Genomic DNA, 115,343 nt, shown 5'->3' with positions numbered 1-115,343 from the left:
TCGCCGGCATATGGTAGTTTTCGTTCAGCGTGGTGATGTAGTAGTAAATGTTCTCTTGTGCTTCACCGTACATACGGGTCAGACCGTCGTGCATGATGACAGCCACTTCGTACGCGTAAGACGGGTCGTAAGAGATACAGTTAGGGATAGTCAGAGACTGAATGTGGCTGTGACCATCTTCGTGCTGCAGACCTTCACCGTTCAGGGTCGTACGACCGGAAGTACCACCTACCAGGAAGCCGCGAGCCTGTTGGTCGCCAGCCTGCCAGCACAGGTCACCGATACGCTGGAAACCGAACATGGAGTAGTAGATGTAGAACGGGATCATCGGCAGGTTGTTGGTGCTGTAAGAAGTCGCAGCAGCCAGCCAGGATGCGCCTGCGCCCAGCTCGTTGATACCTTCCTGCAGGATCTGACCTTTCTCGTCTTCTTTGTAGTATGCAACCTGCTCACGGTCCTGCGGGGTGTACTGCTGGCCGTTCGGGCTGTAGATACCGATCTGACGGAACAGACCTTCCATACCGAAAGTACGCGCTTCGTCAGCGATGATTGGAACCAGACGATCTTTGATCGACTTGTTCTTCAGCATCACGTTCAGGGCACGAACGAAAGCGATAGTGGTAGAGATCTCTTTGTTCTGCTCTTCCAGCAGCTGAGAGAAGTCTTCCAGCGCTGGCAGTTCCAGCTTCTCGGTGAAGTTAGGCTGACGAGCAGGCAGGTAGCCTTTCAGCGCCTGACGACGTTCGTGCAGGTACTTGTGCTCTTCAGAACCTTCAGGGAAGGTGATGTAAGACAGGTTTTCTACCTGCTCATCGGTCACTGGCACGTTGAAACGGTCGCGGATATAACGCACGCCGTCCATGTTCATTTTCTTAACCTGGTGAGCGATGTTTTTACCTTCTGCGGTATCACCCATGCCGTAACCTTTGATGGTGTGGGCCAGGATTACAGTCGCTTTACCTTTGGTTTCCTGCGCTTTTTTCAGTGCAGCGTAGACTTTCTTCGGATCGTGACCACCACGGTTCAGGGCCCAGATCTGCTCGTCAGTCCAGTCTGCAACCAGTGCTGCGGTTTCAGGATATTTACCGAAGAAGTGCTCACGAACGTAGGCACCGTCTTTGGATTTGAAGGTCTGGTAGTCACCGTCAACGGTTTCGTTCATCAGCTGGATCAGCTTACCGCTGGTGTCTTTACGCAGCAGCTCATCCCAACGACCGCCCCACATCACTTTGATGACGTTCCAGCCAGCACCTGCGAAGATGCCTTCCAGTTCGTTGATGATCTTGCCGTTGCCGGTTACCGGACCATCCAGACGCTGCAGGTTACAGTTGATGATGAAGCACAGGTTGTCCAGCTTCTCACGGGTGGCGATGGTGATCGCACCTTTAGATTCTGGCTCATCCATTTCGCCGTCGCCCAGGAAGGCATAAACGGTTTGCTCAGAGGTATCTTTCAGACCACGGTGTTCCAGATATTTCAGGAATTTAGCCTGGTAGATCGCACCAATTGGGCCCAGCCCCATAGAAACGGTCGGGAACTGCCAGAATTCTGGCATCAGTTTAGGGTGCGGGTAAGAAGACAGACCTTTACCGTGAACTTCCTGACGGAAGTTGTTCATCTGCTCTTCAGTCAGACGACCTTCCAGGAATGCACGTGCGTAGATGCCCGGAGAAATGTGGCCCTGGAAGTACACCAGATCGCCGCCATCTTTCTCGTTAGCCGCACGGAAGAAGTGGTTGAAGCACACGTCGTAAACGGTCGCAGAAGACTGGAAGGATGCCATGTGGCCGCCCAGTTCCAGGTCTTTCTTGGATGCGCGCAGAACGGTCATGATGGCGTTCCAGCGGATTGCAGAACGAATGCGACGTTCCAGATCCAGATTGCCCGGGTATACCGGTTCGTCTTCAACGGCAATCGTGTTTACGTAGTTGTTAGCCCCTGCACCTGCAGCAACCTTCACGCCGCCTTTACGGGCTTCTGAAAGCAGCTGATCAATCAGATACTGAGCACGCTCAACACCTTCTTCACGGATGACCGATTCGATCGCCTGTAGCCAGTCGCGAGTTTCGATCGGATCCACGTCATTTTGGAGACGTTCTGACATGGGGGTATTCCTTATCTATCTAATACGTTGATTTGTCTGGAACCTGTCCCATTGCATTTTCGCCAGAAAACACAATAAGACAGGTTCTGCGTTTAGTTGCCGCGCTCTAAAAAAACCTGGCGCTTAATCCTTTCGTTGCTGTATGCGGCGAAGTGAACGTTCGCGGCGCGATTGTTCACGGCTACGGTCCAGCAAGATTTCCTCAATGAAAGCCAGATGTCGGTGCGACGCTTCGCGCGCCTGCTCCGGTTCCCCGGCCATTATCGCCTCGAATACTCGGGTGCGATGGTTGCTTACCAGTGGGAGCATGTCCCGACGGGCATACAACAATTCAAAATTCTGACGAACGTTCTGGGCCAGCATCGGCTCCATGCAGCGTAGCAGATGGAGGAGCACCACATTGTGTGCCGCTTCGGTGACGGCAATCTGGTACTGGACGACGGCATCGGACTCGGCGTCTAAATCGCCGGACTGCTGTGCCCGTTCAATGGCCTGATGCAGCTCGCGGATACGCACGCGGTCTTCATCAGTGCTGCGAAGGGCGGCGTAATAAGCCGCAATACCTTCAAGCGCGTGACGGGTCTCTAGCAGGTCAAACTGGGATTCAGGGTGGTCAGAGAGAAGTTCTACCAGCGGATCGCTGAAGCTCTGCCACAGGCTATTTTGCACAAAGGTTCCGCCGCCCTGGCGACGAAGCAGCAAGCCCTTCGCTTCGAGACGTTGGATCGCCTCACGCAGAGAGGGGCGGGAAACGTCGAACTGTTTGGCCAGTTCGCGTTCAGGCGGAAGTTTCTCACCTGGGCGCAGTGTCCCTTCGAGAATTAAAAACTCCAGCTGCTGCTCAATCACATCAGATAGTTTTGGTTGGCGAATTTTGCTGTAGGCCATATTCCCTGTCTTACGCCTTTTTGCCCGGAGTCAATTGGTCTTACCAATTTCAAGTTCGTATCGCTAAAGTAACAAAGTATTCACCTTCTGTCCATATTGGTTTTGATTGAAATCAGTAAACCCTGCACATTTTAACAACCTTACAGAAATAACATTTCAAAAATGTAACTTCACACAAATGAATTGATTACCCACAAAGAGGCAGTTTTAACCATAATGAAACGAGGGATTTTGCAATCTGAAGCGATTCAACAACGCAAATAATGAAAATTCGCCCACTTACGGGGCATTTCTATTCTATAGGTTGGGGTAGGTACGGATAACGGGACAATTTACAAATGCTTTCTTTTTATTCAACTCGTCATCACCCCTTCATAAAGCAGGTGCATTCGCTCGCACTTATCACTATTCTGGCGTCAACGGAAGTCATCTCCGATTATTTCGGTAATATTAACCGTAAAGAAATAAATACAGAAAATGGACTTTCATAATTACACACGCACAGCGTGAACATAACAACCACACACGAGGTTTCATAATGGAAGGTCAACAGCACGGCGATCAGCTAAAGCGCGGCCTTAAAAACCGCCACATACAGCTCATCGCATTGGGCGGTGCTATCGGTACCGGCCTGTTTCTGGGAAGCGCATCCGTTATTCAGTCAGCCGGTCCGGGCATTATTTTGGGTTACGCTATCGCGGGTTTCATTGCCTTTCTGATCATGCGTCAACTGGGCGAAATGGTGGTGGAAGAGCCTGTAGCCGGTTCGTTCAGCCACTTTGCCTATAAATACTGGGGCAGTTTTGCCGGTTTTGCATCAGGCTGGAACTACTGGGTTCTGTACGTTCTGGTGGCGATGGCCGAGCTGACCGCCGTCGGGAAATACATCCAGTTCTGGTACCCGGAAATCCCAACCTGGGTTTCTGCTGCGGTGTTCTTCATTATCATCAACGCCATTAACCTGACCAACGTAAAAGTGTTCGGTGAAATGGAGTTCTGGTTTGCCATCATCAAGGTGATTGCCGTTGTGGCGATGATCATCTTCGGCGGCTGGCTGCTGTTCAGCGGCAACGGCGGCCCGCAGGCCACGGTGCGCAATCTCTGGGAGCAAGGCGGGTTCCTGCCTCACGGTATGACTGGCCTGGTGATGATGATGGCGATCATCATGTTCTCCTTTGGCGGTCTGGAACTGGTGGGGATCACCGCCGCAGAAGCGGATAACCCGGAGCAGAGCATCCCGAAAGCTACCAACCAGGTTATCTACCGTATTCTGATCTTCTATGTGGGCTCACTGGCGGTTCTGCTCTCCCTGCTGCCGTGGACGCGCGTCACCGCTGACACCAGCCCGTTTGTCCTGATCTTCCACGAACTGGGCGATACCTTCGTGGCCAACGCGCTCAATATCGTCGTCCTGACAGCGGCACTTTCCGTTTACAACAGCTGCGTATACTGCAACAGCCGTATGTTGTTTGGTCTGGCTCAGCAAGGTAACGCGCCGAAGGCGCTGCTCAACATCGATAAACGTGGCGTGCCGGTGAACACCATTATCGTGTCGGCCATTGTTACCGCGCTATGCGTGCTGATTAACTACCTGGCACCGGAATCCGCCTTTGGCCTGCTGATGGCACTGGTCGTTTCTGCTCTGGTGATTAACTGGGCGATGATCAGCCTGGCGCACATCAAGTTCCGCCGCGCCAAGCAACAGCAAGGCGTGACCACCCGCTTCCCTGCCCTGTTTTATCCACTGGGTAACTGGGTTTGCCTGCTGTTCATGGCAGCGGTTCTGGTCATCATGTTGATTACCCCGGGTATGGCGATTTCCGTTTACCTGATCCCGGTCTGGATTGCGGTGCTCGGCGTGGGTTATCTGGTTAAACAGAAAAACCAAAACGCGGTGAAAGCCCACTAATCTCCCTCCCCTGTGCCCGCGAATGTGGGTACAGGGTGTTGTTACCTCCCTCACAAATTCACGCCAACAGCTCATTTATCCATATCACCGCCTCTATACTGCAACGCATATATTCGCGTGCCAGCGTTTAATTCTCTCCATACCGTAACCCGGAGAGCTGCCAATGGATAACAACAGACTGTCAGTAAAAGAAAAGATCGGCTATGGGATGGGCGATGCAGGATGCAACATCATCTTCGGTGCCATCATGTTGTTTGTTAACTATTTTTATACAGATATTTTTGGCCTGGCACCTGCACTTGTGGGTGTACTTCTGCTTTCAGTACGCGTGATTGACGCCGTCACTGACCCCATCATGGGGGCAATTGCCGACCGGACCCGCAGTAAATATGGCCGCTTTCGACCCTGGCTGCTGTGGATTGCCCTCCCCTATGCCCTGTTCAGCATTCTGATGTTCACCACGCCAGAGTGGAGTTATAACAGCAAAGTTATCTATGCCTTTGTCACCTACTTCCTGCTCTCGCTGACCTATACGGCCATCAACATTCCGTACTGCTCGCTGGGTGGCGTAATCACCAACGATCCGAAAGAGCGTGTGGCGTGCCAGTCTTACCGGTTTGTCATGGTGGGCATTGCCACACTGTTGCTTTCACTCACGCTGCTACCAATGGCAGACTGGTTTGGAGGAGAGAACAAAGCCAAAGGCTACCAGATGGCGATGACCGTGCTGGCGCTGATTGGCACCTGTATGTTCCTGTTCTGCTTCGCCACCGTGCGCGAGCGCGTGCGTCCGACGGTACAGACTCACGATGAGCTGAAAAACGATCTCAAAGACGTGTGGAAGAACGATCAGTGGGTGCGCATTCTGCTGTTGACGTTGTGCAACGTCTGCCCGGGCTTTATTCGCATGGCGGCAACCATGTATTACGTCACCTGGGTGATGGGTCAGAGTACGCATTTCGCCACGCTGTTTATCAGCCTCGGTGTGGTGGGGATGATGCTCGGCAGTATGCTGGCAAAAGTGCTGACCGATCGCTGGTGTAAGCTGAAAGTGTTCTTCTGGACCAACATTGTGCTGGCGATTTTCTCCTGCGCGTTCTACTTCTTCGACCCGAAAGCCACAGTCACCATTGTGGTGCTCTACTTCCTGTTGAACATCCTGCACCAAATCCCGTCGCCACTGCACTGGTCGCTGATGGCGGATGTCGATGACTATGGTGAGTGGAAAACCGGGAAACGAATTACCGGGATCAGCTTCTCCGGCAACATCTTCTTCCTCAAGCTGGGGCTGGCAATTGCCGGTGCAATGGTTGGCTTCCTGCTCTCCTGGTACGGTTACGACGCCGGTGCGAAAGCGCAAAGTGCGGATGCCATCAACGGGATCGTGCTGCTGTTTACCGTTATTCCGGGTGTGGGCTACCTCATCACGGCGGGCGTGGTGCGTCTGCTGAAGGTAGATCGCGAGACCATGAAACAGATTCAGGATGACCTGGAAAAGCGTCGCACTAACTACCGCGAACTCAATGATTACCAGGCGGCGTTAAGAACAGAACCTAAAGGAGCACCACATGCATAGCTGGCCAAACCCGTTCATCGAACAACGCGCCGATCCGTATATTCTTTTTCACGAAGGGTATTACTACTTTATCGCCTCGGTTCCTGAATATGACCGCCTGGCGCTCCGCCGTGCCGGTTCGCTGGACGGACTACGACGTGCCGATGAGGTGGTCGTATGGCGTAAACCTGACACCGGCCCAATGAGCCAGCTTATCTGGGCACCGGAACTGCATCATATCGACGGCAAGTGGTACATCTATTTTGCGGCCACACACACCCAGGCACTCGACACGCTCGGGATGTTCCAGCACCGCATGTTTGCTCTGGAATGCGCCGACAGCGACCCACTCACCGGCAAGTGGATGGAAAAAGGGCAAATCCAGACGCCGTTCGACACCTTTGCACTGGATGCCACCACCTTTATACACCAGGGCAAACGCTGGTACCTGTGGGCGCAAAAAACCCCGGATATCGCCGGTAACTCCAACCTCTATCTCTGTGAAATGGAGAACCCCTGGACGCTTAAAGGCGAACCGGTGATGCTCAGTAAACCGGAGTATGACTGGGAGTGCCGCGGTTTTTGGGTCAACGAAGGTCCGGCGGTGCTGATGCATGGTGACAAACTGTTTATCAGCTACTCCGCCAGCGCGACCGATGAGAACTACTGCATGGGGTTACTGTGGATAGACAGGAACGCCGACCCGCAAAACCCGACAAACTGGCATAAAACCTCACACCCGGTATTTGTCACCAGCGACGAAAACCGCCAGTATGGACCAGGCCATAACAGCTTCACTCAAACGCCGGAAGGGGAAGATGTGCTGGTGTATCACGCACGTAACTACACTGAAATTGAGGGCGACCCGCTTTACGATCCGAATCGCCATACCCGCCTGAAGCTCATCCACTGGGATGAAAACGGGATGCCTGATTTTGGCATCCCACCTGCTGATACGCTTTAACCGCTACGGCGCGCTGGCTTAAACCAGCGTGCCGTAAATGGTCAGCAGCGCCACCACAACCACCACGACAAACGATGTTTTCTTCGCCATCGAGACGGCAGATTTTGGTGTTTCAATCTTGTCGGTATGCGGCTCGCGCGCCAGAGAGAACTGCGCCAGGCGCGTTAACACCTGGTATTGCGACGTATGGCGGTCGGTAAGGGACACGAACCACGCGGGCAGCGCTTTTTCACCGTGACCAATTAGCGCGTACACCACACCAACCAGGCGTACCGGAAGCCAGTCAAGCACATGCAGAATGGCATCAATACCGGCCTGCAGGCGCTCATGCGGCGTAAGATAACGGGCAAGCCAGGTCTGCCAGGCGCGCAGGAAGGCGTACCCCATCAGCAAAACCGGCCCCCACGGGCCGCCCACCACGAACCAGAACAGCGGTGCAAGGTAGAAGCGGAAGTTAATCCACAGCAGGGCATTTTGCAGCTCACGCAGAAACTCACGTTCATTGCAGTCCGGCGGGACGCCGTGGATCATGGTTAACTCGCTCGCCATTGCGCTACGCGCATGGGCATCATCATGGGATGCGGCTTTCAGATACGCGTGGTAGTGCAAACGAACCTTGCCCGCCCCAATGCACAACACGCCGAGCAGGATCCACAACACCAGCAACGGCACGTTGAAAAAGAGGCCATGAAGTGACCGCAATAGCAGGAACGTAATGGCCATTACACCTGCGGTCATCAGCAACGTACGCAGCATGGAAAAATGCGTAATCCGGCGGAAAAGCACCTCCAGCCGGTGATCCAGTTGCCAGTGCTCACCGAGTTTGAACAGACGTTCAGCGATGATAACCAACAGCATGGTAAACAACGTCATGTTATCTCCTTACTCAGACGAAGCGCTCAGCAAGGCGCGAAACCGGGCCCAGTCAAACGCCGGGCCGGGGTCGGTTTTTCTTGCTGGGGCGATATCACTGTGCCCCGTTATGTTCTCAGCAATGGCGGGGTACAACCCAATCAATGCACGTGTCACACACACCAGTTGCTGATACTGTGCATCGGTGTAGGGCGTCGTGTCAGTACCTTCCAGTTCAATTCCAATGGAGAAATCATTGCAGCGCTCGCGTCCCTGATAAACCGATACACCCGCATGCCAGGCGCGCTTATCAAAAGGAACATACTGAACAACTTCACCATCGCGACGGATCAGACAGTGAGCCGACACGCGCAGATGCGCAATTTCAGCAAAAAAAGGATGGGCATTGGGATCTATCGTTCCCGTGAATAGCGCATCGATCCACGGGCCACCAAACTCACCTGGCGGGAGACTAATATTATGAACCACCAGCAGTGTGGGCTTTTCATCCTCCGGGCGGCAATCGTGGTGCGGCGAGGGCACATGCCGCGCATCCACCAGCCATCCGTTTTCTAACAACATGCTGGAACTCCTTATGTATGGTGCTGTTACTCGGTTCAGAGTAGCATGTTTCAATATTATGATTCGTTACCAATTTGGAGTTTTATCATGCCGCCTCGCCGCTACAACCCCGACCACCGACGTGAAGCGCTTCTGGAACGTATTAATATGGATATTCCGGCAAGCGTTGCCCATGCTCTGAAAGAAGATCTGGGCGGTGACGTTAACGCCGACAAAGATATTACCGCACAATTATTGCCAAAAGAGACACACTCGCACGCCGTGATTATCACCCGCGAAGACGGCGTTTTTTGTGGTAAGCGCTGGGTTGAAGAGGTCTTTACTCAACTGGCCGGCGACGATGTACAAATCACCTGGCATGTCGCTGATGGCGATACCGTTAAGGCAAATCAACCGCTGTTCGAGCTGGATGGCCCATCCCGTGTGCTGCTCACCGGTGAACGTACCGCCCTCAACTTTGTGCAAACCTTGTCGGGCGTGGCCAGCGAAGTACGTCGCTATGTTGACCTGCTGGTTGGTACCCGCACACAGTTGCTGGACACCCGCAAAACGCTGCCGGGCCTGCGCACTGCGCTGAAGTACGCAGTATTATGCGGCGGCGGTGCAAACCATCGTCTGGGGTTATCCGACGCCTTCCTGATTAAAGAGAATCACATCATTGCTTCTGGCTCTGTACGTCAGGCAGTGGAAAAAGCGTTCTGGCTCCACCCGGATGTGCCGGTCGAAGTGGAAGTCGAAAACCTGGAAGAGCTGGAGCAGGCCATTAAGGCCGGAGCCGATATCATCATGCTGGATAACTTTGAAACCGGGCAGATGCGCGAGGCGGTAAAACGCAATAATGGCCGGGCCCAGCTGGAAGTATCCGGTAACGTTACATTCGAAACCATCCGTGAGTTCGCGGAAACCGGCGTCGATTACATCTCCGTCGGTGCACTCACCAAACACGTACGTGCCCTCGACCTCTCAATGCGTTTCAAATAATAGTGCTTCCCCTCTCCGCCCGGAGAGGGGAAACGTCAGGCCCGCTCGCAAATCTGCTGTTCGTCTCTGCAACCCTGAGCTAAATCCCTGAAAGCCCCTTCACATTCCCTCTTTTGCCTCTCGTTTCTGCCCCTTTGTGCTGCCAGAGTAGCGCCACTTAACCAAAGGAGCTGACATGAACAGACAACAAGGATTTACGCTCATTGAGTTGATGGTGGTGATCGGCATTATTGCCATCCTGAGCGCCATTGGCGTGCCCGCATACCAGAACTATCTGCGCAAAGCGGCATTGACCGACATGCTGCAAACCTTCATCCCGTATCGTACTGCCATTGAGCTTTGCGCACTGGATCATGGCGGTGTGGAAAGCTGTGACGGAGGCAGTAATGGCATCCCTTCTCCCACAACTACACGCTATGTCTCAGGAATGAGTGTGGTGAAAGGCATCGTGATATTAACGGGCCAGGAAAGTCTGAACGGGCTTGACGTGGTCATGACGCCACAATGGAACGATGGCAACGGCATGACGGGCTGGACGCGTGACTGCACTATCAGTAACGACAGCGCGCTCAAACAGGCCTGTGAAGACATCTTCCGCTTCGACAATAACTGACAGGAGGGATGATGAATTCAGAACAACTCGTCGCTCTGTGCCAGCGTCATCACGCCGTACTACTGACCAGCGATACCGACATGATTAACATTGCCGTGGTGGGAAACCCCGGCACCGAACTGATGGAAGCCCTGCGCTTCGCGACCCAAAAACGCATTGATATCGAGTGCTGGAGTATTGAGCGCATGGAAAAACACCGGCAGATGACCTCACACACGCATCTGCCCGTCGTACCAGACTCACGCTCAGCGGTGGATATCCTCAACCACACGCTACAGCTGGCAATAAACCAGCGCGCATCCGACATCCACATCGAACCCATGGAGCACGCCTGCCAGATCCGCTTACGTATTGACGGCGTGCTGTGCCCACAACCGCCACTCTCCGCAACGCTGGCGACCATGCTCAGCGCGCGCTTAAAAGTATTGGGTAATCTGGATATTGCGGAACGCCGCTTACCCCAGGATGGGCAGTTTACGGTTGAACTGGCAAACGAGCCGGTCTCTTTCCGCATCGCCACGCTTCCCTGTAGCGGTGGTGAGAAAATTGTGCTGCGCCTGCTTCATCAGGTTCAACAGGCGCTGGAACCTGGAAAGCTGGGGATGAGAGCAGAGCAACTGGCCTGCTTTACCGGGGTGCTCCATAACCCTCAGGGGCTGATTCTGGTCACGGGACCTACCGGCAGCGGCAAAACCGTGACGTTATACAGCGCGTTGCAGGCGCGAAACACCCCGGACGTCAACATCTGCAGTGTGGAAGATCCGATTGAGATCCCACTGGCAGGGTTGAACCAGACGCAGATTAACCCACGTGCGGGCTTAACCTTTCAGAGCGTACTGAGGGCACTTCTGCGCCAGGATCCCGACATTATCATGGTGGGTGAAATTCGCGACGGTGAAACGGCAGAAATCGCCATCAACGCCGCACAGACCGGGCACCTGGTGCTGTCAACGCTGCACACCAACTCAACGGCTGAAGCCCTGGTTCGCCTGCAACAAATGGGGGTTGCTCGCTGGATGCTCTCCTCTGCGTTATCACTGGTGATTGCCCAGCGGCTGGTACGTCGTCTGTGTCCACATTGCCGACAGGAAACCAGCGACCACACAGAATTACCGCGTGCAGTATGGCCCCGCCCGCTCCCGCGCTGGCAACCTGCAGGTTGCGAGCGCTGCTATCACGGGTTTTATGGCCGCGTCGCCATTTTTGAAGTGCTCGCCATCGACAACACACTCCGGCAGGCCATTGCCAGCGGGGCGGCGACAGAGGTGATAGAAGCCAGCGCCCGACAGGCGGGAATGACATCTTTATTTGAACATGGCTGCATGGCCGTTGAGCAAGGGCTGACCACGCTCGAAGAGCTGCTGCGCGTACTGGGAATGCCCGATGGCATCTAATCATCTCTGGCGCTGGCGCGCGCTTTCTCTTGAAGGAGAACCCCAGAACGGGACTCTTTTAGCCCCTGACCGTGAAGCGGCCTTCGCCAGATTGATGAACAAAGGGCTACACCCTCTGACGCTCACCCGGTGCTCACAGGGGCAACGCTGGCGATCCCATCACTGCTACGAGATGTTCCGCCAGCTCGCCACACTTTTGCAGGCGGGTCTGACGTTATCTCACAGCCTGCAAATGCTGGCAGACCAGCATCCGGTACAACAATGGCAGGCGTTGCTGCAAAGCATCGCCGATGATCTTAGCGAAGGGTGCAATTTCTCAGAGGCACTGCAAAAATGGCCTGCAGTATTTAACCCGCTTTATGTTTCTATGGTGAAAACAGGCGAGCTGACGGGAAAACTGGAAGTGTGCTGTCGCCAGCTTGCCCGGCAACAAAAATCTCAGCAGCAACTCAGTGCGAAAGTGAAAAAGGCACTGCGCTACCCGATGATCATCCTGACGCTGGCAGTCCTCGTCGTGCTGGCAATGGTTACGCTGGTCTTACCGGAATTTGCCGCGATCTACAGGACGTTTAACACGCCGCTTCCCCTGCTGACGCAGATGGTCATGGAGTTGGCAGCCTTTATACAGTCCTACGCCATCGCCCTGTTCATGGCACTGCTTCTGCCAGTTGCCATCGCATATAGCCTGCGGCGACATCCTCGCTGGCAGCGAACGCTGTTGCTCATCCCCGTTCTGGGCGCGCTGGCAAGAGGGCAAAAACTGGGGCAAATATTTACCGTGCTGTCACTCACACAGCAGGCTGGCATTGCATTTTTACAGGGGCTGGAGAGTGCAGAAGACGCCGTTGAGAGCCAGTACTGGCAAGAGAAACTGCGGAACATTCGGGAAGATATCGAAAAGGGTATGCCCGTCTGGTCATCATTCCAGAAGGCGGCAGTCTTTACACCGTTGTGTATTCAACTGGTGCGAACAGGTGAAATATCAGGAGCGCTCGACGTCATGCTGGAGAACCTTGCTCGTCACCACACCGAGCAAACCTTTCAGCTGGCCGATAGCCTGGCGGCGCTTCTGGAACCTTTACTTCTGATAGTGACGGGCGTCATCATCGGCACGCTGGTCGTGGCGATGTATCTGCCGATTTTCCATCTGGGGGATGCGATGAGTGCGGGATAGCGCTGGCGCACGAACATACCCTGAATAATGACGGGGATATGCGCCAGCGAAAGCCATTACAGGCTATTGAATACGCGGTTTTCCTGCTCCTGAACGCGGATAAATGTCGTGCGTTTAGTCAGCTCTTTCAGGCGGGATGCACCAACGTAGGTACAGGCAGAACGCAGACCGCCGAGAATGTCGAGTGCCGTATTATCCACCGGGCCACGCAGAGGCAGCTTCACGGTTTTACCTTCTGCCGCGCGGTATTTTGCCACGCCACCAACGTGACGGGTCATCGCGGATTCAGAGCTCATGCCGTAGAACAGCATAAATTTCTCGCCATTCTCTTCAACCACGGTACCACCGCTCTCTTCGTGCCCTGCCAGCATTCCGCCGAGCATCACAAAGTCTGCGCCGCCGCCAAAGGCTTTAGCAACATCACCCGGCATAGTACAACCGCCGTCACTGATGATCTGACCGCCCAGACCATGCGCGGCATCGGCACACTCAATCACGGCAGACAGCTGCGGGTAACCCACACCGGTTTTCACGCGAGTGGTACACACGGAGCCCGGGCCAATGCCCACTTTCACGATATCCGCGCCAGAGAGGATCAGCTCTTCACACATTTCACCGGTCACCACGTTGCCCGCGATGATGGTTTTGCCCGGCCACGCTTCACGCGCTTTACTGACGAACTGCACGAAGTGTTCTGAATAACCATTCGCGACATCAATACATACAAAGTTGAGCGCCGGGTTAGCATTCAGGATCTGATTGGTTTTTTCGAAATCTGCATCGGATGTGCCGGTTGAGACCATCACATGCTTCACCACATCTTCGGATGCCGCTGCAACAAACGCATTCCACTCTTCCGGGCTGTAGTGTTTGTGTACTGCGGTGAGAACATCGAATTTCGCCAGTGCGGTCGCCATCGCGAAGGTTCCGACAGTGTCCATGTTAGCAGCAATGATCGGCACGCCAGACCAGGTCTGACCGGAGTGTTTAAAGGTGAATTGACGTTCGAGTTCAACGTCTGAGCGACTTTTCAGTGTAGAGCGTTTAGGGCGGATAAGAACGTCTTTGAAACCTAACTTCAGATCTTCTTCGATACGCATGTGCAGATTCCTGGGGTTAGAAGCAAATATGTTAAAAGCACAACTCCAGTGACGCTATCATACGCACTAATACCTGCTCCGCAAGACTGCGAAATTCTCTTTTTTTACGCTACAATCCTATAAATTTACCTGGTAAAAAGCCGGTAAAGAGAACTAAACATTTGCGGGCGCACGCTTAAATTTCAACCAACTGATTTTAATAATGAATAATTCCCAGGATTTGATTTAATGGGGTATATCGTCGCATTAACCGGCGGCATCGGTAGTGGCAAAAGTACCGTTGCGGACGCATTTTCTCGTCTGGGTATCACAATTATTGATGCTGATATCATTGCCCGTCAGGTGGTAGAGCCTGATACACTCGCACTAAAGGCCATTGAGGCGCATTTTGGCCCGACAATCATTAACGCAGATGGCACGCTTAATCGCCGCCAGCTTCGTGAATGTATTTTTTCTGATCCTTCAGAAAAAAGCTGGCTCAATGCCCTGCTCCATCCCATTATCCATCAGGAAACCCAGCGTCAGATTGCCGCAGCCATCTCGCCCTATGTTCTGTGGGTGGTTCCGTTGCTGGTAGAGAATAGCCTTCAGAATAAAGCCGATCGGGTTCTGGTCATTGATGTTTCGCCCGAAACGCAGGTCCAGCGAACCGTGGCACGCGACCATGTCTCGCGCGAACATGCTGAACAAATCCTTGCCGCTCAGGCTACGCGCACTCAGCGTCTTGCCGTTGCGGATGATGTTATTGATAATAACGGCGCACCAGATGCCATTGCATCGGATGTTGCCCGTCTGCACGAGCAGTATCTGACGTTCGCCGCGCAGGCCGTTGCACAGGAAAAACCATAATGTCTACTCATATCCTTTTTGAGCACCCGCTTAATGAAAAAATGCGTACCTGGCTGCGTATTGAATTTCTCATTCAACAGCTCTCACAACATCTGCCTGTCAACGATCACGCCACTGCGCTGCATTTCTTCCGCAACGTGGGCGATCTGCTGGATGTGATTGAACGCGGTGACGTCCGCACTGAATTGCTGAAAGAGCTGGAGCGCCAGCAGCGTAAACTGCAGGCCTGGGCGGAAGTTCCGGGCGTTGACCAAAGCCGGATAGACTCCCTGCGTCAGCAGTTGAAAAATAGCAGCAGCATCCTGATGGCTGCCCCCCGTGTAGGGCAATTTTTGCGCGAAGATCGCTTAATTGGTCTGGTACGCCAACGGCTGAGTATTCCAGGTGGATGCTGTAGCTTTGACCTGCCAACACTCCACATGTGGTTGCATATGCCCCAGGAGCAGCGTGATGCGCAGGTTGAAAGCTGGATGACAAGTCTGGAACCAATGCATCAGGCGTTATCGCTGATCCTCGATCTTATCCGCAATTCAGCACCTTTCCGTAAGCAAACCAGTCTGAACGGTTTCTATCAGGATAATGGTGATGATGCCGATCTGTTGCGCCTGAATTTGTCTCTCAGTGACGAACTCTATCCGCAAATTTCCGGGCATAAGAGCCGTTTTGCGATCCGCTTTATGCCGCTGGACAGCGAAAATGGCACCGTGCCGGAGCGTCTCGATTTTGAACTGGCCTGTTGTTAAGGAGTGCCGATGTCTGACGTCACAACCGTAAACTGCCCGACCTGTGGGAAAACTGTCGTCTGGGGCGAAGTGAGTCCGTTTCGCCCGTTCTGTTGTAAGCGCTGCCAGTTAATCGACCTGGGAGAATGGGCGGCGGAAGAGAAACGCATTCCAAGTGAAGGCACCCTCTCTGACAGTGATGACTGGAGTGAAGAGCAGCGGTAGCGTTCAACGCCTGCTGGCACGTCGCTTAGCAGGCCTGGGGTTTTACCACTAATCGCTGGATAACAGGTTCGTTTGCCGGAGGGAATCTTTCGGCATCGCTTGCCTGAAGCTCAATCCAGTTACCCGGTTGTCCCTCTTTACCCCAGGGTTCACCTTCCCAACTTTCCACCAGCCAGAACCACAGTGTGATGTGCCTGTCCGGGAACTGGTATTCGAGTTTATCAAACAGCGTTGCACCCAGTGGGGTTATTCCCACCTCTTCCTGAAGTTCACGAACCAGCGCCTGTTCCGGTGTTTCACCTGACTCGATTTTCCCACCAGGAAATTCCCACTTGTTCGCCATATGGGCGTCGGCGGCACGCTGGGTGATAAAAATTTGGTTTTGCGGGTTGCGAATAATCCCGACGGCAATTTGCAGTATTTTCATATTGTGACTTCCATAAAAAAGGCGCAGATTTCTGCGCCTTTTTGTTTTTTATGATCTTAGTTCAGACGACCGTGGCACGCCTTGTATTTTTTACCGGAACCACATGGGCATGGATCGTTACGCCCTACTTTACGATCGCCGGTCTGCGCTGCGATCGCCGCAGCAGCTTCGCTGTCGTCAGTCTGGTGGCTCAGCTGTTGCATCTGCGCCAGACGTTCAGCCTCTTCACGACGCTGTTGTTCCATCGCTTCCACTTCTTCCGGCATACGCACCTGGACTTTGCTCAGGGTGCTGATCACTTCATACTTCAGCGATTCCAGCATAGAAGCAAACATAGAGAAGGATTCACGCTTGTATTCCTGCTTCGGATCTTTCTGCGCATAGCCACGCAGGTGGATACCCTGACGCAGGTAGTCCATTGCCGCCAGGTGTTCTTTCCACAGGGAGTCCAGCGTCTGCAGCATCACACCTTTCTCGAAGTGGCGCATCATCTCAGCACCAACCACCTCTTCCTTACGCTTGTAAACCTCCAGTGCGGTTTCGTAGATACGTTCGCGCAGGGTTTCTTCATGCAGCTCAGGCTCTTTGTCCAGCCACTCTTTGATTGGCAGCTCAAGGTCGAAGTCGTTTTTCAGGCGTTCCTGCAGGCCTTCGATATCCCACATCTCTTCCAGAGACTGAGGTGGAATGTGCGCGTCGATAGTCGCTTTGAACACGTCTTCGCGGATGCTGTTGATGGTTTCGCTTACATCAGACACATCCAGCAGTTCGTTACGTTGGGTGTAGATCGCGCGGCGCTGATCGTTAGCAACGTCATCGTATTCCAGCAGTTGTTTACGAATATCGAAGTTGCGGCTTTCCACTTTACGCTGTGCATTGGCAATCGCTTTGGTCACCCACGGGTGCTCAATGGCTTCGCCTGGTTTCATACCCAGTTTACGCATCATGCCGGAAACACGGTCGGAGGCGAAAATACGCATCAGCGCATCTTCCATAGACAGGTAGAAGCGGGAAGAACCGGCATCACCCTGACGACCCGCACGGCCACGCAGCTGGTTATCGATACGGCGAGATTCATGACGCTCAGTACCAATGATGTGCAGACCGCCAGAAGCCAGAACCGCATCATGGCGAACCTGCCAGTCTGCTTTAATCTGGGCAATCTGTTCTGGCGTTGGGTTTTCCAGCTCCGCCACTTCGGCCTGCCAGCTACCACCCAGCATAATGTCGGTACCACGACCAGCCATGTTGGTGGCGATGGTCACAGCAGCCGGGTAACCCGCCTGCGCGACAATGTCCGCTTCTTTGGCGTGGAACTTGGCGTTCAGTACGTTGTGTTTGATACCCGCTTTGGTCAACTCATTCGAAACCACTTCGGATTTCTCGATGGAGATGGTACCCACCAGCACCGGCTGGCCGTTAGCGGTACGTTCACGAATATCTTCGATGATGGCCTGAATTTTTTCCGCTTCGGTCATGTACACCAGATCCGCCATATCCTTACGGATCATTGGACGGTTGGTTGGCACCACCACGGTATCCAGTTTGTAGATGGAGCTGAACTCAAACGCTTCGGTATCTGCCGTACCGGTCATCCCCGCCAGCTTCTCGTACAGACGGAAATAGTTCTGGAAGGTGATGGACGCCAGCGTCTGGTTTTCGTTTTGAATATCAACGCCTTCTTTGGCTTCAACAGCCTGGTGCAGGCCGTCAGACCAGCGACGACCCTGCATGGTACGGCCAGTGTGTTCATCAACGATGATGACTTCGCCGTCTTTCACGATGTAGTCGACATCACGCGTGAACAGCGCATGAGCGCGCAGTGCCGCCGTCACGTGGTGCATCAGCATGATGTTGCTCGGGGAATACAGGGATTCACCCTCGTCCATGATGTCCTGCGCAACCAGCAGTTCTTCAATTTTCACCAGACCGCGTTCAGTCAGGTTCACCTGGCGTGCTTTTTCATCTACGGAGAAATGGCCTTCACCCTGGAAGGTATCGGAGTCTTCTTTCTCCTGGCGCAGCAGGTGTGGAATGATTTTGTCGACTTTACGGTACATGTCAGAGCTGTCTTCGGCCGGGCCGGAGATGATCAGCGGAGTACGCGCTTCATCTATCAGGATGGAGTCCACCTCATCCACCAGCGCATAGTGCAGTTTACGCTGTACACGCTCTTCAGGGCTGAACGCCATGTTGTCACGCAGGTAATCGAAGCCGTATTCGTTGTTGGTACCGTAGGTGATGTCTGCATTATACGCATCACGCTTGGCTGGCGCTGGCAGGCCGGACATGTTGATGCCCACGGTCATGCCTAAGAATTCGAACAGAGGACGGTTATTTTCGGCGTCACGCTGTGCCAGGTAGTCGTTGACGGTAACGACGTGAACGCCTTTACCGCTCAGTGCGTTGAGGTATGCAGGCAGCGTTGCCGTCAGGGTTTTACCTTCACCGGTACGCATTTCTGCGATGCAGCGATCGTTAAGCACCATACCACCCAGCAGCTGTACGTCGAAGTGTCGCATACCGAACACGCGCTTACTCGCTTCACGCACAACAGCAAAAGCTTCCGGGATCAGGTTTTCTAAGGATTCACCCTTTTCCAGACGCGCACGGAATTCGGCGGTTTTCGCTTTCAGCTCATCGTCAGACAGCTTCTCCATCGCCGGTTCCATACCATTGATGACGGTGACGGCTTTACGCATACGGCGCAGGGTACGATCGTTACGACTACCAAAAACTTTGGTCAATAATTTGATTAACATAATAAATTCTCAAACGCCCCATAATGGGCAGATAAATTAAGGTATTGAAAAAGCGTTAATTTAGCTGAGGCGTTGAGGCCCGGCGCGAATGCCGTGAACCTGGCTAATCCATGTCGAGACAGAGAATGTGACCGGTGGAACGAATACGATTTGCGCCGTCTGACGAACCATAACCGGCGGCTGGCTGTCCTGCGTGAGCAGCGCGTTGAGCGTGTCCAGCAAGGCAAGGTGCTGAGCCTGAACCGGCAGCGTCTCTTCTGCCACAGGCATCGCCTGCGGTGCCATCGCAAAGGACAGGTGGCGGATAACCGTACGAATGGCGTGCTGATGCCAGTAATCAACCGAGAAATTCGGGCGGCGATTAGCTTCCAGCAATGCAAGGTTAGTAAAGTTAACCCGCGTGGTGAGATCGTGTTTGGTTGTGGAGGTCTTCGTCGGTGTTGCCGCTTCAGCGCTGTTGCTGAGCGCAGGCAAGCCGAGGCTCGCCGCGACCATCCCTAATAAGAGATGCGGCCAGAAGTAACGTCTGCCAAATTGTCGCCAGCGCGTCAGTATTCCGCTCACCTGCTCCACCACATAAGCCAGCCTTGTACAGGCTGAGTTCAGTTATTCTTTTTAGCGCCCAGATATTACCACTAAAGCCAGTACACAGCAGCAGGAATGACGTATCGCAGCGGGGAAAAACGGTCAAGAATGCAGCTAACGCACAGATTTTCCACGCCCGACAAGCGAGAGGAAGAACGGGAGCAAAAAAGAAGAAGGGTAAAAATAAAAACGACTGGTCTTCCTGGCCGGAGAGAGTACCAGGTTAACCAGTCGATTTTTTACGAACGGTGTAAACCGTTACGCCAGAACCATGCTTGGTGCTTTGAAAGCCAGCGGCAGTTCAGCGTCATCCTGGAAGGTCACATATTCCCAGGCTTCCTGTTTTGCCAGGACGGCCTGCAACAATTTGTTGTTCAGTGCATGACCGGATTTAAACGCGGTAAATGCACCAATGATATTGTGACCACACATGAACAGGTCGCCGATCGCATCCAGCATTTTGTGACGAACGAATTCATCTTCGAAACGCAGACCGTCTTCGTTCAGTACGCGATAATCGTCAACAACGATGGCACAATCGAAGCTGCCGCCCAGGCACAGGCCACGGGACTGCAGATATTCGATATCACGCATAAAGCCGAAAGTACGTGCACGACTGATCTGGCGCATAAACGCATCAGCTGAGAAGTTCATCGCATAGCGCTGGGTGCTGGAGTCAATCGCCGGATGGTTAAAGTCGATGGTAAAGTCCAACGAGAAACCATTGTACGGTTTGAATTCAGCCCACTTGTCGCCATCTTCGACGCGAACAGTCTCTTTGATGCGAACAAATTTCTTCGCGCAGTTCAGTTCTTCGATGCCAGCATCCAGCAACAGATAAACGAACGGAGCAGCACTACCATCCATGATCGGGATTTCTGGCGCATCGACTTCAATAACAATGTTGTCGATACCCAGGCCCGCCAGGGCGGCGTTCAGATGCTCTACGGTAGAAATCCGCACGTCATGCTCGTTCACCAGGCAAGTACAGAGCATAGTATCACGCACAGATTTGGCATCGGCCGGAAAATCTACCGGTGGATTCAAGTCGGTGCGACGATAGATGACCCCGGTATTGGCCGGCGCAGGGCGCAACGTCAGGGTGACTTTCTTGCCGGTATGTAAACCGACGCCAGTCGCCTGAACGATACGTTTAAGTGTCCTTTGTTTGATCATCGTATAATCTCGCCAAATTAACTATCCAACCGAGAGTGTATATCACTATCGGTGGGCCAGTTTAGCACAAAGAGCGAAAATCCCCAAATTCCAGCCAATTCTTAGTCAGCTTGCTTACGCAGGAACGCCGGAATATCCAGATAATCTGGCTCTTTTGCCGTTTGTGGAGTGGTATCGTTAACCACTTTCGCCGCTGGTTTCTGCTCTTGAGTCAGAGGAGCCATACCGTGCTGCTGGTAACGATCCATGACCGGCTGCTGAGTCTGCTTGTTGGTCACCAGAGTGATCTCAGGACGCTTGTCCATACCGATACCGGTGGCAACAACAGTCACGCGCAGCTCGTCGTTCATTTCCGGGTCAAGGGATGTACCGATTACCACGGTAGCGTTGTCAGAGGCGAACGCACGGATGGTGTTACCCACGGTTTCGAACTCATCCAGACGCAGGTCAAAGCCAGCGGTAATGTTGACCAGCACGCCGCGCGCACCAGACAGGTCGATATCTTCCAGCAGTGGAGAAGAGATAGCCATTTCAGCAGCTTCTTCCGCACGGTCTTCACCGCTCGCTACGCCAGAACCCATCATCGCGTAGCCCATTTCGGACATCACGGTGCGAACGTCTGCAAAGTCAACGTTCATCAGGCCAGGACGGGTAATCAGTTCAGCGATACCCTGAACCGCGCCTTTCAGCACGTCGTTGGCTGCACCAAAGGCATCCAGCAGGGAGATACCGCGACCCAGAACTTTCAACAGTTTGTCGTTCGGGATGGTAATCAGAGAGTCCACGTGTTTGGACAGCTCGGTGATACCCTGCTCCGCGAAAGCCATACGCTTCTTGCCTTCAAAGTTGAAAGGCTTAGTCACGACAGCAACGGTCAGAATACCTAAATCTTTTGCTACTTCGGCCACAACAGGTGCCGCGCCGGTACCGGTACCGCCGCCCATGCCCGCTGCGATAAAGACCATGTCCGCACCTTCCAGTGCAGCACGCAGGGCCTCGCGATCTTCTTCAGCCGCATTGCGACCCACTTCCGGGTTAGCCCCAGCGCCCAGACCTTTGGTGATACCACCACCAATCTGGATAGTCTGGCCTACAGCCGTCTTACGCAATGCCTGTGCATCGGTGTTGACCGCAAAGAATTCAACGCCTTCAATGCGCTCACGCACCATATGCTCTACGGCATTACCGCCGCCGCCACCGACGCCGATGACTTTAATCACCGCGTCGTTGGTTAATTCCATTGGTTCAAACATAGTTTCTCTCCGTTGTGCCTGTCGCCCGAGACCGCTAATTCTCTCCGGTCTCTTAAAAAAATTAAAACTCTTTTCGCAACCAGGTATTAAGTCGTTTGACCCACGACCCCACTGATACGCGTTTTTCCACTTCTGCTTCGCCACTGAGATGGGATTCTTTCCCATAATGAAGCAGTCCCACAGCCGTTGAATAGTACGGCTCCTGAGCATAATCCGTTAAACCGGTGATATTCAGCGGCGCACCAATACGCACTTGCGTATGGAACACGCGCTGAGCGCAGGCCGCAAGACCTTCAATTTGCGCTGCCCCGCCGGTTAATACAATCCCCGCGGCAAGATGATGTTTAACACCCTGCTGGCGAAGCTGTTCCTGTAACTGCAAAATCTCTTCGTTGACCAGGTTGAGCAGCTCGGTATAGCGCGGCTCAATCACCTCTGCCAACGTCTGGCGCTGCAGGCTACGTGGCGGACGACCGCCTACGCTCGGCACTTCAACGCTCTCATCTTTGCCAACGATAGAACCCAGTGCACAACCGTGGCGCACTTTGATGGCCTCTGCATCGCTCGGTGGCGTACCAAAGGCGTAGGCAATATCGCTGGTCACAACGTTCCCTGCGTAAGGGATCACTTTGGTGTGGCGCAGAGCACCGCCGGTATACACGGCGATGTCCATTGTACCACCACCAATATCGACCACACAGACGCCCAGTTCACGTTCATCTTCGGTCAGCACGGAATAACTTGCGGCCAGACCGGCGAAAATAAGTTGGTCAACTTTCAGGCCACAACGTTCAACGGCTTTGACAATGTTCTTCGCCATATCGTTGTGGCAGGTGATCAGGTGCACTTTGGCCTGCATACGCACGCCGGACAGACCTACCGGGTTTTTGATCCCTTCCTGGTAGTCAATCGCATACTCCTGCGGGATCACATGCAGCACGCGATGCTCATCGCGGACACGCACGGATTTCGCCGTGTGCACAACGTTCTCCACGTCTTCCTGCGTCACTTCTTCTTCGGAAATCGGTACCATGCCAATTTCGTTCTGGCAGCTAATGTGCTTGCCAGAAAGGGCCAGATAGACAGAGGAAATCTGGCAATCTGCCATCAATTCAGCCTGATCGATGGCGCGCTGTACGCATTTCACCACCGACTCAAGATCGTTTACCCCACCTTTATCCATACCACGGGATGGGCAACTGCCCACGCCAATGATATTGACCATACCGTCGGGCAGAACTTCCCCTACTAAAGCGGCAACCTTCGCGGTGCCAATCTCCAGTCCAACTACCAGTTTTCTGTCCGTCGCCTTGATCATTGTTGTTTTGCCTGTACCTGTGCCTGATTCTGTTGCTGATTAGGTTCCTCGACCGGAGCCGGTTCCCAACCGACTGCTGCGCCTGAGTCATAGCGCAAATCAACGTAGCTTATCCGTTTGCCGTCCGTCTGTGCCTGCTGCTGTAAAACCGGGTAAAGTTCTACAAAACGCGCCAGACGTTTCATTGTGTCGCCGCGGCCCAGGTTGAGCTTAATGCCATTCGTTAACGTCAGTTGCCATGAACGGCGTGCCGTCATTGCTGCATCTTTTAACGTAAACCTGTCCTTCGCCAGCACCTGACCCATATCACGAAAACCTTGTAACACTTCGTTTTCGCTACCTTCCGGGCCGTACAACATCGGTAAATTTTGCTTGTTAACACGATCGGCCGGGACGCTGAAGGAATTTCCATCTACGTCAACCATGTGCTGATCATTCCAACGCGCAATGGGCACATATTCAACCAGATGAATCTTCAATTCATCAGGCCATTGCTTTCTTACGCTCGCCTGTTTTATCCACGGCAGACGTTCAATCTGGCTCTGGATGATATTGACGTCCTGAGTCATAAAAGTGCCAGGCGGCCCCAGTGCCAGAATAGACTGGCGAATATCATCGTTACGCGTGTAGTGACGCTCACCGGTTACTGCCAGCTTCGAGAGCGGTAACCGCTGCGCATCTTCCATCCAGCCCAGCACCATCCAGCCGCTGATAAACACGGTACACAGCACACCCAACAGGAAAATAATCCCTGCAAGACGCGTTCCATTACTCCGCCGTGAAGAAGAATATTCGTCTTCATCGTCGCGGTTACGCGTGTTCAATGCAGCCTGAGACATATCAGCCCGCCTGGTCCAGAATACGTACGACTAACTGCGAGAAACTCATTCCCGCCTGACGCGCAGCCATCGGCACAAGGCTGTGGCTGGTCATGCCTGGAGAAGTATTCGCTTCCAGCAAATAAAATTGCCCGTCACTGTCGAGCATCACATCAATGCGTCCCCAGCCACTGCACCCCAGAATATTCCAGGCTTTCAGTACCAGGGACTGTAAATCTGCTTCACGTTCAGCTTCAAGACCACCAGGACAAAAATATTGCGTCTCATCAGAGAGATACTTCGCCTCATAATCATAGAATACTCCGGCGGGTTGGATACGAATTGACGGTAAAATTTCTTCGCCAAGCATCGCAACGGTAAATTCCGGTCCGCTGAGCCATTTTTCAATCAGAACTTCTTCATCATGTTGAAATGCCAGTGCTAAAGCGGAGGATAAATCTTCAGCTTTATCGACTTTGGACATCCCTACGCTCGATCCTTCACGGCTGGGCTTTACAATAACCGGTAACCCCAGCCCTGCAATGCGTGTATTAACGCTGTCCGACAGGCCCAATTCAAACTCGCGGCGCGTTAATGCAACCCACGGCGCGACAGGCAGACCCGCCCCCTGCCACAGCAGCTTGCTGCGCAGTTTATCCATTGAGAGTGCGGATGCCATCACGCCACTGCCGGTATACGGCATGCCAATCAAATCCAGCAGCCCCTGCAGAGTACCGTCTTCGCCACCGCGGCCATGTAACGCAATAAAGACTTTATCGAAGCCCATTGCTTTTAGCTGCGTCACATCGACCTCTTTCGGATCGACCAGGTGCGCATTTACACCGCCTTCACGCAGGCCAGCCAGTACGGCAGCACCTGAATTCAGAGAGACCTCGCGCTCAGCAGAGGTGCCGCCAAACAGGACAGCAATCTTATCAGCCATGATGCTCATCCTCTTGAGTGTGCGGCTTCAGTTTGATTTCGGCTAAGGTACGGGCGATTTTACCGATATTTCCCGCCCCCTGAATCAGAATCAAATCGTTCCCCGTCAGAACAGGAGCCAGAATTTCAGCCGCCTGAGCAGGATCAGAAACCAAAATAGGGTCTACTTTACCGCGTCCACGAATGGTACGACACAAAGAACGGCTATCCGCCCCCGGAATCGGAGTTTCGCCCGCTGCATAAACATCCAGCATCAGTAGCGTATCAACCTGCGACAACACGCTGGCGAAATCGTCATACAGATCGCGGGTACGGGTGAAGCGGTGTGGCTGGAAGATCATTACCAGATTCTTCTCCGGCCAGCCCGCACGCGCCGCTTTGATAGTCGCATCCACTTCGGTTGGGTGGTGACCATAGTCGTCCACCAGCATTGCGGTACCCGGCTTACCATTCACCGCATCCAGCGGGAATTCACCGAGGAAGTCGAAACGACGACCCGTGCCCTGGAAGCTTTCCAGCGCGCGCAGTATCGCGTCGTCATCAATGCCTTCTTCCGTTGCGACGGCAACCGCCGCTGCGGCATTCAGGGCGTTGTGGCGTCCAGGGGCATTCAACGTCACATGCAGCAGATCTTTATCCTGACGCGCCAGAGTGAAATGCCCCTGCGCGCCAATCTGTTTGTAATCTTCCACACGAACGTCAGCGTCTTCACTGAAGCCGTAGGTGGTGATTTGACGCCCGACGCGCGGCAACAGCTCGCGGATCACCGGATCGTCCACACACATCACCGCGCGACCATAAAACGGCAGGTTGTGCAGGAAGTTAATAAAGGTCTGTTTTAAATTCTCGAAGTCGCCCTGGTAGGTATCCATGTGGTCAGCTTCGATGTTGGTGACAATCGCCACCATCGGCTGCAGATGCAGGAACGATGCATCGCTCTCATCCGCTTCCGCAATCAAATAACGGCTGTGTCCCAGACGCGCATGCACGCCTGCTGCTTTCACCAGACCGCCGTTGACGAACGTCGGGTCAAGGCCTGCTTCAGCATAAATACTGGAAACCATCGCCGTGGTCGTGGTTTTACCGTGCGTCCCGGCAATCGCAATACCGTGACGGAAACGCATCAGTTCAGCCAGCATCTCGGCGCGGCGGATCACCGGAATACGCGCTTCATGCGCGGCAACAATTTCCGGGTTATCGGCAGAGATGGCGCTGGATACCACCACCACGCTCGCATCGCGCACGTTTTCCGGGCGATGATTGAAATAGATAGTCGCCCCAAGCGACGCCAACTGCTGCGTAACAGGGTTTGGGGCCAGGTCAGAACCACTGATCTGGTAACCTTCGTTAGCTAACACTTCGGCAATACCGCCCATGCCAGCACCACCGATGCCAACGAAGTGAATGTGCCGGACGCGACGCATCTCGGGCACGATTGAACGCAGTTTCGCCAGTTGTTGTGTATTCATTCTCTAAACGCCATCGACTACTTAAAAAATTCGTGCAGCGCAACACGCGCTGCGAGGGTTAAGCCTGGGCTGCCAGACTCACTTCTTTTGCCACCCGTTCAGTCGCATCCGGGATAGCGGCCGCGCGTGCGCGTTGTGCCATCTCCAGCAATGCTTCTCTGTTCCAGCCCGCCAGGGTGGTGGCGACCGCATCGGCGGTAAATTGTGGCTGTTCAAAAATTTTCGCGGCTCCGGCTTTCTCAAGCGGCAGCGCATTCCAGTACTGCTGCCGGTCTTTGTGCTGGAATGGCACAAACAGGGCAGGCAAACCGGCGGCGGCGATTTCACTCACCGTCAATGCGCCGGAGCGGCAAACCACGACGTCGGCCCATGCATAAGCGGCAGCCATGTCGTCGATAAATTCGGTCACTCTATGTTGCGGCTGACCGACATCAGAGTAAGCCTGCTCAACGGTCTGCTGAGCACCTTTACCGCTCTGGTGCCAGATAGTCACTGCATCACCCAGTTTTGCGGCAACCTGCGGCATCGTCTGGTTTAAAATGCGCGCGCCCTGAGAGCCGCCGACAACCAGCACACGAACCGGCCCTTCACGGCCATTCAGTCGGGCATCTGGCAACGGGAGCGCCAGCACGTCTACACGTACCGGGTTACCCACCACATCCGCTTTCGGGAATGCACCGGGAAATGCCTGCATGACTTTAGTGGCAATCTTCGCCAGCCATTTGTTGGTCAGACCGGCAATGCCGTTCTGTTCATGCAGCACAACGGGAATACCCAGCGACCACGCCGCCAGCCCACCCGGGCCTGAGACATAGCCGCCCATTCCCAGCACCACGTCCGGCTTGAAGCGCTTCATGATGGTGCGCGCCTGACGCCAGGCGTTAAAAATGCGTACCGGAGCCAGAAGCTGGGCCTTAATACCTTTGCCACGGAGTCCGGAAATACGAATAAAGTCGATCTCAATACCGTGTTTCGGCACCAGGTCGGCTTCCATGCGGTCTGCGGTTCCCAGCCAGCGTACCTGCCAGCCCTGATCCATTAAATGGTGCGCAACCGCAAGCCCCGGGAACACATGCCCACCGGTACCGCCAGCCATCACCATTAACCGCTTCGGTTGATTCATCGTGAACCTCGTGTAAACGCCTGAGCTTTCTCCAGACGCGTTTCATAATCTATGCGTAACAACAACATGATGGCCGTCGACATGATCAACAGACTCGAACCACCATAACTGATTAACGGCAACGTCAGACCTTTGGTCGGCAGCATACCCGCCGCGGCCCCGACGTTTACCAATGCCTGGAAGCTAAACCAGATACCAATTGAGCAGGCTAAGAAACCTGAGAAGCGGTGATCGATCTCCAGCGCTTTCCGCCCGATTGACATGGCACGGAAAGCGACGAAGAATACCATTAATAGTGCTAATACCACACCGATATAACCCAGTTCTTCCCCAATAATGGAGAAGATGAAGTCAGTATGCGCTTCGGGTAAATACTCCAGTTTCTGCACTGAGTTGCCCAGACCTTGCCCCCAGACTTCACCGCGACCGAACGCCATCAGCGACTGTGTCAGCTGATAACCGCTGCCGAATGGGTCTTCCCACGGGTTCCAGAATGAGGTGACGCGACGAATACGGTACGGCTCAGCGAGGATCAGCAGCACAACCGCCGAGATCCCCATCCCGATGATGGCGATAAACTGCCACAGCTTCGCCCCCGCCAGGAACAGCATCGCCAGCGTGGTCACAAACAGTACCACCACGGTACCCAGGTCAGGCTGCGCAAGCAGTAAGACCGCCAGCACCAGGATAACCCCCATCGGTTTTAAGAAGCCACGAAGGTTGTTACGCACTTCGTCAACTTTACGCACCAGGTAGTTAGCCAGATAGCAGAACAGTGACAGTTTGGTGAACTCCGCCGGCTGAATACGCAGTGGACCAAAAGCAATCCAGCGCGATGCCCCGTTTACGGAACTCCCCACCACCAGTACGATCAGCAGCATGATGATCGAAGCGATCAGCATCGCTGTGCTGTGTCGCTGCCAGAACTCCATCGGCAGACGTAAGGTCACCAGCGCCAGACAGAATGCCAGGATGATGTAAAGACCATCACGCTTGGCAAACAGGAAGGGATCATTAGCCAGTCGCTGCCCGACCGGCATCGATGCCGACGTCACCATGATAAAGCCGATCGCCGCCAACCCCAGCGTGAGCCAGAACAGCGTGCGGTCGTACATGATCAGGCTATCGGAATCTTTATCCCGTGAAGCCATCACCCAGCCTTTCAGTGCCGTGAACAACCACACCAGAATTCCAAATCCTGGCAGGCGCGGCATTCTCAGGCGAGGGAGAGAGAAACGCATCAGCCTAACTCCTTCGCCAGACGGGTAAAGACATCACCACGCTGTTCGAAATTCTTGAATTGATCGAGACTGGCGCACGCCGGAGAGAGCAGTACCATATCGCCAGACTTCACGCGTGGGGCAATAAGCCGCATCGCTTGTTCCATTGTCTCAGTTTGCTCGGCAATCTCAGGACGCAGTTCCGCCAGTTCATGACCATCGCGACCAAAGCAGTAAAGGCGGATGTTGTCCCCGGCAAGGTAGCGCTTCAGCGAGGAGAAATCGGCCGATTTACCGTCGCCGCCAAGCAGCAAATGCAGCGTGCCGTCAACGTGCAGGCCATTCAGCGCAGCCTCTGTACTTCCCACGTTGGTGGCTTTTGAATCGTTAATCCAGCGTACGCCGTTATGCTCCAGCGCCAGCTGGAAACGGTGCGCCAGGCCGGTAAAGGTGGTCAGTGCTTTCAGGCTGGAAGAACGCGGCAGGCCAACGGCATCCGCCAGCGCCAGTGCCGCCAGAGCATTGGTGTAGTTATGCTGCCCAGAAAGCTTCATCTCTTTCACGTTCAGCACTTTCTCACCCTTCACGCGCAGCCAGGTTTCACCCTGCTGACGGTTCAGATGATAGTCACCCATAGTAATGCCGAAGCTGATGCAGCGCTCGTCCGCGCCGCGCACCGGCATGGTCAGCGCGTCATCGGCATTGACGACGCACACGTTGGCATTTTCATAAACACGCAGTTTGGCCGCGCGGTACTGCTGCAGACCAAATGGATACCTGTCCATATGATCTTCGGTAACGTTCAGGATCGTCGCAGCCGCCGCATGCAGGCTGGAAGTTGTTTCCAGCTGGAAGCTCGAAAGCTCCAGTACATACAGCTCGCAGCCCTGATCCAGCAGCATGAGTGCAGGCAAACCGATATTGCCGCCCACCCCCACGTTCATGCCCGCCGCTTTCGCCATCTCACCCACCAGCGTGGTAACGGTGCTTTTACCGTTAGAGCCGGTAATGGCAATAACCGGTGCCTGCGCTTCGCGGCAGAACAGTTCGATATCACCCACAATCTCAACGCCCGCATCAGCGGCAGCGCTCAGTGAAGGATGTGCCAGCGCCATACCCGGGCTGGCAACAATCAGATCGGCCGCCAGCAGCCAGTCATCATTCAGACCACCAAGGTGGCGTTCAACCTGTTCTGGCAGTTTGTCCAGACCCGGCGGAGAAACACGCGTATCCATCACACGCGGCGTAACGCCATGTGCGAGGAAAAAGTCCACGCAGGAAAGGCCTGTCAGACCCAACCCGATGATAACGACTTTTTTGCCCTGGTAATCTGCCATGATTAACGTACCTTCAGCGTTGCCAGGCCAATCAGCACCAGCATCAGCGAAATAATCCAGAAGCGCACAATGACGCGCGGCTCCGGCCAGCCTTTCAGTTCATAGTGATGGTGAATCGGTGCCATACGGAAGATGCGCTGACCACGCAGCTTGAAGGAGCCGACCTGCAAAATCACCGACAGGGTTTCAACCACAAATACCCCGCCCATGATCACCAGCAGGAACTCCTGACGCAGCAGCACAGCAATAATGCCCAGCGCACCACCCAGTGCCAGAGAGCCGACATCACCCATGAACACCTGGGCCGGATACGTGTTGAACCACAGGAAGCCCAGACCAGCCCCGACTATTGCCGTACAGACGATCACCAGTTCACCCGCGTGGCGCAGATACGGGATGTGCAGATAGCTGGCAAAATTCATGTTACCGGTCGCCCATGCCACCAGCGCGAACCCGGCAGCCACGAAGACGGTTGGCATAATCGCCAGGCCGTCCAGACCATCAGTCAGGTTTACGGCGTTGCCGGTACCCACAATCACGAAGTACGCCAGCAGTACGTAGAACAGCCCCAGTTGCGGCATCACGTCTTTAAAGAACGGCACAACCAACTCAGTCGCAGGGGTATCTTTTCCTGCCAGATACAGCGCAAAGGCCACGCCCAGCGCAATCACTGACATCCAGAAATACTTCCAGCGAGCGATCAAGCCTTTGGTATCTTTGCGTACCACTTTGCGGTAGTCATCGACAAAGCCGATGATCCCGTAGCCGACCAGAACGGTAAGCACGCACCAGACGTACGGGTTGGACGGATATGCCCACAGCAGAACGGAAACGACGATAGAAGTCAGGATCATGATCCCGCCCATTGTCGGTGTACCGCGCTTGCTAAAGTGTGACTCCGGGCCATCGCTACGCACAACCTGGCCGAAAGAGAGTTTTTGCAGACGGGCAATCATGCGCGGGCCCATCCACAAGGAGATGAACAGCGCAGTCAGCAGGCTGACAATGGCGCGAAACGTCAGATAAGAAAAGACGTTAAAGCCTGAATAATATTTGACCAAATGCTCGGCCAGCCAAACTAACATGTTCCGTTCTCCTGTAATGCGTGCACAACCTCTTCCATGGCGGCACTACGTGAACCCTTCACTAACACAGTCACAATTTGTTTTTCTGTCATCAAGGCGTTAAGACGCTCAATCAAAGCAGTCTTATCGGCAAAATGTTCGCCAACCCCACTGGCATGGCTAATCGCCTGGCTCAGTTTCCCTGTGCTCAGTACGCGGTCAAGCCCTGCGGCCTTCGCGGCTTCACCCACCTGGAGATGGCACGCTTCGCTTTCATCGCCCAGTTCCGCCATATCGCCAACCACCAGGATACGGTAGCCCGGCATCTCAGACAGCACCTGCACCGCAGCGGTCATTGAACCGACGTTAGCGTTGTAGGAGTCATCCAGCAGCAGTTTGTTTTCCGCCATCTGAATGGGGAACAGACGCCCCGGCACGGCTTTCAGATCTGCCAGCCCTGTTTTGATCGCGTCATGCGTCGCGCCCACCGCCATTGACAGCGCTGCCGCCGCGAGCGCATTAGCGATGTTATGGCGACCCGGCAGCGGGAGCAGTACATCTACACCACCCGTTGGGGTGTTGAGCGTGAATTCCGTGCCATGCGAGGTCACATGAATATTGGTCGCGGTAAAATCACTGTTGGCCGCATTCGGAGAAAAGCGCCAGGTTTTACGTGTCCCGATAATGCTCTGCCAGTTCAGCCAGTCGTTGTTATCGGCATTCATGATGGCGATCCCGTCAACCGACAGGCCGGTGTAGATCTCACCTTTGGCCTTCGCAACACCTTCCAGCGAACCAAAACCTTCCAGATGCGCAGCGGCCAGGTTATTCACCAGTGCAGCCTCCGGGCGAGTCAGGCTCACGGTCCAGGCGATTTCACCCTGGTGGTTCGCTCCCAGCTCGATCACGGCAAATTCATGTTCTTTGGTCAGGCGAAGTAATGTCATCGGCACGCCGATATCATTATTGAGGTTGCCAGCCGTATAAAGTGTGTTTCCACACTGGCTGAGAATAGCCGCAGTCATCTCTTTCACGGACGTTTTGCCGGATGAGCCCGTCAGCGCAACAACGCGCGCCGGAACCTGCTGACGTACCCAGGCTGCCAGCTCGCCAAACGCGAGGCGTGTATCACTCACCACAATTTGTGGCAGGTCGATATCAAGCTTGCGGCTGACCAACAGCGCACCCGCGCCGTTCTCTTTGGCCTGATGCACAAAATCGTGCGCGTCAAAACGCTCACCTTTCAGCGCCACAAACAGGCAGCCAGCTGTCACCTTGCGGGTATCTGTTGTCACCGCATCGATGGTCAGATCCTGCCCCAGCAGTTCACCCTGCAAGACCGCAGCGGCCTGGCTTAGCGTAATGCTAATCATGCCACCACTCCCAGCAGACGTGCCGCCGTTACGCGGTCTGAGTAGTCCAGACGACGGTTGCCAACAATCTGGTAATCTTCATGGCCTTTACCTGCCAGCAGAACCACATCGTTTTCCTGTGCCTGCATAATGGCGTTGGTCACGGCTTCTGCACGACCTTCCACCACGCGGGCACGGCCAGCGTCCAGCATCCCCGCCAGAATGTCGTTAATGATGGCACGTGGCTCTTCGGTACGCGGGTTGTCATCGGTCACGACCGGAATATCCGCGAACTGTTCAGCAATGGCACCCATCAACGGACGTTTACCCTTATCGCGGTCACCGCCGCAGCCAAAGACGCACCAGAGCTTACCGGTACAGTGCAGACGCGCTGCTTCCAGCGCTTTTTCCAGCGCATCTGGGGTGTGAGCATAGTCAACCACCACGGTCGGTTTACCTGGCGCACTGAACACTTCCATGCGGCCACAAACCGGCTGCAAACTCTCTGCAGTTTTCAGCAATTCGGCCATCGGATAACCCAGCGCCAGCAGCGTCGCCAGCGCCAGCAGCAGGTTGCTGACGTTAAATGCCCCCATCAGGCGGCTTTCAATTTCGCCTTCACCCCATGACGAAGCAAAGCGGATAGTCGCACCACTATCGTGATAATCGACATCGACAGCCTTCAGCCAGCGGCCGTGGCAGTTCGGGTTGATATGGTCTTCCATCGACACCGCGACGGCATCCGGCAGCCTGGCCAGCCAGCGGCGGCCGACTTCATCATCTGCATTGATGATCGCCTGGCCACAGTGATGAGTGGAATAGAGCAGCCATTTCGCCGCTTCGTAATGTTCCATATCACCGTGGTAATCAAGATGGTCACGGCTCAGGTTCGTGAACACAGAGGCCGCAAACTTCAGCGCCGCGACGCGGTGCTGTACCAGACCGTGGGAAGAGACTTCCATCGCAGCAAAGGTCGCACCCTGCCCTGCCAGACCAGCAAGCACATGCTGCACATCGACCGCAGAGCCGGTGGTGTTTTCTGTCGGGTTCACTTTGCCCAGCAGACCGTTGCCCACGGTACCCATTACCGCGCCAGTTTCGCCAAGCAGCTGTGCCCACTGCGCCATCAGCTGCGTAGTGGTGGTTTTCCCGTTAGTGCCAGTCACGCCAACCAGACGCAGCTGGTCTGAAGGCTCGTTGTAAAAACGGCCTGCCAGCGCGGAGAGACGCTCGTTCAGCTGACTGAGATAAACAACCGGTACGCCGTGCATTTCACGGATTTCACCGTCGGTTGCTTCATCTTTCGCCTCAGCAATAATGGCAGCAACACCTTGCGCAATCGCCTGCGGGATATATCGACGCCCGTCCGCCTGATGACCAACTACAGCCACAAAAAGATCGCCAGAAGCAGCCACACGGCTGTCCAGTACCATCTCCCGTAGCGCTCGCGCAGGTGCATTCGACACCCACGGAGCGAGAAGGTCGCGCAAATTACGATCTGCCACCTGTACCCTCGCCTTGATTAATTACATATTCACTTTTTTCGCCTGTCGCCAGCGCATCTGGTTCAATGTTCATGGTGCGCAACACGCCACCCATGATAGCCCCGAACACAGGTGCGGAGACGGCACCACCGTAGTATTTACCCGCCTGTGGATCGTTAATGACGACCACCAGCGCAAAACGCGGATTGCTTGCAGGCGCAACGCCTGCGGTATAGGCAATGTATTTGTTGATGTAGCGGCCATCTGGCCCCACTTTTTTCGCCGTACCGGTTTTAATGGCGATGCGATAACCTTTGATCGCCGCCTTCACGCCGCCGCCGCCAGGCAGCGCCACGCTTTCCATCATATGCACGACGGTACGAACGATAGGTTCCGGGAAGATTCGCTCGCCCGGAACCGGTGGATCAACTTTGGTAATCGACAGCGGGCGATAGACGCCATAGCTGCCAATCGTTGCGTAGACTCGCGCTAACTGTAACGGCGTTACCATTAGCCCGTAGCCGAAAGAGAAGGTGGCCCTCTCTATGTCAGACCACCGTTGTTTTTGAGGATATAAGCCACTGCGTTCTCCGACCAACCCCAAATTGGTCGCCTTTCCGAGTCCAAAACGTGAGTAAGTCTCTACTAACGCTGAGGACGGCATCGCTAACGCCAGCTTTGAAACACCGACGTTACTCGACTTCTGCAGGACCCCGGTCAGGGTCAATTCGCTGTAACGAGCCACGTCTTTGATCTCATGGCCGTTAATGCGGTAAGGAATCGTATTCAGAACGGTATTTTCATTGACGATGCCGCGCTGCAGCGCAGTCATCACTACCATCGGTTTAACGGTGGAACCCGGCTCGAACACGTCGGTGATCGCCCGGTTACGCATCGCATCTTTTGCGGTGCCGGTAAAGTTGTTCGGGTTGTAGGACGGGCTGTTAGCCATCGCTAACACTTCACCAGTGCTGACATCCACCAGCACGGCGCTACCTGATTCCGCTTTGTTAAAGGCCACGGCGTTGTTCAGCTCGCGGTAGACCAGCGCCTGCAAGCGCTCATCAATGCTCAGCGCCAGGTTATGCGCTGCCTGACTGTCCGTTGAAGAGATATCTTCAATGACACGTCCATAGCGGTCTTTACGTACGATTCGCTCGCCCGGCTGGCCGGTTAGCCACTTATCAAAGCTTTTTTCAACGCCCTCAATCCCCTGGCTGTCGACGTTAGTGAAGCCGATGAGGTGAGCGGTTACTTCGCCGGAAGGATAATAACGACGTGATTCCTCACGCAGATGGATCCCCGGGAGTTTGAGTTTTCGGATGTAGTCCGCCATGTCAGGGTTCACCTGACGTGCCAGATAGATAAAACGCCCTTTCGGGTTAGTGTTTACGCGAGATGCAAGCTGATCCAGCGGCATCTTCAGGGCATCCGACAGCGCTTTCCAGCGGTTGTCGAGCGTGATACCGCCAGCGTCGTGCAGCTCTTTAGGGTCGGCCCAGATAGCCTTCACCGGCACGCTCACCGCCAGCGGGCGGCCCGAACGGTCGGTAATCATTCCGCGGGATGTGGAGACTTCCTGTACGCGAAGGGAGCGCATGTCCCCCTGGCGAACCAGCATGTCAGGCGCGACAATCTGCAACCACGCCACGCGTCCCAGCAGGAAACCCAGCGCCAGTAAAATACAGCCGCAAAGCAACGCAAAACGCCAACTGATAAAGTTGGCCTGTTCTTCCTGACGTTTTGGTTTTAGCGTTTTTGCCGCTGCTCTCATGCGTCGCGTTTTCCCTTATTTTTGTACTACGATATTTTCCTGTGAAGGATCAACATGCTGCAGCTGCAGCTTTTCTGTTGCGATCCGTTCAACCCGGCTGTGATCGCCGAGCGCGTTTTCTTCAAGGATCAGATTTCGCCATTCAATATCCAGTGCATCGCGTTCCAGTACCATCTGCTCGCGTTGCGCCGTTAATAAACGGGTATGGTGAGCCGTTGTGACGACCGTTACAGCCGTCACGATGATGCAAATGAACAAGCAGAGTGGCAGCTTCCCAAACCGCAAAAGATCGTCGCCGATCACGCCAGGCAAGGCATGGCGCTCGTTGCTTCCTAACGAATCCTTAACTTTGCTTAGGGTCTCTGTCACTCTGCTGATCATGCGTTCGTCCTCTCTGCTACACGCAGCACTGAACTACGGGCACGTGGATTCTCTGCCACCTCTTCTTCGCCCGGCATCAACTTGCCTAATGCTCGCAACTGACGGCCACCCAGTTTCCTGAGTTGTTCTTCCGTCATCGGCAGCCCCGCAGGAACCTGTGGACCGCGGCTTTGTTCACGCATGAAGCGTTTCACAATGCGGTCTTCCAGCGAATGGAAGCTGATGATGGATAACCGCCCACCCGGGGCCAGCACGTCGAGCGAGCTTTTTAGCGCCAGCTCTATTTCCTCCAGTTCACTGTTTACCCAGATGCGAACCGCCTGGAAGGTACGGGTCGCGGGATGTTTGTGTTTATCCTTCACCGGTGTTGCAGCGGCAATGACCTCGGCCAGCTCTTTGGTACGGGTCATTGGCTCAACGCGGTTACGCTCAACGATGGCACGCGCAATACGTTTGCCAAAACGTTCCTCGCCGAAGGTTTTGATCACCCAGGCAATATCCGCTTCATCCGCCGTTTGTAACCACTCTGCGGCAGACTGACCGCGGGTAGGATCCATACGCATGTCCAGCGGACCATCACGCATAAAGGAGAAGCCGCGTTCAGCGTCATCAAGCTGTGGTGAAGAGACGCCAAGATCGAGAAGAATTCCGTCGATCTTGCCCGTCAGGCCGCGCTCAGCAACATAGTCTGCGAGCGCAGAGAAAGGTCCATGCACGATGGAAAAACGTGGGTCATCGATGGTTTGTGCAACGGCAATCGCCTGCGGATCGCGATCGATTGCCAGCAGACGTCCTTCCGCTCCAAGCTGGGAGAGGATTAAACGCGAGTGACCACCGCGACCAAAAGTGCCATCAATGTAGATGCCGTCCGGACGAATATTCAGGCCGTTAACGGCCTCATCCAGCAACACCGTTGTATGTTTATAATTTTCCATCATATTTATAGAGACAAGTCCTGCAGCCGTTCCGATAATGTCGCGGAATCAGACTGCTCAGCGTCGATATCTTCCTTGACCTGTTGATACCAGGTCGTTTCATCCCACAGTTCAAACTTGTTGAACTGCCCGACCAGCATCACTTCTTTGGTCAGACCGGCATGTTGCCGCAACACAGGCGCAATCAGTAATCGCCCTGCGCTATCCATCTGACACTCACTGGCATGCCCCAACAACAACCGTTGTACACGGCGTTCCTGCGGGTTCATGCTCGACAGTCGCGACAGCTTTTGCTCAATAATTTCCCATTCAGGCAGGGGGTAAAGCAGCAGGCAGGGGGAGTTGATGTCAATGGTGCACACCATTTGACCTGAAGCGTTCTCAATCAGCTGGTCGCGGTATCGTGTTGGAACCGATAAACGCCCTTTGCTGTCGAGATTGACTAACGTTGCTCCACGGAACATGCCAGCCTCACCCCTCCTCACCACTTTAACCCACAAATTCCCACCTAAAGGAGTTTACGGAGCGATGGAAAAGCTTGTCAAGCCAGGACTCTCTCTCTATCAAGCCGAAAGGGCTCTATTTACAGAGATAAACGGACCTGGTTAATAACCGCACAACTGGCGAGGCAAAATTAACGTTATGAATATTTGTAAGAAAAAATCCGAATATGCACACTAGCGTTAAAGCTCACTCAATATCATCGCAGGGAAATATAAAGTGTCAGTTTGCGACGCGGGCAGCATTTTAAGACATATTCTCAGGGGATGACAGCGCCAGATTCATCGCGGCACTGCGCGAGTGTGCTTGCAGACGTACAAGCTGGCAGGGAGGATGAAAAAACGTCTGAATATTCATCGACCGAATAGGGTTTGTAACAAAATAATACAAAAACAGCGATTAAAAATCGTATAAATGTTCTTTAAGCGTCAGTCTAAAAGACAAAATGAATTAAGAAAAATAGCAGAGCATGATTCTTAAGGAATTATCCTAATTTTTATCCGGGAATTACTCTTGCCAGTTATTTCATCAAAATGGGGCAGTTTTCACCACCCCCAGTGAATGCATTAATGGCGGCTCAAAATTCCGCGACGGTAGAGATTACGTTTGATACGCGTCAGACCCGGCTTGGGTTTCCGTGGCTCATCAAGGCTTGCCAGAACGATCTCCAGCACGCGCTCGGCTACGTCACGATGACGCTGGGCCACTGCCAGTACCGGGCACTGCAGGAAGTCGAGCAGCTCATTATCTCCGAAGGTTGCAATGGCCAAATCGGATGGCAGCTTCCCTTCCCGGCGCAGTGTCACATCCATCACCCCCTGCAGCAGGGCAAATGAGGTCGTGAACAGAGCCTGCGGCATCGGATGCGTTTCCAGCCATTTCTCGAACAGCTGCGCGGCCGCTTCACGCTCATAGCTGTTGGCATACAAATAGTGAACCTCACGCGGATCATCTTTCCAGGCAGTCCTGAACCCTTGTTCACGCAGGAAGCTTACGGAAAGCTCAGGCAACGCGCCAAGATACAGAACGGTTTCTGCCGGGAAGGTTCTCAGTTCCGCTGCCAGCATCTCTGCATCGTCCTGATCGGCACCGACAACGCTGGTGAAATGCTCCCTGTCCAGAGCGCGGTCCAGTGCAACGATAGGGAACGGGTCGTTCGCCCAGCGTTGATAGAACGGGTGCTCTGGTGGTAAAGAGGTTGAAACGATGATGGCATCCACCTGACGCTGAAGCAGGTGCTCAATGCAGCGCATTTCGTTATCGGGCTGGTCTTCCGAACAGGCAATCAGTAACTGATAGCCACGCTGGCGAGCCTGACGTTCAAGATAATTAGCGATACGGGTATAGCTGGTGTTTTCCAGATCGGGGATCACCAGGCCAATAGAGCGGGTGCGTCCGGCGCGTAAGCCAGCTGCGACAGCATTCGGATGGTAGTTATGCTCACGAACCACCGCCATGACTTTTTCAACGGTCTTATCGCTGACACGGTACTGCTTTGCTTTACCGTTAATCACATAGCTGGCTGTGGTTCGTGACACGCCGGCTAGCCGGGCGATTTCATCCAGTTTCACAATTGCCCCTTAAAAAAAGAAAAGAATCCATAGCCCTGTCAAGGTTATGGTTAAATCTTTTAACATCTAAACGCAGAAAAGCCTCCGCGGCAACCGCTTTTATCTGCGTTGTCGGCTGATTACACAAAAAAAAGCCCGGCTTTGGCGACCGGGCAGAAAGAGGCGAACCTTTTTTACAACTAACGCATGATTTTATCGCCGCGCGACAGGCCAACAATACCAGAGCGCGCAACCTCAACAATTTTTGCTACATCCCGCACGGATGCCAGGAAGGCATCCAGCTTATCACTCGTTCCAGCCAACTGAACCGTATATATAGAAGGCGTCACGTCAATAATTTGCCCACGGAAGATATCCGTATTGCGTTTGACCTCTTCACGCCCATAGCCAGTGGCCTGAATTTTAACCAGCATGACTTCACGCTCAACATAAGCGCCCTGCCCCAGCTCGCTCACGCGCAGCACATCAACCAGCTTGTGCAGCTGTTTCTCGATCTGCTCAAGCACTTTGGCGTCGCCGACGGTCTGAATTGTCATGCGTGACAGCGTCGGATCGTCCGTCGGTGCAACGGTCAGGCTTTCGATGTTGTAGCCACGCTGTGCGAAAAGCCCGATGACGCGTGACAGTGCGCCAGACTCGTTTTCCAGTAATACCGATAATATCCGGCGCATATCAGGTTCTCTCCGTTTTGCTTAACCACATTTCGTCCATACCACCACCGCGAATATGCATCGGATAAACGTGTTCTGTGCCATCGACGATGACATCCATGAATACGAGGCGGTTGTTTTTAACGTGCTCAAGCGCTTCACCGAGCTTCGTTTCCAGCTCTGCCGGATCGGTCACCCGCATGCCAACATGACCATATGCCTCAGCCAGACGAACGAAATCAGGTAGTGACGTCATGTACGACTGAGAATGACGACCAGAGTAGATCATATCCTGCCACTGCTTCACCATACCGAGGTAGCCGTTATTCAGGTTCAGCACCAGTACCGGCAGTTCATATTGCAGCGCGGTAGACAACTCCTGAATGTTCATCTGGATACTGCCATCCCCCGTCACGCAGACGACGGTTTCATTTGGCAGAGCCAGCTTCACGCCCAGCGCAGCAGGCAGGCCAAAGCCCATCGTGCCTAAACCACCCGAGTTGATCCAGTGGCGCGGTTTATCAAACGGGTAATAAAGGGCAGCAAACATCTGATGCTGACCAACGTCTGACGTCACATACGCCTCGCCTTTCGTCAGACGCCAGATCGCTTCGATGACCGCCTGCGGCTTAATATGCTCGCTTTGGGTGTCGTACTTCAGGCACTGACGTGCGCGCCACTGCTCAATTTGCTGCCACCAGTCGCGGATCTCATCCAGCGGCTGAGAGACGGTTTCCTGTGTCAGCAGATCCAGCATCTGGTCCAGCACCTGACGGGCATCCCCCACGATCGGCACATCGGCCGGCACTGTTTTTGAGATAGACGTTGGATCGATATCAATGTGCAGCACGGTGGCGTTCGGGCAATATTTTGCCAGGTTGTTGGTGGTACGATCGTCAAAGCGCACACCAACGGCAAAGATCACATCAGAATTGTGCATCGTCATGTTGGCTTCATAGGTACCGTGCATGCCCAGCATACCCAGCGCCTGACGGTGCGTGGCCGGGAATGCCCCCAGTCCCATCAACGATGACGCCACCGGCAAATTTAACGTCTCGACCAGCGTGCGTAGCTGTTCTTCACAGGCTGAGTTAACAGCACCGCCCCCGACGTAGACTACCGGTTTTTTGGCCGCCAGCAGCGTTTGCAACGCACGCTTGATCTGACCTTTGTGTCCCTGCGTCGTAGGATTGTAAGAACGCATGCTCACCGATTCCGGCCAGACATAAGGCAGCTTGTTCGCCGGGTTCAGAATATCTTTCGGCAGATCGACGACAACCGGGCCAGGACGCCCACTAGCCGCCAGCCAGAAGGCTTTTTTCAGTACACCTGGAATATCTTCGGTTTGTTTAACCAGGAAGCTGTGCTTAACAACGGGGCGCGAGATCCCCACCATGTCGCACTCCTGGAACGCATCATAGCCGATCAGCGAAGTCGCCACCTGCCCGGAGAGAATGACCAGCGGGATAGAGTCCATATACGCTGTAGCAATCCCGGTAATGGCGTTTGTCGCCCCGGGGCCAGACGTGACTAACACCACGCCCACTTCCCCCGTTGCACGGGCCAGCCCGTCCGCCATATGTACCGCCGCCTGCTCGTGGCGTACCAGAACATGGTCGATACCGCCTACCGTATGCAGCGCATCATAAATATCGAGGACTGCGCCTCCCGGGTAGCCGAACACCTGCTTCACGCCCTGGTCAATAAGCGATCGAACGACCATTTCCGCGCCAGACAACATCTCCATGCTTTGCCTCCAGGCTTTTGTTATAGACGAACAGCAGAATTCATTTCCACGCCGTCTTACGATCGGGTTAAACCGATCTTATATTTTGCAGAGTGATAGTTACCTTAACCGCTCGTTATGAGGCAGGCAATTAGCAAACCGGGGAAGGCAAGCGGCCAACAAAGCAGAAAAAACAGACATTGCGGGAGGATATGGTGAATTCGTCTGAGATTAGAGAGCGAGTTAATAAATCATCGTTTAAAAGGGAGATGAATCAGGAAATCATCTATTTTTAAGTGCCTGACAGCAGCCAGAAAAAAACGCAAACAGAATAAAATAGCATTAACTTAAAAAAAATCAGGATAAATAACACATCAGTGCCATTTATCCTGATGGGCTTATCGACGACAGACGCTAATAAGCAGCTCCTCCATCCATTGATGCCCTTTATCCCGACCTGCCGCTTCATGCCAGGAGAGATAACAGGTACGGCTATTCAGCTTCAGCGGCAATGGCAGAACTTGCAGGTCTAACTGCTCAGAAAATTCGTCCGCCAGCCAACGAGGTGCAATAGCCACCAGCTGCGTTTGTGAAACGACATTTAATACGCTGACCATTGCCATTCCCTGATAGGCAACGCTTGCCTGTTTATCAGGAGAGTCATACCACGGCAGGCTAAATGAGGCATATCTGTCGAGTGCAACAACAGCATGTTGCTCGTTATAAACGTCATTTTCCCGCAGCGGAGAATTCAGTCGGGGGTGTTTTTTACTGGCAACCAGCACCATTTCATCTTTAAACAGCGGTACACAGGAAAATTCCGGGCGACGGAACTCTTCATATCCCAGAACGAACTCTGTTTCCTGGTAACGCAGCTGATGCTCTGTGTTTTGATTTAGTGATGATTTAAAAACCAGGTGAATATTTGGTGCGATCTCTTCAACTTTATTGTAAATAATGGATGTCAAATAGTTATCTAACGGACTACAGACACAAAGATGGAATACGCGCTCACTGCTGACAGGTTCAAAACCCGACCCCGGCAGTTCATTCTGAACTAATTGCAGCGCCTGACGGATAGAACCGAAGAGCTGAAATGCACGCGCAGTAGGCTGGATCCCTCGACCATAACGCACGAACAATTCGTCATTAAACATGACCTTAAGCCTGGATACAGCATTACTGACGGCGGGCTGGGACATCCCCAGCGACTGGGCTGCTCGCGTAATATTCTGCTCCTGCATAACCGCATCAAATACGGTTAACAGATTAAGATCCACAGTACGTAATTGCGGTTTAATCCCATCAGCAACCTGGATTTGTTTAATATTATTTTCTGGCATTTCTAACTCCACTGTCACGCTAAACTCCCTTTGCCAAAGTACAGTAATAAGTTCGAGAAATATGATTTACCATGCATATACGAGCAGCAAAAGAGAATTGTTTAAAATTCGGAAAATATAAAGAAAAATGCATCGAAAAAGACATTACGCACCTTCAGTAATGAAGAGATAAAAGTCAGTTCATATGATATCAATAACATTAGGATTGGCATGAAACCATAAACCAGAAAAATATACAATCACCGTTCAGGTTAATGATGACTTAAGTATTATTAAACTATTCATGTTAACCTATATCATTTACTTAACAACCGGATGCCGTAAACCGCATTCATGCTCACTGAAACCATTCACATCATTTATAAATTAATGAAATAAAACAAATTTCATATCACTGCAATAAAACACACAAATTATGTTTAATTGATACTAATTATATTTAAAGCATGACAGCACGACATTCTCAGCCCAAAAATAGACAATTAACCTGGTCGAAAAAGAAAAAACCAGCACAATTAGCTAAAGTTAATGTTCTGCTCTGGCCAGCTATCAGGCTCGTTTTACCGTGCAGGGGTTGACATGATGCGCCGTATCCAGTACCACTAAATGCATATCGTATTTAACGGGAGCACGATTCATGATTCGCACCATTCGTTTCACCAGTCTACTACTACTAAACGCATCCACTGTGCGCGGTAGACTGGCGGGCGAAATTCAGCGTTGAATCGTCACCAGTAAGACTAAAAACCCGCGCCATTGCGCGGGTTTTTTTATGCTCGTAGCAAAGCGCCCTAAGACTGACAAGGACCTAACCCATGAGCCAGCAAGTCATTATTTTCGATACAACTTTACGTGACGGTGAACAGGCATTGCAGGCGAGCCTGAGTGTGAAAGAAAAGCTGCAAATTGCGCTGGCTCTCGAACGTATGGGGGTCGACGTGATGGAGGTAGGCTTCCCTGTCTCTTCTCCGGGTGATTTTGAATCGGTACAGACCATTGCGCGTACCATTAAAAACAGCCGCGTCTGCGCCCTGGCACGCTGCGTTGAGAAAGATATCGACGTTGCTGCCGAGTCGCTGAAAGTTGCAGAAGCCTTCCGTATTCATACCTTTATTGCCACGTCGCCAATGCACATTGCGACCAAGTTGCGCAGCACGCTGGATGAGGTTATTGAACGCGCAATTTACATGGTCAAACGTGCGCGTAACTACACAGATGACGTTGAGTTCTCCTGTGAAGATGCTGGCCGTACACCCATTGACGATCTGGCGCGCGTAGTTGAAGCCGCGATCAATGCCGGTGCCAAAACTATCAATATCCCGGACACCGTCGGCTACACCATGCCGTTTGAATTCTCCAACATTATTACCGGCCTGTATGAGCGTGTGCCAAACATTGATAAAGCAATTATCTCCGTTCACACCCATGACGATCTGGGCCTGGCCGTCGGTAACGCCATTGCCGCCGTCCACGCCGGGGCGCGTCAGGTAGAAGGCGCAATGAACGGCATCGGTGAACGTGCGGGTAACTGTGCGCTGGAAGAAGTGATCATGGCGATCAAGGTGCGCAAAGACATCATGAACGTACACACCCGCATCAATCACAATGAAATCTGGCGCACCAGCCAGACTGTCAGCCAGATTTGCAACATGCCAGTTCCTGCTAACAAAGCCATTGTCGGCACTGGCGCATTCGCACACTCCTCGGGTATCCACCAGGACGGGGTGCTGAAAAACCGCGAAAACTACGAAATCATGACCCCGGAATCTATCGGCCTGAACCAGGTTCAGCTGAACCTGACCTCCCGCTCCGGCCGTGCCGCGGTAAAACACCGTATGGAAGAGATGGGTTATAAGGACAGCGACTACAACATGGATCAGCTGTATGACGCCTTCCTGAAACTGGCCGACAAAAAAGGCCAGGTGTTTGATTACGATCTGGAAGCCCTGGCTTTCATCAACAAACAGCAGGAAGAGCCAGAGCACTTCCGTCTGGATTACTTCAGCGTGCAGTCCGGCTCCAGCGATATCGCTACCGCGTCGGTCAAACTGGCCTGCGGCGACGAAGTTACAGCCGAAGCGGCCAACGGTAATGGCCCAGTCGACGCCATCTACCGGGCGATTAACCGCGTCACAGGGTACGACGTGGAACTGGTCAAATATGATCTGACGGCTAAAGGTCAGGGGGAAAATGCCCTGGGTCAGGTGGATATCGTCGTCAACCACAATGGTCGCCGCTTCCACGGCGTGGGTCTCGCAACCGACATCGTTGAATCGTCCGCAAAAGCGATGGTGCACGTCCTGAACAATATCTGGCGCGCCGCCGAAGTCGAAAAAGAGTTGCAACGCAAAGCTCAGAATAAAGAGAACAACAAGGAAACCGTGTAATGTCGAAGAATTACCATATTGCTGTGTTGCCGGGTGACGGTATTGGCCCGGAAGTGATGGCACAGGCGCTGAAAGTACTGGAAGCCGTTCGTTCGCGTTTTGCGATGAAAATTACCACCAGCCACTACGACGTGGGCGGTATTGCTATCGACAATCACGGTACGCCGCTGCCAAAAGCGACCGTCGAAGGCTGCGAAAATGCCGACGCCGTCCTGTTTGGTTCCGTGGGAGGCCCGAAATGGGAACATCTGCCTCCCGCAGAGCAACCTGAGCGCGGCGCGCTGTTGCCACTGCGTAAGCATTTCAAACTGTTCAGCAACCTGCGTCCGGCAAAGCTGTACCAGGGTCTGGAAGAGTTCTGCCCGCTGCGCGCGGATATCGCGGCCAATGGCTTCGACATTCTGTGCGTACGTGAACTGACCGGCGGTATCTATTTTGGCCAACCAAAAGGCCGTGAAGGCAGCGGACAGCATGAGAAAGCCTTTGATACCGAGGTGTATCACCGTTTTGAAATTGAACGCATTGCCCATATCGCGTTTGAGTCTGCACGTAAACGCCATCATAAAGTGACGTCTATCGATAAAGCGAACGTTCTGCAGTCTTCCATTTTGTGGCGTGAGATTGTCAGTGAAATCGCCAAAGAGTATCCGGACGTTGAGCTGACACATATGTACATTGATAACGCGACCATGCAGCTGATTAAAGATCCGTCCCAGTTTGACGTGCTGCTGTGCTCCAACCTGTTCGGCGACATCCTGTCGGACGAGTGCGCGATGATCACCGGTTCAATGGGCATGTTGCCTTCCGCCAGCCTGAATGAAGAAGGGTTTGGCCTGTATGAACCTGCGGGCGGCTCTGCTCCGGATATTGCCGGCAAAAATATCGCCAACCCGATTGCGCAGATCCTCTCTCTGGCCCTGCTGCTGCGCTACAGCCTTGATGCAGGCGATGCAGCCGCTGCTATTGAAAGCGCCGTGAATCGTGCGTTAGAAGAAGGTGTCCGTACCGGTGATTTAGCACGCGGCGCGGCAGCAGTCAGTACCGATGAAATGGGCGATATCATTGCCCGCTATGTTGCTGAAGGGGTGTAATCATGGCGAAGACGTTATATGAAAAATTGTTTGATGCGCACGTTGTCTACGAGGCACCAAACGAAACCCCGCTGCTGTACATCGACAGGCATCTGGTGCATGAAGTGACCTCCCCACAGGCATTTGACGGACTGCGTGCGCACAAGCGCCCGGTACGTCAGCCGGGTAAAACCTTCGCGACAATGGATCACAACGTCTCCACCCAGACCAAAGATATCAATGCGTCGGGTGAGATGGCACGTATCCAGATGCAGGAACTGATTAAGAACTGCAACGAGTTTGGCGTTGAACTGTACGACCTGAACCATCCGTACCAGGGCATCGTCCACGTGATGGGGCCAGAACAGGGCATTACCCTGCCGGGTATGACCATCGTCTGTGGTGACTCTCATACCGCGACACACGGTGCGTTTGGCGCACTGGCGTTCGGTATTGGTACATCTGAAGTTGAACATGTTCTGGCAACGCAAACCCTGAAACAGGGTCGTGCCAAAACCATGAAGATTGAAGTGAAGGGCAAAGCCGCCCCGGGCATCACCGCCAAAGACATTGTGCTGGCCATCATCGGTAAAACAGGTAGCGCAGGTGGTACTGGCCACGTGGTGGAATTCTGCGGTGAAGCTATCCAGGCGCTGAGCATGGAAGGTCGTATGACCCTGTGCAACATGGCCATTGAAATGGGGGCCAAAGCAGGCCTGGTCGCGCCAGACGAAACGACCTTTAACTATGTGAAAGGGCGTTTGCACGCACCAAAAGACCAGAATTACGTCGATGCCGTTGAATACTGGAAAACCCTGAAAACCGACGACGGTGCAACCTTTGATACCGTTGTTACCCTGCAGGCGGAAGAGATTGCCCCGCAGGTCACCTGGGGGACGAACCCAGGCCAGGTCATTTCCGTGAATGACACCATCCCTGACCCGGCCTCTTTCACCGATCCGGTAGAGCGCGCCAGCGCAGAAAAAGCACTGGCCTATATGGGGCTGAAACCGGGCGTGCCAGTGACCGATGTGACCATTGATAAAGTGTTCATCGGCTCTTGCACCAACTCACGCATTGAAGATTTACGCGCTGCGGCAGAGATTGCCAAAGGTCGCAAAGTCGCTCCGGGTGTGCAGGCGCTGGTCGTGCCGGGTTCTGGCCCTGTGAAAGCGCAGGCGGAAGCAGAAGGCCTGGACAAGATCTTTATCGAAGCGGGCTTCGAGTGGCGCTTGCCTGGCTGCTCCATGTGTCTGGCGATGAACAATGACCGCCTGAACCCGGGTGAGCGTTGTGCCTCCACCAGCAACCGTAACTTTGAAGGCCGTCAGGGCCGCGGTGGGCGTACCCATCTGGTCAGCCCGGCAATGGCCGCTGCGGCGGCAGTCACCGGCCACTTCGCCGATATTCGCAGCCTGAAATAAGGAGACAATCATGGCAGAGAAATTTACCCAACATACGGGTCTGGTTGTCCCACTGGATGCAGCCAACGTCGATACCGATGCGATCATTCCTAAGCAGTTTTTGCAGAAAGTCACCCGAACCGGTTTTGGCGCGCACCTGTTTAACGACTGGCGTTTCCTGGATGACAAAGGCGAAGTCCCTAACCCGGAATTCGTCCTGAACTTCCCGGCATACAAAGGTGCATCGATTCTGCTGGCGCGGGAAAACTTTGGCTGTGGCTCTTCCCGTGAACATGCGCCCTGGGCACTGACCGACTACGGCTTTAAAGTGGTTATTGCCCCGAGCTTTGCCGATATCTTCTACGGCAACAGCTTCAACAACCAGCTGCTGCCGGTGACGCTGAGCGACGAGCAGGTAGACGAGCTGTTCGCTCTGGTTAAGGCTAATCCCGGTATTGCGTTTGAAGTGGATCTGGAAGCAGAAGTGGTCAAGGCGGGTGAGAAGACCTACAGCTTCAGTATTGATACGTTCCGTCGTCACTGCATGTTAAACGGTCTGGACAGCATTGGACTGACGCTGCAACACGAAGATGCCATTGCCGCATACGAACATAAACAACCTGCGTTTATGAATTAAACATCTGGCCCGCAGTGTATCCTGCGGGTCAGATCTTCCGCCGCCCTTCCCCGTTTTTTTCTCGCATGCAAGAACCTGGCAGAAATAATCACGCCAATCACATTATATTTAAGGTGAATTTAATAAACATTTTGCATAATAACCTACATATCAGGTTACTACGTGAAACAGTATGAAAAACCAAAATAGCAATGAGTCTCAACTCCGTTCTCATGAAATACATAAATGCACATTAATCAGCGTGATCGTCAATATATTCCTGACGAGTTTTCAAATCGTTGCCGGTTTATTTTCCGGTTCGCAGGGGTTAATTGCTGATGGTATTCATTCTCTTTCCGATTTATCCTCTGACTTTGTCGTTCTGATTGCCAATAAAAAAAGCCAGAAAGCCTCTGATACCGATCATCACTATGGTCACCTCCGTTTTGAAAACGGGGCGAAGCTGATTATCGGGGTTATCTTATTTCTGGTCGGTGCCGGAATGCTCTGGTCTGCGGGCAATAAGCTGCTACACCCCGAGACACATCAGGTCGTCAAAGGGGCGGCTCTGTGGGTCGCCATACTGGCTCTGGTGATTAAAGAGGGGCTGTTCAGGTACATGTACGCAACGGGGAAACGCATTCAGTCATCGCTGCTTATTGCCAATGCCTGGCACGCGCGTTCCGACGCGGCCTCGTCTGTTGTTGTTGCTATCGGTATTGCCGGTAATTTACTGGGTTTCCACTCTATGGATCTGGTTGCCGCACTGATTGTCGGTATTTTTATCGCCCACATGGGGTATAAATTCTCTGCCGATGCCCTCCATGATTTGATGGATCGCTCGCTTGAGCCAGACATGGAACACGAAATCAGAACGTGCCTGTTATCTACAGAAGGTGTTATTAACATTCACGATTTAAAAACCCGCAAGATGGGTGATTTAGCCCTGGTCGATGTTCATCTGGAAGTGAATGGAAAATTAAGCGTAAAAGAAGGACATGATATTGCCGTCAATGCCAGAAACAGAGTCATGAGCAAATTTAACGTGCTTAATGTGATGACGCATATCGATCCTGCGCATTAACGCGTATTGATGCAAACAGTGTGACCGACATTTTCTGGCGTTAAGGTTTCGTTAATTAATAGACGTCACACTGCATCACATTAGCTCTCTCATCATTGAGGTAAATAGCGATGACCCCAACAATACGCAGTACGCTTCCACATAAAGAAACGCCTTTTCTTCGCGTACTGCACATCATTGTTGCAGTGCTGGTACTGGCTCAGATTATCAATTCTAACTACACCGTAAGTGAAGCACTCAGTGAATCTGGTTTCACGAGTATCGTCACCTGGATACATGTCATCTCAGGCTTTGGGTTAATTTTCTGCGGTATTGCTATGATGGCGTGGATGTTAACGCAACGTGGATTTAAATATTACTACGCCTGGATGACGCTGGATTTCCGCGGGATCGTTGACGACATTCGCACCCTGACACAACGCCAGCTCCCGGATGCCCATGCTGGCGGTATGGCCGCAACGGTGCAGGGTTTAGGCGTGCTGGCTCTGCTGGGTGTTGCCGTCTGTGGCGCAGCCTGGTTCGTACTGAACGCAACGATCGGACCCGTCTCCTCTCTTACCGAGTCGGTACTGGATCTGCATAAATTCCTGACGGTCTTTATCGAAACCTATTTCTGGGCACACGGCTTTATGGGGATAGCCCATATGTACCTGACATTACGCGCACAGCGGAAATATCAGTACTCAGAATAATGCAGTAACAGGCATGTTCTCTGAGCCAGAACGGTTTCTGGCTCAGACCTTCGCAACAGGCTACACGTCTTTCACACGGCAGGTCAGCAGGAGCGTCACGACCGAGATTGCCGCAATCATCCAGTACACCGCCGCATGCCCATAGCTTTGCGACAGCGCACCCTGAATCACCCCCGCCAGAATCACCCCGGTTGAAATACTGTTCGTAAACAATGTTGTCGCAGAGCCTGCGCGTCCCGGCATCAGATCCTGGAACCAGAGCATACCAATCCCGGCGACAATCCCGATAAATACCGCATTAAACAGCTGTAATATCAGTAGTGCTTCGCGCGAGTGAAAGAAGATAAGCCCCAGATAGAACACCACTCCTGCCGCGACAGCAATGACCATCATCTTACGTTTTCCTGAACGCTTAACGTAATACCCGGCCAGAATCATCGCCGGAATTTCCAGACCCGCGGCGGTACCCATCAAGATCCCGGCAAGCTTATCCGGTAACCCCAGATCGCTGCTGATCCACAATGGCATATCAATGATGTACATCGTGTTGCAGGTCCACATCAGCGTGGAGGCAATAAACAGCATACGGACATTTTTATCCTGCCAGCCGCTCGCCTGCGTAGCGGGTCTGTCCGCCACCGGCTCAATGCGAGCCACCGAAGGCAGGGCAAATGCCACTAACACCAGGCTGATGACAAAAATCCCGGCGGCGATGGAAAACATGGTGGTAAAGCCATAATTCAGCGCCAGCATAAACGCCAGCGGCGGGCCAATCACCCACGCCAGAGAGAGCTGCGCACGCATGACCGAGCTGAACATCACCACTTCACGCGCAGAGTTATCCGCATATTCACGAGCCAGCGCGAACAGCTGTGGCATGGCGGTATTAGCCAGAGATGCCAGCAGAACACCACAGGTGATGAGCGTAAGGTAATGACGATTGAACGCAAACAGCAGCGCATTCCCGACGGCCATTGCGCAGCAAAACAGGATCAGTTTGCGGCGATCGCCCTGGCTGTCCGAGCGTTTTGCCAGCCACAGGCTGACCAGGATCCCGGCAATGGCGTTGACGGTATAAAACAGGCCAATCCAGAACGGCTGCGCCCCCACCTCGCGGCTCAGAAACAGGCTCAGCGTCGGTGCCTGAAGCGCCCCCGCCACACCCATCATAAAGGCCACCAGCATAAAAGCGGCATACACGCCATTCAGGCGTCGCCCCATCGTCATCAACCAGAGCATGCGCAAATCCTTGTGAAAGCGAATCGAAATTGGGTGAAATAGTAAACGAAAAAAGCCAGCAAAAACATTTTGCTGGCGGGTGATTAGCACCAATACTCAGTCACACATGATCGAGGTGAGTTAGCGAGAAAAGGTCGTTTTCGTAACGTCCCACTGCATCAATTCTTCCAGCGTTCTCAGCCGTTGATCTGCACACTGACGGGCCAGCCAGGACACTCCTTTTGTCGCTGAAAAGTACTGCTGATAAAACTGACGTGCGGTAGACCTCTTCATAATTTACCTCCTCACTTCATCGGGAAGAATTATTGGCCTAATATAGGGATTAATAAATTGCTGATTTTTTGTCAGGAGTTCCCCTTTTATGCCTTCTGGTCGTCTGCAACAACAATTCATCCGCCTCTGGCAGTGCTGCGAGGGGCAGTCGAAGGAGACTACGCTGAACGAGCTGGCCGACCTGCTGAACTGCTCTCGTCGCCATATGCGAACGCTGCTCAACACCATGCAGCAACAGGGCTGGTTAAACTGGGAGGCCGAGGCCGGACGCGGCAAGCGCTCGCGTCTGACCTTTCTCTACACCGGGCTGGCGTTGCAGCAACAACGCGCGGAAGACCTGCTTGAACAGGACAGAATCGACCAACTGGTACAGCTGGTGGGCGACAAAGCGGCAGTACGCCAGATGCTGGTTTCCCATCTCGGGAGAAGTTTTCGTCAGGGTCGCCACATCCTGCGGGTGCTCTACTATCGTCCGATGAAAAACCTGTTACCCGGTACGGCGTTGCGCCGTTCAGAAACCCATATGGCCCGGCAAATATTCAGCGGCCTGACGCGCATAAATGAGGAAAACGGGGAACTGGAAGCCGATGTCGCGCACCACTGGCAGCAACTTTCTCCCCTGCACTGGCGCTTCTTTTTACGTCCTGGTATTCATTTCCACCACGGCCGTGAGCTGGAGATCAGCGACGTCATCAATTCGCTTCAGCGGGCATGCACTCTTCCTCTTTATGGCCACATATCGCGGATCCACTCCCCTACGGCATGGACTGTTGATATCGAACTGTCCGAGCCTGACCAGTGGCTTCCGTGGCTAATGGGCTATATCCCGTCGATGATCCTGCCGCGTGAATGGGATTCCCTGCCCCATTTTGCCAGCCAGCCCGTGGGAACAGGACCTTACGCGGTAACGCGCAATACCAACAACCAGCTGAAAATTCGCGCCTTTGACGACTACTTTGGTTATCGCGCGCTGATCGACGAAGTCAACGTCTGGGTTCTGCCTGAAATCAGCGAGGAGCTGAGCTGCGGATTAACGCTGGAAGGGTCAACCGAAGGAGAAAAAGCGGTTGAAAGCCGTCTGGAAGAGGGCTGCTATTACCTGCTGTTTGACGCCCGCAGCCACCGAGGTGCCAGCCGCGACGTGCGCAGATGGGTGAGCCACGTGCTTTCCCCGGCCAATCTTATCTATCAGGCGGAGGAGCAATACCAGACTTACTGGTTCCCGGCCTACGGTCTGCTCCCGCGCTGGCATCACGCCCGACCGGTTCACGGCGAAAAGCCCGCCGGACTGGAGTCGATCACCCTGACCTATTATCGCGACCACGTGGAACACCGCTTTATCGCCCGCATCATGAGCAAGCTGCTGGCTGCCGAAGGCGTTCAACTGGACATCCAGGAAATAGATTATGATGAATGGCATCGCGGGGAGATAGTCAGCGATATCTGGCTGAACAGCGCCAACTTTACCCTGCCACTCGATTTCTCACTCTTTTCGCACCTGTATGAAGTTCCGCTGATCCAACACTGCATTGACCGGGACTGGCAGCAGGACGCCGCACAGTGGCGCGCGGGAGAAATGAACCTGGCCTCATGGTGCCAGCAGTTGCTGGCGCAACAGGCGATTGTGCCGCTCATCCACCACTGGCTGATGATTCAGGGTCAGCGCAGTATGCGTGGCTTACGGATGAACACCCTGGGCTGGTTTGATTTCAAATCCGCCTGGTTTGCCCCACCGGAACCATAACACTTTCGTAATATTCGCCAAATCATTACAATACCGCCGTTCTCAACGGGGTGCTGCATCACTGATGTGCGCTGAGATAATACCCGTCGAACCTGATCCGGATAACGCCGGCGAAGGGATTTGAGGCTGTCGCTCAAAATCCTTTGCCACTCAACTTTGAGGTGCAAAGTGTTAAAAAAAATTCTTCCCCTTCTGGTGCTGTTTGCGCTGCCTGCTGTTGCGAAGCCCGTCCTGACGGTCTACACCTATGACTCCTTCTCTGCCGACTGGGGCCCTGGCCCGGCGGTGAAAAAAGCCTTTGAAGCCGACTGCAACTGCGAGCTGAAGTTCGTGGCGCTGGAGGATGGCGTTTCACTGCTTAACCGTCTGCGCATGGAAGGGAAAAACAGCAAAGCCGACGTGGTGCTCGGTCTGGATAACAACCTGCTGGATGCGGCGTCGCAAACCAGACTGTTTGCCAAAAGCGGTGTCGCCACCGATGCCGTCAACGTCCCTGGTGGCTGGAAAAACGATACCTTTGTCCCGTTCGATTACGGCTACTTTGCTTTTGTCTATGACAAAAACAAGCTGAAGAACCCACCGAAAAGCCTGAAAGAGCTGGTTGAAAGCGACCAGAAATGGCGCGTGATTTATGAAGATCCGCGCACCAGTACGCCAGGCCTGGGCCTGCTGCTGTGGATGCAGAAAGTCTACGGTGACAAAGCGCCGGAAGCATGGCAGAAACTGGCGGCGAAAACCGTCACCGTCACAAAAGGCTGGAGCGAAGCGTATGGCCTGTTCCTGAAGGGAGAAAGTGACCTGGTGCTCAGCTACACGACCTCTCCGGCCTACCACATTATTGCCGAGAAGAAGGACAACTACGCCGCTGCTGATTTTGCGGAAGGTCACTACCTTCAGGTGGAAGTTGCAGCACGTACCGCCGCCAGTAAACAGCCAGAACTGGCCGAGAAGTTCCTGAAATTTATGGTTTCTCCGGCGTTCCAGAATACGATCCCGACGGGCAACTGGATGTACCCGGTGACCAATGTGGCCCTGCCAGCGGGCTTTGATACGCTGTCTAAACCGCAAACCTCACTGGAGTTTACGCCGCAACAGGTCGCCGCACAGCGTGCTGCATGGGTAAGTGAATGGCAACGCGCAGTCAGCCATTAATTCCCGGCTGGTTACTTCCCGGACTGCTCGCTGCCGTATTGATGGTAGCGGTCAGTCTGGGGGCATTTCTTGCGTTGTGGTTAAACGCACCAGAAAGCGACGTGCTCACACTCTGGCATGACAGCTATCTCTGGCATGTTATCCGTTTCTCCTTCTGGCAGGCATTTCTCTCTGCACTGCTGTCGGTTTTCCCGGCGATCTTCCTGTCCCGGGCACTTTATCGCAGGCGTTTTCCTGGCAGACAGGCACTTCTGCGCCTGTGCGCTATGACGCTGATCCTGCCCGTTCTGGTGGCCGTATTCGGTATTCTGAGCGTCTATGGACGCCAGGGCTGGCTGGCCTCACTCTGTAACCTGCTTGGTCTGGAGTGGACATTCTCCCCTTACGGACTGAAGGGTATTCTGCTGGCGCATATCTTTTTCAATATGCCGATGGCGACAAGGCTCTTTTTGCAGGCGCTGGAGAATATTCCCGGCGAGCAGCGCCAGCTGGCTGCACAGCTCGGCATGCACGGCTGGTCGTTCTTCCGCTTTGTCGAATGGCCGTGGCTGCGCAGGCAAATCCCCCCCGTTGCGGCGCTGATCTTTATGCTCTGCTTTGCCAGTTTTGCCACCGTACTTTCACTCGGTGGCGGGCCGCAGGCAACGACCATTGAGCTGGCGATTTATCAGGCGTTAAATTTCGACTACGACCCCGGGCGTGCGGCGCTGCTGGCGATAGTACAGATGGCATGCTGCCTTGTCCTGGTGCTCCTCAGCCAGCGGCTGAGTAAAGCCATTCCACCCGGTAGTAACCAGATAGCAGGCTGGCGCGATCCGCAGGACAGCCTGTACAGCCGCATTACCGATTTTATCCTCATCTCGCTGGCGCTGATGCTTCTGCTGCCGCCGCTGATGGCCGTCATCGTCGATGGTCTGAACATCAATCTGGTGTCCGTTTTGCAACAGCCCATGCTCTGGCAAGCCACCTGGACTTCGCTGCGGATCGCACTGGCCGCAGGCATGCTGTGCGTCATTCTGACCATGATGTTGCTGTGGAGCAGCCGTGAACTCTATGCCCGCCATGCGCAAAAAGCCGGGCAAGCGCTGGAACTCACGGGGATGCTGATTCTGGCCATGCCGGGCATTGTTTTGGCTACCGGCTTCTTTTTACTGTTCAACAGCACCATTGGTTTGCCGGAAAGCGCTGACGGCATCGTCATCTTTACCAATGCCCTGATGGCAATCCCTTACGCTCTCAAGGTGCTGGAAACCCCGATGCGTGACGTCAACAGCCGCTACAGCTTACTGTGCCAGTCGCTTGGTATGCAGGGCTGGCAACGGCTAAAGGTCGTCGAGCTGCGCGCACTAAAGCGCCCGCTGGCACAGGCGCTGGCGTTCGCCTGTGTGCTATCGATTGGTGATTTTGGCGTCGTGGCGCTCTTCGGCAATGAAGATTTCCGTACACTGCCATACTGGCTGTATCAGCAAATTGGCTCCTACCGTAGCCAGGATGGTGCCGTCACGGCGCTATTACTGCTGCTGCTGTGTTTTGCGTTATTTACCGCTATCGAAAAACTCCCGGGGCGTGATGTTAAAACTGATTGATGTAACCTGGCTCTATCAGCACCTGCCAATGCGTTTCACCCTTTCCGTGCATCAAGGGGAAATGATTGCAATCCTTGGCCCCAGCGGAGCAGGAAAGAGTACCTTGCTCAATCTGATCGCCGGTTTTCTGCAACCGGCAAGCGGGTCAATACTGATTGAAAACGGTGACCATTCCCACACTCCACCGGCTAAGCGTCATGTCTCGATGCTGTTTCAGGAAAATAACCTGTTCACGCATCTGACGGTACGGCAAAACATCGCGCTGGGGATGGATCCGGGGCTGAAGCTGAACGACGCACAGCGACAGAAGCTGGAGATCATTGCCGCGCAAATGGGGATCACCGACTTGATTGACCGGCTGCCAGGAGAGCTTTCCGGCGGCCAGCGTCAGCGTGTGGCGCTGGCCCGCTGTCTGGTGCGTGAGCAGCCAATACTGCTGCTGGACGAACCGTTCTCGGCACTCGACCCGGCCCTGCGCCAGGAGATGCTTTCTCTGGTGAAGGACGTCTGCCAGCGCCAGCAGCTTACGATGCTGATGGTTTCGCACAGTATCGAAGATGCTGCACGGATTGCACCGCGATCGGTGGTCATTGCTGACGGGCGAATTGCATGGGATGGAGAGACAGAAGCACTGTTAAGCGGAAAAACCAGCGCCTCGGAATTACTGGGGATCAAACCGTAGGCCGGGCAAACGAAGCACCGCCCGGCACCCCGTTAACGGCTGACGACTTTCAATAAAATGTCCCCATAAACCGGCATCAGCGGATGACGAATCAGCGCCACCAGCGCCACTATCGCAATTCCCAGGGTCAGCGGTGCCAGCCACAACAGGCGGGGGCGTGGAAGATAGCGCGTCAGGCGATCCACTCCCGCTTTGCCGCTACGCCACAGCCGCCAGCACAGCCATGCCGCCAGCCACAACAGGACAGCCGCAGCCAGTAACAGCCATTTAAACTGACCGCTTTGCGCATCGGCAGGAATATCAATTGCCGCACCGGCCAGGATCCCCGGCAGGAAGTAGAACGGCGGCCAGAATACGCAGCCGATAATATTGGGTAACACAAATTTGGAGACAGGCAGATCCAGCATCCCGGCTACCATTGGCACCAGCGGACGCGTTGGCCCGACAAAACGCCCCACGAGGATAGTGAACATACTGTGCTGATGCAGCGCGTGTTCGGTTTTATCCAGCAACGCTTTGTTCTTTTTCATGAACGACCAGCGATGCAATGGCTTCTTAAAGCGCCAGCCCAGCCAGAAGGAGATCCAGTCTCCGAGCAAGCAGCCGACGATCCCGGCCATCCACGCCTGCCAGAAGTTGACTTCACCGCTGCCGATAAGCGCGCCAAGCCCCGCCATCATCACGGTGCCGGGTAAAATCAGCCCGACAAGCGCCAGGGATTCCAGGAACGCCACCAGCGCAACGGCGATGAGTGAGTACATAACGGACTGGGTGATAAAATGTTCCAGCAATGCCTGCATAACTATTCCGGTCAGAAAACGAAGCAGGGATTCTGCAAAGAGCCCCTCACCACGTCAAGACAACAATTGTCTGAATAGTTTACTGGCAGTTATGAAACTTCACCTGACCGTTTATCTTATTTTACGTTTCATTCACATCCTGCGCGGAATTCACTCGGACTTGCCCCGGTACATTTTTTAAAGACGCGCGAGAAATAGAGTTGATCTTCAAAACCCACATTGCGCCCCACGGTAGCAATCGGCATCCGGGTGGTGCTGAGCAACAGTTTCGCCTGGCTGATGCGCTGATCCTCACGCCAGCTCAGCACGCTGACGCCAAGCTGCTGGCGGAAAAGATGTGACAAACGTGACGGAGAAAGGCAGACATGCTGGGCGACGCTTGCGATATCAAACTGGCTATCGGCCAGGTGATCGCTGATGTACTGGCATGCATCACGCACGCGGTTATCCAGCGGCGGATTAAGCGATTCGTTAATCGCCTCCATCCGGCGCAGCAACACCTGCTCAAGCAGGTTAATCGCCAGCAGTTCGGCATAGCGACCACCAGCCTGCCCGGCGTCAATAATCTGCGCAAACAGCTCGCGGAACTGCGCCTGGTGAACATCATCCGGGCGATAAAAACCGGTGTGCGCAAAAATGGCTGGCCACGAGAGCCACTCCTGCCAGTAGGCGCGCGGACGGAAGTAGACCCACTGGTGATACCACTCTTTGGCATCCGGATGACGCCCGTAATGGTGGATCTCACCCGGTGGGAATAACAGTATATCGCCAGGGCGGCAAACAAATTGCTGGTCGTTATTTTTGATAACCCCTTCCCCGCGCACGGTCAGGTTCAAAATATACCCTTTCATCCCGAGCGGTCGGTCAACGTAAAAATCAAGATATCCCTCGGCCTCGATCGGGGTTAACCCCGCGACCAGGTGGGCGTTGAATGAGTAACCTGGCAGTAAGGGATCGTTTTGCGTTTCGGCCATATATTCAGTTCTCCCGGCAGTCCTGAAGGAAACCAATTGTCCATATCGATAAAAGCAGTATAAAAAGGGTCCGCGAAAAGATCCAAAAAGCATCACGCCTCTTTTACGTCCGCCATGTTTCAGCCTTTCCCCCTGATTTCTCCGCCAGCATGGGCAGATAAGCAGTAACAAAAGTGTCTATAAGTGCGGCAGAAATGTCCACATTGAATATTTGCACGGCGTCACACTTTCAATCGCAACAGCAATTTAATCCATAAGATTAGCGGATCCTGCCTGACGATTTTCGCCCCCAGTCTCTAATGTTCTTCCATACCTGTTTTTTTGATGGAGCAACACAATGGCAATTGCGATTGGCCTCGATTTTGGCAGCGACTCGGTTCGCGCCCTGGCGGTGGACTGTACCCATGGTCAGGAAATAGCAACCAGCGTTGAGTGGTACCCGCGCTGGCAAGAGGGGCGCTACTGCGACGCGCCAAACAACCAGTTCCGTCACCATCCGCGTGACTATATTGAGTCGATGGAAGCGGCAATCAAAACCGTTCTGGCTGAACTGTCTGACGCGCAGCGTGCAGAGATTGTCGGGATTGGCGTCGACAGCACCGGCTCAACCCCCGCCCCTGTGGATGCCGAAGGCCGTGTGCTGGCGCTGCGCCCAGAGTTTGCCGACAACCCGAACGCCATGTTCGTGTTGTGGAAAGACCATACCGCCGTCGACGAAGCCGAAGCCATCACCCGTTTATGCCATCAGCCCGGCAAAACCGATTACTCACGCTACATCGGCGGTATTTACTCCAGCGAATGGTTCTGGGCCAAAATTCTGCACGTCACCCGCGCCGACGCCTCGGTGGCGCAGGCTGCAGCATCGTGGATTGAATTGTGTGACTGGGTTCCGGCCCTGCTCTCCGGCACCACTCGCCCGCAGGATATTCGCCGTGGCCGCTGCAGCGCCGGGCATAAATCGCTGTGGCACGAAAGCTGGGGCGGCCTGCCACCCGCAGCGTTCTTCGATGAACTCGATCCAGTCATCAACAAAAATCTGAAATACCCGCTGTTTACCGACACCTTCACCGCCGATATTCCCGTTGGCACGCTCTGTGAAGAGTGGGCAAAGCGCCTCGGTCTGCCGCAGAACGTGGCGATCTCCGGCGGTGCATTTGACTGCCATATGGGTGCAGTCGGCGCAGGCGCACAGCCCAACACGCTGGTGAAAGTCATCGGCACCTCAACCTGCGACATTCTGACGGCGGATAAAGCCACCGTTGGCGACCGTGCGGTGAAAGGTATCTGCGGCCAGGTTGACGGCAGCGTGGTACCGGACGTTATCGGCCTGGAAGCAGGTCAGTCCGCATTTGGCGATATCTACGCCTGGTTTGGCCGCGTGCTGGGCTGGCCGCTGGATCAACTGGCAGCATCGCACCCGGAACTGAAAGCTCAGGTTACCGAGAGCAAAAAACAGCTTCTGCCGCAACTCACCGACGCCTGGGCAAAAAACCCGTCTCTTGATCATCTCCCGGTGGTACTCGACTGGTTCAACGGTCGCCGTACACCGTTCGCTAACCAGCGCCTGAAAGGGGTAATTACCGACCTCAACCTGGCAACCGACGCACCGGCGCTCTTTGGCGGTCTGATTGCGGCCACCGCCTTTGGCGCACGCGCCATTATGGAATGCTTCATCGAACAGGGCATCGACGTGAATAACGTGATGGCGCTGGGCGGCATCGCCCGTAAAAACCCGGTGATCATGCAGGCCTGCTGCGACGTGCTGAACCGTCCGCTGCAGATTGTGGCTTCCGATCAGTGCTGTGCGCTGGGCGCGGCGATTTTTGCTGCCGTCGCTGCAGGTGTTCATGTCGATATCCCGACCGCACAACAGCATATGGCGAGCGCCGTAGAAAATACCCTCCAGCCGCGTGCCCAGCAGGCGCAACGTTTTGAACAGCTTTATCAGCGCTACCAGCAATGGGCAAAAAGCGCCGAACTTCACTATCTCCCTGTCGCCGCCCCGTCAAAACACAGCGCGGACACTACGGCAACCCTGACCCATTAAGGACACGATAATGACCATTTTTAATAATTATGAAGTGTGGTTTGTGATTGGCAGCCAGCATCTGTACGGGCCGGAAGCGCTGCGTCAGGTGACTCAGCATGCAGAACATGTGGTCAACGCGCTGAATGCGGAAGCAAAACTGCCGTGCAAACTGGTACTGAAACCTCTGGGGACGACACCGGACGAGATCACCCACATCTGCCGCGACGCGAACTACGACGATAAATGCGCCGGGATGGTGGTGTGGTTGCACACCTTCTCACCTGCCAAGATGTGGATCAACGGCCTGTCCATCCTCAATAAACCTTTGCTGCAGTTCCACACCCAGTTCAACGCCTCCCTGCCGTGGGACAGCATCGACATGGACTTTATGAACCTGAACCAGACCGCGCACGGCGGCCGTGAGTTTGGCTTTATCGGCGCGCGTATGCGTCAGCAGCATGCGGTCGTAACCGGCCACTGGCAGGATCAGCACGCACAAAAACGTATCGGTTCCTGGATGCGCCAGGCGGTGTCTAAACAGGATACCCGCCACCTGAAAGTGGTGCGTTTTGGCGACAACATGCGTGAGGTGGCAGTGACTGACGGCGATAAAGTTGCCGCACAGATCAAGTTTGGCTTCTCCGTGAACACCTGGGCCGTGGGCGACCTGGTGCAGGTGGTGAACGAAATCAGCGATGGCGACGTAAGCGCGCTGGTTGATGAATACGAAAGCAGCTACCGCCTGACCGCTGCCGCACAGATCCACGGTGACAAACGTCAGAACGTGCTGGATGCGGCGCGCATTGAGCTGGGGATGAAACGCTTCCTGGAACAGGGCGGCTTCCACGCCTTCACCACCACCTTTGAAGACCTCCACGGCCTGAAACAACTGCCAGGCCTGGCCGTACAACGTCTGATGCAGCAAGGCTACGGCTTTGCCGGCGAAGGCGACTGGAAAACTGCCGCTCTGCTTCGCATCATGAAAGTGATGTCAACCGGTCTGCAGGGCGGCACCTCCTTTATGGAGGACTACACCTACCATTTCGAAAATGGCAACGACCTGGTGCTCGGTTCGCACATGCTGGAAGTGTGCCCTTCGATCGCCGTCGAAGAGAAACCGATCCTCGACGTGCAGTACCTCGGCATTGGCGGAAAAGCGGATCCGGCACGTCTGATCTTCAACACCCGTACCGGCCCTGCCATCAACGCCAGCCTGATCGACCTGGGCGATCGTTTCCGCCTGCTGGTGAACTGTGTGGATGCCGTGGAAACACCACATTCACTGCCAAAACTGCCGGTCGCGAACGCCCTGTGGAAAGCACAACCTGACCTGCCAACCGCCTCCGAGGCCTGGATCGTGGCCGGTGGTGCGCACCACACCGTCTTCAGCCACGCGCTGGATCTCAACGACATGCGTCAGTTCGCCGAGCTACACGATATCGAATTGACCGTAATTGATAACGATACCCGCCTGCCAGCCTTCAAAGACACCTTGCGCTGGAACGAAGTGTATTACGGCTCAAAACGTTAACAGGGGGATTTTTGGCCTGCCGCAGGGCGGGCCACTTTTCCTGGAGGATTGCATGTTAGAAGATCTCAAACGTCAGGTACTTGAAGCCAACCTGGCGCTGCCGAAACATAACCTGGTGACGCTGACCTGGGGCAACGTCAGCGCCGTTGACCGCGAAAAGGGCGTGCTCGTTATCAAGCCTTCCGGCGTCGATTACACGGTAATGACCGCCGAGGATATGGTGGTGGTCAGTATTGCGACTGGCGAAGTGGTGGAAGGCAAGAAAAAGCCCTCTTCCGATACGCCAACCCATCGCCTGCTGTATCAGTCATTCCCGACGATTGGCGGCATCGTTCATACCCATTCACGCCATGCCACCATCTGGGCGCAGGCCGGTCAGTCCATTCCGGCCACCGGCACCACGCACGCGGACTACTTTTACGGCACCATTCCCTGCACGCGCTTAATGACCGATGCGGAGATCAACGGCGAGTATGAGTGGGAAACCGGTAACGTCATCGTTGAAACCTTTGAAAAACAGGGTATCGATGCGGCGCAGATGCCTGGCGTGCTGGTGCACTCTCACGGCCCGTTTGCGTGGGGCAAAAATGCCGAAGATGCCGTGCATAATGCCATCGTGCTCGAAGAAATTGCCTATATGGGGATCTTCTGCCGCCAGCTGGCACCGCAACTTCCGGATATGCAGCAAACCCTGCTGGATAAACATTACCTGCGTAAACACGGCGCGAAGGCGTATTACGGGCAATAAGCTGTATATATACCCAGCATAAAATATTCAACCAGGCTATAATCATGCCTGGTTTTGTTTTATGGGGTGACGGCGTGGCGCAAGCAGGTTTTTTACTGACCCGACACTGGCGGGATACGCCTTCCGGGACAGAAGTCGAATTCTGGCTGGCGACGGATAACGGCCCGCTGCAGGTGACGCTGCCGCCGCAGGAGTCCGTGGCTTTTATTCCTGAAGCTCACGTTGAGAAAGTGAAACAGTTGCTGCGCGGCGAAAACGGCTGGCGTATCACCCCACTTGCGCTAAAAGATTTCCACCGCCAGCCGGTGTATGGCCTGTACTGTCGCGCCCACCGTCAGTTGATGCGCTATGAAAAACTGCTGCGCGAAGCGGGCATTACGCTTTACGAAGCCGACATCCGCCCGCCGGAACGTTTCCTGATGGAGCGGTTTATCACCGCCCCTGTCTGGGTGGATGGCACCACGCAAAACGGCAGGCTTATCAACGCACGTCTGAAACCCAACCCGCATTATCGCCCGCCGCTGAAGTGGGTCTCGCTGGATATTGAAACGACCCGTCACGGTGAGCTGTACTGCATCGGCCTTGAAGGCTGCGGACAGCGGGTTGTCTATATGCTCGGGCCACCAAATGGCGATGCCACTGACCTCAATTTTCAGCTTGAGTATGTCAATAGCCGACCGCAACTGCTGGAGAAACTAAACCAGTGGTTTGCCGATCACGATCCCGATGTATTGATCGGCTGGAACGTCGTGCAGTTCGACCTGCGCGTCCTGCAAAAACATGCCGAGCGGTACCGTATTCCGCTGATGCTGGGGCGCGGTAATACCGAACTGGAGTGGCGTGAACATGGCTTTAAAAACGACGTATTCTTCGCGCAGGCCAATGGCCGTCTGATTATCGACGGTATTGAAGCGCTGAAATCCGCCTTCTGGAATTTCTCCTCTTTCTCCCTGGAAACCGTCGCGCAGGAGCTGCTCGGCGAGGGTAAATCCATCGACAACCCGTGGGACAGAATGGACGAGATAGACCGGCGATTTAACGAAGACAAGCCGGCACTTGCCACCTATAACCTGAAAGATTGCGAGCTGGTGACGCAGATTTTTCACAAAACCGAGATCATGCCCTTCCTGCTGGAGCGTGCGACGGTCAACGGCCTCGCCGCCGACAGACACGGCGGCTCCGTGGCGGCGTTTAGCCACCTCTATTTTCCCCGTATGCACCGGGCAGGATATGTCGCGCCCAACCTCGGAGATGTGCCGCCGCAGGCCAGCCCCGGCGGTTATGTGATGGATTCCCGCCCGGGACTGTATGACTCGGTGCTGGTGCTGGACTACAAAAGCCTCTACCCGTCAATTATCCGTACCTTCCTGATCGACCCGGTAGGGCTGGTTGAGGGCATGGCTCAGCCAGACGATGCCCACAGCACTGAAGGCTTTCTCGGCGCGCGTTTCTCGCGCGAGAAGCACTGCCTGCCAGAAATAGTGGGGCAAATCTGGTACGGTCGTGACGAGGCCAAGCGGCACAGCAACAAACCTCTTTCTCAGGCGCTGAAAATCATCATGAATGCCTTTTACGGCGTGCTGGGCACCAGCGCCTGTCGCTTCTTTGACCCGCGTCTGGCGTCATCAATCACCATGCGCGGGCACGACATCATGCGCCAGACCAAAGCGCTGATTGAGTCCCGGGGTTATGACGTCATCTACGGCGATACCGATTCCACCTTTGTGTGGCTGAAAGAGACACACTCAGAAGACGATGCCGCACTCATCGGCAAACAGCTGGTCGCTTTCGTGAACGACTGGTGGCGTGAACATTTGCAAAAAGAGCGCTTAACCAGTGCATTAGAGCTGGAATTTGAAACCCATTTCAGCCGTTTTTTGATGCCCACGATTCGTGGCACCGATCAGGGCAGCAAAAAGCGCTATGCCGGGTTGATTCAGGAAGGTGACAAGCAGCGGATGGTGTTTAAAGGGCTGGAGACGGTGCGTACCGACTGGACGCCGCTGGCACAGCAGTTCCAGCAAACGCTGTATCTGCGGGTGTTTCGCAATGAACCCTACCAGGACTACGTACGCGAGACGATAGCCAGCCTGATGGCAGGTGAGCTGGATGGCCAGTTGGTGTACCGCAAACGCCTGCGCCGTCCGCTGACTGAATACCAGCGTAATGTCCCGCCACACGTACGTGCAGCCCGTCTGGCGGACGAAGAAAACGTGCGCCGGGGCCGCGCGCCGCAGTATCAAAACCGGGGCACCATCAGGTATGTCTGGACCACCAGCGGCCCGGAACCTGTTGATTATCAGCAATCACCTCTGGATTACGAGCACTACCTGACGCGCCAGCTTCAGCCGGTTGCGGATGGAATTTTGCCCTTTATCGACGACGATTTTGCTACACTAGTGACAGGGCAACTTGGCCTATTTTGACGCGTGACGAAATCGTTGCCATCCAGTACCATAGCGCCCTTTCCATTCCCGGACCCATTTTTTGATGACCGTCTTTTTTGACGGTGGTCGAACTATTGCCTGCAATTAAAGATTAGAGCCGAACATATATGCCTTTTACACTTGGTCAACGCTGGATCAGCGATACAGAAAGCGAACTTGGACTGGGAACTGTGGTTGCAGTCGATGCGCGCATGGTCACCCTCCTTTTCCCTGCCACTGGTGAAAACCGCCTGTACGCTCGCAATGACTCCCCTGTTACCCGTGTGATGTTCAACCCGGGCGACACCGTGACCAGCCATGATGGCTGGCAGCTGAAGGTTGAAGACGTAAAAGAAGAGAATGGACTGCTCGCCTACATCGGCACTCGTCTGGATACCGACGAGGCCGATGTCATCCTGCGCGAAGTGCTGCTCGACAGCAAACTGGTCTTCAGTAAGCCGCAGGATCGCCTGTTTGCCGGGCAAATCGACCGCATGGACCGCTTCTCCCTGCGCTATCGCGCACGTAAGTTCCAGAGTGAGCAGTACCGCATGCCGTGGAGCGGCCTGCGTGGTCAACGCACCAGCCTGATCCCACACCAGCTGAATATTGCCCATGACGTGGGCCGTCGCCATGCGCCTCGCGTGTTACTGGCAGACGAGGTCGGCCTGGGTAAAACCATTGAAGCAGGCATGATCCTGCATCAACAGCTGCTTTCCGGCGCGGCCGAACGCGTGCTGATTGTGGTACCGGAAACCCTGCAGCACCAGTGGCTGGTGGAAATGCTGCGCCGCTTTAACCTGCGCTTCTCGCTGTTTGACGACGAGCGTTATGCCGAAGCACAGCACGACGCTGACAACCCGTTTGAAACAGAACAGCTGGTGATTTGCTCCCTGGACTTCGTCCGCCGCAGCAAGCAGCGCCTTGAGCACCTGTGTGATGCGGAATGGGATTTGATGGTGGTCGATGAAGCGCACCACCTGGTCTGGAGCGAAGAGGCCCCAAGCCGCGAATACATGGCGATTGAACAACTTGCCGAGCGCGTACCTGGCGTCCTGCTGCTGACGGCAACGCCAGAGCAGCTGGGTCTGGAGAGCCACTTTGCGCGTCTGCGCCTGCTTGACCCAAACCGTTTCCACGATTTTGAGCAGTTTGTTGAAGAGCAGAAAAACTACCGTCCGGTCGCTGATGCCGTTGCGTTGTTGCTGGCAGGTAACCGCCTTTCTAATGACGAACTGAATACCCTGAGCGATCTGATTGGCGAGCAGGATATCGAACCGTTGCTGCAGGCGGCCAACAGTGACGGTGACAACGCCGAATCTGCACGCAAAGAGCTTGTCGATATGCTGATGGACAGGCACGGCACCAGCCGCGTGCTGTTCCGTAACACCCGTAACGGCGTGAAAGGCTTCCCGAAACGCGAACTGCACACCATCAAGCTGCCGCTGCCGACCCAGTATCAGACGGCCATTAAAGTGTCCGGCATTATGGGGGCACGCAAAACGCAGGAAGAGCGCGCACGCGACATGCTCTACCCGGAGCAGATCTACCAGGAATTTGAAGGTGATACCGGAACCTGGTGGAACTTCGACCCGCGCGTTGAGTGGCTGATGGGTTATTTGACCGCTCACCGCTCCCAGAAAGTGCTGGTGATCTGCGCTAAAGCAGCCACCGCGCTGCAGCTGGAGCAGGTTCTGCGCGAACGCGAAGGTATTCGTGCTGCCGTGTTCCACGAAGGGATGTCAATTGTCGAGCGTGACCGTGCGGCAGCCTGGTTCGGTGAAGAAGACAGCGGTGCGCAGGTTCTGCTGTGTTCTGAAATCGGTTCTGAAGGCCGTAACTTCCAGTTCGCCAGCAACCTGGTGATGTTCGATCTGCCGTTTAACCCGGATCTACTCGAACAACGTATTGGCCGTCTGGATCGTATTGGTCAGGCGCACGATATTCAGATCCACGTCCCGTATCTGGAAAAAACCGCCCAGTCCGTTCTGGTGCGCTGGTTCCACGAAGGTCTGGATGCGTTTGAACACACTTGCCCAACCGGCCGCACAATTTACGATCAGGTGCATTCCGATCTGATCGCGTACCTGGCTGCACCGGAAAGCAGCGACGGATTCGATGAGCTGATCAAATCCTGCCGCGAGAAGCACGACGCGCTGAAAGCACAGCTGGAACAGGGGCGCGACCGCCTGCTGGAGATCCACTCCAACGGCGGCGAAAAAGCGCAGGCACTGGCTGAAAGCATTGAAGAACAGGATGATGACACCAGCCTGATCAGCTTCTCCATGAACCTGTTCGACATCGTCGGCATTAACCAGGACGATCGTGGCGAGAACATGATCGTTCTGACCCCGTCCGATCATATGCTGGTACCGGATTTCCCTGGCCTGCCGGAAGATGGCTGCACCATCACCTTTGAACGTGATGTGGCGCTGTCCCGCGAAGATGCCCAGTTTATTACCTGGGAGCACCCGCTGATCCGCAATGGACTGGATCTGATCCTCTCTGGCGACACCGGCAGCAGTACCATTTCGCTGCTGAAGAACAAAGCGCTGCCAGTGGGTACTCTGCTGGTGGAGCTGATCTACGTTGTGGAAGCACAGGCACCAAAACAGCTGCAGCTCACCCGCTTCCTGCCGCCAACGCCAGTGCGTCTGCTGCTGGATAAAAACGGCACCAACCTGGCAGCCCAGGTCGAGTTCGAAAGCTTTAACCGTCAGCTGAGCGCGGTAAACCGCCATACGGGCAGCAAGCTGGTCAACGCGGTACAGCAGGACGTACACGCCATTCTGCAACTGGGCGAAACCCAGGTAGAAAAAGCGGCCAGAGCGCTGATTGATGCCGCACGCACCGAAGCCGACGAGAAACTCTCTGCGGAGCTGTCACGTCTGGAAGCGTTGAAGGCGGTGAACCCAAACATCCGTGACGATGAACTGGCTGCAATCGAAAGTAACCGTCAGCAGGTGCTGGAAAGCCTGAATCAGGCAAGCTGGCGTCTGGATGCCCTGCGTCTTATCGTTGTGACGCATCAGTAAACGGAGCGCAAGATGGTAATGGAGCCCTACAATCCACCGATGGATCCCTGGCTGGTCATTCTGTATCAGGATGAACACATCATGGTGGTCAACAAGCCGAGCGGCCTGTTGTCCGTGCCGGGGCGACTGGATGAGCACAAAGACAGCGTGATGACGCGTATTCAGCGTGATTATCCTCAGGCTGAGTCCGTTCACCGACTGGACATGGCCACCAGCGGCGTGATTGTGGTGGCTCTGAACAAAGAGGCGGAACGCGAGCTGAAGCGTCAGTTCCGCGAGCGCGAGCCGAAAAAGCAGTATGTCGCGCGTGTCTGGGGCCACCCGGCACAAGCGGAAGGACTGGTGGATTTACCGCTGATTTGTGACTGGCCTAACCGCCCGAAGCAGAAAGTCTGTTATGAAACCGGCAAGGCTGCCCAAACCGAATATGAAGTGCTGGAGTACGCGCCGGATAACACCGCGCGCGTCTTGCTGAAGCCGATCACCGGACGCTCACACCAGCTGCGCGTGCATATGCTCGCGCTGGGTCACCCGATTCTGGGAGACCGTTTCTACGCCCCACCAGAAGCGCTGGCAATGGCGAGCCGTTTGCAGCTGCATGCGCAAACGCTCACCATTACCCATCCGGTTTTTGGTAACGCCATGACGTTTAAAGCCCCGGTGGACTTCTAAAAAAAATGGCCCGACGCTGTCGGGCCATTTTTTATTTAAAACCTTTCTGCTCTTTAATCAGCTCATACGCTTTCTGGATTTCCTGCGCTTTTTGCTTCGCCATCTCCATCATCTCTGGCGGTAAACCTTTCGCCACCAGTTTGTCCGGGTGATGTTCACTCATCAGCTTACGATAGGCGCGCTTGATGGTGGTGGCATCATCCGTTGGCTTCACGCCGAGCACGTTACAGGCATCTTCCAGCGTCGGGCCACGCTGTGCCTGCTGCCAGCCGCCGCCAGACGACTGCTGTTGCTGATAGCCACCGCCAAACTGTGCGCCACCCTGCATCATGCGCAGGAACTGGTCGAACTGCATGCGGGAGATCCCCAGCTCTTCGGCAATGACATATAACACATCACGTTCATTGGGATGAAGGGAACCGTCCGCGAACGCCGCCTGAATTTGGATCTCCAGAAACATCCGAATTAAATCAAAACGGCCAAAACAAATGCTGCGGAACTGACGCATTTTTTCGCGCAGTGGATAGTTATCAGATTTACCGATACGAAACGCATTTTGCGCCGCCAGACGTGACTCGCCGTGCAGATTCATACGATCCATAAAAACGCTGGCGATCTGGATATCCGCCTCGGTCACACGTCCTTTTGACTTGGTTAAGTGCCCCATCACCTCAAAAGTGGTGGAGAAAAACAGCGCCTGACGCTCGCGCTGGTTGGCAAACCAGGCCATTTTGCGACTGCGTGCCTTATCAAACATATGACCGATAATGAGGCCCAGTACGATCCCCCAGAACCCGGCACCCATCATTATTGCGAACGCAACGCCGATTATTTTACCCCAATACTGCATATACTCCCCGGATAGTCATGTTCCTGGTCGACGCAACGCCATCATCACCGTGGTCAAGCCGCGGTCAATTGAAGGACATCGCCTATAATTTGCTTTATCATACTCGTCATTCGATAGCGAGCCTAACACTCTGGCGCGCAAACGGGCAGGATTAACGCTGGTACTGCGCTGATGAGTAAGATAGTCTCTGAGCGTTTGTAAGCCGTAGCCACTGATGACGGAACAATAAAATATAACGTATGAAAAAACGTATCCCCACCCTCCTGGCCACTATGATTGGCTCCGCCCTGTATAGCCATCAGGGGCTGGCTGCCGATCTCGCCTCGCAGTGTATGCTTGGCATCCCAAGTTATAATCGCCCACTGGTGCAAGGCGATACAAATAACTTGCCGGTAACCATTACAGCCGACAGCTCAAAAGGTACTTATCCTGACAATGCGACCTTTACGGGCAATGTCGATATTAACCAGGGCAATAGCCGTCTGCAGGCCGACGAAGTGCAGCTGCACCAGAAGCAGCCGGAAGGCGCTGTTGAACCTGTTCGTACCGTCGATGCGCTGGGTAATGTGCACTATGACGACAATCAGGTCATCCTGAAAGGTCCGAAAGCCTGGTCCAACCTGAACACCAAAGATACCAACGTCTGGGAAGGTGATTACCAGATGGTGGGTCGTCAGGGGCGTGGTAAAGCAGACCTGATGAAACAGCGCGGCGAAAACCGCTATACAATCCTGGAAAACGGCACCTTTACCTCATGTCTACCGGGTTCCAACACCTGGAGCGTCGTGGGCAGCGAAGTTATCCACGACCGCGAAGAACAGGTTGCAGAGATCTGGAACGCCCGTTTTAAACTCGGTCCGGTACCTGTTTTCTATAGCCCTTACATGCAGCTTCCGGTAGGCGACAAACGTCGTTCAGGTTTCCTGATCCCCAATGCCAAATACAGCACCACGAACTACTTTGAGTTCTACCTGCCGTATTACTGGAACATCGCGCCCAACATGGACGCCACGATTACGCCGCACTATATCCACAAGCGCGGCAATATCATGTGGGAAAACGAATTCCGTTACCTGACTCAGGCGGGTACAGGTCTGATGGAACTGGATTACCTGCCATCAGATAAAGTCTTCCAGGATGAACATCCTACCGAAGGCGATAAACACCGCTGGATGTACTACTGGCGTCATGCCGGGGTAATGGACCAGGTCTGGCGTTTTAACGTTGACTACACCAAGGTCAGCGATCCGTATTATTTCAACGACTTTGACTCTAAATACGGTTCCAGTACTGACGGCTATGCCACGCAGATATTCAGTGCTGGCTATGCCATCCAGAATTTTAACGCGACCGTGTCGACCAAACAGTTCCAGGTCTTTAACACCCAGACCTCGAGCACCTACGGTGCTGAACCGCAACTGGACGTGAACTGGTACCAGAATGACGTCGGGCCGTTCGACACCCGTATTTACGGCCAGGCCGTGCATTTTGTTAACACCAATTCCACCATGCCAGAAGCCACGCGTGTACACCTGGAGCCAGTCATCAGTTTACCGTGGTCTAACGACTGGGCGAGCCTGAACACCGAAGCCAAGCTGATGGCAACCCACTATCAGCAAAAGAATGTTGATGATTACAACACCACCAATAATGCGCATCTTGAAGAGTCGGTAAACCGTACGCTGCCGCAGTTCAAGATGGATGGTAAACTGGTTTTCGAACGCGATATGGCAATGCTGGCCGAAGGGTATACCCAGACGCTTGAACCACGTATGCAGTACCTGTACGTCCCTTATCGCGACCAAAGTAACATCAATAACTATGACTCTTCGTTACTGCAGTCAGACTACAGCGGTCTGTTCCGCGACCGTACCTACGGCGGTCTTGACCGTATCGCATCAGCGAACCAGTTAACGACAGGGGTCACAACGCGCGTTTATGATGAATCCGCCGTTGAACGTTTTAACGTTTCTGTTGGTCAAATCTACTATTTCACCGAGTCTCGCACTGGTGATGACAACATTAACTGGGAGAAAGACAACAAAACGGGTTCACTGGTTTGGGCTGGCGACACCTACTGGCGCATGACCGACCGTTGGGGTTTACGCGGCGGTGTGCAGTACGATACGCGTCTTGACAATATTGCGACAAGCAGCGCGGCGATCGAATATCGTCGTGATGAAGACCGCATGGTGCAGTTAACGTATCGTTATGCCAGCCCGGAATATATCCAGGCAACTCTGCCGAACTATTCCACCGCAGAGCAGTATAAAAACGGGATTTCACAGGTCGGTGGAGCAGCAAGTTGGCCAATCGCCGATCGCTGGTCAATCGTCGGTGCCTACTACTTTGACACAAATGCCAATAAATCAGCTGACCAGATGTTGGGTCTGCAATATAACTCCTGCTGTTACGCGATTCGTTTCGGCTACGAACGTAAGCTTAACGGCTGGGATACTACAAACAATCAGAGCAAATACGATAACGTGATTGGCTTTAACGTCGAGTTACGCGGCCTGAGTTCCAACTACGGTCTGGGCACTCAGAAGATGCTACGCTCGAACATTCTGCCGTACCGTACTTCTTTGTAATGTGCTTGATTTGCAACGTAATCCGCTCTGCGGTTAATTGAAATGGAAAAAGTATGAAGAACTGGAAAACGCTGCTGCTTGGTGTCGCTTTAGTTGCGAATACCAGCTTCGCGGCCCCCCAGGTTGTTGATAAAGTCGCCGCAGTGGTTAACAACGGCGTCGTACTTGAAAGTGACGTTGACGGCTTGATGAAATCTGTAAAGCTCAACTCGGGCGAAGCAGGGCAGCAACTTCCGGATGACGCAACGCTGCGCCACCAGATCCTGGAACGTCTGATCATGGATCAGATTATCCTGCAAATGGGTCAGAAAATGGGGGTGAAAGTCAGTGACGCGCAGCTCGATCAGGCGATCGCTAACATCGCGAAGCAGAACAACATGAGCATGGATCAGATGCGCAGTCGTCTGGCCCATGATGGCATCAGCTATGCCACCTACCGTAATCAGATCCGCAAAGAGATGCTGATTTCGGAAGTGCGTAACAATGAAGTACGCCGCCGCGTCACTATTCTGCCTCAGGAAGTGGATGCTCTGGCAAAACAGGTGGGTAACCAGAATGATGCCAGCACAGAACTGAACCTGAGCCACATCCTGATCCCACTGCCAGAGAACCCAACGTCCGATCAGGCCGCTGAAGCAGAAAGCCAGGCGCGTTCTATCGTTGATCAGGCACGTAAGGGTGGTGACTTCGGCAAACTGGCCATCACCTACTCTGCAGACCAGCAGGCGCTGAAAGGCGGCCAGATGGGCTGGGGACGTATTCAGGAGCTGCCATCCATCTTTGCTCAGGCGCTGAGCACGGCGAAGAAAGGCGACATTGTCGGTCCAATTCGCTCTGGTGTGGGCTTCCACATCCTGAAAGTGAACGATCTGCGCGGTCAGAGCCAGAGCATTTCCGTCACGGAAGTGCATGCTCGCCACATCCTTATGAAGCCGTCACCAATTATGACGGACGACCAGGCACGTGCGAAGCTGGAACAGATTGCAGCCGACATCAAGAGTGGTAAAACCTCCTTTGCGAATGCAGCAAAAGAGTTCTCTCAGGATCCCGGCTCTGCTAACCAGGGCGGCGATCTGGGCTGGGCAGCAGCAGATATCTACGATCCTGCGTTCCGCGATGCGTTGATGAAGCTGAATAAAGGCCAGATGAGCGCGCCGGTACATTCCTCCTTTGGCTGGCATCTGATCGAGCTGATGGACACCCGCAACGTCGATAAAACGGACGCGGCCCAGAAAGACAGAGCCTACCGTATGCTGTTTAACCGTAAGTTCTCTGAAGAAGTGGCAACCTGGATGCAGGAACAACGCGCCAGCGCTTACGTGAAAATACTGAGCAACTAATGAAACAGCATCGTGTTGTTATCACTCCCGGCGAACCCGCCGGGATTGGGCCTGACCTCGTTGTCCAGCTCGCCCAGCGCAGCTGGCCGGTAGAACTGGTCGTCTGTGCAGATGCAACACTGTTACAAGACCGGGCAAAACTGCTCGGTCTGCCTTTGACGCTCATCCCGTACGTTGAAGGTCAACAGCCCACTCCGCAACAGGCAGGCACGCTCACGCTGCTTTCAGTCCCGCTTCGAACTCCCGTCGTACCCGGTCAGCTCAGCACGGAAAACGGTCACTACGTTGTCGACACGCTGGCACGCGCCTGTGACGGTTGCCTGAAGGGCGAATTTGCCGCGCTGGTGACTGGCCCCGTGCACAAAGGCGTCATCAACGAAGCTGGCATACCGTTTACCGGACACACCGAGTTCTTTGAAGAGCGCTCGCACAGCCCGAAAGTGGTGATGATGCTGGCAACGGAAGCGATGCGCGTTGCGCTGGTAACGACCCATCTGCCCATCAAAGCCATTCCTGATGCCATCACCCCTGAACTCCTGCGTGAGATCATCGGGATCTTGCATCATGATCTGCAGACCAAATTCGGCATTAAGCAGCCGCACGTGCTGGTCTGCGGCCTGAATCCGCATGCCGGTGAAGGCGGGCACATGGGGACGGAAGAGATCGATACCATTATTCCGGTGCTCGACGAAATGCGGGCGAAAGGGATGAACTTAAGTGGGCCACTGCCTGCAGACACCCTTTTCCAGCCTAAATACCTGGATAATGCCGATGCTGTGCTCGCGATGTACCACGATCAGGGCCTGCCCGTGCTAAAATACCAGGGCTTTGGCCGTGGCGTGAATATCACCCTCGGTTTACCTTTTATTCGAACGTCCGTTGACCACGGTACTGCGCTGGATCTGGCAGGCCTGGGAAAAGCGGATGTCGGCAGTTTTATTACGGCGCTTAATCTCGCCATCAAAATGATTGTTAATACTCAATGACTAATCGAGTCCATCAGGGCCACTTAGCCCGTAAACGCTTCGGGCAAAACTTCCTCAACGATCAGTTCGTGATCGACAGTATCGTGTCTGCCATTAATCCGCAGAAAGGCCAGGCAATGGTCGAAATCGGCCCAGGTCTTGCCGCACTGACCGAACCCGTTGGTGAACGTCTGGACGAACTGACCGTTATCGAACTCGACCGGGATCTCGCTGCTCGCCTGCAAACGCACCCGTTCCTGGGGCCGAAGCTGACTATTTATCAGCAGGATGCCATGACCATGAACTTCGGCGAACTGTCAGCAAAAATGGGCCAGCCGTTGCGCGTGTTTGGTAACCTGCCCTACAACATCTCCACTCCGCTGATGTTCCACCTGTTTAGCTATACTGATGCCATTGCCGACATGCACTTCATGTTGCAAAAAGAGGTTGTTAACCGTCTGGTTGCAGGGCCGAACAGTAAAGCGTATGGTCGTTTAAGCGTGATGGCACAATATTTCTGCAATGTGATCCCGGTGCTCGAAGTACCGCCATCAGCCTTCACACCACCACCGAAAGTGGACTCTGCGGTTGTGCGTCTTGTACCGCATAAAACGATGCCGTACCCGGTCAAAGACCTGCGCGTACTGAGCCGCATTACCACAGAAGCCTTTAACCAGCGCCGTAAAACGATCCGTAACAGCCTGGGCAATCTGTTTACCGTTGAAGTGTTAACTGAGTTGGGTATCGACCCGGCAATGCGTGCAGAAAATATTTCCGTAGAACAGTACTGCAAGCTGGCTAATTACATCAGTGAAAATGCGCCTCCGAAGGAGAGTTAAGCCATGATTGATTCGCCCCGCGTATGTGTCCATGTACAAAGCGTCTATGTTGAGTCCCAGTCTTCACCGGATGATGAACGTTTTGTCTTTGCTTACACCGTGACCATTCGCAATCTGGGGCGGATGCCTGTGCAACTGCTTGGGCGTTACTGGCTTATCACCAACGGCAATGGCCGCGAAATTGAAGTTCAGGGCGAGGGTGTGGTCGGTGAACAACCCCATATCGCCCCTGGCGAAGAGTATCAGTACACCAGCGGCGCGGTGATTGAAACGCCGCTGGGTACTATGCAGGGCCATTATGAGATGGTCGACATCGATGGCAATCCGTTCCGCATTGCTATTCCTGTATTCCGTCTCGCCGTTACAACACTCATTCACTAATCCAATGTCTACATATCTGATTGGCGACGTTCACGGTTGCTACGATGAACTGATCGCATTATTAAAACAGGTCGACTTCACGCCAGGACAAGATATGCTCTGGCTGACGGGCGATTTAGTTGCGCGCGGCCCAGGCTCCCTTGATGTTTTGCGCTTCGTAAAATCACTGGGCGACAGCGTACGTATGGTGCTGGGCAATCACGATCTGCATCTGCTGGCGGTTTTCGCCGGGATCAGCCGTAACAAGCCTAAAGACAGGCTCTCTACGCTGCTGGATGCGCCAGATGCCGATGACCTGCTCAACTGGCTACGCCGCCAGCCGCTACTGCAGATCGATGAAGAGAAAAAACTGATCATGGCACATGCCGGGATCACCCCTCAGTGGGATCTCGAAACGGCAAAAATCTGCGCGCGTGACGTTGAGGCGGTCCTGGCAAGCGACTCTTATCCTTTCTTCCTCGATGCCATGTACGGTGATATGCCGAACCACTGGAGCGAAGATCTCAGCGGTCTGGCACGTCTGCGTTTTATCACTAACGCCTTCACGCGCATGCGTTTTTGCTTCCCGAACGGGCAGCTGGATATGTACTGCAAAGACACGCCAGACAGCGCACCTGCGCCGCTCAAACCGTGGTTTGCTATCCCAGGGCCCGTCACAAACGAGTACAGCGTGGTGTTTGGTCACTGGGCGGCGCTTGAAGGTAAAGGCACCCCGGAGGGGATCTACGGTCTTGATACCGGATGCTGCTGGGGCGGGGATTTGACCTGCTTACGCTGGGAAGATAAAGCTTACTTTGTTCAGCCGTCCAACCGGCAGCTGGACTTAGGAGAAAGTGAGGCGGTCGCCTCCTGAAGGATCCCCTCTCCCCTATGGGGAGAGGGTTAGAGAGACTTAGCGACGTTCCAGAATCTCGAAGCAGTAGCTGTGTGAGTTCTGCGCATCCGCGTCGTGGAATTCGCTGAACACAGATTCCCACTCATCTGGATCGTAATCCGGGAAATGAGTATCCCCTTCCACTTCCGCATCAATGTGAGTCAGATACAGCTTCTGCGCTTTTGGCAGAAATTGTTCGTACACACGACCGCCACCGATCACCATGATCTCTTCGGCATTACCACATGCAGCAATGGCCTCGTCGACGGATTTTACCCATTCGACGCGATCGTCAGTGCCTGGCTGGCTACTGATCACGATGTTCTTACGTCCTGGCAGTGGGCGACCAATCGACTCCCAGGTCAGGCGGCCCATCACTACCGGCTTGTTTAACGTTGTACGTTTAAACCATGCGAGATCGGCAGGCAGGTTCCACGGCATGGCATTTTCCATGCCGATAACGCGGTCTACCGCCAGCGCGGCAATCAGACTGATCATTGAAAATTTCCCGGATGCAAAAAATTGCCGCCACTATACGGAAAGCTTAATCTTTCGTCGACTGGCGGCAGGGTAAAGAAACAGAAATTTTTTAATATTGCTGGCAACTCCACTTCACACGGAAGGTTTACTCTCCGGTTCGTCCTCCGGGTTACCGGTATGCTTGCCCTCTTCCGTGCCCTGCCAGCCATGACGCTGGATCAGCGACAGGTGATTACGATCCTCATTAATGATTTCTGTCAGCATCGCGCTGGTGCGTTTAAACACGGCGGCACGTTCTGATGCGGTGCTGCCAGCCATCGCCGCCATCTCCTCTACCATATCGGTATTAAAACGGCGGAACAGGTCAGCACGTTCACGCGCTTCATACGCCCCCAACCCCAGACTTTCCAGCGCCATTCGGCCAGATTTGAGCGCACCTTCGAACGTTTCACGCTCTGGCGCGTCCACCCCGGCCTGCCGCAGCTGGATGTAATGATCCACATCGCGCGCACGCGAGATAATGGTCAGATTCGGGAAATGCTCTTTCACCAGTTCCACCAGCTGTATGCTGGTCTGCGGATCGTCGATGGCGTTAATCAGCACCTCGGCCTTCGCTGCCCCAGCCGACTCCAGCAGATCGACGCGGGTCGCGTCACCGTAAAAGACCTTCATGTCGAATTTACGCAGGGTATCCACATGGTCAGGATCGTGGTCGAGGATCACCATTTTCACCCCACTCGACAGCAATAAACGACCGGTGATCTGCCCGAAGCGGCCAAAACCAGCGATGATCACCCGAGGCTGCTCTTCGTCAATCTCATCAGCTTCGCGCTCCTGCTCGCTACCCGATGCTTCCAGACGCGTCAGCAATACCAGCAGGATCGGGGTTGCCGCCATCGACAGCGCCACGGCAAGCGTTAACGCTTTCGCCCACTCAGGATCAAGTACATTAGCCATCTGCGCTGCACCAAAGACCACGAACGCAAATTCACTCCCCTGCCCAAGCAACACGGCGAACCAGCGGCGCTGTTTATTGGGTACCTTCAGCGGACGGGCAATCAACCACAGCATCGCCATTTTGATTACCAGGAAACCGACCAGCAGGATGATGATCCGCAGCGGATGCGTCATCAGCGTGCCAAAGTCGATAGACATCCCTACGCCGATGAAGAACAGCCCCAGCAGCAGTCCTTTGAACGGCTCAATATCGCTTTCCAGTGCGTGACGGTATTCAGAACTTGCCAGCAGAACCCCTGCCAGGAACGCACCCATTGCCATCGACAGCCCGGCTTCTTCCAGCAGCAGACCAAAGCCAAACACCAGGAACAGGGCGACGGCACTGAACACTTCGCGCAGACCCGAACGGGCAACAAAGCGCAATAATGGACGGGTAACGTACCGACCTAACAGAATAACCAGCGCCAGCGCCCCGATAACCTTCAGCGCCGACAGCGCAAATGCACCGAGCGTTGTGGATGCTCCACTGGCGGCCAGCAGCGGGATCATCGCCACCAGCGGAATGGCGGCAATATCCTGGAATAACAGCACGGAAAACGCACTGCGCCCCATCTGAGAAACCGTCAGGTTACGCTCGTTCATCGCCTGCATGGCAATCGCCGTGGAGGAGAGTGCCAGCGTCATGCCGATAAGCTCCGCGACTTTCCACTCCATCCCCAGCAGGATACAGAACCCACCCAGCAGCAGGCCACAGGCCAGCATCTGCAATGCACCACCGCCAAACACCGAGGCACGCAGTTTCCATAAACGCTGCGGATCCAGCTCCAGACCAATGACAAACAACATCAGCACAACGCCAATTTCCGCAAAATGCAGAATCGCCTCAGCATCCGTGACCAGGCGGAAACCCCACGGCCCAATGATGCACCCGGCAATCAGATAACCCAGCACAGACCCCAGCCCCAGACGAACCGCTACGGGCACAATCAGGGCCGCCGCACCGAGGTAAATCAGCGCCTGTATCAGCGTATGGCTATCCATTGTGCACCTCCTGCCACTCCAGTAAGCGTTGTTTGTAGTGGCGAGCCTGCGCCTGTAACGTTTCATCGTCACAGACAAAAGTGCAGTGCATCGCGAAAGGAGGCAGCCAGGTAAGGCCGCAGTACAGCGCGGTCGCCTGGAGTGGCTGTGCCAGCACCTCAAAACCCGGGAAAGCACCGATATCGAAGTGGCTTTCACCGCCGCCAGTGGTGACGGCCCACATCAGGCTTTTGCCCTTCAGCGCATTGCCGTTGTGGCCATACGCCCAGCCATGCGAGAAGACTTTGTCGATCCACAGCTTAAGAAGCGGAGGGGTGCTGTACCACTGCATTGGGTGTTGCCAGATAATCAGATCGGCACGAGCGAGCGCTTCCTGTTCAGCGGCGATATCGATATTAAAATCGGGATACAGTTGATAGAGGGAACGTATCTCTACGTTTTCAAGCGTCCGTACTTGCTCAAGCATTCGCTTATTCGCGTGCGAGTGCTGCGGATAAGGATGCGCATAAATTATCAGAATCATTCATTAGCCTGTTGTTTTACTGCTTTCTTTTCTCAAAAGAGTGTAGTCAGTAATCCACAAGGCTAATAGTGAAGATTATTGACGGGTTAACGCCAGAAATCTGAACAAGTGATTCAGTTCGCCCTATTATCAGAAAAATGTCGTTATCGATCAAAAGCTAACTGGCTGAGCAGAAATGGAAAAGCAGAAGGTTCTGAAGGGGAGATCATGCCCGGCAACCGTGTGTCGCCGGGCATTTTTTATTTACTTGCTAATTTGCGCGTGCATTTCCTGCACCGAAATTACCTTCTCGGTGGCATCCGCATTCAGCGCCATCGCTGTTGCGAAACCGCCGTTCAGGGTGGTGTCGTAATGCACTTTGTACTGCAGCGCGCTGCGGCGAATCAGCTTGGAGTCTTCAATCGCCTGGCGGCCTGCGGTGGTGTTGATGATGTAGGTGTATTCGCCATTCTTGATACGATCCTGAATGTGCGGACGACCTTCATGCACCTTGTTCACCAGACGCGGGTTAATGCCCGCTTCACCCAGCACAATTGCCGTACCGTGGGTTGCATCCAGCTCGAAGCCCTGTTTCAGCAGCTTGGCGGCCAGGTCAACCACGCGCTCTTTATCGCCTTCGCGAACGGAAAGCAGCGCACGGCCCGTTTTCTTCATGGTGGAGTTACTGCCCAGCTGCGCCTTCGCGAAGGCTTCTGCGAAGGTGCGACCCACGCCCATCACTTCCCCGGTAGAACGCATTTCTGGCCCTAACAGCGGGTCAACGCCCGGGAATTTGTTGAACGGCAGCACCACTTCTTTCACTGAGTAGTACGGCGGGATAATTTCTTTGGTCACGCCCTGCTGAGCCAGCGTCTGGCCTGCCATCACGCGCGCCGCCACTTTCGCCAGCGGAACACCGGTGGCTTTGGAGACGAACGGTACGGTACGCGCCGCACGCGGGTTCACTTCAATCAGGTAGACTTCGTTGTCTTTTACCGCGAACTGGACGTTCATCAGACCACGAACCTGCAGCTCGAAGGCCAGTTTCTGTACCTGCTGGCGCATCACATCCTGAATTTCCTGGCTCAGGGTGTACGCAGGCAGAGAACAGGCAGAGTCACCGGAGTGTACGCCCGCCTGCTCGATGTGCTCCATGATGCCGCCAATCAGCACCATTTCGCCGTCGCAGATGGCGTCGACGTCAACTTCTACCGCATCGTCCAGGAAGCGGTCGAGCAGGACTGGCGCATCGTTGGAGACGCTGACCGCAGTCTGGAAGTAACGACGCAGGTCGGCTTCGTCGTATACGATTTCCATCGCACGGCCGCCCAGGACGTAGGAAGGACGCACCACCAGCGGGTAACCAATCTCTTTGGCTTTCTCTACAGCCATCTCAATCGCGGTCACGGTGGCGTTTGCCGGCTGTTTCAGCTTCAGACGGTCAACCGCCTGCTGGAAACGCTCACGGTCTTCTGCACGGTCAATGGCATCCGGGCTGGTACCGATAACCGGCACACCAGCGGCTTCCAGCGCGCGCGCCAGCTTCAGCGGCGTCTGACCACCGTACTGCACGATCACGCCTTTCGGCTTCTCAATACGCACGATTTCCAGCACATCTTCCAGCGTTACCGGCTCGAAGTAGAGGCGGTCGGAGGTGTCGTAGTCGGTAGATACGGTTTCCGGGTTACAGTTGACCATGATGGTTTCGTAACCGTCTTCGCGCAGCGCCAGAGAGGCGTGTACGCAGCAGTAGTCGAACTCAATACCCTGGCCGATACGGTTTGGCCCACCGCCCAGTACCATAATTTTGTCGCGGTCGACGGATGGGTTCGCTTCGCACTCGTCTTCATAGGTGGAGTACATGTACGCGGTGTCGGTCGCGAATTCTGCCGCACAGGTATCCACACGTTTGTAGACCGGGTGCAGATTATACTGGTCACGCAGCTTGCGGATTTCCGCTTCGCGCACGCCCGCCAGTTTTGCCAGACGCGCATCGGCGAAGCCTTTACGCTTCAGCACGCGCAGGAAGTCTGCGTCCAGGCCATTAATACCCTGCTCTGCGACCTGTTCTTCCAGACGCACCAGCTCTTCAATCTGTACCAGGAACCAGCGGTCGATGTTGGTCAGGTTGAACACGCCATCGACGGACAGGCCAGCACGGAAGGCATCAGCGATGTACCAGATACGCTCTGCACCGGCGTCTTTCAGCTCGCGGCGGATTTTAGTCAGCGCTTCCGGGTCGTCCAGGCTCACTTTCGGGTCAAAGCCAGTCGCGCCCACTTCCAGGCCGCGAAGGGCTTTCTGCAGGGATTCCTGCTGGGTGCGGCCAATCGCCATCACTTCGCCCACAGATTTCATCTGGGTCGTCAGACGGTCGTTCGCACCGGCAAATTTTTCGAAGTTGAAGCGTGGAATTTTCGTCACAACGTAGTCGATGGACGGTTCGAAGGACGCAGGAGTGCGGCCACCGGTGATGTCGTTCATCAGTTCATCGAGGGTGTAACCCACCGCCAGTTTCGCCGCCACTTTGGCAATCGGGAAACCGGTGGCTTTCGAGGCCAGCGCGGAAGAACGGGACACTCGCGGGTTCATTTCGATAACAATCAGACGGCCTGTTTTCGGGTTCACCGAGAACTGAACGTTTGAACCGCCGGTTTCCACGCCGATTTCACGCAGTACCGCCATCGAGGCGTTACGCATGATTTGGTATTCTTTGTCGGTCAGCGTCTGAGCAGGCGCAACGGTGATGGAGTCACCGGTGTGAATACCCATCGCATCGAAGTTCTCGATAGAGCAAACGATGATGCAGTTGTCGTTTTTATCACGCACCACTTCCATCTCGTACTCTTTCCAGCCAATCAGCGATTCATCAATCAGCAGCTCTTTGGTTGGGGAGAGATCCAGACCGCGTTCGCAAATCTCTTCGAACTCTTCGCGGTTGTAGGCGATGCCGCCACCGGTACCGCCCATCGTAAAGGATGGACGAATAATGCACGGATAGCCCACGTCAGCCGCCACGGCCAGCGCTTCTTCCATGTTGTGTGCGATACCAGAACGCGCTGTATCGAGGCCGATTTTTTTCATCGCCACGTCGAAGCGGCGGCGGTCTTCTGCTTTATCAATCGCGTCGGCAGTCGCACCAATCATGGTCACGCCAAACTCTGCCAGCACGCCCTGACGCTCCAGCTCCAGCGCACAGTTCAGCGCCGTCTGGCCGCCCATTGTCGGCAGAACCGCGTCCGGACGCTCTTTTTCGATAATTTTGCGTACCACTTCCCAATGAATTGGCTCGATGTAGGTCGCATCAGCCATTTCCGGGTCGGTCATGATGGTGGCCGGGTTAGAGTTCACGAGGATGACGCGGTAACCCTCTTCACGCAGGGCTTTACACGCCTGCGCACCGGAGTAGTCGAATTCACAGGCCTGGCCGATAACAATCGGGCCAGCGCCAAGGATCAGGATGCTTTTTATGTCTGTACGTTTTGGCATTGTCTTCTCAGCTCCTGATTATTTAGCAGTCTTACGGTATTGCCCGATAAGTTCGATGAAGTGATCGAACAGCGGTGCGGCATCGTGTGGGCCCGGGCTGGCTTCAGGGTGCCCCTGGAAGCTGAACGCTGGCTTATCGGTGCGATGGATGCCCTGCAGGGTGCCATCAAACAGTGATTTGTGCGTCACGCGCAGATTAGACGGCATGGATGCCTCATCCACTGCAAAACCGTGGTTCTGTGCGGTAATCATCACCGTGTTGTTGTCGATGTCTTTCACCGGGTGGTTACCGCCGTGGTGACCAAACTTCATCTTCACGGTGTTCGCACCGCTCGCCAGCGCCAGCAGCTGATGGCCGAGGCAGATACCGAATACCGGGATATCTGTTTCCAGGAAGGATTTGATGGCGTCGATAGCGTAATCACACGGTGCCGGGTCGCCAGGACCGTTGGAAAGGAAGATGCCGTCCGGGTTCATCTTCAGCACGTCCTCAGCAGAGGTTTTCGCCGGAACCACCGTCAGGCGGCAACCGCGATCAACCAGCATACGCAGGATATTGCGCTTGGCACCGAAATCGTAAGCCACAACGTGGAACGGCAGCTCGCTCTCTGGTTTCGCTTCCGGCAGGTCACCTTCCAGCGTCCAGCTCCCCTGTGTCCAGCTGTAGGCTTCTGCGGTAGTCACTTCTTTCGCCAGGTCCATGCCGTTCAGGCCCGGGAAGGCTTTCGCTTTTTCCAGCGCCAGCGCTGCATCCAGGTTATCCCCTGCGATGATGCAGCCGTTTTGTGCACCCTTCTCGCGCAGCAGACGCGTCAGCTTGCGGGTATCAATATCGGCAATCGCCACGATGTTATGGCGCTTCAGGTAAGAAGAAAGGTCTTCAGTATTGCGGAAGTTGCTGGCGATCAGCGGCAGGTCGCGAATGACCAGACCTTGCGCATGTACCTGAGAGGATTCTTCGTCAGCCGCATTGGTGCCGACATTGCCGATATGAGGATAAGTAAGAGTAACGATTTGGCGAGAATAGGAAGGATCAGTGAGGATTTCTTGATAACCGGTCATTGAAGTATTGAAAACGACTTCCCCAACCGCCGAACCTGTTGCCCCTATGGCCCGACCGATAAACTGGGTTCCGTCTTCCAGAACCAATAGCGCTGACTTAATCAAAACACCCTCCAGAGAATATTCACTCACTTTATTTGCATATTAATTCACAACTACGTTACGAAGCAATGCAAATTTGTTGCCAGCGGATTTTTGGCAAACGGCGGCATTCTGGATATTCAGAGGGTAAAAGTCAACTTAAAACGGATATTTTGTTTATTCTTTTGCGGGACTGGCGGCCTGAAAGCGACTTAAGCGACAAAAAGATCAGGTAAATCACATCAGAAAACGCTTGCGCAGTAAGTTTAATAGAAATTAAGACGTCGCAACAACAAAAAGTAGACCAGATGGTCAAAATTTACAGTCCAGCAACATAAAACCTGACGAAAACTGTTATTTTTGACAATTAATGAATCAAATGACATTAAAGAAGATAAAATAAAAGGGCAATAAAATATTGCCCTATGCAATCAATCAATTACGACTGCAATAACCACATCACGATGGGTAATAAATCTTACAAATTGTTGAGATCGAGTACATCTCGCATATCAAAAAGACCATTTTCTTTGCCTTTTAGCCACAATGCGGATCGTACGGCACCATTCGCAAATGTCATACGGCTTGATGCTTTATGCGTGATTTCCACACGTTCGCCAATATCGGCGAACATCGCCGTATGTTCGCCGACGATGTCACCTGCACGGACGGTGGCAAAGCCAATGGTCCCTGGAACACGTTCGCCGGTATAGCCTTCGCGCGAATAGACCGCGCAGTCTTTCAAATCTTTATCCAGTGCATGAGCAATCGCTTCACCCATCGCCAGCGCCGTTCCTGATGGTGCGTCAACTTTGTAGCGGTGGTGCGCTTCAACAATCTCAATGTCGGTATAGCTGCCCATCACCTTCGCCGCCTTCTCCAGCAGCTTCAGCATGACGTTAACGCCGACGCTAAAGTTTGCGGCGAAGACAATTGCAATCTCACCTGACGCATCCTGAATGGCTTGTTTACCGGCATCATCAAAACCGGTAGTGCCAATCACCATCCCTTTACCGTGCTGACGGCAAAACGCCAGATGGTTCAACGTCCCTTCCGGGCGCGTAAAATCGATGAACACATCAAAGTCATCTTTTACCGCATCCAGGCTGGACTGTACGGTGACGCCTGTCTTACCCGCCCCCGCCAGCTCACCTGCGTCAGTACCAAGAAGCGATGAGCCTTCACGCTCCAGCGCCGCACCAAGTGCCACGCCATCCATCTGTAGTGCCGCCTGAATCAGCTGACGGCCCATACGTCCACCCGCGCCCGCAATAGCGACACGGATCTGTGCATCATGCATAGTTATTCTCTTACGTTAAAATGATGTAAACCGTTTTCAGATTACCCAGCCTTCGCAGAGGCCGCCAACTGAAAACACCGATAATTAGAATTTAACGTGAAACCGACTCAAATATCAGTAAAAGACATGATCGTCAGCGGAAACCACATGATTCCCGCACCACCAGCGCTGGCGGCAGGATGATCCGTTTGGCGGGTTCGTCATTACCCTGTATGCGGCTGTACAGTAATTCCCCCGCCTTACGGCCAATCTCTTTTGCCGCCACTGATACGGTGGTCAATGCAGGCTGCACCAGAGCCGCTTCGGTAATGTCATCAAAACCGACCAGCGCAAAATCACGCCCCGGTTCACGGCCCAGCTTGCGTAAACTTTGCATCACCCCCAGCGCCACAATATCCTGATAGCAAATCGCAGCGCTGATGTTTGGATGCTCAAGCAGTAACGCCTCCGCCACGCGCGCGCCGTCGCTTTGGCTGGCCTGCGACGTCCTGATCCAGGCAGGATTCGGTGTCACGCCGTATTCCAGCAGCTTGCTGGTAAAGCCACCGATACGCTGCGCCCGTGAGCCCGAGTTCTGGCTCCCCCCAATAAACGCAATATGCCGATGGCCTATTCTGAGCAGATGTTCTGTCGCCATCTGCGTGCCTAAGAAGTTGTCCGTGCCGACAAAATCAAAATCCGGATCGTTCAGCGGGCGCACAACCATGATAGCCGGAATGTTGCGCCGCTTCAGTCCATCAAAAAAGGCCTGTGGCGTTTCGCGGGCGGCACACAGCACCATACCGCCGACGTTATTGCGCATCAGCGAATCAACAAATTTTTGCTGTCGCTCTGCGGATTCCTCGCTATTCGCCAGAAAAAGCAGCAGTTCATGGCGCTCCATTTCATGACTTAGCCCTGCCGTCATCTCTCCGTAAAAAGGGTTGGTGATATCGTGCAATAGCAGCCCGACCTGATTACTGCTGCGGTTACGCAAATTGGCCGCCGTCTGGTTATAGACATAACCGGACTCGTCCAGCGCCTTAAGCACGCGTTCGCGGGTACTTTGCGAAATGCGACCTTTGTTGCAGAGCACCATAGAGACCGTCGCCGTTGACACGCCGGCGCGTTTCGCGACATCAACCAGTGTAATTCCCGTCATGTTGTCTCCTTAAACATCACTACAGATTAATCGAATAACCTATTTTTTGCATTTTTCCGTGTGAGTCTCTTCACATTACCGCCGCCGATCCGGATTTCATTCGTGTATATGGCGGGTTAATCGCGTTAACCACTCTTCTCAAATGCGGTTAATCGAATAACCTTAAATAGTGATTACGGAGGATAAGATGACAACCTACGACAAATTCCCCACGGTGATGATTCAGGGTTATGACGACAGCGCCTGGCAAGGATGGGAGGCGATTACCCGCATCCTTGATGCAAAAACCCAACAGCACAGCCGCACCGTCCTGGTGATTGATTGCTATCCGGGTGTTCGCCTGACCGAACTTGAAGACAACGTGCTGCCGCGGTTACGTCCAACGCTAACGATTAATGCCGAACAGGCGCGACAGGATGAGTTTGCCATCCATGAGATGCTTGCACGCAACCTCACCGACGATCGCGTCTTTGGCGTACTCTCCTGCCACCAGCTTGGTGAGTTTTTTGATCCCGCTCGTCTGGATGCGCTGCAGAATCAGGTGAACCAGTGCTCCGGGGGGCTGATTGTGATTTACGGCCCCGGTGCGGCGCTTATCCATCCGGGTGATGTTCTGGTGTATGCCGATCTTCCGCGCTGGGAGATCCAGCAGCGTATGCGCAGCGGTGAGATGGGGAACTGGGGAGCAGCGAATCAGCATGAAGATATGCTGCGTCGCTACAAACGCGCTTTTTTTGTCGAATGGCGCGTCTTCGATCGCCACAAAACACCGCTGCTCAGGCGCGCCGATTTTTTACTGGATACGACCCGGAAAAACCAGCCCGCGATGGTCAGCGGTGAGGCCCTGCGAGCCGGGCTTGAGCAGACCACCACTCAGCCTTTCCGCGTGGTGCCATTTTTCGATCCTGGCGTCTGGGGCGGCCAGTGGATGAAACAGCAATTCGATCTCGATCCCTCTGCCGCCAATTACGCATGGTGTTTTGACTGCGTGCCCGAGGAGAACAGCCTGTTACTGCGTTTTGGTGCAGTGCGGATCGAGATCCCCTCTCAGGATCTGGTCTTGCTCGAGCCTCGTGCTCTGCTGGGCGAGAAAGTTCATGCACGTTTCGGTGCGGAGTTCCCGATCCGTTTTGACTTCCTCGATACCATTGGCGGCCAGAATCTGAGCTTCCAGGTCCACCCCATTACCGAGTACATCCAGCAGCAGTTCGGGATGCACTACACCCAGGATGAGAGCTATTACATTCTGGAAGCCAGGCCGGGGGCTGTGGTCTATCTGGGCACCAAAACCGGTACCGATCCGCAGGCGATGATGGACGACCTCAGACGTGCGGGCCGTGGTGAAAAAACGTTTGATGACGCCCGGTTCGTTAATCAGATCCCGGCGAAAAAACATGACCATTTCCTGATCCCTGCAGGTACGGTGCACTGCTCCGGCGCGGGAACAATGGTACTGGAGATCAGCGCCACGCCGTATATCTTCACCTTCAAACTGTGGGACTGGGGCCGTCTGGGTCTGGACGGTCTGCCGCGTCCGGTACATCTGGAACATGGCGAAAAGGTGATCGACTGGCAGCGCGACACGCAGTGGGTCCACCAACATCTGGTGAATCAGTTTGAACCCATTGCCGAAGGAAACCGCTGGCGCGAAGAACGCACCGGCCTGCACGAGCGTGAATTTATCGAAACCCGCCGCCACTGGTTTAGTGAACCCGTTGTGCATCACACCAGCGGCGGCGTGAATGTGCTGAATCTGGTAGAGGGCGGCGAAGCAATTGTCGACAGCCCGACCGGTGCATTTGAGCCATTTACCGTCCATTACGCCGAAACCTTCATCATTCCGGCCAGCGTGGGGGAATACCGCATTTCACCATCAGCCAATACCTCCGGGCGGCCACTGGCGACCATCAAAGCCTGGGTAAGGAGCTAACGATGATTCATTTTATTGTCGCGACCCACGGTCCACTTGCCGCCGCGCTGCTGGAGAGCAGCCGGATGGTTTATGGCGACCTTCCCTGCGTACACGCCGTTTGTCTGACTGAACAGGCGGGGATAGAGGGCTTTCGCCGTGATTTCAGCACCACGCTGGAAGCGGCAAGCGTCAACGCTGACGGCGTGCTGGTATTGTGCGATATGCAAAGCGGCACACCGTGGAACGTGGCCTGTGAGGCCGCGTTTAGTCCGCATGCGCGGCCACCGGTCGCCGTGGTGGCGGGGGTCAACTTCCCGATGCTACTGCAAACCGACGAGGTGATGATGGCATGCGATGTTCATCATGCTGCCGCACACATTATCGAACTCGCGCTGCCAACGCTGGTACAGGCGAAACGGGTAGATACAGCACAGACAGACGATTTTTAAGGAGCCGCATATGAGTATTTCTTTTGTACGCATTGACGACCGCGTGATCCACGGGCAGCTCATTACACGCTGGGCCAGGGAGCTGCCCTGCGACGGCATCGTTGCCATTGACGATGCCGTCGCGGCCGATCCGCTGTTATCGTCGGTCATGAAAGGGGCGGTCTCCGATACCAAAGTGTGGCTGTTCGATACGGCAACCGCGATCGAAAAACTGCCAAAAGTGATTGCCAGCGAGAAGCGCTATTTCGTTATTGGCAAATCACCGCTCACGCTGCAGCGCATTGAACAGGCAGGTATTAGCCTGAAAAACAGCAACGGTAAAATCAACGTAGGGCCGATGAGCGCTCGCGCGAATACGATCACCATCGGTCCGAATCAATCGGTAACGAAAGATGAAGCAGCGGCGTTCGAGTGGCTGACCGTCCAGGGACACGCGATTGAATTCCGCCTGGTTCCCGATGCCAGTTTTTATAGCTGGCAGGATGCCAGACAAAAGCTGAAATAAGGAGCAGATCATGATTATTGAAGCGTCTTTAATTGGCCTGCTGTGTTATCTGGGGGCACTCAGTAGCCCGTGGCTTTTAGGGCTGACCGGCGGCTGGTATCTCATCTCCCGACCGCTCATTTCCGGGATGCTGGTTGGCCTGATCCTGGGCGATATCAAAACCGGGATTATGATTGGCGTAGCGGTGCAGGCGGTGTATATCGCGATGGTGACCCCCGGCGGCTCGATGCCAGCAGATTTAAACTTTGTGGCTTATCCGGCCATTGCGCTGGGGATACTTTCCGGCAAAGGACCCGAGGTTGCCGTCGCGCTGGCAGCGACTATCGGTATCGCCGGAACCATTCTCTTTAATGCGATGATGGTGCTGAACTCGTTCTGGAATCATCGGGCGGATGTAGCGCTGGAACACGGCGATGAACGCGGCATCTACCTCAACAGCGCCATCTGGCCGCAGGCGATGAATTTTGTGCTGCGCTTTGTGCCCACCTTTATCGCCGTCTTTTTTGGCGCGCAGTACATTAGCGGTTTTATGGACAGCCTGCCGCACATCGTCCTCTCCACCATGAACGTGCTGGGCGGCATTTTACCCGCTGTCGGTATTGCCATCCTGCTTAAGCAGATCATCAAAAGCTACACCATGCTCATCTACTTCCTGGTGGGCTTCGTCTGCATCGTTTTCCTGAAACTCAATATGGTCGCGCTGGTGATCGTGGGTGCCCTGCTGGCATTGATCCATTACAACTACAAACCCGAAACACCGCAGACCGTGACTTCAGCACCGGTCCCTGACGACGAGGATGAATTCTGATGGAAGAACGTAAACTCACCCGCAAGGATCTGCGCCGCTGCTGGCGGGCGTGGATGATGCACAACCTCTCCTCAATGAGCTTTGAACGCCTGGAATCCTTCGGCTTCTGCCTGAGCATGCTGCCGGTGGCAAAAAAACTCTATCCCGATGCGGCTCAACGCACCGAGATGCTGCGCCGTCACGCGTCGTTCTACAACACTGAGCCACAAATTGGCGCAATTGTTAACGGTATGGCGCTGGGGCTGGAAGAGAAGAAAGCCAACGGTGAGCCAATTGACGGCGAAACCATTAACACCCTGAAGGTGGGCCTGATGGGGCCGATCGCCGGGATCGGTGATTCAATGATCCCCGGGATGCTTATTCCGATCCTTCTCAGCATCGGGATGGCGCTGGCGGCAGGTGGAAATATCCTTGGCCCGCTGTTTTATACCGTCGCCTGGCTGGCCATTATTATCCCGGGCTCCTGGTTCCTGTTTCTTAAAGGCTACCAGATGGGTTCAGGCTCCGTAGAGATGCTGGTCAGCAGCAAATCCACCCGACTACGGGAAGCGCTCTCGTTGCTGGGCGTATTCGTCATGGGTGGTGTGGCGGCCAGCTATGTGAAGCTCGGTACCGGGCTGGAGTTCATCACGCGGGACGGGGTTAACATTCACGTACAGCAGATGCTGGACGGTATTTTCCCGCAGTTGCTTCCGCTGGCCGTGGTGCTGGGAACCTGGTATCTGATGGCCAAACGCGGCGTGTCACCGGTAAAAGCCATGATATTGCTGCTTATACTCGCGGCGCTGGGGGTGGCGTCCGGTTTGTTTGCAGGATAAGAGAACCGGGGCAATGCCCCGGTCCTTCTATGGATGGAAGTTATCCCACAGTGCTGCCGTTTTATCCGGGCGCGAAATAAACTGGAACCGCGCCGGATCGTCAATAAACTGCTGATAAACAGGCGCATCAGTAATACCGAACTCAGAATAACTACGCGGCGTAATCACCTGTAATCGCCCCGGTCTGTAGTGGCTATTGTGCTGCCAGACAATATGATTTCCCTGAACTAAGGGATACCAGGCCAGACCTTTTCGCGCGCGAACGGCATCATACTCAAAACCATATTCCCGGTCACACCACGCACCAAACGTCAGCGGCTCTTCGGGAGAGGCCGAAATGGTTGCATGTCCCCATCCGGGAGGGACCAGCACTTTTTCACCAGGCCCCGCGAGCACCGCAAAACAGCGGCCCGGATCGTCGTCAACATACTCCTGCATGTAGATAATCGCTTTACCCTGCCAGATTTCATACAGCTCAGGCGGCGACCATCCGCTGTGTTGGCTAATGCGATGGATATGCCCCTGACTGCGGACCGGTTCATCGCCGAGCGTGCCTGCGGCGTAGGTGACCACGCCAAAAAGCAGCATCCGTTTTTCGAGTTCTTGCCTGTCCGCCAGGCGTGCCACGTCCATCGCGATGGCGTACACCTGCTCTGGTCCTTCGCAATCCGGGTTGCGCAGCGATGGGCGGATCTGATCCAGCGTGCGGATCTCCGGCATCGGTCCGGTCACATCCTCTCCATAGCTAAAACCCAATGGACAGTGTGTGATGGCTATATCCAGTCCAACGTTAACCATTTCCGACCTCCCATCCCTGCGGGTGATGTTCAGAGGCAAATACACGAAGCGAAAAACCACCGGCCAATGCCGCATAGTCGTGTCCGGCCACGCTGGGCCAGACCGCCAGCGCAGAAAGGGTGTCTTCACCCGTGTTAATCAGACGGTGCGCGCTGAAAGAGGGAATGATGTGCACGGAACCGGCCTTCACGCGTTCAAGGCGTGCCTCACCGGATGGCGTCTGAAGCAGCAGCAAGCCACATCCACGCAGGCCAAAATAGACCTCGCCCTGTTCGCGGCGCTGGTGAAAATGACCGCGCGTCATAAAGAACTCATCACCGATTTTGCCCGCGTAAAGATGGGTCACGCCAACGTACAGCGACCCTTCGTCCGACGGGGAGTCGAGCATTTCAACGTCATAGACGCGCTGCCGCGGTTCGCAGCCACGCCAGGCATCGTCATCAATGAAAACGCCAGGCAGATCGGCGATGTGTGTCGTCTTGCGGATAAGTGGACCGTTAGCGAATACACCGCTGGCCCACGCCACCTGGGGTGGCAGGATAACGTCAGAGTTCATGTTTATCTCCGGCCCGAGGAGAACAACATGACAAGCTTACCAGATTAACCGGTTAACCTCCTGCTCAGCCCCCCGCTCTGTCGGGTTAATCACACTCCTGTTACTCCTGCTCGTGGAGGGTATAAGTGACCACCAGCTGTCCTTTTTTCATTTTCAGCCCGATGAGCTGCATCTCCCCTATTTCCGCCAGCTGTCTTACATGCGTTCCGCCACACGGATAGGCCGGGAGATCGCCAAAGCGAACCCTGCGTCTGCCCGCTTCAATTTCGGTCTGACGAAGCAGGTTGTCCGCTTTCCAGCCGTCAATCATCGCGCTCAGCCTGTTTGCATCAGGCAGTGACGCCTGCGGCTCTCGTGGCACAAAGGTAATCCGTCCTTCACCTGGCCAGTGATGAGCTTTCACCGGCTCCCAGCCAAATTGCTCACCGGCACAACCAATCAAATGGCCTGCGCTGTGCCAGCGGGAATGACGCACTCGCGCGCTTTTATCGACCTGCATTTCCACCTCGCCTGGCACAAGCGGTCGAGCCAGAATATGAATGACTTGCTCCCCGCGCAGGCTCACCCCCTCCACCGCGATCCCCGCGATCAACCCCCGGTCCGCTGGCTGTCCGCCACCCTGCGGATGGAAAAGGGTCTGATCCAGCTCAACGGCATAGCGACCATCAGGCTCTTCAGTGCAACGGATCACCTTCGCGCGGCCTTCTGTCGCTTCACTTGTGTAATAAAGTCGTTCTGTCATGGTTGTTCTCCTCTGTACCCTGACAGTATATTCATCACTTAAGCATCGATAATCCGCCTTTCAAACAATGCACTATTGCCTGGTATGCACAAATGAAACCTGCACTGCTTCCCGATCTTGCCACCTTCGTGACCATCGTAGAACACGGCAATTTTTCAACTGCAGCCCGTATGACGGGAGCAACGCCCTCAGCGATCAGTCGTTGTGTTTCACGCCTCGAGAAGGAGATGGGATCTAAGTTACTGCACCGCACCACGCGCAAGCTGGCACTTACCGAAACCGGAAAATCGGTTTATGAACATGCTTTGGATATGCTGGAAGCAGCACAACAGGCAATGGATTCCGGTAGCAGTCTGCAAACCGTTGCACAGGGAAAGCTCACGGTGAGCGTACCGAAAGCCGTGGGACGGTTTGTGATCCATCCGCTGATCCCGGCGTTCCTGGAGCGCTATCCACAAATTGACGTCTGCCTGCGTCTGGAAGATCGTTACATGGATCTGATCGATGATGGTGTCGATCTGGCATTACGGATCACCAATACTCCCTCTCCTGGCCTGTACGGAAAACCGCTGATGCCAGTAACCCATGTTATTTGCGCCACGCCAGAATATCTTCGTCGCGCAGGCACGCCACAACATCCGCACGACCTCCGGTCATATAGCTGTATTTCGCTCGGTGAAACCCCGGCCGATTCACGCTGGAAATTTACGTTGCAGGGAAAAACGGAGATCGTACAGACGCACGGACGTTACGCGGCTAACCACACGGGCGTGCGGCTGGATGCGGTCAAACGTCATGTCGGCATTGGGAGTTTACCGCTGTTTACGGCACGTGAGGCTCTGGAAAAGGGGGAAATTGTGCAGGTGCTGCCACAGTGGGAGTTTATCAGCAGCTATACGGGTGAACTCTGGCTGCTTTGGACGCGTAACAAACATATGCCCGCCAGAATGCGGGCAATGATCAACTATCTGACTGAAAAAATGCCAGTCAACAAGTGACTGGCATTGATACGCATTATTCTACTTCGCGAGCGTCGATACGCAGTTCTTTTGGCACTTCGAAAACAATGTTTTCTTCGCGTCCTTCCAGCGGAACCGCTTCGCCACCGCCCAGTTCCTGCAGACGGGTAATCACGTTCTGAACCAGAATATCCGGCGCGGATGCCCCGGCGGTGACACCGACACAGGATGCTGTTTTAACCCAGGCTTCCTGGATATCCGTCGCATCATCAATCAGAAACGCCGCTTTCCCCATTCGCTGCGCCAGTTCAGCCAGACGGTTGGAGTTAGACGAGTTTTTGGAGCCGACCACCAGCACCACATCCGCCTGTTCAGCCAGCGCACGCACCGCTTCCTGACGGTTGGTGGTAGCATAGCAAATGTCATCTTTACGCGGCCCGACAATTTTCGGGAAGCGCTGGCGCAACGCGTCGATAACATCAGAGGTATCATCCACGGAGAGCGTTGTCTGGGTCATAAACGACAGACGATCTTCGTTTTTCACGTTCAGCGTAAACACATCTTCCGGCGATTCCACCAGGTACATGCCCCCTTCCGGGTTGCTGTACTGCCCCATGGTTCCTTCCACTTCCGGGTGACCGGCGTGGCCAATCAGAATAGACTCTTCACCACGACGGCTGGCGCGCGCCACTTCCATATGCACTTTGGTCACCAGCGGACAGGTCGCATCGAAAACGGTCAGATCACGGCTTTTCGCTTCGTTACGTACGGCCTGGGAAACACCGTGTGCGGAGAAGATCAGGATTGCGCCATCCGGCACTTCGCTGATTTGCTCAATGAAGATCGCGCCGCGCTCACGCAGGCTGTCAACGACGTAACGGTTATGCACCACTTCGTGGCGCACGTAGATCGGTGCGCCGTAAAGCTCCAGCGCATTTTCAACAATGCTGATAGCGCGGTCTACACCGGCGCAGAAGCCGCGCGGGTTAGCCAACAGGATCTGCATTTCAGGCCTCCAGTGCCGGATCGATCTCCAGCACTTCAATATCAAAATGGACGGTATGCCCGGCAAGCGGATGGTTGAAGTCGACAGTGATAGAGTCACCGTTGATCTCGCGGATCACGCCAGGCATTTCGCTGCCATCCATAGCGGTAAAGAGCATGATCGCCCCGATTTCAGGCTCGCCCGCATCCATAAACTCACGGCGCGAGAAGTACTGGATCAGATCCGGGCTTGGCACGCCAAATGCCGCATCCGGCTCCAGCGCAAACGCCTTCTTCTCACCCTCTTTCAGACCCAGAAGCTGCTGCTCAAGACCTTCAGAGAGGGAGGTGTCGCCAAGACGAAACAGGGCAGGCTTGCCATTGTTGCGGGTGGATTCAGCGGTGGAGCCATCATCCAGTTTCAGCGTGAAGTGAACGAGGATCGCGCTGTTGCTCTGTACGGATTTAGACATGCAAATTGCTCGCTTGTTTTTGCCCGGTGACGCTGCGCTTACCGGGCCTACATTAACCGTAGGCCCGTATACGCGAAGCGCCGCCCGGTGGGTTTACGCCTGTTTCTTCGCGGCAGCGTTCGGCAAGAAGCCTTCCAGCACAATTAACGCCGCACCGATGCAGATTGCGCTATCGGCCAGGTTAAAGGTCGCAAAGTGCCAGTCGCCAACGTAGAAGTCGATCATATCGACCACAAAGCCGTGCCACAGGCGATCAAACAGGTTGCCTAACGCGCCGCCAATGATCAGCGCGTAGGCGATGTTATTCAGCTTTTGCGTTGCCTTCGAACGGTACATCAGCACCGCCAGAATCACACAGATACCGATAGCGATACCCGCAAAGAACCAGCGCTGCCAGCCACCGCTGTCAGCAAGGAAACTGAACGCCGCACCGTAGTTGCGCGCATAGTGCAGGTTAAGCGACGGGAACAGCGACACCGTATCCCCCAGAGCGAAGTTCTGGAGGATCAGGAATTTGCTGCCCAGATCAATAATCAGCACCACCACAACCAGCCACAGCCAGCGCAGTCCTGTTGAACAGAGAGATTTACTCATCAGGCAAACTTACGTTGTTCGCCGTCACCGGCGACGTTGCTTACACAGCGTCCGCAGATATCTGCGTGTTCCGCCACCTGGCCGACATCGGTGGTGTAATGCCAGCAACGCGGGCACTTATCACCTTCGGCTTTGCTCAGCGCGACTTTCAGTCCTTTGAGCAGTTCGCTCTGCTGGGCATCAGCAGAAGCGTCGGCATAATCCGCAACTTTTGCACCGGAGGTCAACAGGACAAATCGTAATTCGTCGCCGAGCGCGGTCAGCTTCGCCGCCAGCTCAGGTTCTGCGTACAGGGTTACAGCCGCTTCCAGAGAGCCACCGACTTTCTTGTCAGCACGCGCCTGTTCAATAACCTTGTTCACTTCACCACGTACTTTCAGCAGTTCGTCCCAGAAGGCATCGTTCATCGCTTCAGTGCTGGAGAGATCGAACAGACCTTCGTACCACTCGCCGGTGAAGACATACTTCTCGCGGTCGCCTGGCAGGTAACCCCAGATTTCATCTGCGGTGAAGGACATGATCGGAGCCATCCAGCGAACCAGTGCTTCTGCAATGTGGAACAGCGCAGTCTGGCAGCTGCGACGCGCCACGCTGTCCGCTTTCGCGGTGTACTGGCGGTCTTTGATGATATCGAGGTAGAACGAGCCCATCTCGATGGAGCAGAAGCGCATCAGGCGCTGCACCACTTCGTGGAAGTCGTAAGATTCATAGGCTTTCAGGATATCTTCCTGTGCCGCTTTCGCGCAGCCTACTGCCCAGCGATCCAGTACCACCATCTCTTCCGGTTTCACCATGTCTTTAACCGGATCGAAACCGTTCAGGTTCGCCAGCAGGAAGCGCGCGGTGTTACGGATACGACGATAGCTGTCAGCAGCACGTTTCAGGATCTCGTCAGATACGGCCATTTCGCCAGTGTAGTCGGTAGATGCCACCCACAGACGCAGAATGTCCGCGCCCAGTTTGTTCATCACATCCTGTGGAGACACGGTGTTACCGATAGACTTGGACATCTTACGGCCCTGACCATCTACGGTAAAACCGTGGGTCAGTACCTGACGGTAAGGTGCTTTACCTTTCATGGCGGTGGAGATCATCAGCGATGACATGAACCAGCCACGGTGTTGGTCAGACCCTTCCAGATACATATCGGCAGCGTGACCGGTAAACTCAGGACGTACGTCAACCACGGAAGAGTGCGTAGAACCGGAGTCGAACCACACGTCCAGGGTATCTGGCACTTTCTCGTAGTTGTCTGCGTCAGCGCCCAGGATGTCACGGGAGTCGAGATCCCACCATGCCTGAATACCGTCCACTTCTACACGTTTAGCCACTTCTTCCATCAGTTTCAGGGTATCTGGATGCAGTTCCTGCGTCTCTTTATGGACGAACAGAGACATCGGCACGCCCCAGGTACGCTGACGGGAGATACACCAGTCAGGACGGTTAGCCACCATAGACTCGATACGCGCCTGGCCCCAGTCCGGGATCCACTGCACGCCTTTGATCTCTTTCAGGGACTGCTCGCGCAGGCCTTTCTGATCCATGCTGACGAACCACTGCGGGGTCGCACGGAAGATGATCGGCGACTTGTGACGCCAGCAGCATGGGTAGCTGTGCTGCATTTTTTCGACATGCAGCAGCGCGCCGCGGTCGCGCAGCATGTCAACGATGATGTCATTCGCTTTAAAGACGTTGATACCGTCCAGCGCCGGATACGTGCCTGGCAGGTAAGAACCGTCCGGGCCAACCGGGTTAGCGATTTCCAGACCGTATTTCAGGCTGATGTTGTAGTCGTCTGGGCCGTGGCCGCCGGCGGTATGCACCGCACCGGTACCTGCTTCCAGCGTAACATGCTCGCCCAGAATGGCCGGAACGTCGAAGTCCAGGAACGGGTGTTTGAAGCGCATCAGTTCCAGCGCGTCACCTTTCACGGTGCCCAGCACGGTGTAGTCAGTGATGTTCGCGCGTTTCAGCACGCTTTCAAGGAGATCTTTCGCCAGGATAACCGCCTGACCGTCAACCTGCACCAGAGCGTATTCGAATTCGCCAGACAGGGAGATCGCGCGGTTTGCTGGCAGCGTCCACGGGGTGGTCGTCCAGATAACCAGAGAGATCGGGCCGTTGACAGACGACACGCCAAATTTGGCTTTCACCGCATCCTGATCCACCGCGTGGAACGCCACGTCGATAGACGGAGAGGTTTTGTCATAATACTCAACTTCCGCTTCTGCCAGCGCAGAACGGCAGTCCACGCACCAGTGCACCGGCTTCGCGCCTTTATGCAGGTGGCCGTTACCGATGATTTTACCCAGCGCACGGATGATGTTGGCTTCAGTTTTGAAGTCCATCGTCAGGTACGGGTGCGACCAGTCGCCCAGCACGCCCAGACGGATAAAGTCAGCACGCTGACCGTCAACCTGGGTGGCAGCATATTCGCGGCATTTTGCACGGAACTCTGCAGCGGTGAATTTCTCACCTGGCTTGCCAAACTCTTGCTCCACTTTCAGCTCGATTGGCAGACCGTGGCAGTCCCAGCCCGGAACGTAAGGCGAGTCATATCCCGTGAGTCCTTTAGACTTCACGATAATGTCTTTCAGAATCTTGTTTACAGAGTGACCAATATGAATGCTGCCATTCGCATATGGAGGGCCATCATGCAGAATGAAGGTTTTTTTGCCTTTTTTGGCCGCACGAATGATGCCGTACAGGTCATCATCAGTCCAACGCGCCAGCATTCCCGGTTCGCGCTTGGCGAGATCGCCGCGCATCGGGAACCCTGTTTCCGGCAAATTCAGGGTTGATTTATAGTCACTCATCAGATTCTCGGTTCCGTATTTATCACGTAGGCATTTAAGCCGGGTTCTGTAGCCCAAAAAACTCGCGGGCCGTCAATTCATCTCGCGCAATTTGCGCCTTTAGTTCGTCCAGCGAAGCAAATCGCTGCTCGTTGCGTATTTTTTTACGCAGTATTACATCTATATGGCGACCATAGAGGTCCATTACAACGTCCAGCAGATGCACTTCAAGCTGCTGCCGCACACCCGCGACGGTTGGACGCGTGCCAATGTTTGCCACCCCGAAATAGGGCTTATCACCCAGTCCGGTTACTTCTACCGCATACACCCCTTTAACCGGGGAGACCTGACGACGCAGCGGTATATTCGCCGTCGGGAAACCGATGGTGCGCCCCAGGGCATCACCGTGCACCACGCGGCCTGAAATCGTGAACGGATGCCCCAACAGGGTTTCTGCCGTGTCCAGTTCATCATTGGCCAGCGCCTGGCGCACTGCGGTACTGCTGACGCGTGCACCGCCTTCGCAGAAGGTCATTGCACTGGTGACGTCAAAACCGTACTCCAGGCCAGCCTTCTGTAATAACAAGAAATCGCCCTGACGACCAGCGCCAAAGCGGAAATCATCACCCACTGCGAGAAACTGCACGCCAAGACGCTTGACCAACAGGTCACTGACAAAACTTTGTGCTGTCAGCGCGGCAAAGCGACGATCGAAACGTACACACAGCACGTAATCCACACCAGACTCCGCCAGATAGCGTAATTTCTCACGCAAACGCGTAAGGCGGGCGGGTGATTTATCGCCTGCAAACAGTTCCAGCGGCTGTGGCTCAAAAATCATCACTACCACGGGCAGGCCACGGGCCTTCCCTTCTTTACGCAATCCCTGCAACAGCGCCTGATGACCACGATGCACGCCGTCGAAATTACCAATGGTCAGCACGCACCCGTGCGGGGCTTTACTGAGATTATGTATGCCGCGTATCAGCTTCATGACTGGCTCAAAACAGTGAAAATCGCCAAAGTATACCTTGTACAGCGATTAAGGTTAACCGGCGATTGTTCACACAAAACAGAAAGCCGTAATGATTTCATCATGCTGACCTTTCACAGCGAAAAAATCTGCCCGCGAACTGCGATTTTTATGCCGAAAAGCTGTATTCGCGAGAGACAAGCTGGTAGAATCCTGCGCCATCACTACGTAACGTAGCGTCGCCACATTAACGGCGCTTATTTGCACAAATCCATTGACAAAAGAAGGTATAGAGGGCATATTCCTCGGCCTTTGAATTGTCCACATAGATCATATTTGGGAGTTGGACCTTGGCTAATATCAAATCAGCTAAGAAACGTGCTATCCAGTCTGAAAAGGCTCGTAAGCACAATGCAAGCCGTCGCTCTATGATGCGTACTTTCATCAAGAAAGTATACGCAGCTATCGAAGCTGGCGACAAAGCTGCTGCGCAGAACGCATTTAACGAAATGCAACCAATCGTGGATCGTCAGGCTGCTAAAGGTCTGATCCACAAAAACAAAGCAGCGCGTCATAAGGCTAACCTGACCGCGCAGATCAACAAACTGGCTTAATCGTCACTTGTTGTTGCTTGTTTTAAAAGAACCCGCTTAATGCGGGTTTTTTTATATCTTCAGATTGCCGGTGACGTAAACAGCGCCGAGTAGTCGCGGTTACAGATACGCTGTACCGCAGGGTGCTGAATCATCCTTTCTGCGAATATCGCGTGATACTCTTCCATCACGTTATCTACCCTGCCAATCTCCGTAACTTTGTCATCTGAATAGAGATCGTGCGCGTAAAGCGTCGGTGCAACGAAGATGGCGTTATGCGCTTCACCAAAGGCTTTCATCAGCGCGGCATCATCGAATTCCCCGAGGATCTCCACCTTCAGCCCCTGAGAGTTAAACCAGTTCTGCAGCTTACGCCCAAGCATGGAGCGTCTTCCTGGTACCAGCAAACGGCGCTCTTCCAGACAGGCCGGGAAGGGTTTTTCTGGCGGTGGGTTAATGCACCAGAAACTCACACCACACTCGCCAATTTTCACCGAGAACAACCCTTCCTGCTGCGTGGAGTCGATTGGACAATCCGAGATAATCATATCCAGCTTGTGCTGACTCAGTTGCTCCAGCAGCATCTCATGAGTGGACTCAAAACAGCGCAGGTGGATTTGCTCATCTTCAACCACAGCGGCATCCAGAACGCCGCTCACCAGCCGTTTTGACAGCGCATCTGCCACACCTACATCAAAGAGCAGGTTCGATTCTTTGCGATAGTTGACGATATCCAGCATCTCCTGGCTCAGGGTGAACATCTTGTCCGCGTAGCGAAAAACCAGCTCGCCCAGTTCGCTTGGCTCGATCCCACGGCCCTTGCGTTTGAACAGCTTTCCCTGCAGACGTTCTTCCAGCGCTTTGATTTGCCCGGTGATGGTTTGCGGCGTCAGATAGAGCGCCTCTGCAGCCCCCACGACCGAGCCTTGTCTGTAGACGTGCCAGAAGTAGTAAAGATGGTTGTAGTTCAAATGAGACATTGCGTCTTCGCTCCCTGAGAGTGTATCGGGAGAAGGCTCCCCTTCTCCCGGTATCCTGTTATGCCTGGACAACCTGTCCGGACAATTTTACCTTCAATAACGTATACCCTATTACCGCGGCCAGTAATGACCCGATTAAGATGCCCAGTTTCGCCCAGACAATCAGTTCAGGGGCATGCGCACCAAACGCCAGCGTCGAGATAAAGATCGACATGGTAAATCCAATTCCGCATAGCACACCCACCGCCATAATCTGCTTAAACGTGGTGCCGTGCGGCAATGACGCCATCTTCAGTTTCAGCGCCAGCCAGCAGAACAGGCTAATCCCCAGTGGTTTACCGATAAACAGCCCGGCAATGATGCCCAGTGGCAGCATCGACGTCAGCCCTTCCAGCGTCACCCCTTCCAGAGATACGCCCGCGTTGGCAAAAGCAAACAGCGGCAGGATCATAAAGGCCACCCACGGGTGAAGCACATGCTCCAGCTGTTTGGCGGGTGATTTGCCATCCTGCGGCTTAAGCGGCACGAAGAAACCGACGATCACGCCTGCCAGCGTGGCATGCACACCGGATTTCAGCACCGCCGTCCACAGCACCATACCCACCAGTACGTAGATACCAATACGGCGGACGTTGAAAATATTCAGCAGTGCCAGCACTGCAATGGCACCTGCCGCCACGCTAAGCGACAGAATTGACAGCTCACTGGTATAGAACAGCGCAATAATCACAATAGCGCCCAGGTCATCAATGATCGCCAGCGCCATCAGGAAGATTTTCAGGGCTACCGGCACGCGGCTTCCCAGTAAGGCCAGCACCCCAAGTGCAAACGCGATATCCGTTGCAGCCGGGATCGCCCAGCCGTCGCGAGCCACCGGATCCTGCCAGGTAAACGCCAGGAAGAGCAACGCCGGGACCACCATCCCGCCAATGGCGGCAATGACCGGAAACGCCGCACGCTGACGGCTGGCAAGCGATCCCAGCACCAGCTCACGTTTAACCTCAAGCCCTACCAGCAGGAAGAACACTGCCATCAGTGCATCATTGATCCACAGCAGCATGTTCTTGTGAATTTCCAGCGCGCCAACTTTCAGCTCGACGGGGGTTTCCAGAAATGCGTGATAAAAATCACGCGTGACGCCTAAGTTAGCCAGCACCATCGCGGCCGCAGCGGCGATAATCAGGATGACCCCGCCGGACGCTTCACTGCTAAAGAAACGGTGTAGTAATTTCACTTTAGTTCTCTCTTTTTACAACAATACCTCGATAAAACCATAGTACCAAGTCAGATAGCTCGGCAAAAACAGATTAATATTGAGTATATAATCAGTTTTACCGAGCAATACCCATAAACAGAAAAAGCCCGGAATCGCTTCCGGGCTTTTTGGGAATGAAAACCGGCTAACGGATTAGCGAGTCAAATCATCGAAGAATTTTTTAACACCATCGAAGAAGCTTTTGGAACGCGGGCTATTTTTCTCACCCGTCGGACCGCCGAAGCTCTCCTGCAGCTCTTTCAGCAGTTGCTTCTGCTTGTCGTTCAGGCCAACCGGGGTTTCCACCACGACGCGGCACAACAGGTCGCCCTGCGCACCACCGCGAACGGATTTCACGCCTTTACCGCGCATGCGGAACAGCTTGCCCGTCTGGGTTTCACCAGGCACTTTCAGGTTTACGCGACCATCCAGCGTTGGCACTTCGATTTCGCCGCCGAGAGCCGCCATGGCGAAGTTGATTGGCACTTCGCAGTACAGGTTGTTACCTTCACGCTCAAAGATCGCGTGCTGTTTCACCTGAACCTGGACGTACAGATCGCCCGCCGGTGCGCCGTGCTCGCCCGCTTCACCTTCGCCAGCCAGACGAATACGGTCGCCCGTATCAACACCCGCCGGAATTTTAACGGACAGGGTTTTGGTTTTCTCAACGCGACCGTGACCGTGGCATTTGGTGCACGGATCTTTAATCAGCGTACCGCGACCATGACAGTGTGGACAGGCCTGCTGTACCGCAAAGAAACCCTGACGCATCTGCACCTGGCCGGAACCGTGACAGGTTGGACAGGTTTGTGGCTGCGTCCCTGCTTTCGCGCCGCTACCGTGGCAAACGTCACACTCTTCCAGCGTCGGGATACGGATCTCTTTGGTGACGCCGCGAACGGCCTCTTCCAGAGTCAGATCCATGTTGTAGCGCAGGTCTGCACCGCGCGCGGCGCGTTGACGACCACGGCCACCGCCGAAGATGTCGCCGAACACATCGCCAAAGATATCGCTGAAATCAGCACCGCCGCCAAAGCCGCCGCCACCGAATCCACCGCCGCCCATGCCGCCCTGTTCAAAGGCTGCGTGACCGTACTGATCATAAGCCGCACGTTTTTGTGCATCGGTCAGGATTTCGTAGGCTTCTTTGATCTCTTTGAATTTAGCTTCAGCCTCTTTATCACCCTGATTGCGATCCGGGTGATATTTCATGGCCAGGCGCTTATACGCCTTTTTGATTTCACGCTCTTCCGCTGTTTTGGGAACGCCTAAAATCTCGTAATAATCAAGCTTCGCCATCTTATTTTATCTGCCCCTAACATGCGTGCACGGGCGGAGAGGAAACCTCTTCGCCCGTGCCAGTAATTACCCGTTCAAAGGGCGATTATTTTTTGTCTTTCACTTCTTCGAACTCAGCGTCGACAACATCGTCGTCTTTCGCGTTGTTCGCAGATGCGTCAGCGCCTGCCTGCTGTTGAGCATGCTGCTGCTGAGCGATTTCCATCAGCTTCTGGGAAGCCTGTGCCAGCGCCTGCATCTTCGCTTCGATGTCCGCTTTGTCTTCGCCTTTCAGAGACGTTTCCAGCGCGCTCAGTGCAGCTTCGATAGCCGTTTTGTCTTCCGCCGGCAGTTTATCGCCTGCTTCTTCAACCTGCTTACGGGTGCTGTGCAGCAGATGGTCACCCTGGTTACGGGTCTGAACCAGCTCTTCGAACTTACGGTCGGATTCCGCGTTAGCTTCGGCATCACGAACCATTTTTTCGATTTCAGCTTCGTTCAGGCCAGAAGATGCCTTGATGGTGATCTTCTGCTCTTTACCGCTGTTTTTGTCTTTTGCAGACACGTGCAGGATACCGTCAGCATCGATATCGAAGGTCACTTCGATCTGCGGCATGCCGCGTGGTGCCGGGTTGATACCGTCCAGGTTGAACTGACCCAGAGACTTGTTATCAGACGCACGTTTACGCTCACCCTGAATCACATGGATGGTTACCGCAGACTGGTTGTCTTCAGCGGTAGAGAACACCTGGCTGTGTTTCGTTGGGATGGTGGTGTTTTTGTTGATGAGCGCAGTCATCACACCGCCCATGGTTTCGATACCCAGAGACAGCGGGGTAACGTCCAGCAGCAGTACGTCTTTCACTTCACCGGTCAGCACGCCACCCTGAACCGCAGCACCAATTGCTACCGCTTCGTCCGGGTTAACGTCTTTACGTGGCTCTTTACCAAAGAACTCAGCCACTTTCTTCTGAACCATTGGCATACGGGTCTGACCACCCACCAGGATAACGTCCTGGATGTCAGATACGGACAGACCAGCGTCCTGCAGTGCAACTTTCAGTGGCTCGATAGAACGGTTCACCAGGTCTTCTACCAGGCTTTCCAGTTTTGCACGGGTCACTTTGATGTTCATGTGTTTTGGACCGGTCGCGTCTGCAGTGATGTACGGCAGGTTCACGTCGGTCTGCTGAGCAGAAGACAGTTCGATCTTCGCTTTCTCAGCGGCTTCTTTCAGGCGCTGCATGGCCAGCGGGTCGTTACGCAGGTCAATGCCCTGATCTTTCTTGAACTCGTCAACGAGGTAGTTGATCAGACGGGTATCGAAGTCTTCACCGCCCAGGTGGGTATCACCGTTGGTTGCCAGAACTTCGAAGGTTTTTTCACCGTCAACTTCGTCGATTTCGATAACAGAGATATCGAAGGTACCACCACCCAGGTCGTAAACCGCGATAGTACGGTTACCAACTTCTTTATCCAGACCGTAAGCCAGTGCAGCAGCGGTTGGTTCGTTGATGATACGTTTTACTTCCAGACCTGCGATACGGCCGGCATCTTTAGTTGCCTGACGCTGAGCATCGTTGAAGTATGCAGGAACGGTGATAACCGCTTCAGTTACTGGCTCACCCAGATAATCTTCAGCCGTTTTCTTCATTTTTTTCAGCACTTCTGCAGAGATCTGCGGTGGTGCAGTTTTGGTGCCTTTCACATCAAGCCATGCATCGCCGTTATCTGCAGCAATGATTTTGTAAGGCATGATAGAAACGTCACGCTGAACTTCTTCGTCCTGGAAGCGGCGGCCAATCAGGCGTTTAATCGCAAACAGGGTGTTTTGCGGGTTTGTCACTGCCTGACGTTTAGCCGGCTGACCAACCAGAGTTTCACCATCCTGGGTATAAGCAATGATAGAAGGCGTGGTGCGATCGCCCTCGGCGTTCTCCAGCACGCGTGCAGTAGTGCCATCCATAATCGCTACACAAGAGTTGGTAGTACCCAGGTCGATACCAATAATTTTACCCATCTAAACGTCTCCACTAAAAATTCAGTCAACATGTGGTTGTGTACCTGTAATAAGGGCAGAACGTGCTTTTTCAACTGCCCAGATTTGATTTTTTTCAGGTCCACACACTGCGGTTGCTTACAAGATGGGGTCGCAACGGCATCCATCAAGGGGGAGGGATAAAAAATTTTTTAATTTCACCCCGATGAGATCATAGACGGCATCGATTGCGCCCATTATGATGCCGCGCCCCGTCAGGGAGAATTGACGCGGGATTCACCATTTCACCATATTAATGATGATTTTTCTGAGGACTTATGGGCAACACTAAGTTGGCTAATCCGGCTCCGCTGGGCCTGATGGGTTTTGGCATGACCACTATCCTGCTGAACCTGCACAACATCGGGATGTTCCCGATGGACGGCATTATCCTGGCGATGGGCATTTTTTACGGCGGTATCGCACAAATCTTCGCGGGCCTGCTGGAATATAAGAAAGGCAACACCTTCGGTTTAACTGCCTTTACCTCTTACGGTTCTTTCTGGCTGACCCTGGTTGCCATTCTGCTGATGCCTAAAATGGGTCTGACAGAAGCCGCAAACGCGCACTTCCTGGGCGTCTACCTGGGCCTGTGGGGTGTCTTCACCCTGTTCATGTTCTTCGGTACTCTGAAAGCTAACCGAGCACTGCAGTTCGTCTTCCTGAGCCTGACCGTGCTGTTCGCCCTGCTGGCTGTTGGCCATCTGGTGGATAACGAAGGCATTGTTCACGTGGCAGGCTGGATTGGTCTGGTGTGTGGCGCAAGCGCGATCTACCTGGCAATGGGCGAAGTGCTGAACGAACAGTTCGGCTGCACCATTCTGCCGATTGGTGAAAAACACTGATCTTTAACGTGCCTGCCTTCGCAGGCACGTCATTTCTGTCATATCCCCTGCTTTTCTGCCCCATGCAACTGTTGCGCCGAAGGGCGATAGAACCATATTCCTAATGCCAGCCCCATCAGCGAAAGCGCCAGCACATACCAGGCAGGAGCCATCGGTGAGACCCCCATCAACACGGTGACGACAATCGGCGTCAGTCCACCAAAAATGGCATACGAGATGTTATACGAGAAAGAAATACCGGTGAAACGAACTTCCGGCGGGAATGCGCGTACCATCACGTACGGTACTGCGCCGACAACCCCCACGCACAACCCCACCACACCGTACAGCAGGAACAGCTGTTCAGGATGGCTGCCCGCAAGGTGGTAGAACGCCCAGCTTGATGCCGCCAGCAGCAGGCTTCCAATAATAAAGGTCAGGCTGGCTCCAATACGGTCAATTGCCAGCCCGGCGGCCAGACAACCGAAACAGAGCATAATGGTCGCAATGCTGTTTGCCTGTAACGTCACCGCTGGCGCGAAGCCATACTGTTTTTGCAGCCAGACAGGGGACATCAAAATAACAACCACGATGCCTGCCGACAGCAGCCAGGTGAGGAGCATCGACACCACCACCGCTTTCTTGTGGCGCAGCACAACCGCTTTTACCGGTAGTTCCTGCGCCAGCGCCTTGCGTTGCTGCATTTCGAGGAAAACGGGCGTCTCCTGCAACCAGCGGCGCAAATACATCGCCACCAGGCCAAACGCCCCGCCCAGCAGGAACGGAATACGCCAGCCCCACTCATGCACGGCCTGTTGCGTCATGCTGGTATTCACGATGGTTGCCACCACTGAACCCAGCAAGATCCCGACGGTCAGCCCCGCGGTTAAGGTTCCACAGGCAATACCCATGCGGCGCACCGGAACATGTTCAGACACAAACACCCAGGCCCCCGGCACTTCACCGCCAATTGCCGCCCCCTGAAGAATGCGCATCAGCAACAGCAGTAACGGGGCAAAGATGCCTGCCGTGGCATAGGTTGGCAGCAGACCAATAGCCAGCGTCGGCACGGCCATCAGCAGAATACTGAGGGTAAACATCTTCTTACGCCCGACCATGTCGCCAAAATGCGCCATTACAATGCCACCCAGTGGACGAGCCAGATACCCGGCAGCAAAAATGCCGAAGGTCTGCACCTGGCGCAGCCACTCCGGGATATCCGCCGGGAAGAAAAGCGCGCCCACCACGGCGGCGAAGAAGACGAAAATGATGAAATCGTAAAACTCCAGCGCGCCGCCTAAGGCCGCGAGCGTAAGCGTTTTGTAGTCCTGTCGATTCAGAGGGCGGGGAGAATGTGACATAGCGTACCTTTCAGGCGTTTTTATATTTTTACAGCAATCGTAAAGAAAAAATTACTATACCGTAAAATGTTACGCACGCTATGGCTGATACGACGAATGTCACATATCAATTAATTTCAGGATATTGTCTCGCGCCGTGCGCTTTTAGGGCGAAATGCTGCTACCACTTTGTCGTCGGTTTCCACATACGGGCCATCCAGCAACTGTATACAATACGGTACACTTGCGAAAATCCCGTGCACGATCACGCTGCCATCGGCGGCTTTAAGCCCTTCCAGCGTCTCTTTGATCGACTTCGGCTGACCTGGCAGGTTCAGGATCAACGCCTGTTTGCGGATCACACCGACCTGGCGGGAGAGGATGGCGGTCGGAACAAAGTGTAGACTGATCTGGCGCATCTGCTCGCCAAAGCCCGGCATTTCGCGATCGGCAATCGCCAGCGTGGCATCCGGCGTCACGTCGCGGCGTGCAGGCCCGGTTCCCCCGGTGGTCAGCACCAGGTGGCAGCTCATTTCGTCCACCAGCTCACACAGCGTCTGCTCGATGATCGGCTGCTCGTCCGGGATCAAGCGGGTCTGAATTTCAAACGGGGTGGTCAGCGCACTGCCCAGCCACTCTTCCAGAGCAGGGAGGCCTTTATCCTGATAAACACCGCTGGAGGCGCGGTCAGAAATCGACACTAAGCCGATGCGTAAGGTATTCATATCCATTCCATTCAAATAATGCAGTTAAAGGGAATGATACACGCAGAGGGGAAAGACAGACAGAGTACGAAAGAAGTAGCGTGACCGGGAACCCGGTCACGCAGAATGATTACAGCAGGTCGCCGATCATTTTTTCCAGTTTGCCCTGGTCAACAGCAAACTTACGGATACCGTCCGCCAGTTTGTCTACCGCCATTGGATCCTGGTTGTGCTGCCACAGGAACTCAGATTCAGTGATGCGCTCTGGGCGTGCTTTCACTTCACCGGTGTAGGACAGTTTACGCTCGATTGCGCCTGCGCTTTCAGACAGCTCTTTCAGCAGTGCAGGTGCAATGGTCAGGCGGTCACAGCCAGCCAGCTCGATGATTTCACCAACGTTACGGAAGCTTGCGCCCATAACAACAGTCTCATAGCCGTGCTGTTTGTAGTATTCGTAGATTTCAGTAACAGAAACCACGCCTGGATCTTCTGCAGGTGCGTACTCTTTCTTGTCGGTGTTGGCTTTGTACCAGTCCAGAATACGGCCCACGAACGGAGAAATCAGGTATACGCCTGCTTCTGCGCATGCACGCGCCTGCGCGAAGGAGAACAGCAGGGTCAGGTTACAGTTGATACCGTCTTTTTCCAGCTGTTCTGCAGCGCGGATGCCCTGCCAGGTAGAAGCCAGTTTGATCAGGATACGGTCATTGCTGATACCCGCATCGTTGTACATTTTGATCAGACGTTTTGCTTTAGCAATAGACGCTTCGGTGTCGTAGGACAGACGCGCATCAACTTCGGTAGAGATACGGCCAGGAACCAGTTTCAGGATTTCCAGACCGATATTCACTGCCAGTTTGTCAGTTGCATCCACAACCTGCTGCGCACGATCGTTACTCTGCGCTTTCGCCCAGGTCACAGCGTCGTCGATCAGTTTGCGATACTCAGGGATCTGTGCGGCGTTAAGGATCAGAGAAGGGTTAGTTGTGGCATCCTGCGGCTGGTACAACTTCATTGCCGCGATATCTCCGGTGTCAGCTACGACAGTGGTGAACTGACGAAGGGAGGTCAATTTATCCGTCATGATAGTATTTCTCTTTTAACGTGCCCTGGATAATTCACGCTACCGACAGTAAGCCTGCAGCGGAAAAATGACAGGTTTACTTGTTAGGGGGGTGTAACCGGTCTGCCCTGATGATAACACGACGGAGGGGTAGCGCAACCGCAGACAGTGCGCTTAGCCATAGTATGATAAACTCACAATATTAACAGGCCGCTAAGTAACAGCATGCGCAATCAGTGGTAACGCTTACATATTCACCCCGGCATCAACAAGAGGGACGTTAATGCCTGATTTTTTCTCGTTTATCAATGAAATCCTCTGGGGTTCGATAATGATATATCTGCTGCTTGGGGCAGGTATATGGTTCACGCTACGCAGTGGTTTTATCCAGTTTCGTTATATTCGCAAGTTTGGCAAAAGTCTGAAAAACAGCCTCTCTCCGCAACCCGGCGGATTAACGTCATTTCAGGCACTCTGTACCAGCCTTGCGGCGCGCGTCGGCAGCGGTAACCTGGCGGGCGTTGCGCTTGCCATCAGCGCCGGTGGCCCGGGAGCCATCTTCTGGATGTGGATTTCGGCAATCATCGGCATGGCCACATCGTTTGCCGAATGTTCACTCGCACAGCTCTACAAAGAAAAGGACAAGAACGGTCAGTTCCGCGGTGGCCCAGCCTGGTATATGGCCAGGGGACTGGGGATGCGCTGGATGGGCGTCCTGTTCTCACTCTTTTTACTCATCGCTTACGGCCTTATTTTCAATACCGTTCAGGCAAACTCCGTTGCCCATGCGATGCGCTATGCGTTTCAGTGCCCGGAGTGGATAACCGGTGCCACGTTAGCCGCTTTCGCCCTGCTGGCTATCTCCACGGGGCTTAAAGGCATTGCGCGCCTGATGCAGTGGCTGGTACCCGTCATGGCGTTACTGTGGGTGAGCACCAGTCTCTTCGTCACCTTCATGAACATCAACCTGTTGCCGGATGTCATCGCCACCATCTTCAGGAGCGCCTTTGGCTGGCGAGAAGCAGCCTCTGGTGCGCTGGGTTACACCGTCAGCCAGGCGCTTACGGCTGGTTTTCAGCGGGGAATGTTCTCGAACGAAGCGGGAATGGGCTCAACACCCAATGCCGCAGCCACCGCCGCGTCGTGGCCTCCCCACCCTGCCGCACAAGGTATTGTGCAGATGATTGGCGTGTTTACGGATACCATGATGATCTGTTCCGCCAGCGCCATGATTGTGCTGCTGGCTGGCCCTCTTTCTCATTCATCCGGAACGGCCGGAATACAGCTGGTTCAGGAGGCGCTGGTCAATCTTACCGGTAGCTGGGGAGCCGGTTTTGTCTCGCTTATCGTCAGTCTGTTCGCCTTTAGCTCGATTGTGGTGAACTACGTTTATGCCGAAAACAACCTCATCTTCCTGAAGCTAGACTCCCGGAATATGCTCAGGCTACTGCGCCTGGGGGTGATACTGATGGTGATGGCCGGTTCCCTGCTCAGCATGCCGCTGGTCTGGCAGCTGGCGGATGTCATTATGGCGCTGATGGCGATCACTAACCTGACGGCGATTTTGCTGCTTTCTCCGGTTGTGACCCTTATTGCCCGGGATTATCTTCGCCAGCGCAAGCTTGGCGTTAAACCGGTGTTTAACGTCTCACGTTATCCGGATATTGCATCGCAAATCGCGCCCGACGCATGGGATGATTTGCCGCGGCAATAACAGCTATCGATCAATTCAGGGCGATTTTTTGCTAAAGTCGCTCTAAATTTCCTGCAAGGACTGGATATGCTGATTCTTATTTCACCTGCAAAAACGCTCGACTACCAGAGCCCGCTCGCCACCGGGCGCTATACCCAGCCCGAATTGCTGGACTATTCGCAACAGCTGATCCATGAAGCGCGCAAACTCTCCGCACCACAAATTGCTTCACTGATGAGCATCAGCGATAAACTCGCCGATCTTAACGCGACCCGCTTCCATGAGTGGCACCCGGACTTCACGCCGACCAACGCACGCCAGGCCATTCTGGCCTTTAAAGGCGATGTCTATACCGGCCTGCAGGCAGAAGAGTTCAGCGAAGCCGACTTTGATTTTGCCCAGCAGCATCTGCGTATGCTGTCGGGTTTGTATGGTGTCCTGCGTCCGCTGGATCTGATGCAGCCCTACCGTCTGGAAATGGGTATCCGCCTGGAAAACGCCAAAGGCAAAGATCTGTACCATTTCTGGGGCGATATCATCACCGACACGTTAAATGCAGCGCTGCACGCGCAGGGCGATAACGTGGTGATCAACCTGGCGTCCGACGAATACTACAAATCCGTGAAGCCGAAAAAGCTGGATGCGGAAATCATCAAGCCCGTCTTCCTCGATGAGAAAAACGGTAAGTTTAAGGTCATCAGCTTCTATGCCAAAAAAGCGCGTGGCCTGATGAGCCGCTTCATTATTCAGAACCGCCTGACGAAGCCGGAGCAACTCACCGGATTTAACAGTGAAGGTTATTTCTTTGACGAAGAAGCGTCGGGGAAAGGTGAGCTGGTGTTTAAGCGCCACGAGCAGTAAAACAAAACCCCGCCCACTGGCGGGGTTTGCATTAGTGATGCTTCCATTCAGGCCCCGGACGGTGGTCGTCGCGGTGGTCGTCATGGCGGTCATCATGTGGATGCCAGCGGTTATCGCGCCATTCATAATGCGCCCTCCACCAGTCATGGTCGCGCCAGTGGTCGCCATCCCAGTAGTGGCCACGATTATCCTGATCGCCAATCTGCAGTTTTACCGCAGGAACGAGGGTAATCTCAGCAGCCTGTACCGCCAGGGGAGCGAGTAGCATCAGCGAAAGAGCCAGCAGAGCAGGTTTCAGTTTAGACACAGGTGACTCCTTTTAATCTTGCCCAACGTGGGCCGATGTCAGGAGATTACGTGAGGGGAACGGGGGATGTTATTCTCTGCAATCCTAATCTCTAAGTGACCGCATTTATTGGGAATTTCTGCATTTTTCCTGCTTTTTTTCTCCTTAATTTCTCCATAAAAAAAGCCGGGTGGCGGCTGCGCCTGACCCGGCTTACAGTATTCGTCGACATTACCCGCGGGTCATCATCAACTTACGTAATGCAGCAAAATCCGCTGGCAGTTCGTGAGACAGCAGCGGCAGATCGGCACGGTCTGCCAGTTCTTTTGGCAGCGGCAGCGTTTCACCGAGGATCGCCTCTACGCTCTCTTTAAACTTAGCCGGATGGGCAGTCCCCAGGAACAGGCCATACTCTCCCGGATTGAGCTGATCGCGCAGCGCACGGTAGGCAATTGCCGCATGCGGCTCAGAGGTATACCCCACCGCTTTCAGTTCACGCATGGTGTCTTTGGTGGTTTCATCCGAGACTGCCGCATAACCCAGATCGCCCAGACGCCAGACCTTACGGCGGAACAGCTCTTCCACACGCGGCCAGTTGTTTGGCTGGCTCACATCCATTGCATTGGAGAGCGTCGCCTGCGTCGCATTCGGTGCCCATTTACCGTCTTTCAGGAAGCGCGGCACGGTGTCGTTGGCGTTGGTGGCGGCGATAAAGCGTTTCACCGGCAGACCCAGAGATTTCGCCAGCAGGCCAGCCGTCAGGTCACCAAAGTTACCGCTTGGCACAGAGACAACCAGCTGATTACGGGCTTCCTGCGGCAACTGCGCAACTGCTTCGAAGTAGTAACAGATCTGCGCCAGCAGACGGCTGATGTTAATGGAGTTCGCAGAATTCAGACCCAGCGCGACTTTCAACTCTTCATCATCGAAGGCCTGCTTGACCAGCGCCTGGCAGGCGTCGAAATCGCCGTCGATCGCCACGGTTTCAATGTTACCACCGAGGGTACAGAACAGTTTTTCCTGCAGCGGGCTGATTTTGCCTTTCGGGTAGAGGATCACCACGCGGACATTTTTCAGGCCGTAGAACGCATGGGCAACGGCTGCACCGGTGTCGCCGGAGGTAGCCGTCAGAATGGTTACCGGTTTGTCGCCACTGATGTGAGTCAGCATCTGCGCCATAAAGCGACCACCGAAGTCTTTAAACGCCAGCGTTGGGCCGTGGAACAGCTCCAGGCAACCGACGTCCTGCTCAACCTGGCTGACGGGAGCCGGGAAGGCAAACGCCGCACGCACGCGCTCTTCCAGCAGTTCCTGCGGGATTTCGTCGCCGATAAACGCGGACAAAATTTTGGTGCTGCGGGTAACAAAATCCTGCTTCAGCAGTTCATCAATATCCGTCAGTTGAAATTCCGGCAGGTCATGGGGGAAAAACAGCCCCTGATTTTTGCCCAGCCCCTGAGTCACCGCCTGCGCGAAGCTGACCTGCTCGTTATGATCTTTAAGGTTATAGAGTTTCATGCGTTATCCCAGTACTCGTGCGCCTGCCGTGTCCAGACGGCAAATATGAACAAAGCCTTCCTGATTTTGCAGGTAGTGTTTAGAGAGCCAGTCCGCCACGCGCTGCGCAGTGTCTGGTTTGTCGCACAGGGCGAACAGCGTCGGGCCGGAGCCGGAGATGCCGCACGCCTGCGCACCGATATCCATTGATGCCTGTCGCGCCTCATTAAAGCCTGGCAGCAGCTTAGTGCGATACGGTTCGGCAATCACATCCTTCATCAATTTAGCTGCCAGCTGCGGCTGACGGGTGTAGCAGGCATGAATAAAGCCCGCCAGATGACGCCCGTGGGCAATACAGTCCTGACGACGATACTGCGCAGGCAGGATCGCGCGCGCTTCAGCAGTG

101 protein-coding genes, 1 pseudogene and 1 riboswitch (2 of these 103 cut by a window edge) are annotated in these 115,343 nt (G+C 54.4%); of the genes and pseudogenes, 43 read left to right on the top strand and 59 right to left on the bottom strand.

Annotated elements, in window-relative coordinates:
• Positions 1–2,104: the 5' portion of a pyruvate dehydrogenase (acetyl-transferring), homodimeric type gene (gene aceE / locus ACHHZ6_RS05250; protein WP_182273768.1), read on the bottom strand. 560 nt of this gene lie to the left of the window's left edge; the window shows 2,104 of its 2,664 coding nt (coding positions 1–2,104); its start codon is at positions 2,102–2,104; the stop codon falls past the left edge of the window.
• A 123-nt stretch (positions 2,105–2,227) separates the two neighbouring features.
• Positions 2,228–2,992, bottom strand: coding sequence for a pyruvate dehydrogenase complex transcriptional repressor PdhR (pdhR, locus tag ACHHZ6_RS05245; RefSeq protein ID WP_182273767.1), 765 nt, complete (start codon positions 2,990–2,992; stop codon positions 2,228–2,230).
• Positions 2,993–3,527: 535 nt separating this feature from the next.
• On the opposite strand from pdhR, the gene aroP reads away from it, so the two are divergent.
• From aroP to ACHHZ6_RS05230, 3 genes are all read left to right on the top strand, one after another.
• Positions 3,528–4,901, top strand: coding sequence for an aromatic amino acid transporter AroP (gene aroP, locus ACHHZ6_RS05240; RefSeq protein WP_182274626.1), 1,374 nt, complete (start codon positions 3,528–3,530; stop codon positions 4,899–4,901).
• A 163-nt stretch (positions 4,902–5,064) separates the two neighbouring features.
• Positions 5,065–6,477: a glycoside-pentoside-hexuronide (GPH):cation symporter gene (locus tag ACHHZ6_RS05235; RefSeq protein WP_182273766.1), complete on the top strand. Its 1,413-nt coding sequence runs from the start codon at positions 5,065–5,067 to the stop codon at positions 6,475–6,477.
• Positions 6,470–7,420, top strand: a complete 951-nt coding sequence (locus ACHHZ6_RS05230) for a family 43 glycosylhydrolase (protein WP_395121876.1) — start codon at positions 6,470–6,472, stop codon at positions 7,418–7,420. The genes ACHHZ6_RS05235 and ACHHZ6_RS05230 overlap by 8 nt, the downstream gene beginning before the upstream one ends.
• Before the next feature lie 18 nt (positions 7,421–7,438).
• Here ACHHZ6_RS05230 and ampE read toward each other — a convergent pair whose 3' ends face one another.
• Positions 7,439–8,293 (bottom strand): beta-lactamase regulator AmpE, encoded by an 855-nt coding sequence (gene ampE, locus ACHHZ6_RS05225; protein WP_182273764.1) that lies wholly within the window; start codon positions 8,291–8,293, stop codon positions 7,439–7,441.
• A gap of 9 nt (positions 8,294–8,302) precedes the next feature.
• On the bottom strand, positions 8,303–8,854 hold the full coding sequence (ampD, locus tag ACHHZ6_RS05220) for a 1,6-anhydro-N-acetylmuramyl-L-alanine amidase AmpD (protein WP_182273763.1): 552 nt from the start codon (positions 8,852–8,854) through the stop codon (positions 8,303–8,305).
• Between the two features lie 87 nt (positions 8,855–8,941).
• Between ampD and nadC the strand changes: the two genes are divergently transcribed.
• From nadC to hofC, 4 genes are all read left to right on the top strand, one after another.
• Complete coding sequence (nadC, locus tag ACHHZ6_RS05215; protein ID WP_182273762.1) at positions 8,942–9,835, top strand: carboxylating nicotinate-nucleotide diphosphorylase; 894 nt, start codon at positions 8,942–8,944, stop codon at positions 9,833–9,835.
• 175 nt (positions 9,836–10,010) lie between these two features.
• The gene (ppdD, locus tag ACHHZ6_RS05210) at positions 10,011–10,448 is read left to right on the top strand and encodes a prepilin peptidase-dependent pilin (protein ID WP_395121875.1); all 438 of its coding nucleotides are present in this window, start codon (positions 10,011–10,013) and stop codon (positions 10,446–10,448) included.
• 11 nt (positions 10,449–10,459) lie between these two features.
• Positions 10,460–11,842: a type II secretion system protein GspE gene (gene gspE / locus ACHHZ6_RS05205; protein ID WP_395121896.1), complete on the top strand. Its 1,383-nt coding sequence runs from the start codon at positions 10,460–10,462 to the stop codon at positions 11,840–11,842.
• Positions 11,832–13,016, top strand: a complete 1,185-nt coding sequence (gene hofC, locus ACHHZ6_RS05200) for a protein transport protein HofC (protein WP_395121874.1) — start codon at positions 11,832–11,834, stop codon at positions 13,014–13,016. The genes gspE and hofC overlap by 11 nt, the downstream gene beginning before the upstream one ends.
• Before the next feature lie 56 nt (positions 13,017–13,072).
• Here the strand turns inward: hofC and ACHHZ6_RS05195 are convergent, their stop codons facing one another.
• Positions 13,073–14,116: a GMP reductase gene (locus ACHHZ6_RS05195; RefSeq protein ID WP_182919406.1), complete on the bottom strand. Its 1,044-nt coding sequence runs from the start codon at positions 14,114–14,116 to the stop codon at positions 13,073–13,075.
• A gap of 228 nt (positions 14,117–14,344) precedes the next feature.
• Here ACHHZ6_RS05195 and coaE point away from each other — a divergent pair, with 228 nt between their 5' ends.
• Genes coaE through yacG form a run of 3 tightly spaced genes read left to right on the top strand, consistent with a single transcriptional unit; the run spans position 14,345 to position 15,912 of the window.
• The gene (gene coaE / locus ACHHZ6_RS05190) at positions 14,345–14,965 is read left to right on the top strand and encodes a dephospho-CoA kinase (protein ID WP_395121873.1); all 621 of its coding nucleotides are present in this window, start codon (positions 14,345–14,347) and stop codon (positions 14,963–14,965) included.
• Positions 14,965–15,708 carry a cell division protein ZapD gene (gene zapD, locus ACHHZ6_RS05185; RefSeq protein WP_182273757.1) on the top strand — a complete coding sequence of 248 codons (744 nt, stop codon included), beginning with the start codon at positions 14,965–14,967 and terminating at the stop codon, positions 15,706–15,708. Before coaE ends, zapD begins: the two co-directional genes overlap by 1 nt.
• A gap of 9 nt (positions 15,709–15,717) precedes the next feature.
• A complete protein-coding gene (gene yacG, locus ACHHZ6_RS05180) occupies positions 15,718–15,912 on the top strand; it encodes a DNA gyrase inhibitor YacG (protein WP_182273756.1) in 195 nt (64 codons plus the stop codon).
• A gap of 25 nt (positions 15,913–15,937) precedes the next feature.
• On the opposite strand, the gene mutT is transcribed toward yacG, so the two are convergent.
• The 23 genes from mutT to leuO form a co-directional block, all read right to left on the bottom strand.
• Complete coding sequence (gene mutT / locus ACHHZ6_RS05175) at positions 15,938–16,339, bottom strand: 8-oxo-dGTP diphosphatase MutT (protein ID WP_182273755.1); 402 nt, start codon at positions 16,337–16,339, stop codon at positions 15,938–15,940.
• A gap of 56 nt (positions 16,340–16,395) precedes the next feature.
• Entirely contained in the window at positions 16,396–19,101 is a 2,706-nt protein-coding gene (secA, locus tag ACHHZ6_RS05170; RefSeq protein WP_182919403.1) for a preprotein translocase subunit SecA, read from the bottom strand.
• A 60-nt stretch (positions 19,102–19,161) separates the two neighbouring features.
• Positions 19,162–19,665 carry a secA translation cis-regulator SecM gene (gene secM, locus ACHHZ6_RS05165; RefSeq protein ID WP_182273753.1) on the bottom strand — a complete coding sequence of 168 codons (504 nt, stop codon included), beginning with the start codon at positions 19,663–19,665 and terminating at the stop codon, positions 19,162–19,164.
• A gap of 279 nt (positions 19,666–19,944) precedes the next feature.
• Positions 19,945–20,862 carry a UDP-3-O-acyl-N-acetylglucosamine deacetylase gene (lpxC, locus tag ACHHZ6_RS05160; RefSeq protein WP_182273752.1) on the bottom strand — a complete coding sequence of 306 codons (918 nt, stop codon included), beginning with the start codon at positions 20,860–20,862 and terminating at the stop codon, positions 19,945–19,947.
• Positions 20,863–20,963: 101 nt separating this feature from the next.
• Positions 20,964–22,115 (bottom strand): cell division protein FtsZ, encoded by a 1,152-nt coding sequence (ftsZ, locus tag ACHHZ6_RS05155; RefSeq protein WP_131633946.1) that lies wholly within the window; start codon positions 22,113–22,115, stop codon positions 20,964–20,966.
• A 61-nt stretch (positions 22,116–22,176) separates the two neighbouring features.
• Positions 22,177–23,433, bottom strand: coding sequence for a cell division protein FtsA (gene ftsA, locus ACHHZ6_RS05150; RefSeq protein ID WP_112011125.1), 1,257 nt, complete (start codon positions 23,431–23,433; stop codon positions 22,177–22,179).
• The gene (gene ftsQ, locus ACHHZ6_RS05145) at positions 23,430–24,272 is read right to left on the bottom strand and encodes a cell division protein FtsQ (RefSeq protein ID WP_182273751.1); all 843 of its coding nucleotides are present in this window, start codon (positions 24,270–24,272) and stop codon (positions 23,430–23,432) included. The genes ftsA and ftsQ overlap by 4 nt, the downstream gene beginning before the upstream one ends.
• A 1-nt stretch (position 24,273) precedes the next feature.
• Positions 24,274–25,194 carry a D-alanine--D-alanine ligase gene (locus ACHHZ6_RS05140; protein WP_182273750.1) on the bottom strand — a complete coding sequence of 307 codons (921 nt, stop codon included), beginning with the start codon at positions 25,192–25,194 and terminating at the stop codon, positions 24,274–24,276.
• Entirely contained in the window at positions 25,187–26,662 is a 1,476-nt protein-coding gene (gene murC, locus ACHHZ6_RS05135; RefSeq protein ID WP_182273749.1) for a UDP-N-acetylmuramate--L-alanine ligase, read from the bottom strand. The genes ACHHZ6_RS05140 and murC overlap by 8 nt, the downstream gene beginning before the upstream one ends.
• 58 nt (positions 26,663–26,720) lie before the next feature.
• Positions 26,721–27,785: an undecaprenyldiphospho-muramoylpentapeptide beta-N-acetylglucosaminyltransferase gene (gene murG / locus ACHHZ6_RS05130; protein ID WP_182919401.1), complete on the bottom strand. Its 1,065-nt coding sequence runs from the start codon at positions 27,783–27,785 to the stop codon at positions 26,721–26,723.
• A complete protein-coding gene (ftsW, locus tag ACHHZ6_RS05125) occupies positions 27,782–29,026 on the bottom strand; it encodes a cell division protein FtsW (protein WP_182273747.1) in 1,245 nt (414 codons plus the stop codon). Before ftsW ends, murG begins: the two co-directional genes overlap by 4 nt.
• Positions 29,026–30,342, bottom strand: coding sequence for a UDP-N-acetylmuramoyl-L-alanine--D-glutamate ligase (gene murD / locus ACHHZ6_RS05120; protein WP_395121872.1), 1,317 nt, complete (start codon positions 30,340–30,342; stop codon positions 29,026–29,028). The genes ftsW and murD overlap by 1 nt, the downstream gene beginning before the upstream one ends.
• 2 nt (positions 30,343–30,344) lie before the next feature.
• Complete coding sequence (gene mraY, locus ACHHZ6_RS05115; protein ID WP_182273745.1) at positions 30,345–31,427, bottom strand: phospho-N-acetylmuramoyl-pentapeptide-transferase; 1,083 nt, start codon at positions 31,425–31,427, stop codon at positions 30,345–30,347.
• Positions 31,421–32,779 (bottom strand): UDP-N-acetylmuramoyl-tripeptide--D-alanyl-D-alanine ligase, encoded by a 1,359-nt coding sequence (murF, locus tag ACHHZ6_RS05110; RefSeq protein ID WP_395121871.1) that lies wholly within the window; start codon positions 32,777–32,779, stop codon positions 31,421–31,423. Before murF ends, mraY begins: the two co-directional genes overlap by 7 nt.
• Complete coding sequence (gene murE, locus ACHHZ6_RS05105) at positions 32,776–34,263, bottom strand: UDP-N-acetylmuramoyl-L-alanyl-D-glutamate--2,6-diaminopimelate ligase (protein ID WP_196390815.1); 1,488 nt, start codon at positions 34,261–34,263, stop codon at positions 32,776–32,778. The genes murF and murE overlap by 4 nt, the downstream gene beginning before the upstream one ends.
• Positions 34,250–36,016: a peptidoglycan glycosyltransferase FtsI gene (locus ACHHZ6_RS05100; protein WP_182273742.1), complete on the bottom strand. Its 1,767-nt coding sequence runs from the start codon at positions 36,014–36,016 to the stop codon at positions 34,250–34,252. Before ACHHZ6_RS05100 ends, murE begins: the two co-directional genes overlap by 14 nt.
• 15 nt (positions 36,017–36,031) lie before the next feature.
• A complete protein-coding gene (gene ftsL / locus ACHHZ6_RS05095; RefSeq protein ID WP_014830643.1) occupies positions 36,032–36,397 on the bottom strand; it encodes a cell division protein FtsL in 366 nt (121 codons plus the stop codon).
• Entirely contained in the window at positions 36,394–37,335 is a 942-nt protein-coding gene (rsmH, locus tag ACHHZ6_RS05090) for a 16S rRNA (cytosine(1402)-N(4))-methyltransferase RsmH (RefSeq protein ID WP_182273741.1), read from the bottom strand. Before rsmH ends, ftsL begins: the two co-directional genes overlap by 4 nt.
• 2 nt (positions 37,336–37,337) lie before the next feature.
• On the bottom strand, positions 37,338–37,796 hold the full coding sequence (gene mraZ / locus ACHHZ6_RS05085) for a division/cell wall cluster transcriptional repressor MraZ (protein WP_014882537.1): 459 nt from the start codon (positions 37,794–37,796) through the stop codon (positions 37,338–37,340).
• A 603-nt stretch (positions 37,797–38,399) separates the two neighbouring features.
• Positions 38,400–39,404 (bottom strand): catabolite repressor/activator, encoded by a 1,005-nt coding sequence (gene cra, locus ACHHZ6_RS05080; RefSeq protein ID WP_182273740.1) that lies wholly within the window; start codon positions 39,402–39,404, stop codon positions 38,400–38,402.
• 179 nt (positions 39,405–39,583) lie between these two features.
• Positions 39,584–40,075 (bottom strand): acetolactate synthase small subunit, encoded by a 492-nt coding sequence (gene ilvN, locus ACHHZ6_RS05075; RefSeq protein WP_182273739.1) that lies wholly within the window; start codon positions 40,073–40,075, stop codon positions 39,584–39,586.
• Position 40,076: 1 nt separating this feature from the next.
• On the bottom strand, positions 40,077–41,801 hold the full coding sequence (ilvI, locus tag ACHHZ6_RS05070; protein ID WP_182273738.1) for an acetolactate synthase 3 large subunit: 1,725 nt from the start codon (positions 41,799–41,801) through the stop codon (positions 40,077–40,079).
• 377 nt (positions 41,802–42,178) lie between these two features.
• The gene (leuO, locus tag ACHHZ6_RS05065; RefSeq protein ID WP_182273737.1) at positions 42,179–43,123 is read right to left on the bottom strand and encodes a transcriptional regulator LeuO; all 945 of its coding nucleotides are present in this window, start codon (positions 43,121–43,123) and stop codon (positions 42,179–42,181) included.
• A 637-nt stretch (positions 43,124–43,760) separates the two neighbouring features.
• On the opposite strand from leuO, the gene leuL reads away from it, so the two are divergent.
• The 7 genes from leuL to ACHHZ6_RS05030 all read left to right on the top strand — a co-directional run bounded on the left by leuL (position 43,761) and on the right by ACHHZ6_RS05030 (position 50,375).
• A complete protein-coding gene (gene leuL / locus ACHHZ6_RS05060; RefSeq protein WP_182274624.1) occupies positions 43,761–43,847 on the top strand; it encodes a leu operon leader peptide in 87 nt (28 codons plus the stop codon).
• A 91-nt stretch (positions 43,848–43,938) separates the two neighbouring features.
• A complete protein-coding gene (gene leuA / locus ACHHZ6_RS05055; protein WP_182273736.1) occupies positions 43,939–45,510 on the top strand; it encodes a 2-isopropylmalate synthase in 1,572 nt (523 codons plus the stop codon).
• The gene (leuB, locus tag ACHHZ6_RS05050) at positions 45,510–46,601 is read left to right on the top strand and encodes a 3-isopropylmalate dehydrogenase (protein WP_395121870.1); all 1,092 of its coding nucleotides are present in this window, start codon (positions 45,510–45,512) and stop codon (positions 46,599–46,601) included. The genes leuA and leuB overlap by 1 nt, the downstream gene beginning before the upstream one ends.
• 2 nt (positions 46,602–46,603) lie before the next feature.
• Positions 46,604–48,004 (top strand): 3-isopropylmalate dehydratase large subunit, encoded by a 1,401-nt coding sequence (leuC, locus tag ACHHZ6_RS05045; RefSeq protein WP_182919396.1) that lies wholly within the window; start codon positions 46,604–46,606, stop codon positions 48,002–48,004.
• Positions 48,005–48,014: 10 nt separating this feature from the next.
• Positions 48,015–48,620, top strand: a complete 606-nt coding sequence (leuD, locus tag ACHHZ6_RS05040; RefSeq protein WP_395121869.1) for a 3-isopropylmalate dehydratase small subunit — start codon at positions 48,015–48,017, stop codon at positions 48,618–48,620.
• Between the two features lie 172 nt (positions 48,621–48,792).
• Positions 48,793–49,683, top strand: a complete 891-nt coding sequence (locus ACHHZ6_RS05035; protein WP_395121868.1) for a cation diffusion facilitator family transporter — start codon at positions 48,793–48,795, stop codon at positions 49,681–49,683.
• Between the two features lie 110 nt (positions 49,684–49,793).
• Positions 49,794–50,375 carry a cytochrome b/b6 domain-containing protein gene (locus ACHHZ6_RS05030; RefSeq protein ID WP_182273731.1) on the top strand — a complete coding sequence of 194 codons (582 nt, stop codon included), beginning with the start codon at positions 49,794–49,796 and terminating at the stop codon, positions 50,373–50,375.
• Positions 50,376–50,435: 60 nt separating this feature from the next.
• On the opposite strand, the gene ACHHZ6_RS05025 is transcribed toward ACHHZ6_RS05030, so the two are convergent.
• Positions 50,436–51,614, bottom strand: coding sequence for a sugar efflux transporter (locus tag ACHHZ6_RS05025; RefSeq protein ID WP_395121867.1), 1,179 nt, complete (start codon positions 51,612–51,614; stop codon positions 50,436–50,438).
• 120 nt (positions 51,615–51,734) lie between these two features.
• Positions 51,735–51,887, bottom strand: coding sequence for a glucose uptake inhibitor SgrT (gene sgrT / locus ACHHZ6_RS05020; RefSeq protein WP_182273729.1), 153 nt, complete (start codon positions 51,885–51,887; stop codon positions 51,735–51,737).
• An 88-nt stretch (positions 51,888–51,975) separates the two neighbouring features.
• On the opposite strand from sgrT, the gene sgrR reads away from it, so the two are divergent.
• The 4 genes from sgrR to thiQ all read left to right on the top strand — a co-directional run bounded on the left by sgrR (position 51,976) and on the right by thiQ (position 57,051).
• Positions 51,976–53,631: an HTH-type transcriptional regulator SgrR gene (sgrR, locus tag ACHHZ6_RS05015; protein WP_182273728.1), complete on the top strand. Its 1,656-nt coding sequence runs from the start codon at positions 51,976–51,978 to the stop codon at positions 53,629–53,631.
• Positions 53,632–53,667: 36 nt separating this feature from the next.
• Positions 53,668–53,768: riboswitch (TPP riboswitch) on the top strand.
• 31 nt (positions 53,769–53,799) lie between these two features.
• The gene (thiB, locus tag ACHHZ6_RS05010) at positions 53,800–54,783 is read left to right on the top strand and encodes a thiamine ABC transporter substrate binding subunit (RefSeq protein WP_182273727.1); all 984 of its coding nucleotides are present in this window, start codon (positions 53,800–53,802) and stop codon (positions 54,781–54,783) included.
• On the top strand, positions 54,759–56,369 hold the full coding sequence (gene thiP / locus ACHHZ6_RS05005; protein WP_395121866.1) for a thiamine/thiamine pyrophosphate ABC transporter permease ThiP: 1,611 nt from the start codon (positions 54,759–54,761) through the stop codon (positions 56,367–56,369). Before thiB ends, thiP begins: the two co-directional genes overlap by 25 nt.
• A complete protein-coding gene (thiQ, locus tag ACHHZ6_RS05000; RefSeq protein WP_395121865.1) occupies positions 56,353–57,051 on the top strand; it encodes a thiamine ABC transporter ATP-binding protein ThiQ in 699 nt (232 codons plus the stop codon). The genes thiP and thiQ overlap by 17 nt, the downstream gene beginning before the upstream one ends.
• Positions 57,052–57,083: 32 nt before the next feature.
• Here the strand turns inward: thiQ and ACHHZ6_RS04995 are convergent, their stop codons facing one another.
• Positions 57,084–57,851 (bottom strand): DedA family protein, encoded by a 768-nt coding sequence (locus ACHHZ6_RS04995; RefSeq protein WP_182273724.1) that lies wholly within the window; start codon positions 57,849–57,851, stop codon positions 57,084–57,086.
• A gap of 128 nt (positions 57,852–57,979) precedes the next feature.
• Complete coding sequence (gene araC / locus ACHHZ6_RS04990) at positions 57,980–58,825, bottom strand: arabinose operon transcriptional regulator AraC (RefSeq protein ID WP_182273723.1); 846 nt, start codon at positions 58,823–58,825, stop codon at positions 57,980–57,982.
• Positions 58,826–59,162: 337 nt separating this feature from the next.
• Here araC and araB point away from each other — a divergent pair, with 337 nt between their 5' ends.
• The 6 genes from araB to rluA all read left to right on the top strand — a co-directional run bounded on the left by araB (position 59,163) and on the right by rluA (position 69,266).
• Positions 59,163–60,872, top strand: a complete 1,710-nt coding sequence (araB, locus tag ACHHZ6_RS04985) for a ribulokinase (RefSeq protein ID WP_182919393.1) — start codon at positions 59,163–59,165, stop codon at positions 60,870–60,872.
• A 10-nt stretch (positions 60,873–60,882) separates the two neighbouring features.
• Positions 60,883–62,385 (top strand): L-arabinose isomerase, encoded by a 1,503-nt coding sequence (gene araA, locus ACHHZ6_RS04980; RefSeq protein ID WP_182273721.1) that lies wholly within the window; start codon positions 60,883–60,885, stop codon positions 62,383–62,385.
• Between the two features lie 52 nt (positions 62,386–62,437).
• Positions 62,438–63,133, top strand: a complete 696-nt coding sequence (gene araD / locus ACHHZ6_RS04975; RefSeq protein ID WP_182919391.1) for an L-ribulose-5-phosphate 4-epimerase — start codon at positions 62,438–62,440, stop codon at positions 63,131–63,133.
• Between the two features lie 74 nt (positions 63,134–63,207).
• Positions 63,208–65,559 carry a DNA polymerase II gene (polB, locus tag ACHHZ6_RS04970; RefSeq protein WP_182920000.1) on the top strand — a complete coding sequence of 784 codons (2,352 nt, stop codon included), beginning with the start codon at positions 63,208–63,210 and terminating at the stop codon, positions 65,557–65,559.
• Between the two features lie 128 nt (positions 65,560–65,687).
• Positions 65,688–68,594: an RNA polymerase-associated protein RapA gene (rapA, locus tag ACHHZ6_RS04965; RefSeq protein ID WP_182273719.1), complete on the top strand. Its 2,907-nt coding sequence runs from the start codon at positions 65,688–65,690 to the stop codon at positions 68,592–68,594.
• 12 nt (positions 68,595–68,606) lie between these two features.
• Positions 68,607–69,266 (top strand): bifunctional tRNA pseudouridine(32) synthase/23S rRNA pseudouridine(746) synthase RluA, encoded by a 660-nt coding sequence (gene rluA / locus ACHHZ6_RS04960; RefSeq protein ID WP_182273718.1) that lies wholly within the window; start codon positions 68,607–68,609, stop codon positions 69,264–69,266.
• Positions 69,267–69,297: 31 nt separating this feature from the next.
• Here rluA and djlA read toward each other — a convergent pair whose 3' ends face one another.
• Positions 69,298–70,116, bottom strand: coding sequence for a co-chaperone DjlA (gene djlA / locus ACHHZ6_RS04955; RefSeq protein ID WP_182273717.1), 819 nt, complete (start codon positions 70,114–70,116; stop codon positions 69,298–69,300).
• A gap of 239 nt (positions 70,117–70,355) precedes the next feature.
• Between djlA and lptD the strand changes: the two genes are divergently transcribed.
• Genes lptD through apaH form a run of 6 tightly spaced genes read left to right on the top strand, consistent with a single transcriptional unit; the run spans position 70,356 to position 77,085 of the window.
• Positions 70,356–72,707 carry an LPS assembly protein LptD gene (lptD, locus tag ACHHZ6_RS04950; protein WP_182273716.1) on the top strand — a complete coding sequence of 784 codons (2,352 nt, stop codon included), beginning with the start codon at positions 70,356–70,358 and terminating at the stop codon, positions 72,705–72,707.
• A 53-nt stretch (positions 72,708–72,760) separates the two neighbouring features.
• Positions 72,761–74,047 carry a peptidylprolyl isomerase SurA gene (surA, locus tag ACHHZ6_RS04945; RefSeq protein WP_395121864.1) on the top strand — a complete coding sequence of 429 codons (1,287 nt, stop codon included), beginning with the start codon at positions 72,761–72,763 and terminating at the stop codon, positions 74,045–74,047.
• Positions 74,047–75,033 (top strand): 4-hydroxythreonine-4-phosphate dehydrogenase PdxA, encoded by a 987-nt coding sequence (gene pdxA / locus ACHHZ6_RS04940; RefSeq protein WP_182273714.1) that lies wholly within the window; start codon positions 74,047–74,049, stop codon positions 75,031–75,033. Before surA ends, pdxA begins: the two co-directional genes overlap by 1 nt.
• Positions 75,030–75,851 carry a 16S rRNA (adenine(1518)-N(6)/adenine(1519)-N(6))-dimethyltransferase RsmA gene (rsmA, locus tag ACHHZ6_RS04935; RefSeq protein ID WP_182273713.1) on the top strand — a complete coding sequence of 274 codons (822 nt, stop codon included), beginning with the start codon at positions 75,030–75,032 and terminating at the stop codon, positions 75,849–75,851. The genes pdxA and rsmA overlap by 4 nt, the downstream gene beginning before the upstream one ends.
• A 3-nt stretch (positions 75,852–75,854) precedes the next feature.
• Entirely contained in the window at positions 75,855–76,232 is a 378-nt protein-coding gene (gene apaG / locus ACHHZ6_RS04930) for a Co2+/Mg2+ efflux protein ApaG (RefSeq protein ID WP_182273712.1), read from the top strand.
• A gap of 4 nt (positions 76,233–76,236) precedes the next feature.
• The gene (gene apaH / locus ACHHZ6_RS04925; protein WP_182273711.1) at positions 76,237–77,085 is read left to right on the top strand and encodes a bis(5'-nucleosyl)-tetraphosphatase (symmetrical) ApaH; all 849 of its coding nucleotides are present in this window, start codon (positions 76,237–76,239) and stop codon (positions 77,083–77,085) included.
• A 39-nt stretch (positions 77,086–77,124) separates the two neighbouring features.
• Here apaH and folA read toward each other — a convergent pair whose 3' ends face one another.
• From folA to ACHHZ6_RS04890, 7 genes are all read right to left on the bottom strand, one after another.
• Entirely contained in the window at positions 77,125–77,604 is a 480-nt protein-coding gene (gene folA / locus ACHHZ6_RS04920) for a type 3 dihydrofolate reductase (RefSeq protein WP_008502023.1), read from the bottom strand.
• A 114-nt stretch (positions 77,605–77,718) separates the two neighbouring features.
• Positions 77,719–79,584, bottom strand: coding sequence for a glutathione-regulated potassium-efflux system protein KefC (kefC, locus tag ACHHZ6_RS04915; RefSeq protein WP_182273710.1), 1,866 nt, complete (start codon positions 79,582–79,584; stop codon positions 77,719–77,721).
• On the bottom strand, positions 79,577–80,107 hold the full coding sequence (gene kefF / locus ACHHZ6_RS04910; RefSeq protein WP_182273709.1) for a glutathione-regulated potassium-efflux system oxidoreductase KefF: 531 nt from the start codon (positions 80,105–80,107) through the stop codon (positions 79,577–79,579). The genes kefC and kefF overlap by 8 nt, the downstream gene beginning before the upstream one ends.
• Before the next feature lie 243 nt (positions 80,108–80,350).
• On the bottom strand, positions 80,351–83,575 hold the full coding sequence (carB, locus tag ACHHZ6_RS04905) for a carbamoyl-phosphate synthase large subunit (protein WP_182273708.1): 3,225 nt from the start codon (positions 83,573–83,575) through the stop codon (positions 80,351–80,353).
• An 18-nt stretch (positions 83,576–83,593) separates the two neighbouring features.
• A complete protein-coding gene (gene carA, locus ACHHZ6_RS04900; protein ID WP_182273707.1) occupies positions 83,594–84,742 on the bottom strand; it encodes a glutamine-hydrolyzing carbamoyl-phosphate synthase small subunit in 1,149 nt (382 codons plus the stop codon).
• A gap of 454 nt (positions 84,743–85,196) precedes the next feature.
• Complete coding sequence (gene dapB, locus ACHHZ6_RS04895) at positions 85,197–86,018, bottom strand: 4-hydroxy-tetrahydrodipicolinate reductase (protein WP_182273706.1); 822 nt, start codon at positions 86,016–86,018, stop codon at positions 85,197–85,199.
• Between the two features lie 133 nt (positions 86,019–86,151).
• Positions 86,152–87,159 (bottom strand): LacI family DNA-binding transcriptional regulator, encoded by a 1,008-nt coding sequence (locus ACHHZ6_RS04890; protein ID WP_182273705.1) that lies wholly within the window; start codon positions 87,157–87,159, stop codon positions 86,152–86,154.
• Between the two features lie 187 nt (positions 87,160–87,346).
• Between ACHHZ6_RS04890 and ACHHZ6_RS04885 the strand changes: the two genes are divergently transcribed.
• The 5 genes from ACHHZ6_RS04885 to ACHHZ6_RS04865 are packed head-to-tail and all read left to right on the top strand — an operon-like array spanning position 87,347 to position 91,651.
• Positions 87,347–89,089, top strand: a complete 1,743-nt coding sequence (locus ACHHZ6_RS04885; protein ID WP_182919389.1) for a class I mannose-6-phosphate isomerase — start codon at positions 87,347–87,349, stop codon at positions 89,087–89,089.
• Positions 89,090–89,091: 2 nt separating this feature from the next.
• Entirely contained in the window at positions 89,092–89,520 is a 429-nt protein-coding gene (locus tag ACHHZ6_RS04880) for a PTS sugar transporter subunit IIA (RefSeq protein WP_182919388.1), read from the top strand.
• Between the two features lie 10 nt (positions 89,521–89,530).
• Positions 89,531–90,025: a PTS sugar transporter subunit IIB gene (locus tag ACHHZ6_RS04875; protein WP_182273702.1), complete on the top strand. Its 495-nt coding sequence runs from the start codon at positions 89,531–89,533 to the stop codon at positions 90,023–90,025.
• A gap of 10 nt (positions 90,026–90,035) precedes the next feature.
• A complete protein-coding gene (locus ACHHZ6_RS04870; protein ID WP_182273701.1) occupies positions 90,036–90,833 on the top strand; it encodes a PTS sugar transporter subunit IIC in 798 nt (265 codons plus the stop codon).
• Positions 90,833–91,651, top strand: a complete 819-nt coding sequence (locus tag ACHHZ6_RS04865; RefSeq protein ID WP_182273700.1) for a PTS system mannose/fructose/sorbose family transporter subunit IID — start codon at positions 90,833–90,835, stop codon at positions 91,649–91,651. Before ACHHZ6_RS04870 ends, ACHHZ6_RS04865 begins: the two co-directional genes overlap by 1 nt.
• A gap of 27 nt (positions 91,652–91,678) precedes the next feature.
• Here ACHHZ6_RS04865 and ACHHZ6_RS04860 read toward each other — a convergent pair whose 3' ends face one another.
• The 3 genes from ACHHZ6_RS04860 to ACHHZ6_RS04850 all read right to left on the bottom strand — a co-directional run bounded on the left by ACHHZ6_RS04860 (position 91,679) and on the right by ACHHZ6_RS04850 (position 93,747).
• Positions 91,679–92,449, bottom strand: a complete 771-nt coding sequence (locus tag ACHHZ6_RS04860; protein ID WP_182919387.1) for a glucose-6-phosphate isomerase family protein — start codon at positions 92,447–92,449, stop codon at positions 91,679–91,681.
• Positions 92,442–93,005, bottom strand: coding sequence for a glucose-6-phosphate isomerase family protein (locus ACHHZ6_RS04855; protein WP_182273698.1), 564 nt, complete (start codon positions 93,003–93,005; stop codon positions 92,442–92,444). The genes ACHHZ6_RS04860 and ACHHZ6_RS04855 overlap by 8 nt, the downstream gene beginning before the upstream one ends.
• Before the next feature lie 100 nt (positions 93,006–93,105).
• Positions 93,106–93,747 (bottom strand): alanyl-tRNA editing protein, encoded by a 642-nt coding sequence (locus tag ACHHZ6_RS04850; protein ID WP_182273697.1) that lies wholly within the window; start codon positions 93,745–93,747, stop codon positions 93,106–93,108.
• Positions 93,748–93,839: 92 nt separating this feature from the next.
• Between ACHHZ6_RS04850 and ACHHZ6_RS04845 the strand changes: the two genes are divergently transcribed.
• Positions 93,840–94,745 (top strand): LysR family transcriptional regulator, encoded by a 906-nt coding sequence (locus ACHHZ6_RS04845; protein ID WP_182919386.1) that lies wholly within the window; start codon positions 93,840–93,842, stop codon positions 94,743–94,745.
• A 16-nt stretch (positions 94,746–94,761) separates the two neighbouring features.
• Here the strand turns inward: ACHHZ6_RS04845 and ispH are convergent, their stop codons facing one another.
• The 6 genes and pseudogenes from ispH to ACHHZ6_RS04815 all read right to left on the bottom strand — a co-directional run.
• Entirely contained in the window at positions 94,762–95,712 is a 951-nt protein-coding gene (gene ispH / locus ACHHZ6_RS04840; RefSeq protein ID WP_182273695.1) for a 4-hydroxy-3-methylbut-2-enyl diphosphate reductase, read from the bottom strand.
• Between the two features lies 1 nt (position 95,713).
• Positions 95,714–96,163 carry an FKBP-type peptidyl-prolyl cis-trans isomerase gene (gene fkpB / locus ACHHZ6_RS04835; RefSeq protein ID WP_182273694.1) on the bottom strand — a complete coding sequence of 150 codons (450 nt, stop codon included), beginning with the start codon at positions 96,161–96,163 and terminating at the stop codon, positions 95,714–95,716.
• A gap of 93 nt (positions 96,164–96,256) precedes the next feature.
• A complete protein-coding gene (gene lspA / locus ACHHZ6_RS04830) occupies positions 96,257–96,757 on the bottom strand; it encodes a signal peptidase II (protein WP_182059533.1) in 501 nt (166 codons plus the stop codon).
• Positions 96,757–99,573 carry an isoleucine--tRNA ligase gene (ileS, locus tag ACHHZ6_RS04825; RefSeq protein ID WP_395121863.1) on the bottom strand — a complete coding sequence of 939 codons (2,817 nt, stop codon included), beginning with the start codon at positions 99,571–99,573 and terminating at the stop codon, positions 96,757–96,759. The genes lspA and ileS overlap by 1 nt, the downstream gene beginning before the upstream one ends.
• A gap of 34 nt (positions 99,574–99,607) precedes the next feature.
• A complete protein-coding gene (gene ribF, locus ACHHZ6_RS04820; RefSeq protein WP_182273692.1) occupies positions 99,608–100,546 on the bottom strand; it encodes a bifunctional riboflavin kinase/FAD synthetase in 939 nt (312 codons plus the stop codon).
• Positions 100,547–100,553: 7 nt separating this feature from the next.
• A pseudogene (locus ACHHZ6_RS04815) lies at positions 100,554–100,760 on the bottom strand (DUF2575 domain-containing protein); the annotation flags it as partial.
• Positions 100,761–100,875: 115 nt separating this feature from the next.
• On the opposite strand from ACHHZ6_RS04815, the gene rpsT reads away from it, so the two are divergent.
• Entirely contained in the window at positions 100,876–101,139 is a 264-nt protein-coding gene (gene rpsT / locus ACHHZ6_RS04810) for a 30S ribosomal protein S20 (protein ID WP_008502037.1), read from the top strand.
• Between the two features lie 59 nt (positions 101,140–101,198).
• Here the strand turns inward: rpsT and nhaR are convergent, their stop codons facing one another.
• The 4 genes from nhaR to dnaK all read right to left on the bottom strand — a co-directional run bounded on the left by nhaR (position 101,199) and on the right by dnaK (position 106,651).
• Positions 101,199–102,098: a transcriptional activator NhaR gene (nhaR, locus tag ACHHZ6_RS04805; protein ID WP_182273691.1), complete on the bottom strand. Its 900-nt coding sequence runs from the start codon at positions 102,096–102,098 to the stop codon at positions 101,199–101,201.
• A gap of 58 nt (positions 102,099–102,156) precedes the next feature.
• A complete protein-coding gene (gene nhaA / locus ACHHZ6_RS04800) occupies positions 102,157–103,332 on the bottom strand; it encodes a Na+/H+ antiporter NhaA (RefSeq protein WP_182919384.1) in 1,176 nt (391 codons plus the stop codon).
• A 174-nt stretch (positions 103,333–103,506) separates the two neighbouring features.
• Positions 103,507–104,652 carry a molecular chaperone DnaJ gene (dnaJ, locus tag ACHHZ6_RS04795; RefSeq protein ID WP_395121862.1) on the bottom strand — a complete coding sequence of 382 codons (1,146 nt, stop codon included), beginning with the start codon at positions 104,650–104,652 and terminating at the stop codon, positions 103,507–103,509.
• Positions 104,653–104,737: 85 nt separating this feature from the next.
• A complete protein-coding gene (gene dnaK / locus ACHHZ6_RS04790; protein WP_182919383.1) occupies positions 104,738–106,651 on the bottom strand; it encodes a molecular chaperone DnaK in 1,914 nt (637 codons plus the stop codon).
• Between the two features lie 296 nt (positions 106,652–106,947).
• Between dnaK and satP the strand changes: the two genes are divergently transcribed.
• Positions 106,948–107,514, top strand: a complete 567-nt coding sequence (gene satP / locus ACHHZ6_RS04785; RefSeq protein WP_196390797.1) for an acetate uptake transporter — start codon at positions 106,948–106,950, stop codon at positions 107,512–107,514.
• A 38-nt stretch (positions 107,515–107,552) separates the two neighbouring features.
• Here satP and ACHHZ6_RS04780 read toward each other — a convergent pair whose 3' ends face one another.
• The 3 genes from ACHHZ6_RS04780 to tal all read right to left on the bottom strand — a co-directional run bounded on the left by ACHHZ6_RS04780 (position 107,553) and on the right by tal (position 110,621).
• The gene (locus ACHHZ6_RS04780; protein WP_395121861.1) at positions 107,553–108,854 is read right to left on the bottom strand and encodes an MFS transporter; all 1,302 of its coding nucleotides are present in this window, start codon (positions 108,852–108,854) and stop codon (positions 107,553–107,555) included.
• Between the two features lie 116 nt (positions 108,855–108,970).
• The gene (gene mog / locus ACHHZ6_RS04775) at positions 108,971–109,558 is read right to left on the bottom strand and encodes a molybdopterin adenylyltransferase (RefSeq protein ID WP_182273685.1); all 588 of its coding nucleotides are present in this window, start codon (positions 109,556–109,558) and stop codon (positions 108,971–108,973) included.
• Between the two features lie 109 nt (positions 109,559–109,667).
• The gene (gene tal / locus ACHHZ6_RS04770; protein ID WP_182273684.1) at positions 109,668–110,621 is read right to left on the bottom strand and encodes a transaldolase; all 954 of its coding nucleotides are present in this window, start codon (positions 110,619–110,621) and stop codon (positions 109,668–109,670) included.
• A gap of 262 nt (positions 110,622–110,883) precedes the next feature.
• Here tal and ACHHZ6_RS04765 point away from each other — a divergent pair, with 262 nt between their 5' ends.
• Positions 110,884–112,314, top strand: a complete 1,431-nt coding sequence (locus ACHHZ6_RS04765) for a sodium:alanine symporter family protein (protein ID WP_196390795.1) — start codon at positions 110,884–110,886, stop codon at positions 112,312–112,314.
• 66 nt (positions 112,315–112,380) lie between these two features.
• The gene (gene yaaA / locus ACHHZ6_RS04760) at positions 112,381–113,154 is read left to right on the top strand and encodes a peroxide stress protein YaaA (RefSeq protein ID WP_182273682.1); all 774 of its coding nucleotides are present in this window, start codon (positions 112,381–112,383) and stop codon (positions 113,152–113,154) included.
• A gap of 31 nt (positions 113,155–113,185) precedes the next feature.
• Here the strand turns inward: yaaA and ACHHZ6_RS04755 are convergent, their stop codons facing one another.
• The 3 genes from ACHHZ6_RS04755 to thrB all read right to left on the bottom strand — a co-directional run.
• On the bottom strand, positions 113,186–113,461 hold the full coding sequence (locus tag ACHHZ6_RS04755) for a DUF2502 domain-containing protein (RefSeq protein ID WP_395121860.1): 276 nt from the start codon (positions 113,459–113,461) through the stop codon (positions 113,186–113,188).
• A gap of 210 nt (positions 113,462–113,671) precedes the next feature.
• The gene (thrC, locus tag ACHHZ6_RS04750) at positions 113,672–114,958 is read right to left on the bottom strand and encodes a threonine synthase (protein ID WP_182273680.1); all 1,287 of its coding nucleotides are present in this window, start codon (positions 114,956–114,958) and stop codon (positions 113,672–113,674) included.
• Positions 114,959–114,961: 3 nt separating this feature from the next.
• Positions 114,962–115,343, bottom strand: the 3' end of a protein-coding gene (gene thrB, locus ACHHZ6_RS04745; protein ID WP_182919381.1) for a homoserine kinase. Its footprint extends 548 nt past the window's final position; only the last 382 of its 930 coding nucleotides appear in the window; the start codon falls outside the window, past its right edge — the gene reads right to left on this strand; its stop codon occupies positions 114,962–114,964.

Origin of the sequence: Enterobacter cloacae complex sp. 2024EL-00214, assembly GCF_043945575.1 — a bacterium.
Classification (GTDB): Bacteria; Pseudomonadota; Gammaproteobacteria; order Enterobacterales; family Enterobacteriaceae; genus Enterobacter; species Enterobacter cloacae_P.
This window is presented reverse-complemented; position numbering and strand designations above follow the sequence as displayed.

Excerpts from the sequence above, each read along its gene's own strand:
- rsmA (WP_182273713.1), top strand. The coding sequence starts at position 75,030 with ATGACTAATCGAGTCCATCAGGGCCACTTAGCCCGTAAACGCTTCGGG.
- ileS (WP_395121863.1), bottom strand. The coding sequence starts at position 99,573 with ATGAGTGACTATAAATCAACCCTGAATTTGCCGGAAACAGGGTTCCCG.
- ftsA (WP_112011125.1), bottom strand. The coding sequence starts at position 23,433 with ATGATCAAGGCGACGGACAGAAAACTGGTAGTTGGACTGGAGATTGGC.
- djlA (WP_182273717.1), bottom strand. The coding sequence starts at position 70,116 with ATGCAGTATTGGGGTAAAATAATCGGCGTTGCGTTCGCAATAATGATG.
- sgrT (WP_182273729.1), bottom strand. The coding sequence starts at position 51,887 with ATGAAGAGGTCTACCGCACGTCAGTTTTATCAGCAGTACTTTTCAGCG.
- rapA (WP_182273719.1), top strand. The coding sequence starts at position 65,688 with ATGCCTTTTACACTTGGTCAACGCTGGATCAGCGATACAGAAAGCGAA.
- ampE (WP_182273764.1), bottom strand. The coding sequence starts at position 8,293 with ATGACGTTGTTTACCATGCTGTTGGTTATCATCGCTGAACGTCTGTTC.
- coaE (WP_395121873.1), top strand. The coding sequence starts at position 14,345 with ATGGGGTATATCGTCGCATTAACCGGCGGCATCGGTAGTGGCAAAAGT.
- ftsW (WP_182273747.1), bottom strand. The coding sequence starts at position 29,026 with ATGCGTTTCTCTCTCCCTCGCCTGAGAATGCCGCGCCTGCCAGGATTT.
- ACHHZ6_RS04865 (WP_182273700.1), top strand. The coding sequence starts at position 90,833 with ATGGAAGAACGTAAACTCACCCGCAAGGATCTGCGCCGCTGCTGGCGG.
- satP (WP_196390797.1), top strand. The coding sequence starts at position 106,948 with ATGGGCAACACTAAGTTGGCTAATCCGGCTCCGCTGGGCCTGATGGGT.
- ACHHZ6_RS05025 (WP_395121867.1), bottom strand. The coding sequence starts at position 51,614 with ATGCTCTGGTTGATGACGATGGGGCGACGCCTGAATGGCGTGTATGCC.
- ACHHZ6_RS04890 (WP_182273705.1), bottom strand. The coding sequence starts at position 87,159 with ATGACGGGAATTACACTGGTTGATGTCGCGAAACGCGCCGGCGTGTCA.
- leuA (WP_182273736.1), top strand. The coding sequence starts at position 43,939 with ATGAGCCAGCAAGTCATTATTTTCGATACAACTTTACGTGACGGTGAA.
- ACHHZ6_RS04855 (WP_182273698.1), bottom strand. The coding sequence starts at position 93,005 with ATGAACTCTGACGTTATCCTGCCACCCCAGGTGGCGTGGGCCAGCGGT.
- ACHHZ6_RS05235 (WP_182273766.1), top strand. The coding sequence starts at position 5,065 with ATGGATAACAACAGACTGTCAGTAAAAGAAAAGATCGGCTATGGGATG.
- kefC (WP_182273710.1), bottom strand. The coding sequence starts at position 79,584 with ATGGATAGCCATACGCTGATACAGGCGCTGATTTACCTCGGTGCGGCG.
- ACHHZ6_RS05035 (WP_395121868.1), top strand. The coding sequence starts at position 48,793 with ATGAAAAACCAAAATAGCAATGAGTCTCAACTCCGTTCTCATGAAATA.
- ACHHZ6_RS04860 (WP_182919387.1), bottom strand. The coding sequence starts at position 92,449 with ATGGTTAACGTTGGACTGGATATAGCCATCACACACTGTCCATTGGGT.
- yaaA (WP_182273682.1), top strand. The coding sequence starts at position 112,381 with ATGCTGATTCTTATTTCACCTGCAAAAACGCTCGACTACCAGAGCCCG.
- kefF (WP_182273709.1), bottom strand. The coding sequence starts at position 80,107 with ATGATTCTGATAATTTATGCGCATCCTTATCCGCAGCACTCGCACGCG.
- ACHHZ6_RS05195 (WP_182919406.1), bottom strand. The coding sequence starts at position 14,116 with ATGCGTATCGAAGAAGATCTGAAGTTAGGTTTCAAAGACGTTCTTATC.
- araA (WP_182273721.1), top strand. The coding sequence starts at position 60,883 with ATGACCATTTTTAATAATTATGAAGTGTGGTTTGTGATTGGCAGCCAG.
- rsmH (WP_182273741.1), bottom strand. The coding sequence starts at position 37,335 with ATGATGGAAAATTATAAACATACAACGGTGTTGCTGGATGAGGCCGTT.
- mog (WP_182273685.1), bottom strand. The coding sequence starts at position 109,558 with ATGAATACCTTACGCATCGGCTTAGTGTCGATTTCTGACCGCGCCTCC.
- ftsL (WP_014830643.1), bottom strand. The coding sequence starts at position 36,397 with ATGATCAGCAGAGTGACAGAGACCCTAAGCAAAGTTAAGGATTCGTTA.
- ACHHZ6_RS04995 (WP_182273724.1), bottom strand. The coding sequence starts at position 57,851 with ATGCAGGCATTGCTGGAACATTTTATCACCCAGTCCGTTATGTACTCA.
- mraY (WP_182273745.1), bottom strand. The coding sequence starts at position 31,427 with ATGTTAGTTTGGCTGGCCGAGCATTTGGTCAAATATTATTCAGGCTTT.
- nadC (WP_182273762.1), top strand. The coding sequence starts at position 8,942 with ATGCCGCCTCGCCGCTACAACCCCGACCACCGACGTGAAGCGCTTCTG.
- apaH (WP_182273711.1), top strand. The coding sequence starts at position 76,237 with ATGTCTACATATCTGATTGGCGACGTTCACGGTTGCTACGATGAACTG.
- nhaR (WP_182273691.1), bottom strand. The coding sequence starts at position 102,098 with ATGTCTCATTTGAACTACAACCATCTTTACTACTTCTGGCACGTCTAC.
- ampD (WP_182273763.1), bottom strand. The coding sequence starts at position 8,854 with ATGTTGTTAGAAAACGGATGGCTGGTGGATGCGCGGCATGTGCCCTCG.
- gspE (WP_395121896.1), top strand. The coding sequence starts at position 10,460 with ATGAATTCAGAACAACTCGTCGCTCTGTGCCAGCGTCATCACGCCGTA.
- lpxC (WP_182273752.1), bottom strand. The coding sequence starts at position 20,862 with ATGATCAAACAAAGGACACTTAAACGTATCGTTCAGGCGACTGGCGTC.
- fkpB (WP_182273694.1), bottom strand. The coding sequence starts at position 96,163 with ATGTCTAAATCCGTACAGAGCAACAGCGCGATCCTCGTTCACTTCACG.
- ribF (WP_182273692.1), bottom strand. The coding sequence starts at position 100,546 with ATGAAGCTGATACGCGGCATACATAATCTCAGTAAAGCCCCGCACGGG.
- ispH (WP_182273695.1), bottom strand. The coding sequence starts at position 95,712 with ATGCAGATCCTGTTGGCTAACCCGCGCGGCTTCTGCGCCGGTGTAGAC.
- ACHHZ6_RS04875 (WP_182273702.1), top strand. The coding sequence starts at position 89,531 with ATGAGTATTTCTTTTGTACGCATTGACGACCGCGTGATCCACGGGCAG.
- mraZ (WP_014882537.1), bottom strand. The coding sequence starts at position 37,796 with ATGTTCCGTGGAGCAACGTTAGTCAATCTCGACAGCAAAGGGCGTTTA.
- murC (WP_182273749.1), bottom strand. The coding sequence starts at position 26,662 with ATGAATACACAACAACTGGCGAAACTGCGTTCAATCGTGCCCGAGATG.
- folA (WP_008502023.1), bottom strand. The coding sequence starts at position 77,604 with ATGATCAGTCTGATTGCCGCGCTGGCGGTAGACCGCGTTATCGGCATG.
- mutT (WP_182273755.1), bottom strand. The coding sequence starts at position 16,339 with ATGAAAATACTGCAAATTGCCGTCGGGATTATTCGCAACCCGCAAAAC.
- yacG (WP_182273756.1), top strand. The coding sequence starts at position 15,718 with ATGTCTGACGTCACAACCGTAAACTGCCCGACCTGTGGGAAAACTGTC.
- carB (WP_182273708.1), bottom strand. The coding sequence starts at position 83,575 with ATGCCAAAACGTACAGACATAAAAAGCATCCTGATCCTTGGCGCTGGC.
- secA (WP_182919403.1), bottom strand. The coding sequence starts at position 19,101 with ATGTTAATCAAATTATTGACCAAAGTTTTTGGTAGTCGTAACGATCGT.
- ACHHZ6_RS05230 (WP_395121876.1), top strand. The coding sequence starts at position 6,470 with ATGCATAGCTGGCCAAACCCGTTCATCGAACAACGCGCCGATCCGTAT.
- apaG (WP_182273712.1), top strand. The coding sequence starts at position 75,855 with ATGATTGATTCGCCCCGCGTATGTGTCCATGTACAAAGCGTCTATGTT.
- ftsZ (WP_131633946.1), bottom strand. The coding sequence starts at position 22,115 with ATGTTTGAACCAATGGAATTAACCAACGACGCGGTGATTAAAGTCATC.
- ftsQ (WP_182273751.1), bottom strand. The coding sequence starts at position 24,272 with ATGTCTCAGGCTGCATTGAACACGCGTAACCGCGACGATGAAGACGAA.
- thrC (WP_182273680.1), bottom strand. The coding sequence starts at position 114,958 with ATGAAACTCTATAACCTTAAAGATCATAACGAGCAGGTCAGCTTCGCG.
- murF (WP_395121871.1), bottom strand. The coding sequence starts at position 32,779 with ATGATTAGCATTACGCTAAGCCAGGCCGCTGCGGTCTTGCAGGGTGAA.
- ACHHZ6_RS05140 (WP_182273750.1), bottom strand. The coding sequence starts at position 25,194 with ATGGCTGATAAGATTGCTGTCCTGTTTGGCGGCACCTCTGCTGAGCGC.
- pdhR (WP_182273767.1), bottom strand. The coding sequence starts at position 2,992 with ATGGCCTACAGCAAAATTCGCCAACCAAAACTATCTGATGTGATTGAG.
- dnaJ (WP_395121862.1), bottom strand. The coding sequence starts at position 104,652 with ATGGCGAAGCTTGATTATTACGAGATTTTAGGCGTTCCCAAAACAGCG.
- leuL (WP_182274624.1), top strand. The coding sequence starts at position 43,761 with ATGATTCGCACCATTCGTTTCACCAGTCTACTACTACTAAACGCATCC.
- araC (WP_182273723.1), bottom strand. The coding sequence starts at position 58,825 with ATGGCCGAAACGCAAAACGATCCCTTACTGCCAGGTTACTCATTCAAC.
- leuD (WP_395121869.1), top strand. The coding sequence starts at position 48,015 with ATGGCAGAGAAATTTACCCAACATACGGGTCTGGTTGTCCCACTGGAT.
- ppdD (WP_395121875.1), top strand. The coding sequence starts at position 10,011 with ATGAACAGACAACAAGGATTTACGCTCATTGAGTTGATGGTGGTGATC.
- sgrR (WP_182273728.1), top strand. The coding sequence starts at position 51,976 with ATGCCTTCTGGTCGTCTGCAACAACAATTCATCCGCCTCTGGCAGTGC.
- ACHHZ6_RS04880 (WP_182919388.1), top strand. The coding sequence starts at position 89,092 with ATGATTCATTTTATTGTCGCGACCCACGGTCCACTTGCCGCCGCGCTG.
- dapB (WP_182273706.1), bottom strand. The coding sequence starts at position 86,018 with ATGCATGATGCACAGATCCGTGTCGCTATTGCGGGCGCGGGTGGACGT.
- ACHHZ6_RS04870 (WP_182273701.1), top strand. The coding sequence starts at position 90,036 with ATGATTATTGAAGCGTCTTTAATTGGCCTGCTGTGTTATCTGGGGGCA.
- tal (WP_182273684.1), bottom strand. The coding sequence starts at position 110,621 with ATGACGGATAAATTGACCTCCCTTCGTCAGTTCACCACTGTCGTAGCT.
- pdxA (WP_182273714.1), top strand. The coding sequence starts at position 74,047 with ATGAAACAGCATCGTGTTGTTATCACTCCCGGCGAACCCGCCGGGATT.
- murD (WP_395121872.1), bottom strand. The coding sequence starts at position 30,342 with ATGGCAGATTACCAGGGCAAAAAAGTCGTTATCATCGGGTTGGGTCTG.
- araD (WP_182919391.1), top strand. The coding sequence starts at position 62,438 with ATGTTAGAAGATCTCAAACGTCAGGTACTTGAAGCCAACCTGGCGCTG.
- leuO (WP_182273737.1), bottom strand. The coding sequence starts at position 43,123 with ATGCCAGAAAATAATATTAAACAAATCCAGGTTGCTGATGGGATTAAA.
- ilvN (WP_182273739.1), bottom strand. The coding sequence starts at position 40,075 with ATGCGCCGGATATTATCGGTATTACTGGAAAACGAGTCTGGCGCACTG.
- araB (WP_182919393.1), top strand. The coding sequence starts at position 59,163 with ATGGCAATTGCGATTGGCCTCGATTTTGGCAGCGACTCGGTTCGCGCC.
- thiP (WP_395121866.1), top strand. The coding sequence starts at position 54,759 with ATGGCAACGCGCAGTCAGCCATTAATTCCCGGCTGGTTACTTCCCGGA.
- murG (WP_182919401.1), bottom strand. The coding sequence starts at position 27,785 with ATGAATCAACCGAAGCGGTTAATGGTGATGGCTGGCGGTACCGGTGGG.
- rluA (WP_182273718.1), top strand. The coding sequence starts at position 68,607 with ATGGTAATGGAGCCCTACAATCCACCGATGGATCCCTGGCTGGTCATT.
- hofC (WP_395121874.1), top strand. The coding sequence starts at position 11,832 with ATGGCATCTAATCATCTCTGGCGCTGGCGCGCGCTTTCTCTTGAAGGA.
- surA (WP_395121864.1), top strand. The coding sequence starts at position 72,761 with ATGAAGAACTGGAAAACGCTGCTGCTTGGTGTCGCTTTAGTTGCGAAT.
- lptD (WP_182273716.1), top strand. The coding sequence starts at position 70,356 with ATGAAAAAACGTATCCCCACCCTCCTGGCCACTATGATTGGCTCCGCC.
- ACHHZ6_RS04845 (WP_182919386.1), top strand. The coding sequence starts at position 93,840 with ATGAAACCTGCACTGCTTCCCGATCTTGCCACCTTCGTGACCATCGTA.
- ACHHZ6_RS04780 (WP_395121861.1), bottom strand. The coding sequence starts at position 108,854 with ATGTCACATTCTCCCCGCCCTCTGAATCGACAGGACTACAAAACGCTT.
- lspA (WP_182059533.1), bottom strand. The coding sequence starts at position 96,757 with ATGAGTAAATCTCTCTGTTCAACAGGACTGCGCTGGCTGTGGCTGGTT.
- ilvI (WP_182273738.1), bottom strand. The coding sequence starts at position 41,801 with ATGGAGATGTTGTCTGGCGCGGAAATGGTCGTTCGATCGCTTATTGAC.
- ACHHZ6_RS05030 (WP_182273731.1), top strand. The coding sequence starts at position 49,794 with ATGACCCCAACAATACGCAGTACGCTTCCACATAAAGAAACGCCTTTT.
- ACHHZ6_RS04885 (WP_182919389.1), top strand. The coding sequence starts at position 87,347 with ATGACAACCTACGACAAATTCCCCACGGTGATGATTCAGGGTTATGAC.
- dnaK (WP_182919383.1), bottom strand. The coding sequence starts at position 106,651 with ATGGGTAAAATTATTGGTATCGACCTGGGTACTACCAACTCTTGTGTA.
- thiQ (WP_395121865.1), top strand. The coding sequence starts at position 56,353 with ATGTTAAAACTGATTGATGTAACCTGGCTCTATCAGCACCTGCCAATG.
- ACHHZ6_RS04765 (WP_196390795.1), top strand. The coding sequence starts at position 110,884 with ATGCCTGATTTTTTCTCGTTTATCAATGAAATCCTCTGGGGTTCGATA.
- leuB (WP_395121870.1), top strand. The coding sequence starts at position 45,510 with ATGTCGAAGAATTACCATATTGCTGTGTTGCCGGGTGACGGTATTGGC.
- zapD (WP_182273757.1), top strand. The coding sequence starts at position 14,965 with ATGTCTACTCATATCCTTTTTGAGCACCCGCTTAATGAAAAAATGCGT.
- ACHHZ6_RS05100 (WP_182273742.1), bottom strand. The coding sequence starts at position 36,016 with ATGAGAGCAGCGGCAAAAACGCTAAAACCAAAACGTCAGGAAGAACAG.
- leuC (WP_182919396.1), top strand. The coding sequence starts at position 46,604 with ATGGCGAAGACGTTATATGAAAAATTGTTTGATGCGCACGTTGTCTAC.
- ACHHZ6_RS04850 (WP_182273697.1), bottom strand. The coding sequence starts at position 93,747 with ATGACAGAACGACTTTATTACACAAGTGAAGCGACAGAAGGCCGCGCG.